We start from the raw sequence: 83,927 nt of genomic DNA, 5'->3' as shown, positions 1-83,927 counted from the left end.
GTCGTTGAAACTATTGTAACAGGAGTTTAATGATGTCTTTTCTTTTTACACAATTATATGGACTTAATCTCTTTTTCCGCTCGTAACCCCGAGATTCCGCTTTTCCTCCGCATTGGACCCTCTTCCCGCTGCATTGCCGCGTATTTTCATTTGCGAAGCATTAACTACTCTTTTCCTCGCTTCATTGCTGCGAATGCCGTCTGGGCAGCTACAAATTACATGACACTCATCCCATTTCTATTGTTCCTTCTAAAACGATGTACTTTTTTCTCAACTCCATGATACTCGCCTAAACCAGTTGGGAGTACTTTCATAAAATAGATTAATACCTATCATAACAGGAGTGACCAATATGGCATTAGAAAAATTTGTCGATGCTCTACCGATTATGGATGCTGCCATTCCCACTAAAACAGACAAACACGGAGCCCATTACGAGATTACAATGATAGAGTTCACACAAAAGCTTCATCGAGATTTACCACCAACTCGTTTATTCGGTTATAACGGAACCTACCCGGGGCCGACCATTCATGCGAAGAGACATGAGCCCGTTCATGTAAAATGGAGTAATTTACTTCCTGACACGCATTTTTTACCTATTGATAAGTCCATTCATGGTTTAGAACATAATCCTGAAGTTCGTACAGTCGTGCATTTACACGGAGCCGAAACCAAGCCTGATAGCGACGGTTACCCTGAAGCTTGGTATACGAACAACTTCAAAGAAAAGGGTCCCCTTTTTGAGCGAGAAATTTATGAATATCCAAATGATCAAAGAGCGTCCACACTTTGGTATCACGATCACGCTATGGGAATAACACGCCTTAATGTTTATGCAGGTTTAGAAGGACTTTATCTTATCCATGACCAAGCAGAAAATCATCTACGCTTGCCTAAGGATGAGTATGATATTCCACTTCTCATCCAGGACAGAACCTTTAATGAAGAAGATGGCTCACTCTTTTATCCACGTCAGCCGAATAATCCACCAGAAAATTATCCGAACCCAAGTATCGTGCCTTTTTTTGGCGGCAACACGATTTTAGTTAATGGAAAGGTATGGCCTTATCTGGAAGTAGAACCGCGCAAATATCGTTTTCGCCTTCTAAATGGCTCGAATGCCCGTGGTTATACACTATTTTTAGATACCGGGCAACCTTTTGTCCAGATTGCCTCAGATGGTGGCTTACTCAGAAGGCCGGTCACACTTGAAGAAATCGAAATTGAGCCAGCCGAACGTATCGAGATCATCCTTGATTTTTCTCAGTATAAAGGACAAACGATTACGCTAAAAAATAATCTCGGTCCAAATGGTGACCCAACGAATCCAATTGCTGACATTATGCAATTTCGGGTAACCGTTCCTTTAAAAGGTTCAGATACAAGTCGAGTTCCAACACATTTATCAACGATTCCTTGTTTAAGCGGGCGCCCCATTTCTAAAATTAGAAATCTCCGCTTAGGTGGAACCGTTGATGAAATAGGGCGTGGTGTCCTTTTATTAGATAATCACTTTTGGCACGATCCCATTACAGAAACGCCAACATTAGGTACAACGGAGATTTGGAATATCATTAATACTACGAACTTTCCACATCCTATCCATATCCATTTGATACAATTCCAAGTTCTCGGCCATCAACCTTTTGATGTTGAGCTCTTTAACGAGACAGGTCAACTCACTTTCACTGGCCCGATCATCGCACCAAAAGTGAACGAACGCGGTTGGAAAGATACATTAGCCGCACCAGCCGGTCAAGTTACACGTGTGATCGGTCACTTCGCTCCATATCCTGGCTTATACGTATGGCATTGTCACATTTTAGAACATGAGGATTATGACATGATGCGTCCTATGTATGTTGTGGATCCAAATAGTAATACGCCGATTCCTCTCCCCCCTGGGCATGAACATGAATCAGGAGAGGGGCAACAATCCGAACGACCAAGACCAATTCCTACACCGATTGACCATGGTGAACACCATATGTAAAAAAAGAAAGTGCCGCATCATCTGGCACTTTCTTCCTTATTATTCACCGCTTGCTTTTTGCACCTTCGCTAAAACATTCCTTGCAAATTGATAATAAGCAGAATGAGGTTGTTTTTTTGTTACAGCCACAGCTTCCTTTGCAAGAATAAGTGCCTTTTCTACCTCTCCAATTATATGGTCCTTCTCGCAGGTATTTCCACTTTACTCATGGGCTTAGCTACAAATATCTGGTTCGGTACGCTCTTTTTTATGATGCCTACAGCTAGTTCAGTCATATTAAATATTACCTTTAGCTCTCTACTAATCTTAGAGATTGAGGATCAATATCGTGGCCGTCTGTTTAGCTTAATTAGCCTCTTTTCCGTTTTTCTAATGCCACCACTGGCGATTATCGGCGGCATTATAGCTGACCTATTCGCCGTTCAACACCTGTTCTATTTTACTGGTATCTATATGACTGTTATTGCGTTATATCCTTTAATCGATAAAGATATAAAGAATTTAGCTAAGCTCCCTTCCTAACAAAAAGACTGTCTCTAAAAGTGATCACTCACTTCTAAGACAGTCTACTCTTATTCCTGAAAATGCTCTTCATGGTACCTTTGTATTTCCTCTTCTGTTAATAACCTAGTCGCTTCTCCCACATTACCATTTTGCAAACGCCAAATCGTATTGTGATCCTCAACAGCTTGGGAAAAATCTCCGTTCAGCCACCTTGTGATGATTTGTTCATAAACGTCGCCATGCTCATATTGATTGGCTTCAATAATCATAAGGATTCGCTCTAGTCTTTCCTCTGTCACTTGGAATTTCCCCCATTTTTGCGAAGCGTGGACATATCCATGTGACATATGGTGAATACGGTTTTGAATGCTTAACTCTTCCATATCTAGTGGAAGAAGATCTTCGACATCCTCCCCTTCAATGGCACTAATGATAGGTTCAACCGTTTCACCTTCTTCAGGCTGAGCACTATCCTCTTCTACAGGTGCAGAAGTTTCTTCAGGAAATGAAGCTACTTCTTCATCTTTGCCTTCCTGATATATGGGGTAATACATATAGGCACCTACACCTAATAAAGCGATTGCGATAATAATGACGCTAACTTTTTTCATTTTGTTTGAATAACCTCCAAGTAAGAGTTCTATCGAACATTTCCCTATGAATCATCATTGAAAGTTTAACCTTATTTACCAGTTTTTCTTATTCTTTTAAGCTATCATAAAACCACTAAAAAAAGGAAGTATTAATGATGAATATTTTTGTTTTTTCGAATAGTAAACGGACTGAGCTAGTAGCCCAGTCCGTTGTTTTTATATGAAAGTTGCTTATGGGCGATAGTTTGTGCCGTGAAATTAGCTCGTCATCCATCTTACGATAAATGACCTTAGTAGGACAGTGCTCCCTGTTTGTTCAGGCCGACTCCTGATGGTGATCGAGTTGTAAACGGGCCAACAGTCTGAACAGTCGCCACTACTTTCATCTTTGTTGGTGGCGGAGCGGTTTTGGCTCCACTATGCGGTTTTTTTATGGAAGTTCGTGCTAATAGTCATATACGGGCTCTGAAACTTACTGCTACCTCCTGAGTTCAAAAAACATGCCATTTACATAAATTCTAAATGATAAAAACGTAAGTTGAACGTTTCATCCCTTTTTTCGTGAACTTACTACTGCTCTTTCCTTGTGTAACTGCTTCGTTTACTTTCATGTGCGTTATGAGCGAGTTGTTTGTACACCTATTGATTTTTTAGAAGCTTTTTCCATTCATTGACAACTATTTGAGCAATGGCTCTTGCTCCCTGCTCTGAGAAATGCGTATTATCATTTACTCCCTCAGGATAATTCGGTTCCTCACCTTGCTTTAACCACATAAACCATGCTTTCGATGCCTCAGGTCCTTGCTCAACGTATGCGTCCGAACTTAATTTCGTTAAATCAATAAAAAAGGTCGATTCCTCTTTAGCTACCTCTTCTACCATTTCGTGATAACCTTCATGTGGATTGAGCATCCTACCCTGCTCTGAAAAATACCTTCTTTGGACAGGTGAAAGTAAGAGAGGAATCGCTTCTGCCTCTCTAATTTCACGGATATATTTTCGTAGATTTTCTTTATATTGTTCAGGTGTCGTCCCACGATGGTCCTCTTTTTGATCATTATGTCCAAATTGAATGAGTACCCAATCCCCTTTATTCAGGTGAGAAAGGGCTCTTTGAAAGTGACCTTCTTCACGAAAGCTTTTAGAGCTCCGTCCAGATTGAGCAACGTTAAAACTAGCCATTGACCTTAACTGCTCAGCCAAAAGTTGGCCCCAACCATATTGTGGAAACTTCTCAGGCGGATGTTCTGACATAGTTGAATCACCGATTAAAATAAGCTTAGGCTCTAATGCTATCTTTTGAATGGATAGTTCCTTAATACCTCCCCCCCACCATGCAAGCTCAATCTCTGAATCTTTCACATAAACATGATTGATAATCGTACTTGCAGTCGGTTGAGCTTTTAATAAAAGCTGACCATTCCCGTACTTAATCGATGTATGCGGATAAGCATAAATCGTCATTTGATATATGCCCTGCTCTACATTGTAATGAAAGGTCGGTACTCGCTCTCGGTGATAGTCACCCGTTAATGGCCTCGCCTCACCTTTTATAAAAAAAGCACCTGAATCTGGAGGGAATATTTCTCTATCTTCAAACGTAAAGGTCTTCATCATCCTGCTCCTTTTAAATGAATCGTGACAAGAGAACATCCGGTTTATTCTCTAATAATTCTTGAACATAAGCGAGAACTTTATAGTGATACACCTTGAGGCCCTGTTCTTTACCCCACAAATGCTCATTCTCTAAAATTTGAAAAACTGTATCTTCTAGAGACGTCTCATTTTCCTCATAAGAATGCCATACACCTTCTAAAAACAGTAATGTTTGTTCAGTATCTCGAATGGTATGTCGCTCCCCATTTACTTCACCTTGTAAAAAAGCTCCTTCTCTCTCAGTTGGTTTCATATAAACAAGAAGTGCCGCTAAACTAAAAATTAAACGCTCTGGAACTTGATTTATTTTTTCATAGTCTTTCAGGGTGGGCAGTAGTCTTGTTCGAAATTTATAAATGGCATTTAAACCTATATCTGTCCATTGGTGTGCAAGGAATGGATTTTCAAATCGTTCTAAAACCGAGTCTGCATAAGCTCGTTTCTCTTCTTCATCCGCCACCACGACTGGCACAAGCTCTTCTTTCAAACTCTTTTCAATAAAAGGTCGTAAAGTTGTATTCTCTAAAGCACTACTCACCGTTTTCTCTCCAGACAAATAACAGATCGCAAACATCATCGTATGAAGTCCATTTAATAAACGCACTTTAATCTCTCGATAATGCTCCGTACTTCCCCACTTCACTTCTAGACCCGCCTCTTGAAAGGGAATTTTATCATCAATCGGCTTTTCTGGCTCAACCACAAATAAATGATAAGGCTCTGCCACGGTTAAAAGATGGTCGTCGTAACCTAATCGTTCTACCCAAGCCTGCTCTTCCCCTTTCGGAAAACCTGGAACAATTCGATCGACCAATGTGTTACAAAATATATTCGCTTTGACGACCCAGTCCAAAAAAGCTTGAGGCAGTTCCCAATCTTTAGCTATTTGTAAAACGATTCGTTTTAATTCCTGTCCATTATTCTCAATTAATTCACATGGAACTAGATATAATCCCGCCTGAAGAGAACCATCGAAATATTGGTACCTTTCAAATAAAAATGCCGTAACTTTTCCAGGAAACGATAAGGGTGCTTGGCTTGGCTCATACTCCTCTTGCTGATAAACAAGCCCAGCCTCTGTCGTATTAGAAAACATCCACTTTATATCAGGGGACTGAGCAAGCTTTAAAACGTCTGTCCAATTTGTATAGGGGTTAATGCTTCTAGATATCGATTCAATAATCTCTGCCTGATCAATAACTTCTCCTGCTTGTTTTCCTCGAAGAATCGTCGTATATAGGTTATCCTGTGCTTGAAGAACTGGAACCACTTTTCCATGAGGCGTAGGTTGAATGCTTACGACATAGCCATCATATAAGCCTTGTCTATGAACTTGATGAAGCATCCAATCAAGGAAGCCACGCATGAAATTTCCTTCTCCGATTTGTATGATTGTTTCTTTTTTATTTACAGGGAGGTTCTGATTCTGTGATAGCCACGCTTTGGTTAACCTTGTTTTGGTTGTATTTGTGTCCATGTGATACCTCCTTTTGGATTGCTGCGTATTTTCATTTACACCGCATTGGCGACCTTTTTTCTCGTTTCATTGCCGTGTATTTTCATTTACGCCGCATTGACGACCTTTTTTCTCGTTTCATTGCCGCGTATTTTCATTAGACCGCATTGACGACAGTCTGTCCTCGCTCTGCTCCTTAGCACATGTGCTACCTACAAAATCACTCCGTCTTTAAACAAGGCAATTTCCTTAAATCCGTTTCGTTCGTTGTGTGTTGTGACTTCTCCTGATGCTAGACCCAGCACATAATCAAGTAAATCCTCTGCAAGCTCCTCCATCGCTTTACCCTCGACTAATACACCTGCATTAAAGTCAATCCAGTTTTTCTTCCGTTCATATAAATGAGAGTTAGTTGATATTTTCACCGTTGGAACAGGTCCACCAAATGGGGTACCTCGCCCCGTCGTAAACAAGACAATGTGGGCACCGGCAGCCGATAGAGCCGTCACCGAAACAAGGTCATTGCCTGGTCCCTCTACAAGGGACAGACCTGGTTTTGTCACCTTACCTCCATAAGGAAGAACATCGTTAACCGGGGCAAAACCACCTTTTTGCACACAGCCCAATGACTTCTCCTCTAAAGTCGTAATGCCGCCTTTTTTATTACCTGGCGATGGGTTTTCATAGACAACTTGATTATGACGTATAAAATACTCCTTAAAACCATTAACCATACCAACAATGGACTGATAGACCTCTTTATCCTTGGCACGATTCATTAAGATCGTCTCTGCCCCAAACATCTCCGGTACTTCTGTCAAAATCGTTGATCCACCTTGGGCAATTAATAAGTCAGAAAAAGCCCCAACGAGTGGATTGGCTGTAATTCCAGAAAGGCCATCAGAACCACCGCATTTCAAACCGACCTTCAAGTAAGATGCAGGAACTTCTTCACGAGCATCTGCCTTAGCTACTTCCGCTAATTCAGCTAACAAATCCGTCGCCTCTACAAGTTCATCCTCTGCTTCCTGTACCGATAAAAATTTCACGCGCTCCACTTCATATTCGCCTAAAGTTTCTTTAAATAAATCGATATAATTATTCTCACACCCTAACCCTAAGACGAGCACACCGGCTGCATTTGGGTGCTGAACGAGATTGCTTAAAATCGCTTGTGTATGCTTCAGATCATCACCTAATTGTGAACAACCGAACGGATGTGGAAAATGGTAGACTCCATCGATATTTTCATAGCCCTCTTGATTCCCAAGCTTCGCCACAAGCTCAGCAGTTTTGTTAATACATCCGACCGTGTTAATAATCCAGAGCTCATTGCGGATACCGACTTCACCATTTTTACGTTTAAAGCCTTGAAATGTTTTAGTCGCCAGACTCTTTTCTAAGGCAGCAGCGGCTTGATCGGGTTGATAATCATACTCCAACGTCCCATCGAGACCTGTTTGAACATTATGTGTATGCACCCAATCTCCAGCTTTTATAGGCTCTTTTGCTACCCCGATTGGAAAGCCATATTTATGAACCTTCGCCCCGACGCTTACATCATGTAAGGCCAATTTATGACCACGAGCAATATCCTCCTTTATAACAAAATCTAGACCATCAAACTGAATCGATTGCCCTTGCTGATAATCACGTAATAAAACGAGTACATCATCATTGGGATGAATTTTCATATAATCCATGGCTTACACTCCTCGGTCTCGGCTAAGAGCTCTTTCACTTTTACAGACTGGCCACTTTTTGCTGATTTCCAAACGGCTTCACCAACAGCGATCGAATAGGCACCAGCCTCAGCACCTGCAAGTACTTCATAGCCACGACTCGGATCAGAACCTAAGTATAAATCCTCTTGAATCAGCGGATCGCCACCACCATGACCACCATCATTTTTCACTACATGAATAATTTCTTTTGACCCGAATAATGGAATATAATCAATCGTTTGCTCTGGTGTTGGAAAAGGAGTCCTTGATGGAGCATGGTATTCCTGTGTCTCTATCCTACCTTTTGTTCCATTAATCGCAAGACGATAACCTTCATAAGGGACAGAGAAATTAATGGAATAGCTTAATAATGCTCCCTTGTTATATTTCACCGTTGCTACATACGTATCTTCAATCTCAATATCGCTGTCAAAAATACAGGAATCTGGGCGATACCCTGTATAAGCACCTAAATCTTGACCAGCCATCAAATGATCATCACGCACAGCCACACTTTGACTACGTCCCGACCAACGACGGTAATAATCACAATCTAATTGTTCCGTACAGGTTCCACAATGGCGCCCATCCACTCGACTTGGATTAAGCTCACTATCTGCCCCGTAATAGTTCAAAGCTCCATAAGCAAAAACTTCCTCAGGCTTCTGGTCAATCCACCAGTTTACTAAGTCAAAATGGTGGGTTGATTTATGAACCGATAATCCTCCAGAAAAGTCTCGATCACGGTTCCATCTCTTAAAATAGCTCGAGCCATGGTACGTATCAATATACCAATTGAGGTCAATCGAGGTCACACGCCCTATTTTGCCTGAATCAATCAACTCTTTTATTTTTGTGTGATAAGGACTATATCGGTAATTAAAGGCAACGGTTACTTTGCCTTTGCTCTCTCGTTCTGCTTCTAACACACGAATTGCATCATCACTCGTCGTCACCATTGGCTTTTCACTAATAATATCTAAATCTAACTGTAAGCCTTTTACGATATAATCAACATGCGTATCATCTCGACTCGTCACAATAACAGTGGTCGCACCTGTTTCAGCCACCATTTTCTCAAATTCATCCTGTCGGTAAAATGGTATTTTTTCTAACTGTGGAAACGTATCCACACATACTTCATACCTTCTTTTATCAATATCTAACAAACCAACAATTTCATTTGAATTGAAAAAACGTGTTAACACCGGCTCTATAAACATTTTTAACGCTCGATTACTTAAACCACAGACAACTATTTTTTTCATTTACACTCAACCCCTTAGCCATGAGAAATGGCTTCATTTTCAATCGTTTGTTTCTTTTTCATCGCTTCAAAAATATGATGGGCAAACCAAGAAATGACATAAGCGATCGTTGCCGCAGCAAAAAAGATAATAAGACCAGGAAGATACATAAAAACAGCCTGCAAAGCAACAATGCTAGCCATTAACAAAACAACATGAAGAGGATGACCACATGCCATCATCAATGCTGCTCGAACACGTGCTAACCCTTTTAAATGAAAATTGACATACGTAGGGAAAAATAGGAGCAATGTTCCGGCAAATAAGACGGTGACCATGAGTAAAAATGCTCGAATAACCATCATGACGATACTTGCACCTGCAAATAAAGTAAAGTTCCAATAAATGAGGAAACCGATAACAAAAAATGCCCATCCAACGCCATTTGCTCGGAAGAATTCAGTCTTATACGTTTGCCAAAAAGTTTGAAACACGGGTTGATCCCAGTCCTTCTTTGCCCAATCCTTCGTAATGCTAAATAAAGCGACTGTAGCTGGTGCAATCCCCAGTACAATGAGCCCTAACAAACTAAATAACACCCATAAAGCATTGGCATAAGCCATTTTGGAAACACGAAGAGAAACACGATAAAAGCCACCCCAAATGCCGGACAATTCCATTACTCTACCTCCTCTAATCCCTCTTTAATAAATGCTATGGCTTCCTTTGACCGTTCATGATAAACAGGTACTGCCAGTAAATGTTCACTTTCTAATTCAACGATCCCTGAGAGTATTTCTTTTAATGCCAAGCCCGCCACAAAGCTTTCATCTCTTAATACATACGGTTCTGCTTTAAAGTCTTCTAACGGTACTAGCCCTTCTGGATCCATTGGTTCGGTAATACTTTCATGAACAATTAAAATATGTGCTTGATGACCAGCGAGCTCAACAATAAGACGTTCCAAAATCGTAGGGAACACCGTTACGCGAACATCCTCCGAATCGATCCACTTACTTAATTGTTGTTGCTTTTCATAGATTTCATCGGAGAAGGCCATAACATGAAGCCGCTCATCATCCTTTTCACTACAGCCTACTAGTAGAATGCTTATAAGCAGCACTACGATTACTACCCACTTCTTCATACCTTCTCCGCCTCTCAATCTTAAATTACTTTTGTGCTTTTTCCACTTCTGTACAAGCCAACGCAAAAGCTCCTACACCATGAAGGTCGTTCACACTCGTCGGTCGTGTCACGTAGTCCTCATAAAAACCGATTGACGTTCCTATACAGATATCCTTCAGTTCCAAAGAACCTTCTTCACTGATTTCTACAGAATGTTCAATAATCCCATTCAAACCTTTGACCGCTCTCTCATAAGCTTCCTTCTTTAAATAACCTAACCGATAACCTTTCGCTAACGCATATACAAAAAGGCTCGTACATGAGCTTTCTAACCAGTTGTCCTCCTGTTCACCCTTATCAACAACCTGATACCAAAGCCCACTTTCTTCATCTTGGTAGCGCATCAAATTCTCCATCACATCTTCAAAGGCACCCATTAATTCTGCCTGCTTATAATGATCATCACCAAGCCACTCAATCACATCTGCCAATGTCATGACGTACCAACCAAGAGCACGCCCCCAAACCTCTGTTGTTTGCCCTGTCTCTTTGTCACAAACCGCAACCTGTTTACTCGCATCCCATGCATGTTTATATAAGCCTGTACTTTCATCTTTTGTGAACTTACGAATCAGTGCCTCTTGTCGAATAAACAAGTCTGTTAATTCCGGTTCATTAAACATCTGTCCGTATTGTAAAGCAAAAGGTCCCCCCATATATAAACCATCTAACCACATTTGATTCGGATATTTATCCTTATGCCAGAAACCACCATATCGATTACGATTTAATGTATGAAATAGTCCTCTTAGCTTTCTCGCCGCTTCTTTATAGCGGTACTCGCCCGTCTTTTCATACAACGGCAGTAACAATAACCCCGCTTGAATGGCGTCAAGCTCATCTCGTCTAAATATGAAGTTACCCTGTTCATCAACAAGCTCATCGACATACTCTTTCACGTAATGCCAATAACGTTCATCCTGCTCCATTTCCCAGATACGATGAACACCACATAAAAAAACACCTTGATGATAATGCCAGCGATGAGCCGGTGGCATCTCTACCGGACGATAAAGCTGCATAATACTATCACACGCTTTTTTTGCCCACTCTAAGGGTGTATATTTTAAACTTTTTGTCGCTTCTGTCATATATGAGCCTCCTTATATTCAAACCAATCAAAATCTGCCACTGTTTCAGTTATCTGTCCATTACTAGTTGCAAAGAGTCCAACATATGTGCCAACAAACCCACCCGCTATATCGGTACTCAAAATCCTGCCGTCTTGGTTATCCACTAACAAGGTCCAACTTTCTGCATCTGAAACACGATAATAAAAGCTGATATCCTGTTTTATGGCCACCGCTTTCAATTGAATAGAACCACGCCCAATAACTCGCTCTACTTTTATCGTTTCTTCTTCACCTGCAGCACGTTTGACAACGCGTAATTCTTTTCCCTCTTGATAACTAACTTCTAGACGATAATGAAAATCATTCGAATGAAAAAGCGTCATTCCTGCTGCTTCATCTGCCTTTTTTGGTTCAAACTCAAGCTCGGTTACGGCTTGATAACTTATATGTTGCTGCCTTCTCCCGATAAAACTAGGATTTGCTTCTTCCGCTAGACTTTCTGGCTTTAGTTTGAGCCTTAAGTACCCAGGTCGTTCTTCCAATGAGAAAAAGTTCTCTCGCGGTGTTCGAATTGAATTCCACTCTAACCCGAGTTTTTTGTCATCAAATGAATCAAACGTTTTAATTTCCACTCTAGCATTGTCTTTTAATAACGAAGGACCCGTCATTATTTCTTCTAACCTTCCTGTTTCAGGAGCAACTACTGGCCAATCCTCTTCCCAAACTACTGGTGCTAAAAAAGTTTCTCTCCCCATATTCCGATACATTCCACCACCATAAGGCCTTGACGCTAAACAAAATAGCCACCATTCCCCGTCCTGTGTTTCAATAATATCGGCGTGACCAACATTTGAGATTGGATAGTTCTGGCCTAAATGCCTGTGTGTTAAAATTGGATTCCGTTTATTTGGTTCATAAGGTCCTGCAATATGTTTGCTTCTCGCAACGGTTACAGCATGTGTATAACCTGTTCCACCCTCAGCAATGATTAAGTAATAATATCCATCTTTTTTATAAACATGTGGTGACTCTTGAGCATGGGCAATCTTTAAAGCCCCATCCCAAATCCCAACTGGTTCACCGATAAGTTTTTCTTCATAAACATCTAACTCTTGCAGCCAAATTTCCATATGTTTCGCATGCGTCTGTCCAGTCGGAGGAACTCGGTTACCTGTATAATAGACACGACCATCATCATCAAAAAACAGTGAAGGATCAATACCCGGAGCTCCTGTTAACCAAATAGGATCTGACCAAGGTCCCGCTGGGTCGGTTGCTGTGACATAAAAGTTCTTACGTTCGCCATGTTGACTCACAACAAATGTAGTAATCATGTAATAAATACCTTCATGATAACGAATTGTCGGGGCGTAAATCCCCTTAGAATTAGGGATACCATCTAAATTAAGTTGAGAGGGGCGGTCAAGAACATGACCAATTTGTTTCCAATTAACGAGATCTTTAGAATGGAAAATCGGTACACCTGGAAAATATTCAAACGTGGAGGTGACTAAATAATAGTCATCTCCAACCCTACAAATAGATGGATCTGGATAAAACCCTGGAATAATTGGGTTCTGATATGTTGCCATTTTATCTCTCCTTCCTCACTTCTTGTATAAGCCACGGAATAGATTGATGCCCACTAACCATATGGCCGCCAACAAAAGGGGACAGTATAACCTGTTCATTTTTACGAATAACATCCTGAATAGATTGAAATGGAAATAAATGATCCTCTTCACCAGCCTCAATTAAGAGAGGTCGCGGTACTATAAGTTCTAATAAATCTGTCATTTCTCCAATTTTCATAAATCCAGGTACATAGTTATCAAGACAATGATCACTCGAGATAATACTATCCTTAAAAAAACTACCAAATCCACTTAGTACCGTTGCTTTAATCCGCTCATCAATAGCCGTTAATAAACTAGCTATCCAACCTCCACCTGAAAATCCCATACAGCCAATTTGGGTATAACCTTCACGTGTTAACCAGTCTACTAACCTCTTACACTCAAAAACTCTTAATCCAGCAAGTGTTTGCTTATATAACAGAAGCTGAGCTGCCAAAGAAAAGCAACTATTCTCCTTTTTTTCATTGGATTTGGTCCTTTGTCCAAAACCAACTAATTCAGGCAAAACAACGGTCATTCCTCGCTCCACAAAAGATAGAGCAAAGCCACGGTGAATACTATTTTTATTTAATGCCTCATTAGCACCACGACCATGTCCATGTAAAGCCAGTACAACTTCAGAGCCGTTATTGACATAATTAGGAGTTAGTAGACGAAAAGGTAAGTATAATGGGCCAGTGGTCGCTAACAAATATTCCGCCTCTAGATAACCTTGATGCTGAATTGTTTTCACACATTTAACTTCGCAATTGTTACTCGAAAATGAACCTAAGGCCTCTTTTATTGCCTTTCTTCGTGCTTTAAGATCAACTACTTTTGATTTTTGCTCATAAAGTCCCTGTAAAAAGTGGTCAACTTCACTCATCGCGTTAACCCTTCATTGAACCAATTAATGCGCCTTTTGCAAAATATTTCTGTAAGAATGGGTAAACAAGTAACACCGGAATCGTCGCCACTACGATAACTGCCATTTTTACACTAATTTCAGGTGGTGGTACATTCGTATATTCTGAGCCATCATAGTTAAGCCCTGTGGCCAATACGACAATTTGTCTTAGTAAAACCTGAACAGGCCATTTGCTAGGATCATTAATATAAAGAATCGCATGCATATACGTATTCCAATAGGTAACCGCATAAAATAAAGAAATTGTCGCAATTGCCGGCAATGAACATGGTATAACAATTCGGAATAAAATACCGAAATCACTCGCTCCATCAATTTTTGCTGATTCTTCTAAACCATCTGGCAAGTTCATAAAAAAGCTTCGTAAAATAATCATATTAAATGCGTTAATTGTAACCGGAATAACAAGAGCTGCTAATGAATCAATTAAACCTGTTTGTTGTACTATTAAAAATGTAGGAATCATCCCACCATTAAATAACATCGTAAAAACGATAAAAAACATTAAAAAACGCTTACCAACCAAGTCTCTACGTGATAATCCGTACGCCGTTAAAACAGAGAAAAACATACTCCAAAGTGTCCCTAATACTGTTACTCCAATCGATACACCTAAAGAACGAAAAATCGTATCCGTTGAAAAAATGTAACGATAAGCATCCAAGCTAAATTGGGTAGGGAAAAGCAAGAAACTACGTGCTGCAATTTCTGCACCTGTTGCAAAGGAGCTACCAATAACATGAATAAAAGGCAATACACAGAGTAACGCGATTATACCTAGAATGACCATGTTGACAGCGTTAAATAGACGACTTCCTATTGATTTATCTCCAACCATCTTAATTGCCTCCTTCCTAATAAACCCCTTCTTCTCCAGCTTTCTTTGCCATCCAGTTTGCACCAACGACTAATATCAAGCCAACAAACCCTTTAAAGAAACCAACTGCTGTACTGTAACTAAATTGACCTTGCCTTAACCCAGCCGTGTAGACATACGTATCAAATATTTCTGCCACTTCACGATTGGATGCATTTAATAGTAAGTAGACATGTTCAAAACCTAATTCTAAAACATCTCCAATCTTCAGAATTAACAGAACAATGATGACACTACGAATCGCCGGTAATGTAATATGCCACATCTGCCTTAAGCGGTTAGCACCATCCATCTTAGCCGCCTCATATAATTGCGGGTCAACAGATGCTATTGCCGCTATAAAAATAATCGTGCCCCAACCAGCTTCTCGCCATATAATCTGAATGATGTACATCGGCCTAAACCAATCTGGATTAAGTAAGAAGTTAATTTGATTAAATTCCATCGTTCGTAACAGATTGTTAATAATTCCTCCATCAAGTGTTAGCATGACATAACTAATGGAAACGATAACTACCCAAGACATAAAGTGAGGGATATAAATTAAAGTCTGGATACCCTTCATATACCATTTCAGTCGAAGTTCATTTAACATTAGAGCTAGAATAATGGGTACCGGGAAAGCAATAAACACTTGCAATCCAAATAAGATAAGTGTGTTCCTAAAAATCATCCAAAAATCTGGATCATTAAATAGCCTTCTGAAATGGTCAAGACCAACCCATTCACTTCCAGTTATCCCTAAATAAGGTTTATAATCTTGAAACGAAATAATGAGTCCATACATGGGAATATATTTATAAATGAAAAAATAAATAATTCCAGGAGCAATCATTAAATAAATCCACTTGTTCTTTAAGATTTTTTTCCACAGCTCTTGACGCCTTTGCGATTTTGTTACGATCGGCCGATCTTCCATCATGACTGGATTAGCCATACTGCACCTCAATTCTTTAAATAAGATGAGAAAGCAGGCAGAGATCAGGCCCTGCCTGCTTTCTATTATCTTGGATTAATTATTGGTTAGACTCATTAAATTCCTTTATAATGTCATCTCCACCTTGATTTCTCCAATTATCTACTGCTTTATTAAAACCATCTAAGTCAGTTTGACCTAAAATATATTGATACGTGACATCATTAATGATCTGCTGTAATCGATCACCATGTGTTTGGAATGTTTCTGAATCAAGAGTAATCGTTGGATCATGAACAAGGTATTGCTCATTATCTATTTCTAGTTCATCAGCCTTAATTTTCGCATCATACGTTGCTAAACCAAGATAACGACCATTTGTATCCGCTTCACCAATTTCAATTGATTGATATGGCTTAACTTCCCTATCCGTTAATGCTGAGTCTGAATTAGCCAGTGCACGACCATCTTGAACTTCATAGTGCTCACCTTCGACTCCCCAGAATGTAAGATTTGCAACTTCAGGTGTCATCATTTCATTATAGAAAGCAAGAATTCCTAAAAGTTCTTCCTCTGTTTTTACAGCTGATTTAGGGAAGATAACTAAATTACCATAACCTGGAATCGCCCAAATGTTATATTCTCCATTAGGACCTTCCACATAATTGTGAACAGCAAATTCAAGATCAGGATTTAATTGTGAAGCATCATTGTAAAGTGATAATACATCACCCATAGAACCGATATAAATACCTGCTGTTCCATTTTTAAATAGTGCTTGCTGGTCATTTTTACTTGTCACTGGAAAATCCTGATTCATAAAACCATTCGCATGCAATTCTTTCATATAATCTAATGTCTCAACGTACTCATCAAACATAAATTCTGGAAGTAATTCGCCATCCTTTTCACCCCAGTTATTTGGCACTCCATGCCATGATGCAACCGTTTTAAAAGCACCATAAATTAAATCATTTCGATCTGTTAATCCCATTGTATCGTTTCGACCGTTTCCATCTGGGTCATCTTCAGTAAAAGCTCTTGCCATTTCCATAAATTCTTCTACTGTTGTAGGTGCCTCTATTCCTAAATTTTCTGCCCAATCCTTACGATAAATGATTCCTGAACGCGATAACGGTCTTCCTTGATAAAGACCATACATTTTTCCATCAACCAATGTATTTGCTACTACTTCAGGCTTTAGTTTATTTAAGTTTTCAAACTGGTCTAAATAGGGACCAATCTCCCAAAACTGATCATCACGAATAGCTTCTTTAAACTGGTTATATGTCGATTGATTCTTCATATAAACAGCTTGAGGTAATGACCCTGTTGCAAACGCCGTATTTAAACGTTCTTCATAATTACTATCTGGAACCCATTGAATATCGAGTTCTGTGTTGGTTGCTTCTTCTAATAAATTTTGTACTTTCTTATCAGGTACTTCTGCCGTGTGAAGATTTGCCATAATTGAGAACTTAAATGGTTCATTTTCATTGCCAGTCGGTTCTGCTTCATTACTGTTCCCATTATTAGAGGAAGCGTTTTCATTTGTGCCATTACCTCCGCAAGCAACTAATAATGTAACTAAGACGATAAAACCTACATTCGCACACCATTTTTTGAAATTGTTCATTCAGATACCCCCATGTAATATTAGAATTACGTTTCGTCTCTCTCCAAATATCTTTATTTCTATGTTTCCATTTTAGCCAAATAGTCTGTGAATTTTGAATAATCATTTTGACAGTGTGCCTCGCAAAAAACCTATTAAATTAGGCATCTGATAGAATGATTATCTCTGTTATAGCTGGACAAGTCGTAAAGAAAGGAAAGAATGTATCTCTTTGCGAGAGGATTCTTTCCTTGGTTTTTTATAGGAGTTGCTAGGGTGCGGTGCGAACATACAGCGTTACTAGTCGCTACAGAAATGCTCGCTCCGCGTCCTGCGGGGTGGCGCTGAGCTAATCGGCTACGCCGCTGGATCTCTCAGCTCTGCCACTATTTCCCGCGGGAGTCTCCGCGGCATTTCTTCCGCTCGGTTACTGATTATTCTCAAGTTCACAAAACAAACTAACTCCACTCATGATCATGTCAACCAGCTCCCTTCATCGACAGGTTCTTCACCTTTTTTGCCCATGATCATGTCGACCAGCTTCCTTCATCGACAGGTTCTTCAGCTTTTTTGCCCATGATCATGTCGACCAGCTTCCTTCATCGACAGGTTCTTGACCTTTTTTGCTCATGATCATGTCGACCAGCTTCCTTCATCGACAGGTTCTTGACCTTTTTTTGCCCATGATCATGTCGACCAGCTCCCTTCATCGACAGGTTCTTCAGCTTTTTTGCCCATGATCATGTCGACCAGCTTCTTCTACACCACTTTTCCCACCTCGGCTTGCTCCTCTTAGTCAGCTTGTTTGTCTTGGCGATATTGTCCTGGTGTTTTTCCGGTTACTTTTTTAAAGGAGCGAATAAAATTTTGAGAGTTCTTATAGCCTAGCTCTTCAGCGATTGTTTTTACCGATTTCTCGGTATGAATCAGCCAATCCTTTGCTTTTTGTAATCTAAATTGGGCTACATAATCACTAAAGCTCATTCCTGTGCCCTCTTTAAAAACACTACTTAAATAATTCGCATTGTAGTGGAGCTCTGCGGCACATTGCTCTAATGTGATTGCTTGTCCATAATGATTCTGAATATAATCTAACATCTTATCAGATAAATGCTTAAAATTGGATTCACTTACTTGCTGAAAACTTTGAACAAGAGGTACGATTAATCTCTCTACAAACCACCGCTGAACCTGTTCTTGACTTCGAAGTTTTAAAGCCTCTTTATATATACTTCCTTCTTGAAGACGCAAATCCTCTGATTGCCTCATTCCATTTGTTTGATATAATCGGAGTAATTTATTAATAAGCTGCATCATTGATACTTGGACATCACCGATACTTGTATGTTCCTTCATCATTTCTAATTGCCATTGCCCAAACAACGAAATTGCTTTTCGTTCATCTGCTATTCGTATAGCAAGTAGCAACTCCTCCTCTAACTGTACAGGATATTGATAGAGCGATGGCTTAATTTGTCCTTCTATATCTATAAAATGAATCGTTACATTATCCTTGAACTTTAGTCGGTGGGTAAGAGCATCCTTGGCCTCATCGTAGGCTTTCGGTGCTGAGATTAACTCCATGAAACCTTTACTGACACCAATACTCACCTTATCTTCTAAATACTTATAAACATAATTACGTATACTCTCGGTCCATTCATATAACAGCTTAGCTCTTTCCTGTTCTTCTTGCTTGTGTACACCTACTAACAAAACTAATAAGTCATCGACCCAAACCGCATCAAAACGGTTAGGCTCAGGTACAATATCCTCCACCATATTACGGAGTGCAAAAGTACGAAGCTCTTTTTCCTGCTGCCCCTCATCCTGATGAATACGTTCAACCTGTATCACAAGTACACTCATATCAGACCATTGCAAACTCTTTTTATCTAAATGGTATAGTTTAACTCTGTCTAAAATCTCTCGTTCTGAGAAATGGCCTTGAAATAAGCGAATTAAAAAAAGCATAAATGATTGCTTAGAATGAAGAGTGAGTTCTTGCTCTAATAAAGACTTCGAAGAGAATAAATCATGTAAATGCTCCTCAATTACTTGAACTTCTGAGCGTTTTGTCCCTGACTTCCCATTACTTCTTTGATTTATTTTATTTACAAGTTTTTCAATTGGTAAATAGAGTCGTTTCGAAAATAACCACACAATAAGAGACGATAAAATAATCATTGTTAACACAACGTAAAATGTGAACCAACCAATACTTCTTGATTCACTCATTAATTCTTTCATCGATGTTATCGAAATATATTTCCATCCAGTAAATCCTGATAGTGAATACGTTAGCACATAAGACTCGTTGTCTAGCTCCATGTAAAACTGTCCCTCTGATTGTTCGGCTTCCCATTCAACACCAGTAAAGCCCAAATCCTCTAAAGTACTCCCAACAAGTTCATCATCGGCGTGTACCATAATCCGATTCATTTCATCTAAAATCATTAACTGATCACTATGATTATTTACACTCATCATATCTCGAATACTACACATCGGAATATTCGCGTTAACTAAGCCAAACTTTTCTGTCATTCTGGTTGGCATTTTTTTTATTAGACTTATACTATATTCACAATTTCGACGAATAATTTTTTCATCAAACGAACTAGCATCCAGAAGTTGCCATGATGTATTATATGGCAATTCAAAAAAGGCCATATAACGTTCGTAATCTGGGTGTTCGTCAAACCTGCTCAATCCTATATTTGTAGAAATCCAGTTTTGGTCTTTGTTAATGACCATCACTTCTTCAACCTTTGTATCAACTGATTGAAGCTTCACTAGTTCACTGCGTAATTCTCGATAAACAACAAAATCCTCCGCAACAATAGGTCGTCTTAGAGCTAAATCCATGGTTGGAGTGTCTACCGTACTATTGATAGAATGATGAACAGTTGTTAAAACTTGCTCAATATTAGATTCTATCTGCCGGATTATTTCTCGTTTTTCATTGACAACACGCTGTTCGGCTTGTGAAGCTGATTGAACATAGGCAAAAATACCAACAATAATTACAGGTACCGATCCTAAAATCCCTCCATAAATCAAAAGTCTTACCCATAAACTTCGATGCACAACCCTCACCTCTCAATCCCCATTCATCTCTAGAAGTGTACAAACATATTCCATAACCCATCATGTAACCGCTTTAATTTTATCGTTTATAAGCTTCTTCTTTTATTTTTTATATAAATCTTATTAAACCTTCTATTTTTATAACAAAAATCAAGTTTGATAATCTTCAAAAATGACTATTCGACACTTTACACTGAAATCCCTCTTTTTTTGCAAATGATTTAATAATAGCTCTTCATCTTAATCCAGATTCCTTTGCTTAGATGTAAAACCTAGCTCAATATGAGCATTCCATGTACTCCAAGGTTTGTGGAGGTGATTAGAAACACCATAATAAGTACCATAGTCCTGTGTTGTTTCGATCGCGCATTTCATAAGTTCAATTAAGTCATCATCGGTTAACATCGTACGATTCAGCCTGTCCTTGACAGCTTGCTGACTCTTGGCTGGTACAGAAGCAATCCTTATATTAATAACCGATAATGTTCCCTCTTGTGCAAAAAGACGTCCAGCCTGTTCAGAGGCAAATTTCAATATCCCATATAAACTATTCGTTTTGGGGAGATCTTCCGTATGGATCTCTCTATTTAATAAAGAATATCCATCTTTTTCATAACCATCTGTCACATGATTACTACTGGCAAATACCACACGTCTAACCCTATTTTCTCTTGCTGCCATAAGAATATAATAGCTGGCATGGAAAAATATGTCCGATAATTGCTGAAAACGAGTTATGCTTTCAACACCGCTAGCTGCATCTACTTTTAGAAGGTTAATGATCGTATCAGTCTCAGCAGGAATTCGTTCTAATAGTTGTTGGTAATTAGTTGCATCTACTTCAATAAATGGGCAGCATTGTTCTGAACTTGGAGGTTTTTTATCCATATTAAATACCGAATAACCCACTTGCTTTAAACCAGTTGCAAGAATCGAACCGACTGTTCCACTTCCGCCTATTAACACGATTTTTCTCATTTCATCATCATCCTTTCTGAAAGAGGAAAAGGAGCTTATTTAAGCCCCTTAGTGAATTTGATATTGAATTAGTGGTCAAAACCGAAATAACTCTTTGCATTGTCATAGCAAATATTTTGGACGAGCTGACCAAGCCACTTTTCATCATTAGGAACCTCGCCATCCTCTACCCACTTCCCAATCATATTGCACAAAATCCTTCTAAAATATTCATGTCTTGTGTAAGAAAGAAAGCTCCGAGAATCGGTTAACATACCGACAAAAACACTCAATAAACCGATGTTAGCTAAATCTTTCATCTGCTTCTCCATTCCATCCTTCTGATCATTAAACCACCAGCCTGAACCGAACTGAACTTTCCCTTTTACACCCTCGCTTTGGAAGTTACCAATTGCACTAGCAATCACCTCATTAAATATCGGATTCACAGTATAAATAATGGTTTTCGGTAATTGATCAGACGTATCAAGTGCATTCAAAAAGCCATTCAGATCACGAGCCATCGAAAAATCTCCCATGGAATCATAACCCGTATCAGGTCCGAGTATATGAAACATTCTTGTATTGTTATTACGTAATGCGCCAAGGTGAAGCTGCATCGTCCAACCTAATTGATGATAAATTTGCCCAAGGTATAGCAGAACATAGGACTGAAATTGTCGCTCCTCAACAAACGAGATATCTTCTTTCTCTAAAGCTTTTTGAAAAATCGTCTCTGCTTCTTTTTCAGAACAATGTTCGAAAGGAATCGTTTCAATTCCATGATCAGATAAACGACAACCTTTTTCATGAAAGTAAAGAGCACGATCCTTTAATACAGCTAATAACTGCTTAAAGGATGTAATCGACGTACCCGAAACTTCACCAAGTTTTTCAAGATAGTCTTGATAGGTAGCACTCTTTAGGAGTATGGCTTTATCTGGTCGATACGTTGGTAAAACTTTTGTTAGGAATTGCTCATCCTCTTCAATCGCTACATGTGCCTCTAATCGATCGCTTGGATCATCCGTCGTACAAATCAATTCCACATTAGACTGTGCGATAATTCCCTGTGTTCGTAATGAAGGTGTCGCTAATTTTGCTTCCGTTTCCACCCATATTTGTTCAGCCGTCTGTGGTGAAAGCAGCTCATCCACTCCGAAATAACGCTTTAATTCCAAATGTGTCCAGTGATAGAGTGGGTTCCCCATCGTATGAGGCACTACTTCTGCCCATTTTAGAAACTTTTCTTTATCGGAACGACTGCCCGTAATATATTCCTCGGAAACACCCATCGCCCGTAATGCTCTCCATTTATAATGATCCCCATGAAGCCAAACCTCAGCAATATTCGAATAGCTTCTATTCTCAGCGATTTCATAAGGCGAAACATGGCAATGATAATCAATAATTGGTAAATCCTTCACATACTGATGGTATAAAACTTCCGCCGTTTTAGATTGAAGCATAAAATGCTCGTGGATAAAGGACTGACCTAACTTTGGCATTATTTCAAATCCTCCATGGCTATAAAATCCATATCCTTAAACGTATAGTTTTCACCTGCCATTGCCCAAATAAATGTGTAATTACTCGTTCCAACTCCTGAATGAATGGACCAAGGCGGCGAAATAACGACTTGCTCATTTTGAATGACTAAGTGACGCGTTTCATTTGGTTGACCCATAAAATGAAAGACACGCGAGGCTGGCTCCATATCAAAATAAAGATAGGCTTCCATCCTTCTATCATGAATATGAGCAGGCATCGTATTCCACATATTATTCGGTTCTAATAGTGTCATCCCTACCATCAGCTGGCAGCTTTGAATGCCATCAGCATGAACATATTTATAAATCGTGCGGTTATTTGATTCCGCGTCTGAGCCAAGGTGATTAGGTTCTGCCTCAGCAATCGGTAAGAGCTTAGTTGGGTATTCTTTATGTGCCGTTGCTGATACTAAATAATAACGGGCAGGCTCGTTTACATCAACTGAATGCAATGTAACATCTTCGTTCCCTTTTCCAACATATAAACAGTCACGTTTATCTAATTGATACGTTTCTCCATTCACATTGACCTGGCCTTTTCCACCACCGATATGAATAATAGCAACTTCGCGTCTTTCAAGGAAATAGTCTGTTTTGAGCTCTTCTTTAATCACTAGTTTCAGCTCTTCTTTCGTTGGGATCGCTCCTCCAACAATAAGGCGGTCATAGTGAGAATAACTAAAAGCGATTTCACCTTCATTAAAAAGTGACTCCACTAAAAACGACTCACGCAACTCCTCGGTTGTATAGCGTTTTACATCCTTTGGACTAACCTCATATCTAATATCTAATCCCATTATAAACATCCTCCTTCATTGATATCACCATGATTGTAATAACGTTTCCATTCGCCTTTTTATGACAACAACTGGCGACTTTCTTGCACCTTTTGTATAAAAGCTGCTGCTAAGCTTTGTAACCCTACCCAATCTTTTTTCTCAATTAATTGCTTGTTAAGTAAGGAGCCACCCGCACCTACTGCAACCGCTCCCGCACGAATAAATGCTTCGATAGTGTCTAAATTAACACCACCTGTCGGCATCATTTTCACATGTGACAGAGGTCCTCCGATTGATTTAATAAAAGATGGACCTACACATTCAGCAGGAAAAACTTTGACTAAGTCTGCCCCATATTGCATAGCTCTATGAGCCTCTGAAGGTGTAAATACACCAGGGATCGCCAGTACACCATGACTTTTAGCCACCTGAATCGTTTCCTCATCTAAAATAGGAGCAAAAACAAATTTAGCACCAGCAGCAATCGCTTCTTCTGCTTGAGTTGCATGTAAGACCGTGCCTGCACCTACAATCGCACGTGTTCCGAAACGCTTATTAAGGTTAGTGATGATCTCCAAAGCATTTTCAGAGTCCAAGGTCACCTCAAGACCCTTCACCCCTCCCGCTACTAAAGCATCTGCAATCGCCTCAACATCTTCTACTGGTAACTTACGCATGACGGCACATACACCAGAAGCCAATAATTCATCTAACGTATTCACCTCAAAACCCCTCCACTCACTTTGTGCTTCGCTGCCAACAATGCCTCTACTTCCTGACGTTTTGGCATTCCTTCAAAATCACCTTTTGACTGGACCGCTAGTGCACCTACTGCCGAACCAAAACGGACTGCTTCCTGTAAACTTTTTCCTTCAAGTAAACGAACAAGGACTCCAGCAGCAAAGCCGTCTCCAGCTCCAACCGGATCCACAACATGTTCGACGTTAAAGCTAGAAAGCTTGCCTTTTTCTTCTTCAGAAGCAAATAACATTTCATGTTGGTTATTCTTCAATACAACCGATTTAGCTCCTATTTGTAAGAGTTCCTCAACTAACAAGTCCTCTTCTTTATTGCCTAGTAACCAAACTGCTTCATCAATACCAGGCAACATAAGATTCACCAATTTGGCAATACTCAGAATTCTATCTCTAGAAATATCCTCACCTACCCGATTAATTAAAGCAAAACGTAAATTCGGATCAAATGAGACAAAAACACCTTTTTCTTTAGCAAACTTAACTGCCTCTAACGTCGCCTCATAACATGAATCACTTAATAGTAATGTGATTCCTGTTATATGCAAAATTTTCGCTTTTTCAATAGCTGTGAAATCAAGATCAGCCGTGGTTAGTTGACTTGCCGCCGAACCATGCCTGAAATAATAAACATTGGTTTGATCCTGACGTTTCTTCTCCTTAATATAAACGGCTGTAGGTGCCTCTTTTGTTTTTGTTACATACGAGGTATTAATCCCTTCCGCCTGCAGTTCTCTAATAACGTACTCGCCTAACTCATCATCACTTACTTTGCTCATCCAAGTTACACGATGCCCTAATTTAGTTGCAGCTATCGCCACATTGGACTCAGCCCCACCAATCCTTTTAATGAACCGTGAAACATATTGGAAATTCCCTTCTGTTTCAGCTTCAAATAAAATCATCGTTTCCCCAAAGGTAACAAGCTCTGAAAACATACTTTCACCACTTTTCTCTAAATTATGAGCTCATCCAGCCGCCGTCAACACATAAAACATGGCCATTTACGTAACTTGACGCATCAGAGGCTAAAAAGACAACAGGGCCCTCTAAATCTTCAGGTGTACCCCACTCGCCCATAGGAATTCTAGAACTAATATACGCATTACGATCCGCGTCATTTCGAATTCCTTCTGTATTATCTGTTACCATATATCCTGGAGCAATCGCATTAACTCTGACACCTTGTTTGCCCCACTCATTGGCTAAAGCTTTCGTTAAACCAGCTACCGCATGTTTACTCGCCGTATACGCGGGGACTCTTAATCCACCTTGGAACGATAACATCGAGGCGATATTAATAATCGAACCACTACCCCGTTGCAACATATGACCGCCTAACTCACGTGAAATCGTAAATAATGAATCGAGATTCACTTGTAATACTTGTCTAAAATCACTATCACTAAAGCTCTTTGCATCTTCTCTCTTAATAATCCCCGCATTATTGACCAAAATGTCAACGTTTTCATAGTTTGCGAGAATTTCTTCTACTAAAGCCTTCGCACCAGACTCAGAAGATAAATCCGCTTGTACAGAATGAAAGATTCCACCAAGTGCTTCTATCTTTTCTTTCGTTTCTTTCATTTCACTAACCCCTGCTCCGATAACAGTCGCACCAGCTTTGGCTAATCCAATAGCCATCCCCTGGCCAAGACCTCGACTAGCCCCAGTAACAAGGGCGTACTTTCCTTCTAATGAAAAGTTCACTGTAAAACCTCCCTTTACGTTCAAATATGTTCGTTTGTGTTTGATTTTATCATTCTTGTGTTCATATGGCAATCCTTCTACAAGCATTTCATATGATTATTCTGAATAAAAACTTTATACTCTTCAGCCAATTCGTCATCCGATATAACGGTATCTAACTCCTCTAACCGGGCAAAGCACATTAAACCTACTTGACCAAACTTTGTTGAATCTGCTAATAAAATGGCTTCCTTTGCACTTTTAATCGCTTGTCTTTTCCATTCAACGTGGTAGCTTTTTAATACGGTTAACCCTTGTTCTAATGAAACACCCGTCGTCCCTAGAAATACCTTACGAACAAACATGTTATCTAACATATCCAGCGTTTGTTGACTATAAATCACAGAGGAATCACCAAGCCTCGTTCCTCCAAGCATGACTAATTGAACCTTTTCCTTTTTATATAATTCGTTAGCAACTTGAATATCATTGGTTAAAACGGTTAACGGGAACTCCCCTAATAGACTAGCTAATGCCCGAGCTGTGCTACCGCCATCTAAAAGAATGACTTCGTTTTCCTCTATGTAGTTAAGGGCTTTCTGAGCAATTTGTATTTTCTTGTCTGCATGATTGAGTTGTCGTCCTTCAACAGGGAAAAGGCTTGTTTCTGTTTCGGCTAAGACAGCTCCACCATGAACACGCTTTAAAAGCTTTTTATTCTCTAGTGTCTCTAAATCAAGTCGGATCGTTTTTTCGGTTACACCTAAGCTTTTACTTGCATCTGATACTTTGATTGCTTTATGTTCGTTTAAGTACGATAATAATCGTTCATGTCGCTCCTGTGATAGCATTTTTATCTCACCTCTGTTTTATAATCACACATAAACGAACATAAGTAAACAGTTATTACGTAATAATTCTTATGGTTTATTCAAATAATTCAAACTCAAACAACTTTTTATGTATAATGGAGGGTAAAGGTTTTTATATGAAAGTTGCTTAGGTGCGATATGCGGAGTTCTACTCGTCGCTACCGAAAATCATGCTCCGCGTCCTGCGGGGTGGCGCTGAACTAGTCGGCACAGCCAGCGGATTTAAGCCTGCCATTACGTACCGCGGGTGTCTCCACATGTTTTCGTCCGCTGGGTTATTGCTAATTCTCAAGTAGTAAAATACAATCCTACACCATACATTTAAAATAAAAAAATCAAATTGAATGAAGTTCCACCAATTAAAACCTAAACCCTACTTTTTGTTGGTGGCGAAGTGAATGGAGCTTCACCATAATCGTTCTTACGAGCAATATCCCAAGAGCAAAGAGGCTACGAGAAATTGGGAGAATTGCCAAAAACGTTATGATTGATAAGCCATCAATTGAAAGGCGAAATCATTTTTTTAGAATAGATAGATAGCACATTTTATTGGAAAACTTTCTTATTATTTTTCTTAAAGGAGTTTATGTATATGTTAGCTTTATTACTTGTTACATTATTATTCACCTTTTTTGGTACTGGGTTATTTTTAGTCGGGATAGTTGATAGCTCTGTCTTTAAAATTCTATTATTCTCTTTCTCTTACTTGTGGATGATGTTTGCTTGGGTCTATTATTTTGCACGTACTATCCATAAAGTAACTGCACAAGAAAACGAAGAAGTAATCGATGAGGTCGCTGCATCCATGGAAAAAGAGAAAGTACCTATTTCCTACAGTTTGTTAGGGGCTACTTTGCTCCTGTTCGGAGTTACTATTTTTGGTGGCTGGTTGCTCGCTTCTTTTACAGGTAATACGACATATTTGAAGCCGGAAGATTATATGGAATGGCGCATATCCGTTACCGCTATGTTTATCCTATACTTATTAATCCTCTACATGTATACAAAAATAAAGAAGAAGCACTAAGTAAGAGACACAGTAAGTCTTTCCTATCAAATTGTTGGCCTCATCTGTAGTAAGTATTCTTATATTTGCTATTTTTATTCCGATTCTATCTATTGTTAATCATTATACCGTCATACTGATTTGACCTTTGATAGAAACTGATTTACACATAAAAGAGCTGATGACATGCAATCTATAATGTCATCAGCTCTTTTGAATGAAAGTTAGAGCGAACATGGAGCGTTGCTCGTTGCTACCGAAAATGATGCTCGCGTCCGCTTTACTTTATAACTTGTTTTTGCAGCCTACATTTTTGATTACTGAAGAGCTTATGAGACAGTAAATCCAATGCGGTTGAGATATACATTAAACTCCTAAGAGCTCTTAGATAGAAGCGTGGTACTGCTTAGTATCACGTTTTCGTTATGTATTCAAATAAATCCTTTATCTTTATCACCCTAATAGTATAATTCTTTCACTTGACAACAACCTAAATATGAGATATTGTAATTTAATATATATTCTTAAAGAATTCAATATAACACGATGAAATAGATTGTTTCATCAAGATTGGTAACATGCAGGAAGCTGCTCGAAATATGAGCAAGATCATATGAAAAAGAACAAGTAGTTAGTTGGTAGATGGTAAGGCATCCATCTACTTTTTGAAAAATAACTCCCCAGGTATTTAATCCATACTTCTAAGCACCCTCTATGCTTATTATTCTTTTTTATCCAGGTAAACCTCTCATTACCCCTTGCGTATTACCCCAAAAACTATTCAAATTTATTTACACAACAATCTATGATTTATCACCAAGATCACGTGATAACAGATCGTACGTGTACTTAGCCTACGATTACTTTAATTCACACTGGCACGGTCAAGGAGCCGTAAGGATGGAAGAGAGGTAGGGCTTTCATTGTTTTAAACGTAACACCTAAGTTTTCTTCTATTGTAGAGAAGAGTTATTGAGTTCTTTCACAATCCGTGTTGATTGTTAGGAACGAATTATATATATTTTCAAACGAAAATAAGCTTGTCGTTATCTTTCATGGAAGCGACAAGCTTAATCTATGTTTTATAAGTTAACCCTTTACTAAGCTTAATACTAAAAAAGAAGCTCCTCCAAAGTTCAAGGAACTTATGTAGAGCTTCTTTTATTTAGTATTGCTTAGATGAAATCCCTATAGTAAGGGCTTCAGTCTTTATTACATCATACCCGGCATTCCGCCACCCATGCCGCCCATATCAGGCATTGCTGGTGCTTCTTCTGGAATGTCTGCTACTACTGCTTCTGTTGTTAGGAACATAGCAGATACACTCGCCGCGTGTTGAAGGGCAGAACGAGTTACTTTAGTAGGGTCAACGATTCCCGCTTCAACCATGTTTACCCACTCGCCTGTAGCTGCGTTAAATCCGAATCCAGGCTCTTGGCCTTTAATTTTCTCAACGATTACAGAACCTTCAAGGCCTGCGTTATGAGCAATTTGACGTAATGGCTCTTCTAAAGCACGTAATACGATGCTTACGCCTGTCGCTTCGTCACCTTTTGCATCAACAGCTTTAACTGCCGCTACAACACTTACAAGTGCTGTACCACCACCTGCTACAATTCCTTCTTCAACAGCAGCACGTGTGGAGTTAAGAGCATCTTCAATACGAAGCTTACGCTCTTTTAGCTCAGTTTCAGTTGCAGCACCAACTTTAAGTACAGCAACACCACCAGCTAATTTCGCTAAACGCTCTTGTAATTTTTCTTTATCAAAGTCAGAAGTTGTTTCTTCTACTTGTGCTTTTAATTGGTTCACTCGAGCTGCGATTTGAGCTGGCTCGCCCGCACCTTCAACGATCGTTGTATTTTCTTTCGTTACAACAACTTTGCTTGCACGACCTAATTGTTGGATACCAGCTGATTTAAGGTCTAAGCCTAAATCTTCTGTAATAACTTCTCCACCAGTTAAGATCGCAATATCTTCAAGCATTGATTTACGACGGTCACCGAATCCAGGAGCTTTTACCGCTACTGCATTAAATGTTCCACGTAATTTATTCACAACTAATGTAGCTTGTGCTTCGCCTTCAACATCTTCTGCCACAATTAAGATTGGTTTGCTTTGTTGAACAACTTGCTCAAGGACTGGAAGGATTTCTTGAATGCTAGAAATCTTCTTATCCGTGATTAGGATGTACGGATTGTCTAAAACAGCTTCCATTTTATCAGAGTCTGTTACCATGTATGGTGATACGAAACCACGGTCGAATTGCATACCCTCTACTACTTCTAACTCTGTAGAGAAACCTTTTGACTCTTCAATCGTGATAACGCCATCGTTACCAACACGCTCCATTGCTTCTGCAATAATTTGACCTACTTCTTCATCAGCAGAAGAAATAGCCGCAACTTGAGCGATAGACTCCTTGCCTTCGATAGGTTTTGCAATAGCTTGAAGTTCTTTAACCGCAGCTGCTGTTGCTTTTTCAATTCCTTTACGGATACCCATTGGGTTTGCACCAGATGTTACGTTTTTAAGACCTTCACGAATCATTGCTTGAGCAAGAACGGTTGCAGTTGTTGTACCATCACCAGCAATATCGTTCGTTTTGCTTGCTACTTCCGCTACAAGTTTTGCACCCATGTTTTCAAAAGCATCTTCTAATTCAATTTCTTTTGCAATCGTTACACCATCATTTGTAATAAGAGGTGAACCGAATTTTTTCTCAAGAACCACGTTACGTCCTTTTGGCCCTAATGTTACTTTAACAGCATTTGCTAATGTATCAACACCACGAAGCATAGCACGGCGTGCGTCTTCACTAAATTTAATTTCCTTTGCCATTGTCTCTACCTCCTAATATTCATTCGTTCGTTCTTTTTAAGAAAAGGGTTTGTCCCTTTAAAAATTCTATTAACCGATAACAGCTAGAATATCGCTCTCACGTAAAATTAAATATTCTTTGCCTTCGTATTTTAATTCGGTACCAGCATATTTCGAGAAAATAATACTGTCGCCTTCTTTCACTTCAAGTGCGATGCGCTCACCGTTATCAGCTACACGTCCAGCACCGACAGCAACAACTTTACCTTCCTGTGGTTTTTCTTTAGCAGAGTCTGGTAATACGATACCGCTTGCTGTTTTTTCCTCTGATTCAATTTGCTCAATCACAATACGATCACCTAATGGCTTTAACAAGGAAAACAACCTCCTTCAAGTGGATAATATGTAGTATGTTTATTAGCACTCATTAACTTCGAGTGCTAACACATTTATTATGATAATCATTTCATGAATCTTTTGCAAGTATTTTGCGTAAGATTTTCTTATTTTTTATCGACCGTATTCGCCTTTATTCTTATGTTTGAATCAAAATTTCTTTAAGAGATAAAATAATAGTAAGTGTTATCATTCTGTACTGTATCTTTAGTATGATAATATAGTTAAAGTGAGACATGCTTTTGTGAGGTGTTTTGCTTTTGTATGAAAGTTGGTGCGAACATGGTGGGCTTCTCGTCACTACCGAAAATTATGCTCCGCTAGGTAAGTCTAAAATGTCAAGTTCCAAAAACACTCTTACTTTCTTCATTAAAAATGAAAAGCAGAATACCACAAATGAAAGAAGAACCGACAATCAAAAGGCAAAATTCAACTTTCATGCTTGTAGAACAAAGAAAAAAACAAAGTAAATCAAATGCCACTAAGTAAAGAATATCTAATTGAATAAAATGTCATCAGTCAAAGTTAAACCATACTTTCATCTTTGTAGGTGACGAAGTGAATTCGCTTCACCTTGAACGTTTTTCTCGATGTATGACGTTCATAAGGTTATGATTTCACGCACGTCCTTAAGATATGGTTGCGATAAGAAAACAAAGGAGAACTTACATGAAACTACGTTACTGGCTCGTTATTGCTACATACATACTTATTGCTCAACTTTCAGCCGTCCCACTGGCTTTGTATTTAGTCGCCCAAGGCATGTCAGAGCCCCAAGCAATTGGAACTTCCAACGTCACTAGCTTTACGCTTGGATTAATCATCATTTTATTTTTACTAAAACCAGATATGGCTAACCGTCATGATATACCTGGTCGTTCCACTCGTTCTCAAGCGATTGGATGGTCAATTTTAGGGATTCTTATGGCTTATGGTGGCCAAATCATTGCGAACATGATCAACCAAGGCATCTTTGGTGTTCAGCCTGGCTCAGAAAACACAGCAGAAATCCTTGCTCTTATTGAAAGCTTCCCTTTTATGATTTTGATCGTATCCATTATCGGGCCGATTTTAGAAGAAATCATTTTCCGTATGATCATTTTCGGAGCTCTCTATAAACGCTTTAATTTTGCGATATCTGCCTTTGCAAGTTCACTTATTTTTGCTGCTGTTCATTTTGATTTTAATCATTTATTAATTTATACGGTGATGGGTTTCATATTTGCGTACCTCTACATTAAAACGAAACGAATCATCGTCCCGATTATCGCTCACGTTGGTATTAACACCATCGCTGTTCTGCTAAACTTTTTATTAGCTGATTATATCGATGAAATTCTTGAACAATATGAAGCAATCGAGCAAGCACTAGCTTTAATAATGGGGGTTCTTTTATGAGATTTTCACCCACAGGCATTTCCGTTGTCTATTTTGTACTAGGAACGATCTTTATTTTACTTGCGATTCGTAGTGTCAACGTAGTAGGTTGGAATCTTTGGACGTTCTTCCTCATTGGTTTTGCCACTTTCGATTATTTTCTCGCTTTCAAATATTATCAAGTAAGGAAAATTATGAAACAAATGCAAAATGGTCAATATGACAAAGAAAATAAAGATAAATAATATTCAAGAACCCAAGAGCTCTATAAGTGCTCTTGGGTTCTTATCATTAATGACGATAACTCAGTTTCATGCCAAATCAGACGTCTGCTTAGGCCGGAAAAGAACGCCTGCAATCATCAGTAAGAAGAGTAAACCAGCGATTGCATAATAAATACTTCCTGCACCAATTGAGTCGATTAAAATACCGCCTGTTAATGGACCAAGCATACTTCCAATACTAAAAGATATCGCTATTAAGACATTTCCAGTAGGTAAAAGCTGCCGTGGAATTAAATCAGCTAAATACATTAGCCCCAGAGAATAAAAAGATCCAAGTAAACCACCAGCCACAAGAAATCCAGTAACGAGAAGCCACATCTGCTCCTCATACATTGGGATCGTCAAAAAAATAAACGCTCCGATTGTTGATAGTACAAGTAAAACTTTTCTCCTACCGACCTTGTCACTTAGCACACCAAGTGGTATTTGCGTAATAACCCCACCAATGACAAAAGCCGGTAGAATCAGTGATAACCACTCGATATCAATGCCTGTTCGTAAAGCATAAATCGGATAACTACCGTGAATTGTCGCCTCCATAAAACCAAAGGCAAGTGGAGGTAAAAAGGCAAACCAACCATATTTAATGACTAGAGCGTAACGACCTAACGTACCAGAGTGTTGAATCGTATCAACGGTATTGTCTGGCCATTCATTTTTTAATTTTAACAATAATAGCCACATGACCGCACAGAAAAGGGCAGCCAGCACAAACGGAAGTCGTTCGTCTATAGCTAGGAGATTCGTCATTAACGGGCCACCGGCAAACCCCGCACTAAAAGAAAGTCCATAAATGGCAATATTCCTACCCCGAACTTCTTTTGAACTTGTAGAAGTAATCCATACTTGTGTAGCAAAATGAACCATATTATCAGCAATGCCGATAATTAATCGCAAAACAAACCATAGCCAAAAACTTTGCCATAATGGGAGAATTAATAATGTTATAACAACTGTAATTAAACCAACTGATATAACTGGTTTATAGCCATATTTCCGCACCGGATTTTCTATAAAAGGAGACGCTATTAAAACCCCTATATATAAAGCAACGGCATTTACACCATTCATGGCTGATGAATACCCTGCTTGTTCAAGTAAAATAGCAAGTAATGGAAGTAACATCCCTTGCACAAAACCTGCAATAAAAACCATAATAACTAACATCATCAAACGAAACTGAGGTGAATTCTTTTCTGACACTGACACGAGATGCACTCCTCAACAAAAAAATCATAACCTCCTGATTATAATTCAAAAATATCCAAATACATAGATAAAAATGGAAATCAGAGTGAGTGTCAACCTCAGTAAAAAGGGAAACAGCTTAAAATGGGATTCTGCGTTTGCTCGGGGTTACTTCTCCTTTTTTCGCTCGTAACCCCGAGATTCGGCGTTTGCTCGGGCTTTCTCTCGCTTTTTCTGCTCGCAACCCCGAGATTCGGCGTTTGCTCGGGCTTTCTACTCTTTTTTTCGCTCGCAACCCCGTGATTCCGCTTTTGCTCGGGCTTTCTCTCGCTTTTTCCACCCGCAACCCCGAGATTCGGCGTTTGCTCGGGCTTTCTCTCGCTTTTTCCACCCGCAACCCCGTGATTCCACTTTTGCTCGGGCTTTCTCTCGCTTTTTCCACCCGCAACCCCGCGATTCGCCGTTTGCTGTAAACGATAATAATCCTCGGACTAGCACTGTCCTACTAAGGTCATTGATCGAGAGATGGATGACGAGCTAACTTCACGGCACAAACTATCGCCCATAAGTAACTTCCATACAAAAAGAACCGCATAACCAGGCAGCAGCACCTTGGTCATACAGTCCTTCTCTCTTTATCCGAAATTCTCTACACTCCTACTATCTCTTGTCATCTATGACAAACGGGAACCAAAAACCAAGCCTAAACTCAACTCTATCTACCCTCCATACGGGGACATAAAACGCTTATGAGGCTGCGGATTTTTCGATTTCGTTTGCTCTGTATCTAATACTAATAAACCATTTTGCTGTTCAAGCCAATCCATCAAATCCTGCTTCGAACGAAACTTTTGCTCCTCTTGTCGGTTCGTCTCCATCATAACAACAGACTCACCTTGAACATCACCGTTTCCACCACTTTTCAAAAATTTTCCTTTCGTGTGAACGGTTTGTTTCCAAATTTGCTCATACGGAGAAGTACTTTGGTCCAAAATGAGCGTTTCCTCTTGTTCTTTACCTATGCTTACTTTCATTAATTCACCTTCATATTCAACTAAGACATGAAAACCTTCACCCACTAAATAAGGACGATAAGATTCCGATTCATCACTAATCGCATCCATCATAAACACATCATATCCAATTAAAAAGGCAACGAGTAACACGATAATGGAACTTACAATTGGTCTCGCCATTTCAGCCATCCTCCGTTAATTATACTTTAGCTGTTCTTCCATACCACCTTTTGCCAAGATTAAAACCACATTTTTTAATAAAATCCAATTTATTTTATAACTATACAATAATATTCAATGCTTCTAACATAGTTTTTTAGAATCCGAGAATAAGACCTGTATAAAATGTCCCAGCCATGGATTACTTCTAACGACTCCCCTACTCATTCCGTACTAGATGAAAAAACTTCTTCCAATTACTTTTTAAGTGAATCTACCAAATTGTATTTTCAGAAAACTTAGAATCATTTAAGATAAAAAAACAACGAGATCCTTACATATTATGACAATTTCTTTCAACAGGAGGTGAAGGTTAGTCGCTTTTTACCTAATTTTGAGAAAGAGGTGGAATATGTAAATGAAAATGCAGAAGAATCGTATCGTCTTAATTCTATTAGCTTCACTACTAATCTTCTCCATGTTAGCCCCTTATCAAGGCTTGGCAGAAACAAATCGCTCCGCTCACACTTCTGTGAAGGATAGTGTATCTGTCCAAGAAAAAATTAGTAACCGACTTCTCTCGGAATTTGAAGAAGAGAAATATGTCACATTCTTAGTCAAGCTCCACGAACAAGTTGACACGATGGCCGTTGCTGAAGAAGCCATTTCCATTGCTGCGAAACAAAAAGCCTCACCTTCACAAGAAAAGCTGATTAAAAGCTCAGCAGTAGTCTCCCACCTAAGAGCAACCTCGATGGAAACACAATATGAATTAATTCAATGGTTAGAGAAACAACAAGAAACAGAGAGCGTCAAAGAGTTTGAATCTTTTTATATCGTTAATGGTTTAGCCGTTACAGGGACAAAAGAAGCGATGGAAGATATTGCAGCTAGACCTGAAGTCGCCAAAGTCCTAAAAAATGAAACGAGACAATTAATGGCTCCAACTCAAACAGAAGAAGTGGAAGTTCAAGAAAATCAAACCACTTCAACTGAATGGAATGTTGACCGTGTCGGAGCCCCTGAAGTTTGGAATATGGGTATCGATGGGTCTGGTACTGTTGTAGCGACGATTGATACAGGTGTTCAATGGGATCACCCAGCACTTGTGGAGCAATATCGTGGTTATGATGCAACTGCCCCAAATAGTCCTGACCATCAGTTCAGCTGGTTTGATGCTACCGCTGGTCAATCAACGCCATATGATGATGATGGACACGGAACACATGTAACAGGCACAATGGTCGGTGTTGAGCCAGACGGTTCTAACGCTGTCGGTGTTGCTCCTGGTGCAAAGTGGGTTGCTGTTAAAGCCTTTACTCCTGCAGGTGGAACAGACCGTGATTTACTTGCTGCGGGTGAATGGATTTTAGCTCCAACTGATGAAGATGGAAATCCTCGCCCAGACATGGCTCCTGATGTTGTTAATAACTCTTGGGGTGGTGGACCTGGATTAAACGAGTGGTATCGTGAAATGGTTCAAAACTGGCGTGCAGCTGGAATCTTCCCGCAATTTGCCGCTGGAAATACAACCCTTTTTAACCCGGGTGGACCTGGTTCTGTCGCTGTACCAGCCAACTACCCAGAATCATTTGCTGCTGGTGCAACAGATGCAAGTGATAACTTAGCTGGCTTTTCATTAAGAGGACCTTCTCCTTATGATGAAATTAAACCAGATTTAAGTGCTCCTGGAGTTAATATCCGTTCTGCTGTTCCAGGTAACGGTTACCAAGGTGGCTATAATGGAACCTCGATGGCATCACCTCACGTAGCTGGGATTATCGCTTTATTACTTCAAGCTGACTCCTCGCTTTCTGTGGACGAGCTAGAAGATATTTTATTAGAAACAGCTTTACCGATGACAAATACTGAGTACCCTGAATCGCCAAACCATGGTTATGGTTACGGATTAGTCAATGCATTTGATGCGGTTTCATCGGTCGTATCTGGCCTTGGTTATGTAGAAGGTCAAGTAACAAAAGAGGGTGATGATACAGAAGCACCATCTTTTGAACATAACGCTCCTACAGAGTCATACTCTGGCATGGATTTACCGCTTTCAATCGTAGCAAGTGATAATGTAAGTGTTACTAGCGTAGAGGTGACTTATTCAGTTAATGGCGAGGATAAGACCATTGCTGCTGAGCGCGTTTCTGGCAACCATCTATCAGGCACCTATACCGCTACGATTCCTGGTGAAGATATCGATGAAGGTGAATTCACCTATCAAATTGTTGTTACCGATTTTGTCGGCTTAACAACAGAAAGTGACGTATATACAGTAGCCATCTCTTCAGGGATTTCTAATGGATATTTCCAAGATTTCGAAGAGTATCCAACTGGTTGGTCGTCGTATGGGGCTAATAACATTTGGGAGTGGGGAGTTCCAACTTCTGGCCCAGGCTCCGCTTTCTCTGGTGAACATGTATATGCAACTGGCTTAGCTGGAGACTACGGTAACAATGCAAACATGTCTTTACTAATGCCTCCGATTGATTTAACAGACGGTGAAGATACTTATTTACAATTTAAAATTTGGTACAACATAGAGAACAACTGGGATTTCGGACATGTCTTTGTTTCAACAGATCAAGAAAACTGGGATCAAGCAGTCCGTTTCACCAATGTCTCTGATAGTTGGGTTGATGTTGAAATTGATTTAACTCAATACGAAAGCGACCGTCTCTATGTAAACTTCAACTTAACAACAGATGGTAGCGTTGTACGCCCAGGTATGTATATTGATGACGTTCAATTATCAAGTACTTCAATCGAAGCACAAGCTGCACATCTAGGTGTTATGGATCCAAAAGAACTCGATGAGCCAGTAAGTGAACAAGTGAGTTCATCTAATCAAAGCTTCGGCTTCGGTTCTATCATCGGTAATGCTCTAAAACGTATTCACGAACGAGTGAACGAAGTAATTAAAGTAATTGTCGATAAGATTGAATATATTAAAGAAAAAATAGAAGCTGGCAAAATCAAACCAGACGATGGTGATGGCACGAAACAGCCACCTGTCGAAGAACCTGAAGAAAACCCTGAACCAATTCAAACTTTACTGCCTCTTCATGCGACAGTTAACGTCTTAGAAACGGGACGAAGCGTCACAACTAATCCAGCAACGGGTTCTTACAGTTTGCTACACGCACAAGGTGATTTTACATTACGTGCTGAAAGCTATGGATTCCGTTCAGCTGAACAAACCGTTTCTATTGTTGATGAAGAAACCGTTACAGCTAGCTTTGTACTTGAAGAAATTCCATCTGGAAACGTGACAGGAAACGTGACAAATGAACTGACTGGTGAAGCTGTTACAAATGCTACCCTCATGCTTATGGAGGATGCGAATGTTGTTCCTGTTCAAACGGACGAAAACGGTAACTATGATTTAAGCGCTTATGAAGGAACATATACACTTTATGTTCTTGCTCCACAATATCACAGTACCGAAACAGAAATAACGATTACTGGTGGAGAAACTATTGTTCAAGATTTCTCTCTAACACCATTTATCGGGTATGGCGCTGAGATTGGATATGATGATGGCACTGCCGAAAATGCTCGGGCTTTCTTTGATGCAGGTAATGGTTGGGCTGTAAGAATGTCCTTAGAAGAAGGTCAAGAAGCAGCGATGGTTACAGGTGGTTTATTCCGCTTCTGGGATACGGAATGGCCAGTACCAGGTGGAACCGAGTTCCAAGTGACGGTCTATGATTCGACCGGACCAAATGGAGCCCCTGGAAATCAGCTGATTGATCCAATCGATGCAACCGCTCTTCGCGATGGAACTTGGACAGAAGTAGATTTATCTGACTATGGCATTGTTGTTGACGGTGATTTCTACTTAGTTTACATCCAAAAACACGCTAACCCTAACACACCTGGATTAGCAACGGATGAAGATGGTCCTAATGCTGAACGTAGCTGGCAGTTTGTTGGCGGTGCTTGGTCACCAACTCCTACTGCTGAAGGAAACTATATGATTCGTGCTTTAGTCGATTATGAATTAACAGCACCAGTTATTACTTCACCTGAAAGTGGTACATTCACAAATGAGGAATCTGTTGTTGTGACAGGTGAATCAGCTCCATCTATTGCTATCAACATTTTAAATGATGGTGAAGTCGTTGCTGAGGCGACAACGAATGAATCAGGTGAGTTTGAAGTAACAGTTGAATTATCTGAAGGTGAAAATTCATTAACTGCTCAACCAGTTCTTGAAGTTGGTGTCGGCCCTGAATCAGAACCTGTTCTGATCACTCTAGACCAAACCAACCCTGTTATTACGATTGATGAACCCGTTGACGGCTCAAAGACAAATCGTGAAACAGCAACCGTTACTGGTACGGTTGATGAAGACAACCTTGAAGAGTTAACCATTGCTGGACGCTCTGTAACCGTTGCAGAGGATGGTTCTTTCTCTCAACGAGTTCTTTTAGATGAAGGTGAGAATCTAATTGAAGTAACTGCTGTAGATAAAGCTGGTAACGAAACATCCACAAGCGTAACGGTTTATGCTAAATACACAGCTCCTACTATTACAGATTTAACACCATCTGAAGATAAGAATCTAAAAGCGGGCGAATCGGTAAAAATTGAATTTTATAGTGAACCAGGACTCGATGCAACATTTGCAATCCGTATGCCATTAACCAACATCCAAAACGCTACAGAACTTCCAATGCGTGAAATGTCTGAAGGCTACTATGTCGGTTACTGGACTGCGACTTCTAGTGTCAAAGCAGAAGGTGCAGAAATCGAAGTCAAGGTCGTTGATGATTTTGGAAATGAAACGAGAGAGCTTGCAGAAGGTAAGCTTAATATTAATATCGATTAAGTTAAAAAGAGCGTTCCTAGTCAATATCCTTTGACTTTGGAACGCTTTTTAATGGGCTAATGAAAACTTTACTGAACTATGCTTACTTACTCTCTTAACTATTAACCGCTTTTTTAGATGATAACTCTGCATCCTCATCTTCTTTTGACTTTTTCTCAAGCAAAAACCCGAGTGGGATCGTTAAGACTGTTAAAAATCCAACAACTATAAATGCTTCGTTGATCGCTTGCAAGCTCGCCTGTTCTAACGTTATCCCCATACTTTCACTTACGAAACCTCTTCGTACTTCATAATAAATTGACATACATACAACAGCAAAGGCAGAACTCATCTGTCTTACCACGTTATTTAAAGCCGACCCCCTTGAAATAAGATGGTCAGGTACCGCATTCATTCCTGTTGTTGTAGCTGGCATCGAGCTTAGGCCATTACCAATACCTCGAATAGCCATCCAAATAATAATGAACATCATCGTCGTCTCAAGACTCATAAATCCAAGAGCAAAAGTACCAATCGCTAAAATAACAAGCCCGGAAGTGATGACTCCACCAACACCTCTTTTATCAAGGATTCTCCCTCCCACCGTCATAAATATACCGGTGAACAACGCCGATGGAAGGAACACGATACCCGTCATAATCGCACTTAATCCATAAACTTGCTGAATTAAAAGTGGAATTAAAAAGATTCCAGCAAAAAGACCAATCGATGAAATCGCCGTAAGCAACATACTATAAACATAGACCGGCACACGAAACAGACTGAGATCAATTAATGGCTGTTTTGCTTTTCTTTCCACTTGAATAAATATAAAAATTAAGAGTAGTCCCAGAACGAGTAGCGTTATATTTAAGGGATTTGTCAAGTCTGCAATCGTCGACATTCGTCCAAGAGCAAATAGAATACTCCCTACCCCTAACGTGACAAAAATAAAGCCAACCTTATCAAAACTCACTTCCTTATTAGGCTTCGAATTCGGTAAATACTTCCATGCAAACCATAAACCGATTAAACCAAACGGAGCATTCGTAATAAATAATAAATGCCAGCTCGTCGTTTCTAAAAGGATACCACCAATCGTTGGTCCAATCGTTGGTGCCATCATCGAGGCAATTCCCCATACCCCTGTTGCGAGTCCTCTTTCCTTTTTAGGAAAAGCTTCAAATATCAAAGCCATTGATAAAGGCATCATAATTCCTCCACCAATTCCTTGAAGAGCACGAAATACAATTAATGAGCTAATATCCCAAGCAAATGTACCCAAAATAGAACCCGCAACAAAAAGCCCAAGACCAAACAAATAGGTACGCTTTTTCCCAAAGCGGTCACCTAAATAGCCAGTCACAGGAACCGTCATACCCATCGCAACCATAAAAATCGTAATAATCCAACCCGCCGATACAACATCTGTTTGAAATTCATCAATAAAAGTAGGAATAGCCGGATTTAGCATACTATTATTTAGTATCATCGTAAAAGAACCTAACAACACCGCTACAACGACCATCCATTTTTGTCTATTCTCCATGTATGCTCACACCATTTCGCCTCTCGAAGTTTTATCTTTTTCAGTATAGCACGTTTCCTAATTCTAAGGTTTTTTATATGCTTCATCTGAAAACTTGTTTACGTGGCGATTCTGTGTGTATTGTAACCAGTTGGTATGAAGCATTTGAGGAACGTATTTCCAATATGCTCCGCATTGAGCACTCTTTTCCTTGCTCCATTGCCTCGTATTTTGATTTACTCCGCATTGTGTGCTCTTTTTCCGGCTCCATTGCAACGATTTCGTTCACCTCTTCCTATCTCAATCCCCATTTCTATTCTCCATCAATAAGTACTCTATCTTCCAATAAAAAAAGGCACCCGTGTCATCTCTCCTTTGACCAGGCAACCTCTTTTATAAAATTTCTCTATTTTTATCTCTATTTATGCACTTTCATGAACCGCTTGTTTTTGATTCTCCCATTTAAACGAACGTTTATTTAAATTCAATTTCTCTTTTAGATACGGTAAAACGTATCGGTCGCCTCCGTATCGACCAGCGTTCGCTCCTGCTACCATAATAATGACTGACACCGCCACCATCCACGGGTTAGATGAAATAGTTCCTGCTAGCAAGAACGACATATTCATAACCATTCCAAAAAATGCAGCTGCAGAAGTGAACACTCCCACGATTAAACCTAAACCAACTAATACCTCTCCCCATGCAACAACGAAACTAAAGATTTCAGCATTCGGAATGGCAAAACCCTCTAAAAAGCTCACATACCAAGGGTATTTCATCACTTCACCATTCATAACTGGATTCGCTACCGCATTTTGTAAATAACCAGCTGCATTAAATTCACCAGTTACCTTTCCCCAACCTGAGCTCAACCAAGCCCATCCTAACACAACCCTCAAAACAACCAACACCGCTGCTACTACCTTATTACTTCTTAAGAAATCTCCAAACATTTTACTTCCTCCTATCCATAGTTTCATTTATTTTGTTTGTGAAACATTTCACATAATGATTTCTAAGAAAAGCTTGCTACTTAGTAGAGCAAGTAAGTTGTTAAGTTTGTGAATGTTTTCACATATCTTCTATACTCATAGTATATGATGAATCGGTAAAAAAAGCTACCTAGATATAGCAAGTGTCACAACTTGTTCAACATTTCACAATTTTTTGTTTGACTTGAATTGGTTCATCCTCGGGCTTTCTCCTTTTTTTTCCGCCCGCAACCCCGAGATTCGCCGTTTACTCGGGCTTTCTCCCTCTTTTTCCGCTCCCAACCCCGAGATTCGCCGTTTATTCGGGCTTTCTCTCTCTTTTTTGCCCGCAACCCCTAGATTCAACGTTTGCTCGGGCTTTCTCTCTCTTTTTCCGCTCTCAACCCCGAGATTCCGCTTTTACTCGGGCTTTCTCTCTCTTTTTTTGCCCGCAACCCCGAGATTCCGCTTTTCCTCGGGCTTTCTCTCTCTTTTTTTGCCCGCAACACCGAGATTCGCCGTTTGCTCGGGCTTTCTCTCTCTTTTTCCGCTCCCAACCCCGTGATTCCACGTTTACTCGGGCTTCCTCTCTCTTTTTCAGACCGCAACCCCGTGATTCCACGTTTGCCCGGGCTTCCTCTCTCTTTTTCTGCTCGCAACCCCGCGATTCAGCGTTTGCTCGGGCTTCCCCTCTCTTTTTCCAGTCGTAACCCCGCGATTCCACGTTTACTCGGGCTTCCTCTCTCTTTTTCAGACCGCAACCCCGTGATTCCACGTTTGCCCGGGCTTTCTCCCTCTTTTTCCGCTCCCAACCCCGAGATTCCGCTTTTACTCGGGCTTTCTCTCCCTTTTTCCGCCCACAACCCCGAGATTCAACGTTTGCTCGGGCTTTCGACGCGTCGGACTGGTTGGGGTTGATAAGTTCCCTCAAGGAGTTCTTTCCGAATGGTAGGCCAATGGAGAGCGTTATGTGCTCGTAGGTTTTGTACAGGCATTTCGTCGACTCCATGGCTCCCCTTATTCTTTTCCACTCGTTTCAGAGCGTACATGAGATTACCCCGTCTTAGGACTGATTTCAACATTTGATTTGGCCTCCCACGTGAGTAACGTTCCTTCTTGTGCCACCTTGATTTTCCGCCCTCTTCAAAGTCCCCCGAGGATTCACCTCTTCTTCCTTTTAAGTAGGTTCTTATTTTCTGCTTCATCAAATAAGGTGAACGCCAAGGTGTTCCTCTTCTTAAATGGTTCAGTACTTCCCTTGTAGCTTAAGCAACAAGGTACTATGACCTCTGCTGACGCCTGTTGTTCAGCATACCCGTTTCGAGTACGGTTACCTTATATGTAAGGCGTACCAACAGGTTCTCCCTGGGTAAGAGTACAGACTTTCCTTCCATGTCCCTACCTCATTTACTACGTGATCCCTTCGGCAGTATGGACTTTGTCTTGTCATGCAGACTCATCCAACATCACCTAGCCTTGTATGAGGTTCGTGTTCCTCGGCGCAGAAGTTTGCCGCTGGCTTCCTTCAGGTAATCAAGTCACCTTGCCTTGAGCTACTGTTACTACTTCCTGCACAGTTCGGGACTTTCACCGTAGAGCCTGTACTCATGCCAGGGGGACACAACTGAAAAACCGCTCTAACGGAAAGAGCGGTTTAACCTGATTTATTGTGCTTCAGAACGATTTAATTCTTCTTCTTGAAGCTTTTGTGCTTTTAAGACTTTTCGATAAGCTATTCGTGAGAGCCAGATGCTAAATTCATAAAGTAATAGTAACGGAACAGTTACCATGAGATGGGACATTAAGTCTGGTGGTGTAATAAAACCAGCAATTACCAACAGAACAAAATACGCATATTTACGAAACTTCGTCAGGCCACTCGGATCTACTAATCCAAGTCTCGTCAGAAACATCACAACAACGGGCAGTTGAAATAAAAGTCCCATTGGAATCGTTATTTGAAATAAAAAGCTAAAATATTCATTAATCCCATACTGCTCTGTAATACCTAATCGCCCAGCCAGATTTCCCATAAATTGAATGATGAATGGGAAGAGAATAAAATAAGCAAAAGCCAGTCCGCCTAAAAATAAAAGAAAAGCAAACGGAATATAAGCCAATGTTACTTTCCGTTCATTTTCATGTAATCCAGGACTTACAAAAGCCCAAAGCTGATATAAAATAACGGGGAAAATCATCACAAATGCAATAATAGTAGCCATCGTCATAAATATCCGAAACGGATCGGTCAATTTAAAAGCATTCATTGGCAAATCCTGAGCCATGGGGGCATTCGTTAAGTAAGTAATTAATGGTGTCGCTAAAAAAAAGCCGATAATGAACGCAAGGGCAAAAAAGACGAATGCGATCACAATTCTACGTCTCAGCTCTACAATATGGTCCATTACCGACATACTCTGTGTATCCATTGTTAAACCCTTCCCATGTTAAGAGTCTTGGTTTGTCGCTTTTTTCTTACTTGTTGTATCATCATCGTCATCTGCTAATCCTTTTGTAGCCGCTTTGAACTCACGTAATGTGTTTCCAGCCGCTTTCCCTAATTCAGGTAATTTCTTCGGACCGAAGATAAGTAATGCAACAAGGGCAATAAGTATAATACTTCCTGCTGATAAAGGCATGCAGGATGCACCTCCTTGATTTTAGTTAAAAACTAAGTACAACCTTGTGAAACTCTCTCTATTATACTGGATAATGCTTTAAAAAATAAACAAGAGACTGCAATTCTACAGATAAGTCAATATGGTGAACTCTGACAGAATCTGGAACAGATAATCGTGCTGGAGTAAAGTTCAAAATTCCCTTTATTCCCGCTTCTACCAAGCGATCCGCGATGTTTTGAGCAGCGTGCACAGGTACAGTTAGAATCGCTACTGTTACCTCTTCAGGTAGCATTTTTTCTAATGTGTCAAAATGGTGAATAGTTACACCACCCATTTCCTGTCCAATTTTATCCTCCATGACATCAAAGGCCATTACAATTTGTGTATTATTATTTTTTGAGAAATTGTAATGCATAAAAGCCGTTCCTAAATTCCCGACTCCTACTAGAATAACCTTGGTTAATTCATCTTGATTTAATGTTTCTCTAAAAAAAGAGAGTAGATAACTTACATTATACCCATATCCCTTTTTTCCTAATGCACCAAAATAAGAAAAGTCTCTTCGAATCGTTGCTGAATCTACTTTTACAGCTTCACTTAACTCTGTTGATGAAACTCTTTGCTTTCCAGAGGCCTGCAGATTCTCAAGAAACCGATAATATAATGGTAATCGCTTGGCTGTCGCTTGAGGTATCTTCGTTTGATCAGACTTCATAAACAGCCCTCCCTTTTCTCTAACAACCTATCCATTTATAGTGTGAAACATCCTTATTGTACAACATTTTCCCTCAGATGTAACCACCTAAAGGATACAGTTAATAAGTTGTTGATTCCCTTTATTTAAGCTACACTATTAAATAGAAACATGAAACGACACGATTCTACTCATACCATTTTTTCTGGGAAGGGATAACTATGATTATTTTACAATGTGTTCAAATTTCCAAGTCATTTGGTGCTGATCCAATTTTAACAAATATAAAGCTCGAAGTAAAAACCGGTGAACGGATTGCTTTAGTCGGTCGGAATGGGGCAGGTAAATCAACACTTCTGAAAATCATTGCTCGGCAACTTTCTTATGATAGTGGTGACATAATTAAACCAAAAGAAGTAGAGCTTGGCTATTTAGCACAAGATACTGGTTTAGAGTCTGATCTATCAATTTGGGATGAGATGTTAACAGTTTTTGCACCACTTATTCAAATGGAGAAAAAGCTCAGGCAACTTGAGCAAGATATGTCGAACCCGGATCTTCAAGCAGACGAGATGAATTATGCAAAAACGCTCAGTGAATACGATGCCTTGCAAGTAGACTTCAAAGATCGAGGCGGCTACCAATATGAAGCTGATATTCGTAGCGTTCTCTCTGGTCTAAACTTCGCTGGCTTTCATTACGAGACAAAAATCTCTCAACTAAGTGGTGGACAAAAGACCCGCCTTGCCCTTGGAAAACTTCTATTAACAAAACCCGATTTATTAATACTCGATGAGCCAACGAACCATTTGGACATTGAGACGTTAACATGGCTTGAACAATACCTTTCCAACTATAAAGGTGCCATCCTCATTGTCTCACATGATCGTTACTTTTTAGATCAAGTCGTCGACCAAGTCGTTGAGATTTCCCGGACACAATCGACTAAGTTCGTCGGTAACTATAGTAGCTATCTCGATGAAAAAGCGAAACGATACGAACTCGAACTCAAGCAATTTGAGAAGCAGCAAGAAAGAATTGCCGAACTAGAAGACTTTGTGCAACGTAATATCGCTCGAGCATCTACAACCAAAAGAGCTCAAAGTAGGCGTAAGCAGCTAGAGCGAATGGATCGTCTTGAGCGACCGAGTGGCTCTGAGAAATCAGCGAACTTTTCATTTACGATTGATAAGCAAACAGGCAACGACGTCCTCCTTATCCGTGATTTAGAAGTAGCTTATGAAGATAAGACCATTTTTTCAAACCTTTGTTTAGATATTAATCGTGGGGAAAGTGTTGCGATCGTTGGACCAAATGGAGCTGGTAAATCAACACTTCTTAAAGCGATCACGAACCAACTTGATTTTGAAAAAGGAACCATTAAGCTCGGAAGCAATGTGAAGCTCGGTTACTATGACCAGGAACAAGCGAAGCTGCACTCTACTAAACAAGTGCTTCATGAATTATGGGATGACTATTCGTTAATGCCAGAGAAAGAGATACGTACCGTTTTAGGTAACTTCCTTTTTAGTGGAGACGATGTATTAAAGCCTGTCTCAAGCTTAAGTGGTGGCGAAAAAGCTCGGTTAGCTTTAGCTAAATTGATGTTACAAAAAGCGAATGTGCTCATTCTTGATGAGCCAACAAACCATTTAGATTTAGATGCAAAAGAAATGCTCGAAGCAGCCTTAATGGATTACCCTGGCACCATTATTTTCGTCTCACATGACCGTTATTTCTTAAATCGTATGGCAACAAGAATTACAGAGTTGAATCAAGGGACCATCACTGATTATATTGGTGATTATGACTATTACCAAACAAAAAAAGCCGAAAATGAAGAGCGACAAAGACTTCAAGCAGAAAAGGAAGAACAAAAGGTTTCAGAGCAAAAATCAAACAGTCATCACTTCTCCAACAACAAAGAAGCGAAACGGCAAGAGCGACAAAGGCTACGACGAATCGAGGAAATCGAATCCTTAATCGAGGAATTAGAAGCTGTCATTGCTGAAGGCGAAGAGCAATTATGTGATCCGAACGTTTATGCCAACCATGAAAAGGCTTTGGAAATTCAAACTAAAATTGACCAATCCAGAGCTGACTCCGACACATTGATGGAAGAATGGGAACTATTACAGGAAGAAGCGTAACTACCTAACACGATAATAAGACTTCATAGAGGAATGAATGGCCTCTTATGAAGTCTTTTTCATATGGAATATGTGCACATTTAGTAACTCGTTTCATCCAACTTTCCCGAAATTGAATGCCCACCCTTTCGTGAATGCTTGCCCCAAAACATCTCGATCACCCAATAACAATAAGAGGATACGACACAAAACATAGAGGTTGCAGCGGCAACAACGCCTGAATCATTAAGGAAGAGTAAAGCAACCGATGCAACAACACCTGCTTGTAAAAATAATCGTTTCCTTTCATCAACCAATTGGTTACGTGTAAACCAAATCAAAATAGCAACGACGACATAACTTGATGCAAATAATAAGGTCCAATTTGAATGCCGTAGAATTTTATAGTTCATCGTTAATTTACGAATAATCATATCTTGGATATACACGAAATCACCGCTTAATAGTCTTTCAAAGGCTAAGCCAATATGACTTTTCATTCCAATTAACTGCATGATAAAAAGGAAAGCAACCGCTCCAATTAAAGCGAAAAAACCGGCGATCCAAAGTTTTTTTGCATGTATATTATTGCGATACATTTTCAGCAACAAGACCACATAGGCGATTGCAGCAGACAATGTTCCACCTGCATTTGTTCCATATATCTGTGCAGCAAGGATAAATAGAGTACTTGCTAAAATGGAGAAAACGATGAGTAAATCTCGTTTTTTATTCGTGAAGAATGGCATAAGCATCGCCATTACAGCAATAATATATACACCTCCAAACTCATTTCCAATCCCATAAAACCGTGCCCCGATAATAGGATCAAACCCTAAATAAGAACGTTGAATGAGTGGTCCCCCAAATAATTGGTCGACAGTTATAGCGGCAAATACAATACCTGCTACTACGGAAATAGGCTGTCTACATAACCTGTAAATCACGAATCCAGTTAGAATAGATAAACTCATTAACGTCAATAAAAAAAGAATAACCGACATATATTCACTTAAAGGTGCTAGCAATAAGAAATATAACAGAGAACTCCATGCGGCTAGGAATGTGACCTTGACACCGATGAGAGCGTATTGATTATTTCTCAACCAAACAAACACAATACCCGCCAGCCCTAATAAACCAACTAAGCTAAGAATAAAAATCGTCAATACATGGGAACGACTTTTAAATATATGTGTAATGTGATCTAAATCTCGAAACATCCTTTCATGCGAGAGGCGATTTGAATGTTCAATGGTTAAGGCTTTTCCTGTTAGCATCGTATCACCATGTGGAAGGGAAAGTCGATCTACCCATGTCGGTAACAAATCGATGCTACTGACAATATAGCTCTGTCTCGTTGTTGCAGAGGTAAAGAAGCCTGCCTCATCGGAACCCCAATTAAGAATAGGTGTTAGCCACTTTTTTTGCTGGTAAGATGTTTGGTCCATCATCGGTGTCAGTAACCAGATTTCCTGATTTTGTTCATCTTTTAACCGTAGCAAAAACTGTGTTAATTCTTTTCTCAAAGTTTCCTTTAGCTCCAAATAATAATTCGGTTCAATGACGTCCTTCATCATATCAAGACGGTAAAAATCTCCCCATTCTATTACTGAGTAAGTCCGTACATTGTCGATTTGCCGATTGGTCATATGCTCTATGATAAAATCTTGGTCCATTTGATAACGATACGGACGCTCTGAATTCGTCTGAACGGCCTCTTTTAAAGCCCCTTGTCCCGTCGCTTTTTCATCGATTATAAACAATGAGGCATAACGGACCTGCTGCTCTGTATCACTATGTCCATATACAAAGTGATCAACGTTTGCTTCCTTTAGCCACTCCCCTAACTTACCTATTTGTCCACGATAAGACGTGTTTAGATTGGTCTGCTTTAGGGAAAAGAAATAAGGATGATAAATATCCGGGCGAGTAATAGGATGACGATTCTCACGAGATAGCGTTTGCTGTTGATGCTGTTGGATGGATTGTTCAGCGATTTGTTCGTTCTGTTCATAGGCATTCCATTGGTCCACACCTCTTGCTTTATCTCCGACAGCCATCGTGACCGTGTTATGTAAGTATTGATAAGGACCATCCGGCCGTACATTCATCGCACCTATAGATGCTTTTTCCCATAAAAAAGGCTCCTGATCCTTTTCAAGTAAAGCCTCAATGTCTTCAAATGAAAAGTGAGGAACTAGGACTATTGTCTGGTGGTTTGTTTCAAATTCTTGTGCAAAAGTTACATTTCCACATAAGAGTGACAAGATGACGAACATCATGACACAGATATACACATTTCTTGAAAACATACGTTCTACCTTTCTATATTTTCTGACATATCCACACTATCCACAGTTTTATACACAACCTTAACCTTGTTTTATAAAGGTTTTATTATCATGTCCACAAAAACTACCTATTTATCCACACAAAAAGTTAACCACAGAATTTTACTGATAAAAACGGCATTTTTATCTTTTATCCACATTATCCACAGACTTGTTAACAGTCAGTTTTACACATTCTGATAGAGATTTTCACCGGGACTTTTTTCACTAGTATGTGCAATGTTTGGTGATTTATGTATGAAGGGCAGAGAATATTTATTAAACAACACGTATCTTTTAACTTACTACCAAGATCACCTCAAGCTAACTTTAAATCATAAAAAAAGACTTTAATGTCCTTTTTTATGCACTACCCCAAACAATATAATTAACTAATAAAGTGAAAATAGAAAGTATTGTATCGTTAAGCCATGAACTTCAAGAATATTATTAACGCATTTCCATTCATACTATTTCGTTTGGCATATTTTATTTTATATGAAAGTTACTTATGGGCGATATGCGGAGTTCTACTCGCCGCTAACGAAAATCATGCTTCGAGATAATCACGTGGCACTGAGCTAATCGGCTACGCCGCTGGATCTCAGCTCTGCCACTACGTCCCACGGGAGCCTCCGCATGTTTTCGTCCGCTAGGTTTCTGCTCATTCTCAAGTGCACAACACAATCTAACACCATTCATTTAAAATGAAATGGAAAAAAAACTAATTGAATGAAGTTCCAACAGTCAAAGTGCCAAAAACCACTTTTATGTTTGTTGGTGGCGGAGTGAATGGAACTCCGCCATGGGTTTTATATGGAGAAACAGAAAAGAAAATAAGCCCCCTAGGAATAAATGAAACAAAAAAATTTTAAATAACGGGGAAAATATACTGTAAAATATAATGGCATTCCATACTATAACCAAAAGTCAAAATCATACTGATCGGGCATGACCATTTTGTTGATAGGGGTTTTGTTTTGCTATAATGAGGTTAAAACTTGTTGTTAAAGGAGGACATGCATGGACACTCATGTTTTTACAGAGTTTCTTGAAGCCATTTCAAATTCAAAGCATCGCAGCACGTTGGAAGAGGTCTTCCATTGGATTGCCGAAAAGTATCCTTATCTTGAGCCGGTTGTGAAGTGGAATCAACCAATGTTTACGGATCATGGGACTTATATTATCGGTTTTAGCGTCGCCAAGCAGCATCTAGCTGTTGCTCCTGAGGAAGCTGGCATGAATCATGTCGCTGAAGATATCGAGGCAGCTGGGCACTCATATACAAAAGGTTTGGTCCGTCTTAAGTGGAGTCAACCAATCGATTATGCCTTACTCGAGAAAATGATTGAATTTAATGTCATGGATAAAGCTGATTGTACAACTTTTTGGAGAGCATAACGTAAAAAAGAAGCCCGGATACCCGTGCTTCTTTTCTTATGACTGTTCTAAATCAAGCCCTGGATTGCCATTTAGCGCATAATTACTAAAGGACTGTTGTTTTAATTTGATACTTGCAGCCGCTCCAATCATCGCAGCATTGTCGGTGCATAATGATAATGGTGGGATAATAAGCTCTGTTTTTGATTGCTTAAATTCCTGCTCTAATCTTTGCCGTAACCCTTTGTTAGCGGCTACTCCACCCGCTAGCAGCAACTGCTTAGAAGGAAACTTTTCAATAGCTCTTAATGTTTTAGTTACAAGTACATCAATAACGCTTTCTTGAAAGCCTCGTGCTAGATGAGCTGGATCGATTTCTCTTCCTTTTTGCTTCTCATTATGGACCTTGTTAATAACTGCTGACTTCAATCCACTAAAGCTAAAATCAAAGGAATCGGCTTCTAACCATGCACGCGGTAAGTCCACGCTTTCTACTGCGTTCATCGCGAGTTTGTCAATATGCGGTCCGCCAGGGTATGGTAACCCTAATGTACGGGCGACTTTATCGTAGGCCTCACCTACAGCATCATCACGTGTTTCGCCAATGATTTGAAACTCACCTTCAGCTTCCATATACACAAGCTCCGTATGACCACCCGACACAACTAAAGACATTAACGGATATTGCAATGGCTTTATTAATTGATTGGCATAAATATGACCGGCAATATGATGAACGCCAATAAGTGGCAAACTATGAGCAAAGGCAATCGCTTTCGCCGCATGAACACCAACTAGTAAAGCTCCAACCAATCCCGGACCCTCAGTAACAGCAACCGCTGATAATTCTTCAAAGGAGACAGTCGCATCAAGCATAGCTGCCTCAATGATTAACGTAATTTGTTCAACATGATGCCTCGAAGCCACTTCAGGTACCACGCCACCAAATCGCTTATGACTTTCAATTTGCGAGGCGACCACATTACTTAAAATCGTTGTTCCGTTTTCAATTACTGCTGCAGAAGTCTCATCACAGCTAGTTTCTATTGCCAAAATTAAATTACGTTCACTCATGATACATTCACCCACATTACTAATGCATCCTCTTGATTGTCTGCATAATAGTTTTTTCGAATCCCACCAGGTTCAAATCCTAACTTTTGATACAGTGACTGAGCGACATGATTACTCACTCTCACTTCTAAGGATAAGCGTTTGGTTCCCATTAATTTAGCGAAACTCATCGCATAACTTAACAATTCTTCACCATAACCATTACCTCGATACTCTGAATGAACCGCAATATTTGTCACCTGAGCTTCATCTGTAATAATCCAAAGACCACAATAACCAACAATTTGTCCATCTTTTTCATAAACGAGATAATGAGCAAATTTATTAACTTCAAGCTCTTGTTCAAACAATTCACGTCTCCATGGAATTGTAAAAGCATCCCTTTCAACAATCATCACTTGATCAAGGTCTTCTACAGTCATAAACCGTGCTTCGGTTTTACTAGATTCAATCATCGTCCCCATTCACTTTCTTTCTGAGCAGCTTTCCATTTCGCCTCAGCTTCAGCAAGCTGTAAATACTGTGGTGTTGCTGCATGTAAAGATTCCACCGCTTCTCTCTTTTGCCCCAGCAATGCTAATTCAGACGGCCTTGGTAATGCCATACTTTTTGGAGCAAATAACGCTCGCTCACCAAGCACCTCTTTGATCACCGTTTGGTGGAGCATGACATCTTGTCCGACAAATAAGAAACTCCCTGTTCTTTCGCTAAGCTGTTGAAGCCAATCCTCTAGCAAGATTAACTGATCTGCTTCAGCTTGAATCACTTCATCACCTTCTGACCGATATAATCCTGTGTAGACTTGCCCTCTTCGAGCATCAATAATCGGGATAATCGAATGAGTTGTGTATCTGCCAATCTGAGCACTCACTTCTAAACTAGACACCATCACAAGTGGAATACCCAATGACCAAGCCAGCGTTTTCGCCGTTGTAACACCAATCCGTACTCCTGTATAAGAACCGGGACCATTTGCTACGACAATTTTATCTAATTGTTTCGCTTCTATTTTTAATTCTTCCATTAGTTTTGAAACAGCTGGCATCAAACGTAATGCATGATTCTTCTTATTATTTGTAATGAGCTCGCCCGCGACTTGCTCGCCATCTGTGACTGCCACGCCTAAAACAAATGAAGACGTATCTATTGCTAATACCTTACTCATAAACCAATCTCCTTACATACAGCTTCATATCTCATTCCAATCGGCTGTAAATGTATCTCTCTTTCCGTGTCACCTTGACGATAGATACGAATCTCTAAACGCTCCGATGGAAGTTGTTCCTCAATTCGGCTCGCCCATTCGACAACAGATACACCGTCACTCTCAAAATATTCTTCTAAACCGATATCTTCTTCACTATTCTCAAGACGGTAGACGTCCATATGATAAAGTGGTTTCCGTCCTTTATATTCTTTAATAATCGTAAACGTCGGGCTATTGACCACTCTCTTTACATCCAGGCCTTCCGCTAGTCCTTTTGTAAAATGCGTTTTTCCCGCACCTAAATCCCCTTCAAGCGTAATAACTTCACCACCATTTAAAAGCAACCCTAGCTGTTTAGCAAAAGCCATCGTTTCCTCTGGCGAGCTCGTGGTTATTATCCATTTTTTCAATTTCATCACCTATTTATCTTTATCAAAGTGGTTATAGCCTTTTCTTTCAAGCTCAACGATTGATTTTCCTTCTTTAAGCCAAACACCGGTTTCACCTTCATGGACTTCACCAATCACTGTAAGAGGAATGAGAGCCTGCTTAAATTGTGTGGCAATCAGTTGAAAATCTTGTTTGTCCATTGCACCTAATAATTGAAAATCTTCCCCACCAAAAAGCGCCCATTGATGTGCCTGTTCTAGCGTATTGATTTTTGTAAGACTATCAACCGGAAGCTTTTGAACATCTAACTCTATTTTAACTCGACTCGCTGTGGCAATTTCATTCGCCTCACTCGCAACACCATCACTAACATCATTGAGGGCCACACGAAAGCCACTTTGTGCCAGTAGTCTTCCAGCTTCCACTTGTGCGTCGGGCTCTTGATGAGCTTTCACCGCTAGCTTCTCTTCATTCGCGGAAAATTCTGCACCGATCCCCTTTTGAGAAATAAGCTCAAAACCTGCAGCAGATAAACCTACTTCACCAGTAATAAAAACCACATCACCAGGCTTAGCCTGGCTTCTTAATAAATGACGACCTTTTTCTACTTCACCTGTGACGGTTATGGTAATGACGAGGCTGTCATTTGTCGAAACAGTATCACCACCAATTAAATCGATTTGATATCGCTCTGCTAATTCACCCATACCGCAATATATCTCCTGTACAGCATGCTCGTCCCAATGAGAGGGAATCCCAATGGAAACGAGATAATAACGGGGAATCGCCCCCATCGCAGCAAGGTCACTCATATTAATCGCCAAACTTTTTCGCCCAATTTGATAAGGCGTTAATGTATCCTTTCGAAAATGAACCCCTTCAACCATCGTATCGACACAAATGACCTGTTCGAATCCCGTAGTCGTTTTGAATAGGGCTGCATCATCACCTATCCCTTGAACCAGGCCCGCCTGATACGTCCGACTCGGCGTCACACTGTCAATAAAAGCAAACTCATCCTTCATGATAGCCTCTTCCTCCTAAGGAATTCCATAATAATTGTATATAAGGCAGCTTACCTTGTGCACTCGCACTCCTTGTTAGTTTTAAACTTTTTCCACACCACACAATCCTTTACCACAAGATCCTTAGACACGTTTTCATTGCTCAGCCTTAAATGGGAACCGTTTTATTCCTTTGGTGGTCACTTCCGTTCTTTTTCCACTTCTATGTGGATTGTTCATACTCTATTAGTGAATGTATTTCTAGTTTTGACCTTCTTATTATAAATGTAAACAGAAAAAAATCGAAACAACAGTCTGTTTCGATTTTATGGTATTGCGGGGGACGGATTTGAACCGCCGACCTTCGGGTTATGAGCCCGACGAGCTACCAGACTGCTCCACCCCGCGTCGCTATGAAGTTTCGGATGATGCATCATTCAATGATGAGGACATCTTCCTCTTCTCGTATCTCAGAGAAGTAAATGCGTCGATGTTACTCGAAGATTACTCGTTGAAGTAATGCATCGACTGTCGTTTTCTCTACTAGTATCACTTTGAAGTATGCTGCGTCACGACATGTAGAAGAATTTTCGACGATGAATGGGCTACATGCTCCACCCCGCGTCGCTATGAAATTAATACTCAACTAGTATGTCCAGTTGTTATTTTCATTATACATCAGATAGCCTGGCAACGTCCTACTCTCACAGGGGGAAGCCCCCAACTACCATCGGCGCAAAAGAGCTTAACGGCCGTGTTCGGCATGGAAACGGGTGTGACCTCTTCGCTATCGCCACCAGACTCTCTCTGACACAAGATATATCTTACCATCTCCAAAAAAAGAATGCAAGTGTTTTTTTAAAAAGAATTAAAATATTCATCACAACACTACTCCCTTGCCCTTACCCTACTTCACGCCTAAACGTACATAATTAATGGCCATTCTTGCATATAGTAAACGAAATAAGGGTAAAAGCAGGTATATCAACCCATCGTGGATAATTAAATAATATAAATGAAGTTGCTAGAAGGGGTGTTCATCATAATGGAAGAATTTATCATCAAAATAAGCCTCTCATTATTACTCGGGCTCGTAATCGGTATTGACCGGCAAATTAAACATAAACCACTTGGACTCAAAACAAGTATGGTTATTTGTGTGGCTAGCTGTCTTGTCACGATCGTTTCCGTTGAATCATTTTTTAAATATTCAACAGAAGGTATGACAACAAACATGGACCCAATGCGTCTTGCCGCTCAAATTGTTAGTGGGGTTGGTTTCCTTGGTGCAGGCGTCATCTTACGTCGAAATAATGACGTAATTTCTGGTCTAACAACAGCAGCCATGATTTGGGCTGCCTCTGGATTAGGTATTGCTATTGGAGCAGGCTTCTATTTAGAATCTTTTTATGCGGTTTTACTCATTTTAGTCTCCGTAAACATCATACCTACACTACTTAAATTAATTGGCCCTCGGACATTAAATCAAGATGATATTGCACTAAAGGTTGTGATGGAACCTAACTTAAATATGACAGAGCTTCTAGAAGCAATCGAGCATAAAGGAAAGCAACAAGCAAAAGCTTCAGAATCGAAAAAGAAGAAACGTAAAAAGAAGGATATAAAAATTCGCTCTGTAAAGGTGAAAGATTTAGAGGACGGCAACCAACTTATTGATTTAAAAATTTCTGTTCCAAGCAAAATGTATATCACAGAGATTTATTACATTACCAAAAACATCAAGCATGTTAAATCCGTGAACGCAGAAAAAATATAAGGAGCAAAAGACTAATATCTTCAATCGACACATATATTTATAAAAGGGTACAGTAGCCTATGTACCTTTTTTGTTGGTTTTGTGATTCAATTTAATAAAACGAATAAATAAAGTCATTTTTTTACGAAATCTAGTACTTTTTTTCAAAATTAAAAAGGATTTCATAAAAAATGTCGAATATTTTTAAGTGAGGATAAAAAGGAGGATTCACATGTTAACTTTTGAAAACTATACATACGAACGTCCCGATATGGCGGCCTTTAGGGAAAACTTCAATGAAAAGCTCAATAATCTCAAAGAGTCAAGTTCTTTTGAAGAAGCTACCAAAGCTATTGAACAAATCAATGAACTACGAACACAATTATCCACTCAATATACACTCGTATATATTCGTGCATCGATTGATACGAATGATAACTTTTATTTAGCGGAAAGAGATTACTTTGATGAAGTTGTTCCAGAATTTGAGGAACTTATTTCCGAATTCTATAAGGAAATTATCTCTTCCCCTTACAGAGAACAGCTAGAAAAAAACTGGGGTGAGCAGTTATTTAATATTGCTGACTTTAAAATCAAATCGTTCTCTCCTGAAATTATTTCACTGCTACAAAAAGAAAACAAACTTTCATCAGAATATTCAAAACTTGTTGCCTCTGCAGAAATTGATTTTAAAGGGGAAACCTACACATTAGCCCAACTCGCTCCCTATTCACAAGACAAGGACCGACAAACTCGAAAAGAAGCGGTTACAGCAAGTTCTGGATTTTTTGCTGGTCATGCTGAAAAATTCGACCAAATCTATGATGATTTAGTTAAAGTACGGCATGAGATCGCCACCAAATTAGGCTTCAAAAATTTCATAGACCTTGGTTATTTGAGAATGCTGCGAATTGATTATAATGCTGAAATGGTTGATGTATTTAGGAAACAAGTTCGCGATGTGATCGTTCCACTTTGTACAAAGCTTTATGAAAAGCAAGCAGAACGAATTCATGTCGATTCCTTAAAATTTCATGATGAGAATTTCAAATATCAATCAGGCAATGCGACACCTAAAGGATCGCCTGAATGGATTATTGAGAACGGAAAAAAAATGTACGAGGAGCTTGCCCCTGAGACACAGGAGTTTTTCCAATTTATGCTCGACCGTAATCTGATGGATTTAGAAGCAAAAAAGGGGAAAGAAGCTGGCGGATACTGTACCTTCATTGAGCAATATAAAGCACCATTTATTTTTGCTAATTTCAATGGCACATCAGATGACATTGATGTTCTCACACATGAAGTCGGTCACGCATTCCAAGGCTTTATGAGCCGTCATTATGAAGTGCCTGAGTATTTTTTCCCTACACACGAGGCTTGTGAGATTCATTCCATGAGTATGGAATTCTTAACTTGGCCGTGGATGGAGCTATTTTTTAAGGAAGACACAGATAAATATAAGTATTCCCACTTAGCAAGCGGGCTTCAATTTTTACCATATGGTGTTGCCGTCGATGAGTTCCAGCACTTAGTCTATGAAAATCCAGAATGGACGCCAGCTGAGAGAAAACAAGCATGGAAAGAACTCGAAGCTATTTATCTACCACATCGAGACTATGATGGTAATAGTTATCTTGAGGAGGGTAGCCTTTGGAAGCGCCAAGGCCATATTTATAATTCGCCTTTCTATTATATCGACTATACATTAGCCCAAATTTGTGCCTTCCAATTTTGGAAAAAGGCTCAGGAAAACAAAGAAGAAGCTTGGCAGGATTATTTAGACCTTTGTAAATTAGGCGGCTCCAAACCTTTCTTACAATTAGTTGAATCCGCTAACCTTCGTTCACCATTTGAAGAAGGTGCCCTTGAAGATGTGGTCAAAGCTATCGATGAATGGCTTGATTCTGTCAACGACAAGGCTCTATAAAAGAGAAAGCTAGCTTAGCAGGTTCGCCCTGCCCAGGCTAGCTTTCTTCGTATTGACATAAATGAAATAATCCCTACTTAGCGGATGATCGTTTGTGCCTTGAAGTTAGCTGGTCATCGACTTTGCGATAGATGACCTTAGCGGGTTAACTGCTCCCTTTTTGATCGTGCGACTCCTGATGGTGATGGAGTAGTATGAAGGGCCAACTGTTTAAGGTGACGCCACTACTTTGGTTTTTGTTGGTGGCGAAGTGGGATTTTCACCCTTTGACTGGTGGAACTTTGATCACTTGCATTTATCTTCTTTACTTGATGGCTCGTCATTCATTTTGGTTTATTCTTTGCATTTGGGTGACTTTTGTAAGAATCTTTTTTGAACTTGGAATTTTAGAATAACCCAGCGGACGAAAATATGCGGAGACTCCCGCGGGACGTAGTGGCGGGCTGAGATCCAGCGGCGTAGCCAATTAGCACCGCGCCCCCCCCCGCAGGACGCGGAGCATAATTTTCGGTAGCGACGAGTAGCGCACGATGTTCACAGTAACTCCCCTACTAAATATCACAAATTCCAAACATTTCCTTGTCTAAAAAAGCAACATTAAGGAAAACACTTCCAGTTCACGATTATGTAACAGAAACCTTACCATCTTTGGAATATGATCAAAGTAACAACAAGAAACCACTACGGTTAAGCACACTTTTAAACAATCATATAAAGGTGGAATGTCTTATGTCATTATCGTTCATTGCTATTTTTATGATTTTAGGAGTTGTATTTATTTGTAGTATCGGAATGGCTTATACCTTATTGTATGTCGCTCAAAAAGACAAAAATGACCAAAACATGCAGCTTTAATCAAGCAAGGACCTTAGTGATTATTCACCGAGGTCCTATTGTCTTTTTATCAAAGAAAATCAAGTTTACGGCTAAAGTTCCTATGATTAGCCGATAATGATGAAATATCTGACTCATCTATCATTCGTTTGCCATAAAAAAAAGATATGCTCAATGATCATAAAAACCTCATGTCGTCCAACAATGGTTTTGATATAATAAAAGAATAAATGAACAAAGGGGAAGATTGTAATGAATCAAGAACTAACAGAACACATTACACGTTTCCTGATTCCTAAACTTGATCCAGTTTTCATCATCGTATTTGGTTCATATGCAAAAGACATGAATCGTATAGACAGCGACTTAGATATCGCCTTCTTTTGCCAGAATCCCACAAAATCACCTTATGAACTTTTTATGCTCGCAGGTGAATTAGCCAATATAATAAATACTGACGTTGATCTAGTGAATTTACATGAGGTGTCCACTGTATTTAAAGCACAAATCTATTCATCAGGCGTATGTATTTATTCAAAGAATGATACCTTTTTTTATCAACAACGCATGACTGCACTAAGTATGTATGTCAAATTAAACGAAGAACGGAAAATGATTCTTGATCAAATAGCCGAAAGCGGTGTTATTTATGAAAAATGATATCATACTTAATAAAATAGCGACCATTGAACGTTGCCAGAAAAGAATTCAAGAAGTTTATCATAATAATCCAGCGAATCTACGTGATTATACGAAACAGGATTCAATCATATTAAATATTCAGCGCGCATGTGAAGCGGCTATTGATTTAGCGATGCATATCGTCTCCGAAAAACATTTGGGTCTTCCCCAAACAAGCCGCGACGCCTTTGATATGTTAGAAGAACATGACATCATTGCTAATGAAACAGCTCAAAATCTAAAATCCATGGTAGGTTTTCGTAATATTGCCGTACACAACTATCAATCCTTAAACATCGATATTATGCAGAAAATCATCGAGAAGCATATGAATGATTTTTCAGCTTACACAAAACAAATAGTAGCCTATCAAAAATAGCTTAACTGCTCCAATTGCAGCTAAGCTATTCCTTTTTACCCTTCATCACTTCAGCCATCGATACAATCTTCTTCACAGTCGTTTCGACATCATGAAGTTCCTTAACCACAAATAAGTCATCTGCTTCTTCATGTGTTGGTGCAGTGATATCATCGTTATTTTTAGATTCCTCACTCTGTCTCTTTAACACTTCATGAAAGCTAGCTGCACTTCTGAAAATAGTTGTATCCCGCTCACTATTCATGACCCTTTTTAATAGAACTTCTTCAGGAATATCAAAATAAACAAGTATACGATGATATGCTTCACTTGGAAACACATCCTCAAGCAAATACCTACGTCCCTTTCGGCTTCGGTTCGCATTACTTACAATCAAATGTAGGTCGGTATTTTCTTTTGCATAGTTAACGATTAATAAAGAAACAGCGTGCTTTAACGTATTTGTCCCAACAACAGGTTGTAATTTTTGATAATGAGCATTAATAAAGGACGCATGGTTATCCTGGTCCATCACAAATGAGTTCGGTAACTGATCCTCCAAAGCTTTCGCAAAAGATGTTTTACCACTATGTGTTGGACCGACTGTTATAATAGCTAGTCTTTTCATTTGAATCACCCTTCAAAAATAAGGATCTGACTTCTCTTACGACGTGCCTACCTATCCTTCTCCACAAAACCATCACCCGCTAAATAACCGATAAAACAAAGGAGGAAGGAAGCAGTTACTAAAATCAATAGAGGTGCGCTCCACGAGTGAAATAGCTCATAAACGATCCCGAACAAGACGGGTCCTAAGGCTGCAAGCAAGTAACCAAGCGATTGAGCCATTCCTGACAACCTCGCTGCATGACTTGTTTCAATCGTTCTTAATGAGAAAAACATCATCGCTAAACCAAAAGCATTTCCACACGCTACCCCCATTAACAAAACCCAAACCGGCAACCAAATACCGCTTAATAAACCGATACTTGATAGTAAAAACGCAAGACCTGTTAATACCGATAGTGCACGTTGATTTTTCATCTTAGCCGCTATAATTGGTATTATAAAAGTCATCGGGAATAACGCTGCTTGCATAGTGGCCAGCATCCACCCTGCAGATATTGAACTGTAACCGTATGTAACGAGTAACTGCGGGAGCCAAGTTAGCACCGTATAATAAATAAATGACTGTAGCCCCATAAATGCCGTCACATACCAAGCAAGCCTGGAACGACTTAAACGTATCGTTGTTGCAAGATTCACTTTTCTAGCTCTTCCCTCTTCCTTCTGCTTTCTCCTAAGCTGATAGCTCCATATACACACCGCCAATATGGAGGTAACCCCCCAGATAGCTAAAGCCCCATTCCAATTTAACACGGTTGCTAGCGGCTCGCTAATCCCTGAAGAGATAGCTGCGGCAATATTCATTACTAAACCATAAATACCTGTCATCAAACCAATGTGTAGAGGAAAATTTTGTTTCATGATTGGTGGTAAAAGTACATTACAAATAGCAATCGCCATGCCCACAAATAGAGTTCCTACCAATAAAAACGTCACGTCTGGATAAATACGTAAAATAATGCCAACGACAATAAATAAAAAGGCAAAAAAGACCGTTCTTTCCATTCCATACTTCTCAGCCCACCTTGGCGCTAACGGTGACAACAAGGCAAATGCTACTAACGGGATCGTGGTCATACTACCTGCGATGACATTCGATAATCCTAGGTCCTCTTGAATATTTTGAAGCAAAGGCCCTACCGCTGATATAGGTGCCCTCATATTAATGGCAATTAAAACAATGCCAATAAAAAGTAACCATATCTGTTTCTGACTCTTCTCTTGCTGCTGTATCTGTGTCAAGCTTTCACCTCATTTGACCTCAGCCAAGGTCTTACCCAAGGTCTCATCCTCTTTTACTCTTCTAATAATGCCTCGATACAAACAGTAATCCCTTTTTTCAAATCTTCATGACTCCAACTCGGAATTCTGCCTTGTTGTATGGCAAGATCATGGGAAGCTGGAATATGAATAAATCCAGTTGGGATAGAATCTCCATTCTTCCGATTTCTATATAAGGCTTGATACATCACATGATTACATAAATAAGCACCCGCACTATTAGATATGTCAGCAGGTAAACCATTCTCCTTCAGTAACCGAACCATCTTGCGGATTGGCAAGGTTGAAAAATAACCATCTGCCCCATCTTCCTGAATCACCTCACCCTCTGGTTTATGACCAAAGTTATCAACAGGTCCGTCATTGACGTTAATCGCGATTCGTTCTGGCGTTATTTTGGAGCGCCCTCCCGCTAAACCTAAAAGAATAACCGCATCGGGTTGATAGTCCTCTATATGGGACAACACGACTTGACCCGCCTTCTTAAAATTAACAGGGAGAATTTCTGAATAAATGTGATAGTCGCCTATTTGTAGGCCAGCTAATTCTTCTGCTATTTTTTGTGTAGGATTTACAGGGAAATCTAAAAATGGTTCAAAGCCTGTTAATAGTAGTTTTTTCATCTTCATTCCACCTTTTCATTAAGTACTCTCCTAGTTTATCACAGACTATTTTGATTTTTATATGAAAGTGTACTAAAGCTGATGTGCACTTCTTTGAAGATCGCTCCGGGAATGGGGGGCACGCTTTCCGCAGGCGGGCGCTGAGCTAACTTGCTATCGCAAGTTAGCTCAGCATGCCCTCTCCTCCTGCAGGAGTCGGCCTCCCCATCCCCTCCGCTCGGGTTCGTGCAGGCTTCTTGGTTCGTACACTTCTCATACAAAACAAATGAATGAAAAGTAATTAAAGCTAACAAACCAAGAAGCAAAGGCATGTGAACAAAATGCCACCATTCGAAGGCGAACTCCACTTTCATCTTTGTTGGTGATGAGTTGCAAGGCAAGTCATCATAGATGTTTTGTATGAAAGTGTAACAGGGCGATGCGTTGTGCCTTGAAGTTAGCTGGTTCTTTATTCCCTTCGGACTTTTTGTGCAGATACGCCAAGGTTTGGCCGCCGTATCTTCACAAACCTTTATTAATCGCTAAATTGGCGATAGCTGACTTTTATCTTTGTTAGTGGCGAAATGATTTGGGCTTCCATGTGGGTTTTGTGTGTAAGTGCTCTGGCTATGGTGCGATTATTGAGCGTTATTTATTTACAGAAATCATATTCCTCGTCCTAGGGTACTTCATTTGTTTTTATATCCATCTCCCATAAATTCCAATATTCATCACCGTACTTACGGGCATTTTCCTTATATGTAGTTTTTTTAAAGCCAATTCGTTCATACAGCTTGATCGCTGCCACGTTAAAGTCAAAAACAGCTAAGCCTAGTGTTTGAATCCCATACTGTTCGTGGGCAATGCTCATTATTTGTTTCACCATTTCCTCACCATAACCTGAGCCGCGAAAGTCTTTATGTAAAAAAACCTTCCCAATTCTCCCTGACTGCCTCTCCCGATCTATCTTATTTAAGCATATATGCCCAATCACCTCATTTGTCTCTAAATCCATCCCTTTAAAAATATAGACTTCTGATTCTTCAGCGTTAGCTCCTTGCACATAGTTCATTAATTGGTTCCTAGTCAATGGAAACTGAAATTGAGGACCTGCCCATTGCATTAATAACTGTGGCGAATCGATCCATCCAATTAATTGCTCAAAATCCTCCTCAGTAAAATAAACCAACACTAGCCTCTCTTTCCTCTTCATAAGTCAATCTCTAAAACTAGTTTCTCTAAATAATACCCTAACTCTCCGCCAAGGCGCGGAATATTCTGCACATCTAAATCGACCCAGTGATAATGATAAATCCAACCATTGTCTTCATCCTGATTCGAAACAACGACCGTAAATAACGGTACACTCATCTTCATCGCTCCTTTTTATCTTCGTATTAAAATTATATCAAATCATCATGAAAAAACTGCCCCCACCTAAGTAAGAGCAGTTTTCCATATATCACATAAAGTTGAAGATTATCTTATTTAACCTTTTCTCGTAACCTACCATCCTTCATTTCGTAATGTTTATCTCCTAATGTCGCGAGCTCTGCATCATGAGTGACTAATATAATCGTCGCCCCAGCCTGGTGGATGTCTTGGAGGATTCCAATGATTTGATTTCTATTTTCAATGTCTAAATTGCCAGTCGGCTCATCACATAAAAGCATGTTCGGTTCATTCATTAACGCACGAGCAATCGCTGTTCTTTGCTTTTCACCACCAGAAAGTTGATGGGGAAAAAAGCTCTGACGATGTGTTAAACCAACGGAAGCTAACGCATTTTTAGCTTTTTGTCTCACGACGTCTTTGGCTTCATAAGGGAGTAATGGAATCATCACATTCGTCCAAACATCAAACTGATCAAATAGTTGGAAATCTTGAAAAATATACCCGATATTCTGCCTCCGATATTCACGTAATTCAAGCTCCGAAGCCTTCATCACATCTAATTCATGAAACACCGCTTCACCGTCATCCGGTTTCTCAATTCCAGAAAAGCAGCGTAATAACGTCGTTTTCCCTGAACCAGATGGCCCTGTAATCGTGATCCATGTACCCTTTTCTATTGTTAAATCAATTCCTTTTAATACATGGACATTTTCTGGACCTGATTGGTAATACTTCTCAACCTTATGCAGCTTCACGACCATAATTCTTACCCCCTTTTATGCTTTTTTGGTACAAGATGAGAACCGAACCTAGTAAGGTCACACTAACAATACCGAAAAATCCAATCGTACTCATTAGTATATTCATCCAGGTTACCTCAACTAATAAGGTGAGACAGAGAATACTAACTACCCACCCGAGAAGGCTTGCTACGCTAGACCATAGTAATACTTCCTTGATAAAATAGCGGTATATCTTCCTTTCTTCCCAGCCTATCAATTGAAATAGTCTCATTTCTCCTTCTCTCACACGCCACATTCTTTGCAACGATTGGAAAACCGTCATGAAGCTTAGAACATATAACAGGATAATAACGGCGATAAATATCCCTTCAATTTCACCATGAACATAAGCCCCTAACCTCGTCTCGACCGTACTCGACACGCGCTCTAGCAGAAAAAAGGGGAGAAAAGCGGATAAAATCGTCATAAAAAATAGCTGAATAGAAGCTGCGACAATATAAGGTTGGTAGTAGCGCACATTTTGGAAAAGAAATGATTTCACCTTTTTCCGTTTGCTTCCACCCAAATCAATGTGAGCATACTTATTACTAAGTATATAAAGACCCATAATCAAGAGAGAGATACCACAAGCGTAATAAAACAGGAGCCATTGCTCCGTGAACAAACCAACCCCGATAAAACCAAGTAAAGAAAGAGCGATCGGAATTCCGACTATCAACGACCATTCTTTTCTTTTGAGTAAAAGAATGGCTTGATCGGTCCAGCCTAGCATAGCTAAAAGCTGCTCATCTCGCACCCGATCCTTCATTAAATTAATAAAAGAAAAGACAATAAACGTTAGGGCAACAAAGATAAATAAGATCGTGACGACAACTTGAACCGCATTCCAACTGTCCAAAACGGTATCGGCTGCACCTAAAGTTGTAAACGGTTGAATAACCTTGCCCACTCCTTCGACATTAACCGTTATGTCAGAAACAGATGCACCCGCGATGATATCGACCTCAAAGCCTTGGTCCTTCCACTCCTGTGCTAGTCCGCGGATTTTCGCCGCCGCTTCTTGATCATAGCCACTCAAACCACTCACCTTGACCCGAATCGCATCAATCGGTGTATCCCCTTTAAAGCGCTCGGCCCAGTCAATGGAAATAAGCCCATGTGCTGGAGTTGTTATATAGCTACCCGGAACTGCTGAAGGATGCAGACTAATACTCTCATCCTCCGCAAGCCTCGGTGCCTCTCGCCCATATATACCTAAAGGTGCGGAAGCCAACAGTTCCGTATTCTCTTCGATGGAAAAGGTGCCATTCTCAATGAAACCAACAAAATCTTCATCATTTAAAGGAACATTTAGATCATCGACCTCATAAAAAGTAACCTCTTCCATCTCGCGGTAAATCGGGGCCTGATACTGAGCATCCATGCCAACTTGTTCAACAAAAAGCTCACCGTTTACACCTGTTTCATACTTTACAGGTGCAAGTCGATATCCGATCCGTTGTGAATGATAGTCAAAAGCCCCTCCACCTGTGAATTCCGGTAATTCAGACTCTAATTTCATCTCTTCATTCACGTACAAAAATTCTTGCTTAAATGGTGTATGCACTTGATCAGGAATCAATTGAAAAGTTTCTCCATTCAACTTTCTTTTCGGCTCCACTTTCTCAGTAATTAATTGTAGGTATTTCTCTTTCTCATAATAGAGAGTTCGCGTTGGGTTCCCTTGATCAAAATGAGCACGAATCTCTTCAAGCTCTTCTACATTTAATTGTTCTAATTCATCGATGGTTAATTCTATTTCTATCGGTACCGTAGCATCACTTAAGCTCATAATTGGCGTCGACATACGCCCATCCATATACGCTAAAGAATCAAAAGTACTTTTAGCTAATGGACTAAAATCAAACTCCACTAACTTTCCTTCTTCAGTAGGATCAATGGCAACGACTTGGTGATAGGAGGTAGGATAATCAAAAGAAGCAATCCCAAATCCTAACCATACATCTGCAACACTTGAGGCTGAAGGAAAAATATCCTCATCCCCAAAATCATAAACATAAACGCTTTCATTCGATAAATACGTATGTAAACCATCATTTGTCGAATAATCGACCTGATAATAAATCGCATCCGTCGGGTCCTTTTCAATCATCCACGTTCTTTCTCGTGCTGTAAAAAGCCCGATAGAAGCGACAGGTGCGGCGATTTCTACATCAGGGTGTTTTTTTATTTGTTGCCACTCTTCAATTGAAATGCCTCCTGCACCGTTCCCTAAGTAATTCTCTTCAACAATTCCCCGCTCTATTTCGATATCTGTTTTTGCACCTGCTGGTCGAATCAAAATATCATACGAGCCACGGGCAAAATCAGTTATATCCTGCGTAACCTGCCCATCTGCCTCTCGTAACAACGACAAAGTAAAGGACGCTGTGCTTATAACAATCATAAGCACAGCAATCATGATAATAATTAACTTATTCGAGTATAGTCTCATGAATAATAATCCTTAACGATATACGATACGAGCAGTACCATAGATTCTAGGACCCGGACCATACTCTTCACTTATCACCCTAGCAGATGTATTATAAGTTACTAGAGAACTTGAACTCCATCTAAACCTAAAATCAGAAGTGGAAGTATCATATCTAGCTAAAGGTTTTACTCCAGTACCGGGATTAAATTCGAAATGATTTACTCCTGATACGTTAGTCCCTACTCTAATTGTATACCATACCTGATGATCCCCTCTTAGATTTAATGGGGACATACTAGTTTGTACTGAATTTTGAATTCCAACTGTTTCTTCGGGCTTTGGTTCATTCTCTGCTGCTGATACCTCCATATTAGGAAGTGTTGCTAATAAACCAATTGATAAGAGCGATGCGAAAAGTACTTTTTTCATAAATAGATCCTCCCTATATTAAAGTAATTGTGCCAATAGATTACATTTTCCTCCTCTTCCAATTTTGCACATTCCAAATATATCATTTTTTTTTTTTGAATTTTACAACAATTTATCATAATTTGTTACTATTAGTGTACTTATATCTCTTGTAAATTTACTCACATATGAAATCTGATCGCATATTGGACTCATAATTAAATACTAGCAACCTCTCTTTACTTTAACTAGCCACAATCGATAAACTCAGTAACACTAGGACGACGATTCTTTTCATCTAAACTCCACCTATTTACTATCATTTACACTAAAAATTGTATCATACTTATCGCTTCAAGATAGATCCTCCCCCCTTTAATTGGAATCATTCCATTATTTACATTTACCTTCCACCCTTTACTCAATCAACTATTCATAGTATGATATTCTATACAAGTTAGATTTCAATGACGATTTTATATAAGATGAGGGGTGCTTGGGTGAGTGCAAGTAGGTTCTAAATAGGAAAAGTGAACACGAAATAAATTTGTAAGTAAAAGGGAATTTTATTCATATAAAGCTCCTTTATTTGCTTATGATTTATTTCACACCCTATGAAGATACCTACCATACTTGTTCAAAGCGATTGCTAATTAGGACGTTATTTCGATAGCTCTTTGTTAGCTTTTCCATGCCTTGAATGTTAAAGTTGCGGGTTTCCCTTCCGCAGCTTTTTTTGTGTTTGCGAGACGTTGGTTCTGTCAAACACAGCATGTATATATCGCGATATCCTATCACTCATTGAAATCTAATGGTTAGGTATCTTCATATATGACGACAATCATAGTGAGGAGACGAAAAAAATGAATCCAACCGTTTATGAAAAACTACAATACAATGAATTAAAACAAATCGTTAAGTCCTACTGTGTCAGTGGACTAGGAAAAAATTTGATCGATAAGCTTGAACCGAGTCGGCAAATACGTGTGGTGAAAAACCGCTTAAATGAAACGACAGAAGCGAGGTCCATTATCGATGCCGATGGACATGTCCCCTTTTTAGGTATATCGAATATTGAACATACGATTCAGCAATTGGAGAAGGGTGTCATCCTTGATCCAAGTAATTTACTAAGTATGTCCGATTTCTTAAGAGGCTGTAGAAAGATTAAAAAGTTTATGACTGAGCGAGAATTCTTCGCCCCGGTTTTATCATCGTACGCCATTTCGATGACAGAGCTACAACCGCTAGAAGAGGAAATTAACTTTTCGATTAAAGGGAATCGCGTTGATTCAAGGGCTAGCAAAAATTTAAAACGCATTAGGCAGAACATCGAAGCGACTGAAGCCAAAATTAAAGAACGACTCAATAAATTCATCAACAATAGTGCTAATAAGAAGCTTCTTCAAGATTCATTTATTAGTATCAAAGACGAGAGATTTACAGTGCCAATACGAGCCGCTTATAAAAATCAAGTGGATGGTACGATTGTTGAGATCTCAGCAAAGGGCTCTACGGCTTTTATTGAACCGAACTCGATTACTAAACTAAATCAGGAATTAGTGATTCTCAAAACAGAGGAATCAGTGGAAGAATATCAAATACTTGCCACATTATCTGGTATGATCACAGAGAAGCTTCACGAAATCAATATCAATATGGAATTGATTAGCCAATATGATATGGTATTTGCCAAAGCCAAGTTCAGTAAACAAATCAATGGCATCGAACCGAAATTAAATGACCATGGTTATATTAAATTAGTAGGGTGTCAGCACCCACTTTTAACAGGTAACGCCGTCCCCCTACATTTTGAAATTGGTCAAGATTATCGCAGTCTAATTATTACCGGTCCAAATGCTGGCGGGAAAACGATTGTGCTTAAGACCATTGGTTTATTAACACTAGCCACAATGTCAGGCTTTCATATTACAGCTAATCCAGAGACTGAGATTGCCGTATTTGATTACGTCTTTGTTGATATTGGTGACAATCAAAGTATTGAGAATGCCTTAAGTACCTTTTCTTCACATATGAAAAACATCGCGGAGATTATGAATGCTGCAACGAATCATACTCTTTTACTTTTCGATGAAATCGGCAGCGGTACAGAGCCAAATGAAGGAGCGACACTCGCGATTTCGATTCTAGAAGAGTTTTATCAAATGGGTTGTATCACCGTCGCGACAACACACTATGGAGAGATCAAGCGTTACTCCGAACAGCACCCTGATTTCATGAATGCTGCGATGAAATTTAACCAAGATACGTTAGAGCCATTGTATCAATTGAGTATTGGCGAATCCGGGGATAGTAATGCCTTATGGATTTCTAGAAAAATGAAGCTGAAGGAATCCGTGCTTCAAAAAGCAAAGGGCTATATGGACAATAAAGAATATGAGCTAACACTTGTGAACCCTGACCGGGTAAAAAAACCGACACGTCGAAATGAACGCAGCACAGAAATTTATCCTTACCAAAAAGGTGATCGCGTTACGTTACTCGATCATCATGATAAAGCGATTATTTTTAAAGAGATGGATCACTTCTACAATGTCATCGTATTCTATCAAGGTGAAATGATCGAAACCAACGTAAAGCGGATTGCACTCGATATCCCAGCAAAAGACCTTTATCCAGACGGGTATGATTTAGATACTTTATTCACGGATTATCAAACACGCAAATTAGAGCATGATCTCAAGCGCGGCTCCAAGAAAGCTTTAAGAAAAATTCGTAAAGAGTTAAGAGGTGATTAAATGACGATTGATATCAGACAAGAAAAATCAACCGATTATCAAGAAACCTTAGCTGTGGTGCAGCAAGCCTTTTTAAACGAAGAATATAGTAATAAAAGTGAGCATCTACTTGTAAGTAAGTTAAGAAAATCGGCAGCATTTATCCCAGAACTCTCACTAATCGCTTTTGATGAGACGACGATTGTTGGACATATTCTTTTAACGAAGATTACGATTGAATATGATGGAAAGAAAGTAAATTCCTTAGCCCTTGCTCCGGTATCGGTTTTGCCAGCTTATCAGAAAAAAGGAATTGGTAGCCATTTAATTCGTACAGCTTTAGAAAAAGCAAAAGAACTTCACTATGATTCGGTCATCGTTCTTGGGCACCCCCAATATTATCCTAAATTCGGGTTCCAAAAGGCGAGTAAGTGGGGTATCCAAGCACCTTTTGACGTAACAGATGATTCCTTCATGGCACTAGAATTAGCAAAAGATAGTCTCGAAAATGTTCGCGGGACTGTCGTTTACCCAAAGGCTTTCTTCGAATGAAATATGGTTTGTTTTAATTGAATACGCATAAAAGAGATAAGTGGGCCTGTGACCACCTATCTCTTTTTTACTGCTGTTGTTTTTAAATCATCCTCAAAGCCTGCGAAGAGTGGACTAATCAATTGACCCAAAAAGAAATGAACCAAAAGTATTGTTGCATGATAAACAGGATTCTCTATGGGGCTTAATAAGATGAATACTAACATCGGTAAAAAACCCATAAATGTCATGAACCATCCACTTTTTCCTGTTATGTATAAAGTCGCTGTACAAGCATCACACCAAATTCTCTTCCGTCTCAATGATGCTTTATATACTTCCTTCCACTCAATAGACTTATGACAATGACTGCATTTTTTCATATCTACCCACTGTTCTTTATAAAGATTTACTTAAACATTTTTTCCATCCTTTACTTAGGTTCACAAAACGCGAAGTCTATATGATTACTGTCATTAAAACCTTTTTATCACGTCACACTTCTTTTCTCTAAATACGCTTCAATATACCTCATCGTACCACTCGTAAGATTATCTGGTAAACCCTCTATATCAAAATAAGCGGCTCCGATAGACTCTTTGCCATCTATTCTAATCTCACCACTTGCTGATGAGGTTGCATATATAGCTGTTACTGAATACAACTCGTCACCATGTGCTAATTTTAAATAAAACTCTTTTCCCGAACAGATGTTAATGAGTTCGAGCTCCTTTATTTCAAGCCCTACCTCTTCCTTCACTTCTCTTTGTGCAGTCTCCTCTAAGCTTTCTCCCATCTCCATTAACCCACCAGGTAAACCCCAGCTTCCATCGTAACGATGCTGTAGCAATAACTGCCCCTGCTCATTAAAAATTAATACAACAGAACCCGGCAAGATTAATGGACGATGTCCAACTAATTTTCTTAATTCCATCGCATAACTCATATTTATCCCCCTCACAAAGAAACGAAATTTTCAATTATCTTATCTTGAACGCAACCCTTTTCTTGTTAGCCACAACGCGATTTAAAAACCTTTCTCTTTGTTGCATCGTCTAACTATATACGTATGATCCAATGACATGATTACTTGAGTTTATCACAACGATCTAAACGGAGTTGATTCTATGAGCTTTATCACAACCATGATTTTAATCGTTATTTTCGTCTGCTTCAATGCTTTCATTATTCTTATTTCGCCCGTACTATGGTTGTATCATAATATCCTAAGAAACAGCCATATTTTATTTTCTTTCAGTCTACTTCTTTATCCTCTTTGTTTATTTACAATCAGCCACCTGTTGAGGAAATATGGCTCAGAATTATATACAGCAGACTTTTATGCTCAATTTAGTTCCCGGCACTCTCACCCTTTATCAGTTGATGGTGGATTTTATTATAGCCTGAGTGGGTATCTCTTATTGATACTTACTTTATGTATTACTTTCGTTATTTTAATTCTTATAGGATTGAGATTAATGAAGTTCATTTTTAAAGAGTCGCATTAAGACGCTCTCGAACTACAGCTGCTTTAAATAAGCAATCTTCTCAAAATCTTTACGGTTATTTTTATCTGCTCGATAGCTATCTTTTGATGAGGCCATATAAACACGCAAATATTGCTCCTTATTCAGCAAATAATACTTGATATGCCCATCCACTTTCATTTCTAACTCATCCAAAGGTATTCCTGCAAAATCAGGTAGTGTATCTATAGCTGCAAATTCAACAGTGGATCCATCTTGAGAAAACGCATGCTCATGTAAATCGGTTAACTCATAACCTAGACCTTCCATAAGAGATACGATGTTATCCCATTGATAGATCGAGAGTTCAGGAGCGACCTCAAATCCTCTTTTATCTCCAGGAATATGTATATCCAAATCCCGAACATGCCATGACCTTCCTGTCACAACTTCAAACCCTACTGAACCCATAAGCAACGGAACGATATCTAATTCATTAAGTTTTTCGGTTATTCTTATAAACTCTAGAAATTTGTTTGCTTCCACATAATCAACCTTTCATTTTGTTTTTTTATTAAATGTTATTTAAACAAATGCACACGTATCCTTGTATCCTTTTAAGATACAAAGATTGAACTAAGACTAGTAACTAGTCCACTAATGAAGAGAATGATAAAAACGCTAATATGTTTTCCACTTTTCTTCACAAAATCATTCGTTAACTTATCCCCTATCTGATATTTCTTAAACTGTCGCCAAAATGAATATAATGAAAAAAGTGCAAGTAAATAAAAGATAATAGATGTAATCGCTAAAGCTAGCATTTTCTTCATCCTACCTCCTAGTATTATATTCTGATCCATATTTTACACTAAATGTTGGAAAAAGACTTACCGATTTTTTATACTTATAAGAAACACATGGGCATCGTATTCAACCGCAAAAAAAATAATAGGAAATTCATTTGTTTTTTTGATAAAATCAATTTTCAACAACTACGAGGAGTGATTAAATGACCGAACCACGGACAATTCCTATTTTTGATTGTGACTATCATCTATTTGATCAACATATTGAGTTCTACACAGCACTAGGCTTCCAGATGACCTATTATCAAAAATCGCCGTACCGTTTCGCCTCTGTCGAAAAGGCGGGGATTGGTGAATTTAGTTTCTACGGGGCGAAAAATTATGAAACAGAAGGTAATATTGGCGGCTGCTATGTCGCCGTACCGAATGTGAAAGAAATTTATGAAGAGTTAAAAGCTAATCTAAAAGCTTATTACGGGAAAATTCCAGCAAAAGGTACCCCCCGTATATCTAGACTCAATCGTACCACCGAAGATTGGCGGGTCAACATCACCGATTTTAGTGGTAACTCTATTATCATCGGAACCTCATTAGGCGATTCAACAGATTTAATGAAAACAGAGGACATAAGAGTCAAGGAATTGGATTCTAAATTCGAAAAACTGTATACACAAGCCTATCGCTTCGCATTTTCAAAAGAAGACTTCCTTGCTGCCAGAAATACCTTAGAAGTTGCCTTCAAAAAGCATCAGCATCATGCACCTCAACAATTACTTATAAAAGCAACCGTATTACAAATGGAAGTGTTTATAAACCTTGACCAACAAGAATTTGCTAAAAGAGCTGTCCAACGAATCAACAAACTCAACCTTAGTGATAAAGAAAAACTTGCCCTTGATGAGACATTCCAAAGACTTAATGAACTTCAAGAAGAATTACACTAAAATTCCCAAAAAAAGAGTTTGACGCTAGCCTCTAAAGTGCGTTAGTATTAGCTATTGCATTTTCAGGAGGAATAACAATGAGCGAAATCATTCCATTTTTAATTTTATCATTATTTATTGTTTTGGTTCCTGGTGTCGACTTTGCATTAATTACTAGGAGAACGATTGCTCACGGAAAATTAGACGGTCTTAAAATGGTGTTAGGTTTAACAACAGGAACATTATTTCATACATAAATAGCCGCTGTTGGCCTATCTGTCATTCTCATGCAATCGGCTTTAGCCTTTGAAGTTATTCGCTATCTTGGAGCGATTTACTTAATTTATTTAGGCTTAACATCCTTTATAAAGAAGAAAAAAACGCCGATCGACATTCATAATCAACCTGAAGAAACAGTAAAAGTGAAGGCAGGCTCAGCCTACAAACAAGGATTAATATCCAATATCTTAAATCCAAAGGTAGCCCTATTTTTCTTAACATTTCTTCCACAGTTCGTAATCCCTAGTTATAACGCTAGTTTGCAATTTGTAATTATGGGTTCTATTTACGGCCTATTCACTATCATTTGGTATACGATCCTCGTCTATCTATTAGCATATATACGTAAATGGTTGCTATCACCTAAGGTTCAAGGAGCCATTGATAAAGTAACAGGACTCGCCTTATTAGCATTTGGAATTAATATCCTGATGGATAGTTCCACCAGAGACTAAATAAACCAATCAACGCACAGCCATTTAAGGGGCTGTGCGTTGATTATTTTAGTTACATCACTACTTCACACTGGTCCCTTCTTTTCAAGGTTATGTTGTTACTAATATCAACAAAATATTTACATGTAATATAGATATGTTCTTAAAAATACTAAATTAGAAATATAACAATTGATTTGATTGAGAAAGCCATGATGAGTTCCTTTAGACCTTAAACCAATAAAAGCAAACGATAAGCAGACGTGTTTTAGAGCAAATTCTATAAAAAAATACTATAAGATACATCTAATAACTTATAAGAATTGCGTCCTGCAAAGAAGGAAACCGGTTTACTAAAATTAGCAGAATATTAAAAATAAAACTTGCAAAGTCACTTATTTGGTTATAATATTCTCCTTAAGGAAGCGTTTGCTCAACAATTTTACCTCCTTTTTAGAAACCGGTTTCTTTAATATATTCCTGCTGTGGAGGTCGAGTCACACACGGTTAAACGCTACTGCTATCATTTTATCGACGATTTTAAAAAAAAGCGAGGGGGATGGCAAGATGAATAACATGAAGAAATGGTTAATGGTGGGACTAATATCAGTAATCGCTTTAGCAATGTCTGCTTGTAATGGTGATGGTAATGAAACGACGATAGGAGACAGTGAGGAGCAAGTAGAACTTACTTTTTGGGTTTTTGGAGCTACCAACTATGAGGAATTGTCGGAGGTTTATAAAGAAGTGAATCCAAATGTAACAATTAAAGTTAGAGCTGCGGAAACGGCCGAGCATCATGACGCCTTATTCACTGCACTATCTGCTGGGAGTGGTGCACCAGATATTGCGATGCTTGAAATTGATCAATTAGATCGCTTTAAAGTAGCTCAGGATCGATTTACAAATTTGTATGACCTCGGTGCTAAAGATATTGAAGATTTATACCTAGACTGGAAATGGTCTACTGGCGAAAATGATTCAGGTGATTTTCTTATTGGTCTTCCTACAGATATAGGGCCAAAAGCACTTTATTACCGTACTGATGTTTTTGAGGAAGCAGGTTTACCAACGGAACCAGCTGAAGTTGAGGCACTTATTAGCACACCTGATGCTTTTAAAGAAGCAGGTCTACAAGTGAAAGAAACGACAGGTTTACCTTTTGTAGATAGTATGGAGATGGCATTTCGTGCATTGCTTGATCCAGCTATAGAAACTTATTTAAATCCAGAAGGTGAACTAATCATTGAGCAAGAAGGTAATGCAGTAAAAGAAGCATACGACTATGCTGTTGAGTTAAATGACGCAGGGTTAGTTGGTAATTATACCTTGTGGAGTGCAGAATGGACAAATGCAGTAAATAAAGGAGATTTCGCTGCTCAATTAGGTGCTGGATGGTTAAAGGGGTGGATGGAAGGTAATGCACCCGAAGCATCTGGCCATTTTAAAGTCGCTACCTTGCCAACTGAATTTGCAGCAAACTGGGGTGGCTCATACATCTCAATACCTTCAGAAACTAAACATTCACAAGAGGCTTATGATTTTATTGAATGGTTAGTATCCCCAGATAATCAATTAGTATCATTTAAAAGTCATGGATTATTCCCTTCTGCACCGTCCGTGTACGAAATGGACGAATTTACGGCAAGTGAAGATGCCTTCTTTGGGGGGCAAGTAACTTCAGAAGTTTTTGCCAAAGCTGCACAAGATATCGAAGGTGCCGTCTACAAAGGCGAAAAATACTTCCCTGTTCATCAGAACATCATTGACGCCCTAGATAATGTTCAAAATGGCGGAGATCCTGAGGAGGAATGGGCTGCAGCTGTAAAACGCGCACAAGACGTGATTAGTCGTTGATTTTACATTATCGATTATAAGACGATTTAGGTATGACAGAACATATCGTCATACCTAAATCTATGAAGGAAATGAGGTGTAAATATGGTTTCTACAATTAAAAAAAGACTTACTAATAAAAGACTGCGTTCTGAAGATAAAAAAGATATGATTTCAGGTTATCTCTATATTGCCCCTTTTTTTATCATATTTGCTGTTATTGGGCTTTACCCAGCTGTGTTCAGTTTATATTTAGCTTTCCAAAAGTGGAATGGGTTAAGCGACATGGTCTTTGTTGGCTTAGATAATTTTAAAGTAGTATTAGTAGACCCCCTCTTTTGGAAGTCTCTTTATAATACGATTGTTATTGGTTTAATGGGGACTGCGCCACAACTTGTCGTTGGAATTATATTAGCATTTTTATTAAATTTAACGTACTTACGCTTTCGGAATTTTTTTCGAGTGACCATCTTTATGCCTTATATTACTTCTATGGTCGCCGTTGCCCTTATTTTTAGTGTCTTATTTAGCAACCACGAATCGTCACTCGCCAATTCTGTCATTAGTTGGTTTGGACTTGAGCCAGTTAATTGGGCCACTTCAGAATGGGGAACCAAGTTGGCTATATCATTGATGGTTTTTTGGCGTTGGGTTGGCTATAACACCATTATTTATTTGGCGGGCATTCAGAGTATCTCGCATGACCTGTATGAAGCAGCAACGATTGATGGTGCAAATAGATTTCAGCAATTGTTATTTATTACAATCCCATTATTAAAACCTTTTATCATTCTCACTGTCTTCTTTTCAACAGTAGGAGCTTTACAATTATTTGCCGAGCCAACCATTTTTTTAGGTCCATCTGCGTTTACTAGAGATGAAGCCATGACAGTGGTTATGTATTTGTATCGAGACGCTTTCCGATTACAGTCTTTTGGAACAGCTTCAGCAACAGCGATTATTTTGTTAGTTGTCATTATTATCTTCTCTACCATTAATACATTACTTACATCTGGTTATGGTAGAAAGAGAGGAGTAAACGGATGAGTGAGATAGCCGGAACGAAAAAATTCACCATCGGACGTATATCCGTATATATATTTTTATCTAGTGCTTCTTTAATATCACTCTTCCCATTTTACTGGATGTTTGTCATGGCTACTCGGCCAAGTTCTGCCTATAATTCAATTCCTCCAACGATTACACCTGGAAACTTATTAGTAGATAATTTTCAAAAAGTGCTTGGTACCATTGATTTTTTTAAAGCGATGGGCAACACAGTTATCTTATGTACAGTCGTAACATTGGTTGTGTTATTGATTAGTTCATTAGCCGGATTTGCTTTTGCTAAATTTAAGTTTCCTGGTAAGAACACCTTATTTATTTGTATATTGTTAACGATGGTTATCCCACCACAATTAGGGTTAATCCCTCAGTATTATTTAATTGCTAATCTTGGTTTACTCGATACATTACAAGGTGTTGCCATCTTATTTTTCTTAAATCCCTTAGGCATCTTTTTAATGAGGCAATATGTGAGTAGCTCTGTGCCAGACGAATTAATCGAAGCAGCTAAACTAGATGGCTGTTCGAACTTCAAAATCTACCGAAGGATTGTGTTACCCATCATTTTACCTGCCTTTGCAACACTAGGTATTATTGTTTTCACCGCTGTTTGGGGAGAGTTCCTTTGGCAATTTACAATTCTCCGCGACCCTGATATGTACACCATTCAAGTTGCACTAGCTACTCTTGGGAACACGTATAATGTTGATTTCGGTATGATTATGTCTGGTGTATTTTGGGCAACAATTCCATTATTAATTATATTCTTATGCTTTAATCGCCTCTTTATTTCAAGTATTACTGAAGGTGCAGTTAAATAGCCGGATGAAAACTGTTATACTTCTATGAAAAGAAGAAGAATTTTATAACTTCACAGTAAAGTGATTGAATTCTATACAGAATGGAAAGGACTACCATGAATTTAACGATTAGGGATATTGCAAAAAAAGCAGGGGTATCGCCTGCAACAGTTTCAAAAATCATAAATAATTACAATGGGATTAGTGAAAAAACAAAGAAAAAGGTCATGGATATTATTGATGAGACAGGTTATCTTCCTACATTCTCAGCTAAAGTCCTGGCCACAAAGAAATCAAATTTAATCGGTTTAATTTATGCTGGGAAAGTCAACGTAGATTTTACCCACCCTTTTTTTAACGAAGTTGTAACTGCATTCAAGAAAGCAATTGGTTTATTAGGCTATGATATTATCATGTTTTCCAATGAACAATTTTACAAAGATAATGGAAGTTATTTAGCGAGATGCTCACATTTCCACGTTGATGGTTGTGTCATTATTGCTGGTGAAGATGTAGAAGATTCCATTTATGAGCTAGTTGAAAATGGCGTACCTTGTGTTGGAATTGATATTGAATTAGAGCAACCAAAAGCAAGCTACGTCATGACAGATAATATCCACCTCGCAAGAAAGGTAGTCCAACATTTTTATTTATCTGGTGTAAAAGCAATCGGATACATAGGCGGAAAAAAAGACTCTGTTATTTCTATGTATCGTGAGCAGGGGTTTAATGAAGCTATGGCTCAATTAGGTCTAATTATTAATGATGATTGGATTAAATATGGTGATTTCCATGAGGAGAGTGGCTATCTAGCGATGAAGGAAATATTTAAAACAAAGTTCTATCCACAAGCCATTTTTGCAGCATCAGATTTTATGGCAATTGGAGCAATAAGGGCAATAAAAGAACAAGGCTTACAAGTTCCTGATGATATAAAAATAATCGGCGTTGACGATATTGAAGTTTGTCGCTACAGTAATCCGACATTAACGACAATAAGACAAGATAAAGAACGTTTAGGCAAACTAGCAGCTCGGATGTTAAATGATTTAATTAATGGAACCTCACACATGAAACCAATCCTTACTGATTCTGAGTTAATCATAAGAGAGTCTTGCGGAAATAAGATGAAAACTTAGGTTGATAGAAACATATCTAGAACGGAGGGACATAATGGCATTTATTGAATTTCCTAAAGAGATAAAATGGGGTGTAGCAACAGCCTCTTATCAGATAGAAGGTGCAGCTTTTGAAGATGGTAGAGGTGCCTCAATTTGGGATACTTTCTCTCGTACTCCAGGTAAAATAAAAAATGGTGACAATGGTGACATCGCTTGTGATAGCTACCACCGTTATGAAGAAGATATTCAAATGATGAAAGAGCTTGGTATCGACATTTATCGCTTTTCTATTTCTTGGCCACGCATTTTTCCAACAGGCACTGGTGAAGTAAATCAAGCAGGACTTAATTATTATCATAATCTTGTAGATTGTCTAAGAGCAAATCAAATTGAACCTATGTGTACATTATATCATTGGGACCTCCCTCAAGTATTACAAGACCAAGGTGGATGGGCAAACCGAGAAACAATCGAGGCGTTCGCACATTATGCTGAACAGATGTTTCGTGAATTTAACGGAAAAATCACAAAATGGATAACCATAAACGAACCTTGGTGTATTTCATTTTTATCAAACTTTATTGGTGAACATGCACCTGGTAATCACGACTTGCAATTAGCAACAACGATATCTCATCACCTTTTAGTAGCACATGGAAGAGCTGTTACCAAATTTCGTTCATTAGGAATTAAAGGTATCATTGGTTATGCTCCCAACCTTGAATGGTTCGAGCCTTTTAGCAATAAGAAAGAAGATATTGAGGCATGTAACCGAGGAATGGCTTGGTTCATTGAATGGTTTATGGACCCTGTTTTTAAAGGCTCATATCCAGAATTCTTAGTAGAATGGTTTGAAAATAAGGGAGTTTCGCTCCAAATTGAAGACGGTGATTGGGACCAAATTAATCAAACCATTGACTTTATTGGAATTAATTATTATACAGGATCGGTCGGAAGATACAAACAAGGAGCAGAATTATTTGACCTCGAAAAAATTGATATCCATTATGAAAAGACAGATATCGGTTGGAATATTTACCCGCAAGGCTTTTACAAGGCTCTAAAAAAGCTAACTAGTCAGTATAATCGGATTCCTATTTATATTACTGAGAATGGTGCATGCTATAACGATGGAGTACTCCATGGAAGAGTTCATGACATCAATAGGATCAAATATCTAGAACAACATTTAACATCTTTAAAAAGAGCAATTGATTCAGGAGTAAATATAAAAGGTTACTTAACTTGGTCGTTGCTTGATAACTTCGAATGGGCAGAAGGTTATGATAAACGCTTTGGTTTAGTTCATATTGACTTCCAAACATTAAGAAGAACAAAAAAAGATAGCTATTTTTGGTATGAAAAGATGATACGTCATAATGGATTTCACATCGGACAGTAACATAGAGTAAAGTAGCTATACTTAATAATAAACACCCAGACATTTAAATTACTGTGTTTTTTTTATACTTCGATAACAAGCTATACGAATAAAAGCATCGTTAAATCAAAGGAGATAAATTATGTTAAACGAGTATATCCAAAAGTTGCTTGAAACATTAGCAGCATTTATCATCCTTCATATTCTATGGCTAGTAAGTTGTTTGCCCATTATAACGATTTATCCAGCGACAGTTACGTTATTTGAGATTGTTAGAAAGTGGAGAATCAATGGAGTTAACTATCAGATAACAAAAGAATACACCTCACTTTTGAAAGAAAACTGTATAAACTACCTTTTATTCGGAGTGTGTTGGAAATTTATTAGTGTTATTCTCTTTACCTACATTTATTTCATTTGGAGCATTGAACTGTTTGGAAAAACATTATTAATTTCTCTTGGATTAATTGTTTTATTTTTATACGGGGGAATTTCATTATATTTATTTCCGCTCACTGCTCATTTTAACCTTCCTAAAAAAATTATATTAAAAAACGCAAGCCTACTAGCTATAGGAAAAATGGGTACTACTGTCGTTGCCCTACTCATAATTGGCCTTATCAATATAAGTATGTATTATTTCAATCTACTTTTTTGGATAAGCAGTAGTTTAACCGCATACTTACTATACATACTTATCAGCAACAGAAATCCACGCCTCTGGGTTGGAACCAACGATAAGTAAATCCGCATTGATTACACTTGCTTTCCAATCATTACTTCTTCTAAAACCTCAAGGAAACACTTAAGCTTTCATTTTCTTCTTTTGCATACTCATGAAGTGGCACGAAGAGAACCGATTCGTCTCGCGGACGTACTTGGTTTTCTTCCTTCGATCAGTTTCGGGTGCTTCGCTTCGTAGGGGCTGCTTCTTCGAACCAGCGCTCTTTTGCGCCGAGCATTCTCTTTATGCATATTAAAAAACACATCCCTAAAGGAATGTGTTTAATCTGCCTGGCAACGTCCTACTGTCTCTTCGGATTCTCTTCTTCGGGGAAGTATGGCATGTAGCGATTTCCCCGATGCCTCTCACGAGGTCGCACGAAGAGAACCGATTCGTCTCGCGAACGTACTTGGTTTTCTTCCTTCGATCGCTTTCCGGGGCTTCGCTTCGTAGGGGCTGCTTCTTCGAACCAGCACTCTTTTGCGCCGAGCATTCTCTTTATGCATATTAAAAAGCACAATCCATTTGGATCGTGCTTTATCGCCTGGCAACGTCCTACTGTCTCTTCGGATTCTCTTCTTCGGGGAAGTATGGCATGTAGCGATTTCCCCGATGCCTCTCACGAGGTCGCACGAAGAGAACCGATTCGTCTCGCGAACGCACTTGGTTTTCTTCCTTCGATCGCTTTCCGGGGCTTCGCTTCATAGGGGCTGCTTCTTCGAACCAGCGCTCTTTTGCGCCGAGTATACTCTTTATGCATATTAAAAAACACATCCCTAAAGGAATGTGTTTAATCTGCCTGGCAACGTCCTACTGTCTCTTCGGATTCTCTTCTTCGGGGAAGTGGGGCATGTAGCGATTTCTCCGATGTCTCTCACGAGGTCGCACGAAGAGAACCGATTCGTCTCGCGAACGCACTTGGTTTTCTTCCTTCGATCGCTTTCCGGGGCTTCGCTTCGTAGGGGCTGCTTCTTCGAACCAGCGCTCTTTTGCGCCGAGTATACTCTTTATGCATATTAAAAAACACATCCCTAAAGGAATGTGTTTAATCTGCCTGGCAACGTCCTACTCTTGCAGGGGGAAGCCCCCAACTACCATTGGCGCAAAAGAGCTTAACGGCCGTGTTCGGCATGGGAACGGGTGTGTCCTCTTCGCTATCGCCACCAGACATATTGAGAGGGTTCTCTCAAAACTAGATAATCTGAAAACATGTGTCAAGAAAAAGTAATGGATAAGTCCTCGACCGATT

At 39.3% G+C, this 83,927-nt stretch carries 75 protein-coding genes, 1 tRNA gene, 2 rRNA genes and 1 pseudogene; 27 read left to right on the top strand and 52 right to left on the bottom strand.

Features of this window, described 5'->3' with window-relative positions; translation table 11 throughout:
- Positions 1-352: 352 nt before the first annotated feature.
- Together PQ479_RS18475 and PQ479_RS18470 are read left to right on the top strand one after the other, a co-directional pair.
- On the top strand, positions 353-1,996 hold the full coding sequence (locus PQ479_RS18475) for a multicopper oxidase family protein (RefSeq protein ID WP_047990680.1): 1,644 nt from the start codon (positions 353-355) through the stop codon (positions 1,994-1,996).
- 207 nt (positions 1,997-2,203) lie between these two features.
- Entirely contained in the window at positions 2,204-2,518 is a 315-nt protein-coding gene (locus PQ479_RS18470) for an MFS transporter (RefSeq protein WP_047990679.1), read from the top strand.
- 50 nt (positions 2,519-2,568) lie between these two features.
- Here the strand turns inward: PQ479_RS18470 and PQ479_RS18465 are convergent, their stop codons facing one another.
- The 21 genes from PQ479_RS18465 to PQ479_RS18365 all read right to left on the bottom strand — a co-directional run bounded on the left by PQ479_RS18465 (position 2,569) and on the right by PQ479_RS18365 (position 27,060).
- Entirely contained in the window at positions 2,569-3,111 is a 543-nt protein-coding gene (locus PQ479_RS18465) for a DUF6241 domain-containing protein (protein ID WP_047990678.1), read from the bottom strand.
- 621 nt (positions 3,112-3,732) lie between these two features.
- Entirely contained in the window at positions 3,733-4,707 is a 975-nt protein-coding gene (locus tag PQ479_RS18460) for a rhamnogalacturonan acetylesterase (RefSeq protein WP_273717148.1), read from the bottom strand.
- Between the two features lie 13 nt (positions 4,708-4,720).
- The gene (locus PQ479_RS18455; RefSeq protein WP_083991366.1) at positions 4,721-6,226 is read right to left on the bottom strand and encodes a tagaturonate reductase; all 1,506 of its coding nucleotides are present in this window, start codon (positions 6,224-6,226) and stop codon (positions 4,721-4,723) included.
- A 191-nt stretch (positions 6,227-6,417) separates the two neighbouring features.
- Positions 6,418-7,908, bottom strand: coding sequence for a UxaA family hydrolase (locus PQ479_RS18450; RefSeq protein ID WP_047990677.1), 1,491 nt, complete (start codon positions 7,906-7,908; stop codon positions 6,418-6,420).
- Positions 7,896-9,197 carry a Gfo/Idh/MocA family protein gene (locus tag PQ479_RS18445; protein WP_047990676.1) on the bottom strand — a complete coding sequence of 434 codons (1,302 nt, stop codon included), beginning with the start codon at positions 9,195-9,197 and terminating at the stop codon, positions 7,896-7,898. Before PQ479_RS18445 ends, PQ479_RS18450 begins: the two co-directional genes overlap by 13 nt.
- 14 nt (positions 9,198-9,211) lie before the next feature.
- Positions 9,212-9,856 carry a YesL family protein gene (locus tag PQ479_RS18440; protein WP_047990675.1) on the bottom strand — a complete coding sequence of 215 codons (645 nt, stop codon included), beginning with the start codon at positions 9,854-9,856 and terminating at the stop codon, positions 9,212-9,214.
- Complete coding sequence (locus PQ479_RS18435) at positions 9,856-10,323, bottom strand: hypothetical protein (RefSeq protein ID WP_047990674.1); 468 nt, start codon at positions 10,321-10,323, stop codon at positions 9,856-9,858. The genes PQ479_RS18440 and PQ479_RS18435 overlap by 1 nt, the downstream gene beginning before the upstream one ends.
- A 25-nt stretch (positions 10,324-10,348) precedes the next feature.
- Positions 10,349-11,455 carry a glycoside hydrolase family 88/105 protein gene (locus PQ479_RS18430; protein WP_047990673.1) on the bottom strand — a complete coding sequence of 369 codons (1,107 nt, stop codon included), beginning with the start codon at positions 11,453-11,455 and terminating at the stop codon, positions 10,349-10,351.
- Entirely contained in the window at positions 11,452-13,029 is a 1,578-nt protein-coding gene (locus PQ479_RS18425) for a glycoside hydrolase family 43 protein (RefSeq protein WP_047990672.1), read from the bottom strand. The genes PQ479_RS18430 and PQ479_RS18425 overlap by 4 nt, the downstream gene beginning before the upstream one ends.
- A 1-nt stretch (position 13,030) precedes the next feature.
- The gene (locus PQ479_RS18420) at positions 13,031-13,939 is read right to left on the bottom strand and encodes an alpha/beta hydrolase family protein (RefSeq protein WP_047990671.1); all 909 of its coding nucleotides are present in this window, start codon (positions 13,937-13,939) and stop codon (positions 13,031-13,033) included.
- 4 nt (positions 13,940-13,943) lie between these two features.
- Positions 13,944-14,819: a carbohydrate ABC transporter permease gene (locus PQ479_RS18415; RefSeq protein ID WP_047990670.1), complete on the bottom strand. Its 876-nt coding sequence runs from the start codon at positions 14,817-14,819 to the stop codon at positions 13,944-13,946.
- Between the two features lie 16 nt (positions 14,820-14,835).
- Positions 14,836-15,780, bottom strand: coding sequence for an ABC transporter permease (locus PQ479_RS18410; protein WP_420535564.1), 945 nt, complete (start codon positions 15,778-15,780; stop codon positions 14,836-14,838).
- A 94-nt stretch (positions 15,781-15,874) separates the two neighbouring features.
- Entirely contained in the window at positions 15,875-17,410 is a 1,536-nt protein-coding gene (locus PQ479_RS18405) for an extracellular solute-binding protein (RefSeq protein ID WP_047990668.1), read from the bottom strand.
- 771 nt (positions 17,411-18,181) lie between these two features.
- Positions 18,182-20,479: a helix-turn-helix domain-containing protein gene (locus PQ479_RS18400; RefSeq protein ID WP_047990667.1), complete on the bottom strand. Its 2,298-nt coding sequence runs from the start codon at positions 20,477-20,479 to the stop codon at positions 18,182-18,184.
- A 240-nt stretch (positions 20,480-20,719) separates the two neighbouring features.
- The gene (locus tag PQ479_RS18395) at positions 20,720-21,457 is read right to left on the bottom strand and encodes an NAD-dependent epimerase/dehydratase family protein (RefSeq protein WP_047990666.1); all 738 of its coding nucleotides are present in this window, start codon (positions 21,455-21,457) and stop codon (positions 20,720-20,722) included.
- Positions 21,458-21,525: 68 nt separating this feature from the next.
- Entirely contained in the window at positions 21,526-22,944 is a 1,419-nt protein-coding gene (uxaC, locus tag PQ479_RS18390; RefSeq protein WP_047990665.1) for a glucuronate isomerase, read from the bottom strand.
- On the bottom strand, positions 22,944-23,783 hold the full coding sequence (kduI, locus tag PQ479_RS18385; RefSeq protein WP_047990664.1) for a 5-dehydro-4-deoxy-D-glucuronate isomerase: 840 nt from the start codon (positions 23,781-23,783) through the stop codon (positions 22,944-22,946). The genes uxaC and kduI overlap by 1 nt, the downstream gene beginning before the upstream one ends.
- Positions 23,784-23,842: 59 nt before the next feature.
- The gene (locus PQ479_RS18380; RefSeq protein WP_273717147.1) at positions 23,843-24,487 is read right to left on the bottom strand and encodes a bifunctional 4-hydroxy-2-oxoglutarate aldolase/2-dehydro-3-deoxy-phosphogluconate aldolase; all 645 of its coding nucleotides are present in this window, start codon (positions 24,485-24,487) and stop codon (positions 23,843-23,845) included.
- Entirely contained in the window at positions 24,484-25,458 is a 975-nt protein-coding gene (locus PQ479_RS18375; RefSeq protein WP_047990663.1) for a sugar kinase, read from the bottom strand. Before PQ479_RS18375 ends, PQ479_RS18380 begins: the two co-directional genes overlap by 4 nt.
- A gap of 22 nt (positions 25,459-25,480) precedes the next feature.
- A complete protein-coding gene (gene kduD, locus PQ479_RS18370; RefSeq protein ID WP_047990662.1) occupies positions 25,481-26,230 on the bottom strand; it encodes a 2-dehydro-3-deoxy-D-gluconate 5-dehydrogenase KduD in 750 nt (249 codons plus the stop codon).
- Positions 26,231-26,307: 77 nt separating this feature from the next.
- A complete protein-coding gene (locus PQ479_RS18365; protein ID WP_047990661.1) occupies positions 26,308-27,060 on the bottom strand; it encodes a DeoR/GlpR family DNA-binding transcription regulator in 753 nt (250 codons plus the stop codon).
- 613 nt (positions 27,061-27,673) lie between these two features.
- On the opposite strand from PQ479_RS18365, the gene PQ479_RS18360 reads away from it, so the two are divergent.
- On the top strand, positions 27,674-28,108 hold the full coding sequence (locus tag PQ479_RS18360; RefSeq protein WP_047990660.1) for a hypothetical protein: 435 nt from the start codon (positions 27,674-27,676) through the stop codon (positions 28,106-28,108).
- 1,191 nt (positions 28,109-29,299) lie between these two features.
- Here PQ479_RS18360 and groL read toward each other — a convergent pair.
- Positions 29,300-30,928 carry a chaperonin GroEL gene (groL, locus tag PQ479_RS18355; protein WP_047990659.1) on the bottom strand — a complete coding sequence of 543 codons (1,629 nt, stop codon included), beginning with the start codon at positions 30,926-30,928 and terminating at the stop codon, positions 29,300-29,302.
- 69 nt (positions 30,929-30,997) lie between these two features.
- Positions 30,998-31,282: a co-chaperone GroES gene (groES, locus tag PQ479_RS18350; protein WP_047990658.1), complete on the bottom strand. Its 285-nt coding sequence runs from the start codon at positions 31,280-31,282 to the stop codon at positions 30,998-31,000.
- A 690-nt stretch (positions 31,283-31,972) separates the two neighbouring features.
- On the opposite strand from groES, the gene PQ479_RS18345 reads away from it, so the two are divergent.
- The gene (locus tag PQ479_RS18345) at positions 31,973-32,701 is read left to right on the top strand and encodes a CPBP family intramembrane glutamic endopeptidase (RefSeq protein WP_047990656.1); all 729 of its coding nucleotides are present in this window, start codon (positions 31,973-31,975) and stop codon (positions 32,699-32,701) included.
- Positions 32,698-32,925, top strand: coding sequence for a YdiK family protein (locus PQ479_RS18340; RefSeq protein ID WP_047990655.1), 228 nt, complete (start codon positions 32,698-32,700; stop codon positions 32,923-32,925). Before PQ479_RS18345 ends, PQ479_RS18340 begins: the two co-directional genes overlap by 4 nt.
- Before the next feature lie 66 nt (positions 32,926-32,991).
- On the opposite strand, the gene PQ479_RS18335 is transcribed toward PQ479_RS18340, so the two are convergent.
- Positions 32,992-34,173 carry an MFS transporter gene (locus PQ479_RS18335; RefSeq protein ID WP_083991364.1) on the bottom strand — a complete coding sequence of 394 codons (1,182 nt, stop codon included), beginning with the start codon at positions 34,171-34,173 and terminating at the stop codon, positions 32,992-32,994.
- A 137-nt stretch (positions 34,174-34,310) separates the two neighbouring features.
- On the opposite strand from PQ479_RS18335, the gene PQ479_RS18330 reads away from it, so the two are divergent.
- Positions 34,311-34,625, top strand: a complete 315-nt coding sequence (locus PQ479_RS18330; RefSeq protein WP_273717146.1) for a hypothetical protein — start codon at positions 34,311-34,313, stop codon at positions 34,623-34,625.
- 246 nt (positions 34,626-34,871) lie between these two features.
- Here the strand turns inward: PQ479_RS18330 and PQ479_RS18325 are convergent, their stop codons facing one another.
- Positions 34,872-35,348 carry a hypothetical protein gene (locus PQ479_RS18325; RefSeq protein ID WP_273717145.1) on the bottom strand — a complete coding sequence of 159 codons (477 nt, stop codon included), beginning with the start codon at positions 35,346-35,348 and terminating at the stop codon, positions 34,872-34,874.
- 397 nt (positions 35,349-35,745) lie between these two features.
- Here PQ479_RS18325 and PQ479_RS18320 point away from each other — a divergent pair, with 397 nt between their 5' ends.
- A complete protein-coding gene (locus tag PQ479_RS18320) occupies positions 35,746-40,167 on the top strand; it encodes a S8 family serine peptidase (protein WP_047990652.1) in 4,422 nt (1,473 codons plus the stop codon).
- Between the two features lie 94 nt (positions 40,168-40,261).
- On the opposite strand, the gene PQ479_RS18315 is transcribed toward PQ479_RS18320, so the two are convergent.
- Entirely contained in the window at positions 40,262-41,695 is a 1,434-nt protein-coding gene (locus PQ479_RS18315; RefSeq protein ID WP_273717144.1) for an MDR family MFS transporter, read from the bottom strand.
- Positions 41,696-42,096: 401 nt separating this feature from the next.
- Entirely contained in the window at positions 42,097-42,630 is a 534-nt protein-coding gene (locus PQ479_RS18310) for a DoxX family protein (RefSeq protein WP_047990650.1), read from the bottom strand.
- 387 nt (positions 42,631-43,017) lie between these two features.
- Between PQ479_RS18310 and PQ479_RS18305 the strand changes: the two genes are divergently transcribed.
- Positions 43,018-43,566 (top strand): hypothetical protein, encoded by a 549-nt coding sequence (locus PQ479_RS18305; protein WP_273717143.1) that lies wholly within the window; start codon positions 43,018-43,020, stop codon positions 43,564-43,566.
- Here the strand turns inward: PQ479_RS18305 and PQ479_RS18300 are convergent.
- The 4 genes and pseudogenes from PQ479_RS18300 to PQ479_RS18285 form a co-directional block, all read right to left on the bottom strand.
- Positions 43,533-43,730, bottom strand: a pseudogene (locus PQ479_RS18300) (group II intron reverse transcriptase/maturase); the annotation flags it as partial. The gene PQ479_RS18305 and the pseudogene PQ479_RS18300 sit on opposite strands and share 34 nt — an antisense overlap.
- Before the next feature lie 582 nt (positions 43,731-44,312).
- Positions 44,313-45,077, bottom strand: a complete 765-nt coding sequence (tatC, locus tag PQ479_RS18295) for a twin-arginine translocase subunit TatC (RefSeq protein WP_047990648.1) — start codon at positions 45,075-45,077, stop codon at positions 44,313-44,315.
- Between the two features lie 18 nt (positions 45,078-45,095).
- Positions 45,096-45,287: a twin-arginine translocase TatA/TatE family subunit gene (locus PQ479_RS18290; RefSeq protein WP_047990647.1), complete on the bottom strand. Its 192-nt coding sequence runs from the start codon at positions 45,285-45,287 to the stop codon at positions 45,096-45,098.
- A gap of 61 nt (positions 45,288-45,348) precedes the next feature.
- On the bottom strand, positions 45,349-45,984 hold the full coding sequence (locus tag PQ479_RS18285) for a redox-sensing transcriptional repressor Rex (RefSeq protein ID WP_047990646.1): 636 nt from the start codon (positions 45,982-45,984) through the stop codon (positions 45,349-45,351).
- A gap of 200 nt (positions 45,985-46,184) precedes the next feature.
- On the opposite strand from PQ479_RS18285, the gene PQ479_RS18280 reads away from it, so the two are divergent.
- Entirely contained in the window at positions 46,185-48,113 is a 1,929-nt protein-coding gene (locus tag PQ479_RS18280) for an ABC transporter ATP-binding protein (protein WP_047990645.1), read from the top strand.
- Between the two features lie 80 nt (positions 48,114-48,193).
- On the opposite strand, the gene PQ479_RS18275 is transcribed toward PQ479_RS18280, so the two are convergent.
- Complete coding sequence (locus PQ479_RS18275; protein WP_047990644.1) at positions 48,194-50,407, bottom strand: MFS transporter; 2,214 nt, start codon at positions 50,405-50,407, stop codon at positions 48,194-48,196.
- Between the two features lie 746 nt (positions 50,408-51,153).
- Here PQ479_RS18275 and PQ479_RS18270 point away from each other — a divergent pair.
- Positions 51,154-51,300 (top strand): hypothetical protein, encoded by a 147-nt coding sequence (locus tag PQ479_RS18270; RefSeq protein ID WP_273717142.1) that lies wholly within the window; start codon positions 51,154-51,156, stop codon positions 51,298-51,300.
- A gap of 148 nt (positions 51,301-51,448) precedes the next feature.
- Positions 51,449-51,826 (top strand): iron chaperone, encoded by a 378-nt coding sequence (locus tag PQ479_RS18265; RefSeq protein ID WP_047990643.1) that lies wholly within the window; start codon positions 51,449-51,451, stop codon positions 51,824-51,826.
- A gap of 36 nt (positions 51,827-51,862) precedes the next feature.
- Here PQ479_RS18265 and tsaD read toward each other — a convergent pair whose 3' ends face one another.
- The 7 genes from tsaD to rrf (PQ479_RS18230) all read right to left on the bottom strand — a co-directional run bounded on the left by tsaD (position 51,863) and on the right by rrf (PQ479_RS18230) (position 56,281).
- Positions 51,863-52,879 carry a tRNA (adenosine(37)-N6)-threonylcarbamoyltransferase complex transferase subunit TsaD gene (gene tsaD, locus PQ479_RS18260; RefSeq protein ID WP_047990642.1) on the bottom strand — a complete coding sequence of 339 codons (1,017 nt, stop codon included), beginning with the start codon at positions 52,877-52,879 and terminating at the stop codon, positions 51,863-51,865.
- Positions 52,876-53,334 carry a ribosomal protein S18-alanine N-acetyltransferase gene (gene rimI / locus PQ479_RS18255; protein ID WP_047990641.1) on the bottom strand — a complete coding sequence of 153 codons (459 nt, stop codon included), beginning with the start codon at positions 53,332-53,334 and terminating at the stop codon, positions 52,876-52,878. The genes tsaD and rimI overlap by 4 nt, the downstream gene beginning before the upstream one ends.
- On the bottom strand, positions 53,331-54,044 hold the full coding sequence (gene tsaB, locus PQ479_RS18250; protein ID WP_047990640.1) for a tRNA (adenosine(37)-N6)-threonylcarbamoyltransferase complex dimerization subunit type 1 TsaB: 714 nt from the start codon (positions 54,042-54,044) through the stop codon (positions 53,331-53,333). Before tsaB ends, rimI begins: the two co-directional genes overlap by 4 nt.
- Positions 54,041-54,496 carry a tRNA (adenosine(37)-N6)-threonylcarbamoyltransferase complex ATPase subunit type 1 TsaE gene (tsaE, locus tag PQ479_RS18245; protein ID WP_047990639.1) on the bottom strand — a complete coding sequence of 152 codons (456 nt, stop codon included), beginning with the start codon at positions 54,494-54,496 and terminating at the stop codon, positions 54,041-54,043. Before tsaE ends, tsaB begins: the two co-directional genes overlap by 4 nt.
- A 9-nt stretch (positions 54,497-54,505) precedes the next feature.
- Positions 54,506-55,501 carry a thiamine-phosphate kinase gene (gene thiL / locus PQ479_RS18240; protein ID WP_047990638.1) on the bottom strand — a complete coding sequence of 332 codons (996 nt, stop codon included), beginning with the start codon at positions 55,499-55,501 and terminating at the stop codon, positions 54,506-54,508.
- Positions 55,502-55,814: 313 nt separating this feature from the next.
- Positions 55,815-55,888: transfer RNA gene (locus PQ479_RS18235), tRNA-Met, on the bottom strand.
- Positions 55,889-56,165: 277 nt separating this feature from the next.
- Positions 56,166-56,281 (bottom strand): 5S ribosomal RNA (rrf, locus tag PQ479_RS18230).
- Between the two features lie 244 nt (positions 56,282-56,525).
- Here rrf (PQ479_RS18230) and PQ479_RS18225 point away from each other — a divergent pair.
- The 5 genes from PQ479_RS18225 to hepT all read left to right on the top strand — a co-directional run bounded on the left by PQ479_RS18225 (position 56,526) and on the right by hepT (position 61,060).
- On the top strand, positions 56,526-57,257 hold the full coding sequence (locus PQ479_RS18225; RefSeq protein ID WP_047990637.1) for an MgtC/SapB family protein: 732 nt from the start codon (positions 56,526-56,528) through the stop codon (positions 57,255-57,257).
- Between the two features lie 211 nt (positions 57,258-57,468).
- Positions 57,469-59,166: a M3 family oligoendopeptidase gene (locus PQ479_RS18220; protein ID WP_047990636.1), complete on the top strand. Its 1,698-nt coding sequence runs from the start codon at positions 57,469-57,471 to the stop codon at positions 59,164-59,166.
- Between the two features lie 729 nt (positions 59,167-59,895).
- A complete protein-coding gene (locus PQ479_RS18215; protein WP_273717141.1) occupies positions 59,896-60,021 on the top strand; it encodes a hypothetical protein in 126 nt (41 codons plus the stop codon).
- A gap of 231 nt (positions 60,022-60,252) precedes the next feature.
- Complete coding sequence (gene mntA, locus PQ479_RS18210) at positions 60,253-60,660, top strand: type VII toxin-antitoxin system MntA family adenylyltransferase antitoxin (RefSeq protein WP_047990634.1); 408 nt, start codon at positions 60,253-60,255, stop codon at positions 60,658-60,660.
- The gene (gene hepT / locus PQ479_RS18205; protein ID WP_047990633.1) at positions 60,650-61,060 is read left to right on the top strand and encodes a type VII toxin-antitoxin system HepT family RNase toxin; all 411 of its coding nucleotides are present in this window, start codon (positions 60,650-60,652) and stop codon (positions 61,058-61,060) included. The genes mntA and hepT overlap by 11 nt, the downstream gene beginning before the upstream one ends.
- 25 nt (positions 61,061-61,085) lie before the next feature.
- On the opposite strand, the gene PQ479_RS18200 is transcribed toward hepT, so the two are convergent.
- The 8 genes from PQ479_RS18200 to PQ479_RS18165 form a co-directional block, all read right to left on the bottom strand.
- A complete protein-coding gene (locus PQ479_RS18200) occupies positions 61,086-61,667 on the bottom strand; it encodes an AAA family ATPase (RefSeq protein ID WP_047990632.1) in 582 nt (193 codons plus the stop codon).
- A gap of 47 nt (positions 61,668-61,714) precedes the next feature.
- Positions 61,715-62,908, bottom strand: coding sequence for a CynX/NimT family MFS transporter (locus tag PQ479_RS18195; protein WP_047990631.1), 1,194 nt, complete (start codon positions 62,906-62,908; stop codon positions 61,715-61,717).
- 53 nt (positions 62,909-62,961) lie between these two features.
- On the bottom strand, positions 62,962-63,570 hold the full coding sequence (gene pcp / locus PQ479_RS18190) for a pyroglutamyl-peptidase I (protein ID WP_047990630.1): 609 nt from the start codon (positions 63,568-63,570) through the stop codon (positions 62,962-62,964).
- Positions 63,571-64,228: 658 nt separating this feature from the next.
- Positions 64,229-64,738 carry a GNAT family N-acetyltransferase gene (locus PQ479_RS18185; RefSeq protein WP_273717140.1) on the bottom strand — a complete coding sequence of 170 codons (510 nt, stop codon included), beginning with the start codon at positions 64,736-64,738 and terminating at the stop codon, positions 64,229-64,231.
- Between the two features lie 20 nt (positions 64,739-64,758).
- Positions 64,759-64,920 carry a hypothetical protein gene (locus tag PQ479_RS18180; protein ID WP_273717139.1) on the bottom strand — a complete coding sequence of 54 codons (162 nt, stop codon included), beginning with the start codon at positions 64,918-64,920 and terminating at the stop codon, positions 64,759-64,761.
- A gap of 113 nt (positions 64,921-65,033) precedes the next feature.
- On the bottom strand, positions 65,034-65,705 hold the full coding sequence (locus tag PQ479_RS18175) for an ABC transporter ATP-binding protein (RefSeq protein ID WP_047990627.1): 672 nt from the start codon (positions 65,703-65,705) through the stop codon (positions 65,034-65,036).
- The gene (locus PQ479_RS18170; RefSeq protein WP_047990626.1) at positions 65,686-68,181 is read right to left on the bottom strand and encodes an ABC transporter permease; all 2,496 of its coding nucleotides are present in this window, start codon (positions 68,179-68,181) and stop codon (positions 65,686-65,688) included. Before PQ479_RS18170 ends, PQ479_RS18175 begins: the two co-directional genes overlap by 20 nt.
- Before the next feature lie 12 nt (positions 68,182-68,193).
- Positions 68,194-68,592 (bottom strand): hypothetical protein, encoded by a 399-nt coding sequence (locus PQ479_RS18165; protein ID WP_047990625.1) that lies wholly within the window; start codon positions 68,590-68,592, stop codon positions 68,194-68,196.
- Between the two features lie 842 nt (positions 68,593-69,434).
- On the opposite strand from PQ479_RS18165, the gene PQ479_RS18160 reads away from it, so the two are divergent.
- Positions 69,435-71,330, top strand: a complete 1,896-nt coding sequence (locus tag PQ479_RS18160; protein WP_047990624.1) for an endonuclease MutS2 — start codon at positions 69,435-69,437, stop codon at positions 71,328-71,330.
- Entirely contained in the window at positions 71,331-71,861 is a 531-nt protein-coding gene (locus tag PQ479_RS18155) for a GNAT family N-acetyltransferase (protein WP_047990623.1), read from the top strand. It begins immediately after the preceding gene.
- Positions 71,862-71,917: 56 nt separating this feature from the next.
- Here PQ479_RS18155 and PQ479_RS18150 read toward each other — a convergent pair whose 3' ends face one another.
- The 4 genes from PQ479_RS18150 to PQ479_RS18135 all read right to left on the bottom strand — a co-directional run bounded on the left by PQ479_RS18150 (position 71,918) and on the right by PQ479_RS18135 (position 74,139).
- The gene (locus PQ479_RS18150; protein WP_083991362.1) at positions 71,918-72,223 is read right to left on the bottom strand and encodes a TIGR04104 family putative zinc finger protein; all 306 of its coding nucleotides are present in this window, start codon (positions 72,221-72,223) and stop codon (positions 71,918-71,920) included.
- A 107-nt stretch (positions 72,224-72,330) separates the two neighbouring features.
- Entirely contained in the window at positions 72,331-72,786 is a 456-nt protein-coding gene (locus PQ479_RS18145) for an NUDIX hydrolase (RefSeq protein ID WP_047990622.1), read from the bottom strand.
- Between the two features lie 574 nt (positions 72,787-73,360).
- A complete protein-coding gene (locus tag PQ479_RS18140; RefSeq protein WP_047990621.1) occupies positions 73,361-73,852 on the bottom strand; it encodes a hypothetical protein in 492 nt (163 codons plus the stop codon).
- A 71-nt stretch (positions 73,853-73,923) separates the two neighbouring features.
- Positions 73,924-74,139, bottom strand: coding sequence for a hypothetical protein (locus PQ479_RS18135; protein ID WP_047990620.1), 216 nt, complete (start codon positions 74,137-74,139; stop codon positions 73,924-73,926).
- Positions 74,140-74,318: 179 nt separating this feature from the next.
- Here PQ479_RS18135 and PQ479_RS18130 point away from each other — a divergent pair, with 179 nt between their 5' ends.
- The 9 genes from PQ479_RS18130 (at position 74,319) to PQ479_RS18095 (ending at position 82,699) form a co-directional block, all read left to right on the top strand.
- A complete protein-coding gene (locus PQ479_RS18130; RefSeq protein ID WP_047990619.1) occupies positions 74,319-75,059 on the top strand; it encodes a hypothetical protein in 741 nt (246 codons plus the stop codon).
- 77 nt (positions 75,060-75,136) lie between these two features.
- The gene (locus PQ479_RS21830) at positions 75,137-75,295 is read left to right on the top strand and encodes a hypothetical protein (RefSeq protein ID WP_337957125.1); all 159 of its coding nucleotides are present in this window, start codon (positions 75,137-75,139) and stop codon (positions 75,293-75,295) included.
- On the top strand, positions 75,296-75,772 hold the full coding sequence (locus tag PQ479_RS18125) for a LysE family translocator (protein WP_337957126.1): 477 nt from the start codon (positions 75,296-75,298) through the stop codon (positions 75,770-75,772). It begins immediately after the preceding gene.
- Between the two features lie 546 nt (positions 75,773-76,318).
- Positions 76,319-77,608 (top strand): ABC transporter substrate-binding protein, encoded by a 1,290-nt coding sequence (locus PQ479_RS18120; protein ID WP_047990618.1) that lies wholly within the window; start codon positions 76,319-76,321, stop codon positions 77,606-77,608.
- A gap of 84 nt (positions 77,609-77,692) precedes the next feature.
- Positions 77,693-78,634 (top strand): carbohydrate ABC transporter permease, encoded by a 942-nt coding sequence (locus tag PQ479_RS18115; protein WP_047990617.1) that lies wholly within the window; start codon positions 77,693-77,695, stop codon positions 78,632-78,634.
- Positions 78,631-79,473, top strand: coding sequence for a carbohydrate ABC transporter permease (locus PQ479_RS18110; protein WP_047990616.1), 843 nt, complete (start codon positions 78,631-78,633; stop codon positions 79,471-79,473). Before PQ479_RS18115 ends, PQ479_RS18110 begins: the two co-directional genes overlap by 4 nt.
- A gap of 95 nt (positions 79,474-79,568) precedes the next feature.
- Positions 79,569-80,591: a LacI family DNA-binding transcriptional regulator gene (locus tag PQ479_RS18105; RefSeq protein ID WP_047990615.1), complete on the top strand. Its 1,023-nt coding sequence runs from the start codon at positions 79,569-79,571 to the stop codon at positions 80,589-80,591.
- Positions 80,592-80,625: 34 nt separating this feature from the next.
- Positions 80,626-81,975, top strand: a complete 1,350-nt coding sequence (locus PQ479_RS18100) for a GH1 family beta-glucosidase (RefSeq protein WP_047990614.1) — start codon at positions 80,626-80,628, stop codon at positions 81,973-81,975.
- Between the two features lie 121 nt (positions 81,976-82,096).
- Positions 82,097-82,699, top strand: coding sequence for a YesL family protein (locus PQ479_RS18095; RefSeq protein WP_047990613.1), 603 nt, complete (start codon positions 82,097-82,099; stop codon positions 82,697-82,699).
- A 1,031-nt stretch (positions 82,700-83,730) separates the two neighbouring features.
- Here PQ479_RS18095 and rrf (PQ479_RS18090) read toward each other — a convergent pair.
- Positions 83,731-83,846: ribosomal RNA gene (gene rrf, locus PQ479_RS18090) — 5S ribosomal RNA — on the bottom strand.
- Positions 83,847-83,927: the final 81 nt, after the last annotated feature.

This window comes from Alkalihalobacillus pseudalcaliphilus, assembly GCF_028610675.1.
GTDB classification, from domain to species: Bacteria; Bacillota; Bacilli; order Bacillales; family Bacillaceae_D; genus Alkalihalobacillus; species Alkalihalobacillus pseudalcaliphilus.
Note: the sequence above shows the minus strand (reverse complement) of the source record. Positions and strands in the feature narration are given on the sequence as shown.

What these genes read in the sequence shown, in the direction of transcription:
- PQ479_RS18475 (WP_047990680.1), top strand. Translation starts at nt 353, where the DNA reads ATGGCATTAGAAAAATTTGTCGATGCTCTACCGATTATGGATGCTGCC.
- PQ479_RS18470 (WP_047990679.1), top strand. Translation starts at nt 2,204, where the DNA reads ATGGGCTTAGCTACAAATATCTGGTTCGGTACGCTCTTTTTTATGATG.
- PQ479_RS18465 (WP_047990678.1), bottom strand. Translation starts at nt 3,111, where the DNA reads ATGAAAAAAGTTAGCGTCATTATTATCGCAATCGCTTTATTAGGTGTA.
- PQ479_RS18460 (WP_273717148.1), bottom strand. Translation starts at nt 4,707, where the DNA reads ATGAAGACCTTTACGTTTGAAGATAGAGAAATATTCCCTCCAGATTCA.
- PQ479_RS18455 (WP_083991366.1), bottom strand. Translation starts at nt 6,226, where the DNA reads ATGGACACAAATACAACCAAAACAAGGTTAACCAAAGCGTGGCTATCA.
- PQ479_RS18450 (WP_047990677.1), bottom strand. Translation starts at nt 7,908, where the DNA reads ATGGATTATATGAAAATTCATCCCAATGATGATGTACTCGTTTTATTA.
- PQ479_RS18445 (WP_047990676.1), bottom strand. Translation starts at nt 9,197, where the DNA reads ATGAAAAAAATAGTTGTCTGTGGTTTAAGTAATCGAGCGTTAAAAATG.
- PQ479_RS18440 (WP_047990675.1), bottom strand. Translation starts at nt 9,856, where the DNA reads ATGGAATTGTCCGGCATTTGGGGTGGCTTTTATCGTGTTTCTCTTCGT.
- PQ479_RS18435 (WP_047990674.1), bottom strand. Translation starts at nt 10,323, where the DNA reads ATGAAGAAGTGGGTAGTAATCGTAGTGCTGCTTATAAGCATTCTACTA.
- PQ479_RS18430 (WP_047990673.1), bottom strand. Translation starts at nt 11,455, where the DNA reads ATGACAGAAGCGACAAAAAGTTTAAAATATACACCCTTAGAGTGGGCA.
- PQ479_RS18425 (WP_047990672.1), bottom strand. Translation starts at nt 13,029, where the DNA reads ATGGCAACATATCAGAACCCAATTATTCCAGGGTTTTATCCAGATCCA.
- PQ479_RS18420 (WP_047990671.1), bottom strand. Translation starts at nt 13,939, where the DNA reads ATGAGTGAAGTTGACCACTTTTTACAGGGACTTTATGAGCAAAAATCA.
- PQ479_RS18415 (WP_047990670.1), bottom strand. Translation starts at nt 14,819, where the DNA reads ATGGTTGGAGATAAATCAATAGGAAGTCGTCTATTTAACGCTGTCAAC.
- PQ479_RS18410 (WP_420535564.1), bottom strand. Translation starts at nt 15,780, where the DNA reads ATGATGGAAGATCGGCCGATCGTAACAAAATCGCAAAGGCGTCAAGAG.
- PQ479_RS18405 (WP_047990668.1), bottom strand. Translation starts at nt 17,410, where the DNA reads ATGAACAATTTCAAAAAATGGTGTGCGAATGTAGGTTTTATCGTCTTA.
- PQ479_RS18395 (WP_047990666.1), bottom strand. Translation starts at nt 21,457, where the DNA reads ATGAGAAAAATCGTGTTAATAGGCGGAAGTGGAACAGTCGGTTCGATT.
- uxaC (WP_047990665.1), bottom strand. Translation starts at nt 22,944, where the DNA reads ATGCCAAAGTTAGGTCAGTCCTTTATCCACGAGCATTTTATGCTTCAA.
- kduI (WP_047990664.1), bottom strand. Translation starts at nt 23,783, where the DNA reads ATGGGATTAGATATTAGATATGAGGTTAGTCCAAAGGATGTAAAACGC.
- PQ479_RS18375 (WP_047990663.1), bottom strand. Translation starts at nt 25,458, where the DNA reads ATGTTTTCAGAGCTTGTTACCTTTGGGGAAACGATGATTTTATTTGAA.
- PQ479_RS18365 (WP_047990661.1), bottom strand. Translation starts at nt 27,060, where the DNA reads ATGCTATCACAGGAGCGACATGAACGATTATTATCGTACTTAAACGAA.
- PQ479_RS18360 (WP_047990660.1), top strand. Translation starts at nt 27,674, where the DNA reads ATGTTAGCTTTATTACTTGTTACATTATTATTCACCTTTTTTGGTACT.
- groL (WP_047990659.1), bottom strand. Translation starts at nt 30,928, where the DNA reads ATGGCAAAGGAAATTAAATTTAGTGAAGACGCACGCCGTGCTATGCTT.
- PQ479_RS18345 (WP_047990656.1), top strand. Translation starts at nt 31,973, where the DNA reads ATGAAACTACGTTACTGGCTCGTTATTGCTACATACATACTTATTGCT.
- PQ479_RS18340 (WP_047990655.1), top strand. Translation starts at nt 32,698, where the DNA reads ATGAGATTTTCACCCACAGGCATTTCCGTTGTCTATTTTGTACTAGGA.
- PQ479_RS18325 (WP_273717145.1), bottom strand. Translation starts at nt 35,348, where the DNA reads ATGGCGAGACCAATTGTAAGTTCCATTATCGTGTTACTCGTTGCCTTT.
- PQ479_RS18320 (WP_047990652.1), top strand. Translation starts at nt 35,746, where the DNA reads ATGAAAATGCAGAAGAATCGTATCGTCTTAATTCTATTAGCTTCACTA.
- PQ479_RS18315 (WP_273717144.1), bottom strand. Translation starts at nt 41,695, where the DNA reads ATGGAGAATAGACAAAAATGGATGGTCGTTGTAGCGGTGTTGTTAGGT.
- PQ479_RS18310 (WP_047990650.1), bottom strand. Translation starts at nt 42,630, where the DNA reads ATGTTTGGAGATTTCTTAAGAAGTAATAAGGTAGTAGCAGCGGTGTTG.
- tatC (WP_047990648.1), bottom strand. Translation starts at nt 45,077, where the DNA reads ATGGATACACAGAGTATGTCGGTAATGGACCATATTGTAGAGCTGAGA.
- PQ479_RS18290 (WP_047990647.1), bottom strand. Translation starts at nt 45,287, where the DNA reads ATGCCTTTATCAGCAGGAAGTATTATACTTATTGCCCTTGTTGCATTA.
- PQ479_RS18285 (WP_047990646.1), bottom strand. Translation starts at nt 45,984, where the DNA reads ATGAAGTCTGATCAAACGAAGATACCTCAAGCGACAGCCAAGCGATTA.
- PQ479_RS18280 (WP_047990645.1), top strand. Translation starts at nt 46,185, where the DNA reads ATGATTATTTTACAATGTGTTCAAATTTCCAAGTCATTTGGTGCTGAT.
- PQ479_RS18275 (WP_047990644.1), bottom strand. Translation starts at nt 50,407, where the DNA reads ATGTTTTCAAGAAATGTGTATATCTGTGTCATGATGTTCGTCATCTTG.
- PQ479_RS18265 (WP_047990643.1), top strand. Translation starts at nt 51,449, where the DNA reads ATGGACACTCATGTTTTTACAGAGTTTCTTGAAGCCATTTCAAATTCA.
- tsaD (WP_047990642.1), bottom strand. Translation starts at nt 52,879, where the DNA reads ATGAGTGAACGTAATTTAATTTTGGCAATAGAAACTAGCTGTGATGAG.
- rimI (WP_047990641.1), bottom strand. Translation starts at nt 53,334, where the DNA reads ATGATTGAATCTAGTAAAACCGAAGCACGGTTTATGACTGTAGAAGAC.
- tsaB (WP_047990640.1), bottom strand. Translation starts at nt 54,044, where the DNA reads ATGAGTAAGGTATTAGCAATAGATACGTCTTCATTTGTTTTAGGCGTG.
- thiL (WP_047990638.1), bottom strand. Translation starts at nt 55,501, where the DNA reads ATGAAGGATGAGTTTGCTTTTATTGACAGTGTGACGCCGAGTCGGACG.
- PQ479_RS18225 (WP_047990637.1), top strand. Translation starts at nt 56,526, where the DNA reads ATGGAAGAATTTATCATCAAAATAAGCCTCTCATTATTACTCGGGCTC.
- PQ479_RS18220 (WP_047990636.1), top strand. Translation starts at nt 57,469, where the DNA reads ATGTTAACTTTTGAAAACTATACATACGAACGTCCCGATATGGCGGCC.
- PQ479_RS18215 (WP_273717141.1), top strand. Translation starts at nt 59,896, where the DNA reads ATGTCATTATCGTTCATTGCTATTTTTATGATTTTAGGAGTTGTATTT.
- mntA (WP_047990634.1), top strand. Translation starts at nt 60,253, where the DNA reads ATGAATCAAGAACTAACAGAACACATTACACGTTTCCTGATTCCTAAA.
- hepT (WP_047990633.1), top strand. Translation starts at nt 60,650, where the DNA reads ATGAAAAATGATATCATACTTAATAAAATAGCGACCATTGAACGTTGC.
- PQ479_RS18200 (WP_047990632.1), bottom strand. Translation starts at nt 61,667, where the DNA reads ATGAAAAGACTAGCTATTATAACAGTCGGTCCAACACATAGTGGTAAA.
- pcp (WP_047990630.1), bottom strand. Translation starts at nt 63,570, where the DNA reads ATGAAAAAACTACTATTAACAGGCTTTGAACCATTTTTAGATTTCCCT.
- PQ479_RS18180 (WP_273717139.1), bottom strand. Translation starts at nt 64,920, where the DNA reads ATGAGTGTACCGTTATTTACGGTCGTTGTTTCGAATCAGGATGAAGAC.
- PQ479_RS18175 (WP_047990627.1), bottom strand. Translation starts at nt 65,705, where the DNA reads ATGGTCGTGAAGCTGCATAAGGTTGAGAAGTATTACCAATCAGGTCCA.
- PQ479_RS18170 (WP_047990626.1), bottom strand. Translation starts at nt 68,181, where the DNA reads ATGAGACTATACTCGAATAAGTTAATTATTATCATGATTGCTGTGCTT.
- PQ479_RS18165 (WP_047990625.1), bottom strand. Translation starts at nt 68,592, where the DNA reads ATGAAAAAAGTACTTTTCGCATCGCTCTTATCAATTGGTTTATTAGCA.
- PQ479_RS18160 (WP_047990624.1), top strand. Translation starts at nt 69,435, where the DNA reads ATGAATCCAACCGTTTATGAAAAACTACAATACAATGAATTAAAACAA.
- PQ479_RS18155 (WP_047990623.1), top strand. Translation starts at nt 71,331, where the DNA reads ATGACGATTGATATCAGACAAGAAAAATCAACCGATTATCAAGAAACC.
- PQ479_RS18150 (WP_083991362.1), bottom strand. Translation starts at nt 72,223, where the DNA reads ATGAAAAAATGCAGTCATTGTCATAAGTCTATTGAGTGGAAGGAAGTA.
- PQ479_RS18145 (WP_047990622.1), bottom strand. Translation starts at nt 72,786, where the DNA reads ATGAGTTATGCGATGGAATTAAGAAAATTAGTTGGACATCGTCCATTA.
- PQ479_RS18135 (WP_047990620.1), bottom strand. Translation starts at nt 74,139, where the DNA reads ATGAAGAAAATGCTAGCTTTAGCGATTACATCTATTATCTTTTATTTA.
- PQ479_RS18130 (WP_047990619.1), top strand. Translation starts at nt 74,319, where the DNA reads ATGACCGAACCACGGACAATTCCTATTTTTGATTGTGACTATCATCTA.
- PQ479_RS21830 (WP_337957125.1), top strand. Translation starts at nt 75,137, where the DNA reads ATGAGCGAAATCATTCCATTTTTAATTTTATCATTATTTATTGTTTTG.
- PQ479_RS18120 (WP_047990618.1), top strand. Translation starts at nt 76,319, where the DNA reads ATGAATAACATGAAGAAATGGTTAATGGTGGGACTAATATCAGTAATC.
- PQ479_RS18115 (WP_047990617.1), top strand. Translation starts at nt 77,693, where the DNA reads ATGGTTTCTACAATTAAAAAAAGACTTACTAATAAAAGACTGCGTTCT.
- PQ479_RS18110 (WP_047990616.1), top strand. Translation starts at nt 78,631, where the DNA reads ATGAGTGAGATAGCCGGAACGAAAAAATTCACCATCGGACGTATATCC.
- PQ479_RS18105 (WP_047990615.1), top strand. Translation starts at nt 79,569, where the DNA reads ATGAATTTAACGATTAGGGATATTGCAAAAAAAGCAGGGGTATCGCCT.
- PQ479_RS18100 (WP_047990614.1), top strand. Translation starts at nt 80,626, where the DNA reads ATGGCATTTATTGAATTTCCTAAAGAGATAAAATGGGGTGTAGCAACA.
- PQ479_RS18095 (WP_047990613.1), top strand. Translation starts at nt 82,097, where the DNA reads ATGTTAAACGAGTATATCCAAAAGTTGCTTGAAACATTAGCAGCATTT.